The following is a 113,882-nucleotide window of genomic DNA, read 5'->3' as shown; positions in this document are numbered from 1 at the left end:
GCGGCCATGCCGCCCCTGCGCTGGTGGAGGCCTTCTTCGCGGCAGGCTATTCGGAGGGCAACCTGGTCGACGTCGTGATGGTGATCGGCGACAAGATCATCACCAACTACCTGCATGCCCTGACCCAGGTGCCGGTCGATTTCCCGGCCGCGCCTGCGCTGTAAGCACGGCCGGCCCTCGCCACCCTTCTTGAGGATGCACCATGTACCAGCTCCACGCCTTTGCCACGCCCAACAGCATCAAGCCCGTGATCGCCCTGGAAGAGTTGGGCCTCGATTACCAGATCCACACCGTCAATGTGCGCCAGGGCGAACAACGGTCGGCCGATTTTCTCGCCCTGAACCCGAACGCCAAGGTCCCCGTGCTGACAGTGATGCAGGACCAGCAGCGCGTGGTGCTCAGCGAGTCGGCGGCGATCCTGGTCTATCTGGCTGAACGGCACGGGGCCTTGCTCCCGGTGGAGGGGGTGGCACGCGCCCGCGTCTTCGAGCAGCTTTTCTTTCACGCTTCCGCGCTCGGTCCGGCCTTCGGACAGGCGGGCTATTTCCGGAAGCTTGCGCCTGAAGCGCTGCCCCATGCGATTGCACGATTCCACGGGGAAGCATTGCGCACGCTGGGCCTGCTCGACCGTCTGCTGGCGCAGCAGCACTTCGTCGCCGGCAGCAGTTATTCCATTGCCGACATCGCCCATTTCGGCTGGATCTGGCGCAGCCAGTTTGCCGGCGTCGATCTGGAGGCCAGCCCGCATGTGGCGCGCTGGTTTGCCACGATGTCGCAACGCCCGGCAGTACAGCGCGCCATTGCCCGGGTGGAGTCGCTGTTGCCACCGGCTTGACGATGCCGGCTGCCGTTGACCCATTCACACGATCTGCCAAACACCCTTCAAAGGAAAAACCATCATGACACTGCAAGACAAACTCGACGCCTTCAAGGCTGACTTCAAGGGCGGCAAGGCCCCCTACTTCGCCCCTCCCGAGATCCACCCCGTGATGGAGCGCGCCACAGCCGAACTGATCGCGTCCGGTCAAGCCGGCCGTGCGCTCAAGGCCGGCGACCGCGCGCCGGAATTTATCCTGGCCGACCCGGACGGCAATGCCGTTTCATCGGCCGAACTGCTTGCCCGCGGACCGCTGGTGATCAGCTTCTATCGCGGCGTCTGGTGCCCCTACTGCAACCTCGAACTGCAGGCCTTGCAGGAATCCTTGCCGCGCTTCCGGGAACTGGGCGCGAACCTGGTGGCCATCTCGCCGCAGACCGCTCCGAACAGCCGCAAGTCACAGCGCCAGAACAAGCTCGACTTCCCGATCCTCTCCGACGTACGCAATGAGGTGGCAGCCGCATTCGGCTTGCGCTTCAGCCTGCCGGACTACCTGGTCGAGCTGTACAAGAGCCTGAAGAATGATCTGCCCGCCTTCAACGACGATCCGGCCTGGACCTTGCCGATGCCTGCGCGCTACGTCATCGGCCAGGATGGCGTGATCGCCTACGCCGAGGTCAACCCCGACTACACCCGTCGCCCGGAGCCCGAGAGCCTGCTGCCGGTGCTGCAGCACCTGCTGGCGGCAAAGTAATCCACGGTCCTTGCCGTGAGCGCACTGGTGCCGGCCGCAGGGGCGTACAGCACCAGTGCTGCCCTTCACCCACATCGAACGGGACGCAACCCCATGCAGAATTCACTCTCCCCCTCGGCCACGCGGCCCGAGGGACATCACACTTTCGTCCGCGGGATACTGATCGGCTTGCTGGCCGCCGGTATCGGCGCGCTCTACACCGTCTTCGCCCGCTGGGGAATCAATCGCGGGCTGCAGACCTTTGACCTGACGGCACTGCGTTTTGGTGTCGCCGGGCTGGTCACGGCGCCGGTGCTGGCGATGGCCTGGATCAGGGACCAGCGTCAGTTCACCGACCGGTGGAAGACCTGGCTGGGGATCGCCCTGCTGGCAGGCGTACCCTTCGGCATGCTCATGTTCGGCGGCCTGCAGTTTGCACCGGTCAGCCACGCTGCCGTCTTTCCTTTTTCGGCCATGAGTGTCATGGGCATGCTGCTGGGCGCGATCTTCACGGGTGACCGCATCACCTGGCGCCGCTCCATCGGCATCCTCGCGGTGCTGGGCGGGCTGTTGCTGGTGGCGGGACTCAACGCATCCAGCTTCACCGGCACCACGCTCATGGGAGACGCCATGTTCATCCTGGCCGGCACGCTCTGGGCGGGTTTCGGGATCGTCCTGCGCAAGAACCGCCTCGATCCGCTGCTGGCCACGGCCGTCATCGCTTTCTCCGCACTGGTCACCTACGTTCCGCTGTACCTGGTCCTGACCGGGGCGCGCTCCCTGCTTGCTTCGTCGCCGCACGTGCTGTGGACGGAAGTGGTCATCCAGGGCCTGATCGCCGGTGCCGGAACCCTGTTCACCTATGCCAGGACGGTTTCCCTGCTCGGTGCCGGCCGTGCTGCGATCTTCCCGGCCCTCACGCCAGGTTTGGCGGCACTGCTGGCGTGGCCGGTGCTGGGGCACATGCCGACGACTGCAGAGACGACGGGCTGTGTCGTGGTGATGGCCGGGCTGATCCTGGCGGTGACGGGCAATGCGCAGCGGCGTGGCAACTAGGGCCTGTTCACATTCAATCTGTGAGTGCGAGAGGTCGCCAAGCGTTGTCTGCCTAGGCGCAGCGACGCGCCGTGGTGGTGCCACGGCAAGGAGCTGCAACAACGGCAGGCGACGCTTGGCGGCCTCTCCCGGAGGGTTGCCCCCAGAAGGCGCGCTGGCCGCGTTGCACGTCAGGGCTGGTGGCACCACCACCAGCCCTGACGCGCGCCTTGCCAGCACGCCTTCTGGGGGCAACGCATCTCACAGATTGAATGTGAACAGGCCCTAGGCTGCAACAGGGAAAAGAGCCAGTCACCCCTGCCCGTTGCGCGCCAGCAGGTCCCTCGCCATCGTCACGGCCTGCTCACGCGAACCCGCCAGCAACAGCGGGTATCCCCAGAACTTGGCAAAGACGACCGCGAAGGGCTTGAAGCCCATCCGTTTGGCCGCGTTGGGCTCCACCACGATCATGGCCAGCACCAGCTTGCGCAAGGCTTGCTTGTGCTGCTTCATCCAGAGGGCGGTGCGTTTCTTCTCCTCTGCGGAATGCTCGTGGTCCTCGGCAGGGACGGTATCGGTGAGCAGCACGAAGGGCTCTTCGCGTTGCAGGTTGCTTTCAAATTCCGAGAAATCCTGCTCGTGATCATGTCCGGGTTGCTGGGCGAAATTCATCCATACAAGCGGGAAATCCGCACTATTCATCGACATGGCCTGCTCCTTTGCGATTGAGGTTGCGCCAGGTGACCGTGATGGCGAACACGCCCGGCAATGAAATGAAGAACACCGCCGAGAAGGCAATGTGCCAGCCATCGCGCAATCCATCGGCAATGCCGCCCAAGGTGTTGAGGACAACCAGCAGGCTGCCCAGGATCAGCGCGCTCCATCGGGTCGCGCGGTGGGCGGACAGTGCGAGCAGGACCGTGACGATCCAGCAGCCGTAATAGGCGGAAAACATCCACAGCACCTTGGTCTCGAAGGTGATGGCGGGCGCGCTGCCCTGCGTTCTCACGAAATCGTTGACGTAGAAAAACAGTTGGAAGCTCACGAAGAGTACGGCCCCGATGGCAGTGGCCAGCCAGAACAAGGCGGTCTTGTCCGGATGCCGGATCGGCAGAGGATGCGCAGGGGAAATCGGCGACTGAGTTGACATATCATTTTTCCAGATGATTAAAAGAAGAAGTCATAAGAATTGCTGATGACGAAAAGGGCGACTGCGCAGACTCAATACCGGTAGTCCAGCGTCACCATCATGTTGCGTGGAGCACCATAGGTCACGGTATCGAAGTCCCCCTTCTGCAGCGCGTACGTCTTGTCGAAGAGGTTGTTCACGTTGAACGCCACCGTGGTCTTCTGCGAGACGGCATAACGCGCCATCAGCGATGCCAGGGCATAGCCGCCCTGCTGGCCGCCCAAGGTGCTGGTGCCGGTATTGGCCGCCTCGTAGATGCCGCTCTGCCATCTCACGCCGCCCCCCACCGTCAGCTTGTGCCACGCGCCGGGCAGGCGATAGGTGGTGAACAACTGCGCCGTGGTGCGCGGCAGCTGCGAATTCAGACGCACACCGTTGCCATCCTCGGCGATGAAATGGGAGAGGCCTGCGTAGACATTCCAGCCGCGTGCCAGCTCGCCCTGCAGGTCCACTTCGACCCCGCGCGACTTGGTGCCATCTGCCCCGCTGTAGGCTTGCGCGCCCGCAGGGGTGAACGCACCGGCCACGATCTGGGCCGCGTTATCAAGCCGGGTTTCGAACAGGGCAACGGAGGCTTGCAGGCGTCCTTCGAGGTACGCCCCCTTCAGGCCGATCTCCGTCGTCTTTCCCGTGGCCGGGGTGAGGACGTTGCCCTTGCTGTCCTGGTAGTCGGTTTGTGGATTGAAGATGCGCGTATGGCTGAGATAGGCCGAATAGATCCGGTTGATGTCGTAGACCAGCCCCGCATAGGGCGTCAGGACACCGTTCTTCTCGTAATGCATTGCAGCGCCGCCGACGCTGTTGTCAATTTCATAGTTGCTCACGCGTGCGCCGACGATGAGCTTCAAGGGATCGGCCAATGACAGACGGGCCGCACCGTAGAGACCACTTTGTTTGATCACGGTGCTGGTCGGAACCGACGACATCGCTGCGAAATCCGGACGGGCAAATGGTGTGCTGAGGTCATTGATGTTGACCGGCAAGAAGCCGGCATAGAACGGGGCGATGTCATTTTCGTCCGAGGTGCGGCGGGAGGTCGTGGCGCCCACGATTGCCTCGTGATGGCGGCCCAGCAGTTCGAAGGGGCCGCTCATCATCACGTCGAAGGTGTTGGTGCGGCTGCTGCCCTGCGACGCGAGGGCAACCGGATACGCCCCGAAGGGATAGGCGCCCAGCCCGGTGGTGCGGTCCGGACGGCCGACCAGCCCGAGCAGTTCGGCATTGAAATCGGTGCGGTATTGGCTGGCCATGGCATGCAGTTTCCAACCGTTGTCGAAACGATGATCGAGCTCGGCAAAGGCTGTCTTGAGGGTTGTGTCCCAATGGCTCCAATCCTGCGCATAGCTCTTCGACGAGGCGTAGGCAGCCTGTGTCCCGTCGCTGAACCAGAGCGGCAAACCGCCCCAGGTAGCGCCGGCCGAGGTGATGTGCTGGTCGTCATAGCCCAGGCTGACGGTAGTGTGCGAACTCAGGTCGGCCTCGACGATGCCGTAGAACGTCTTCTTGCCGGGCTTGTAGCCATCGATGTAGGAATGTCCGTCCTGATCGCTGCCGACCAGCCGCGCGCGGATGCGGCCGTCTGCTGTCACAGGAGTCGAGAGATCGACCATGGCGCGATGGGCATCCCAGCTGCCTGCGCTGAGCGAGGCCGTCGCCGCGACATCCTGGGTCGGCCGCTTGCGCACCAGATTGATGGCGGCCGACGGGTTGCCCGTCCCGGTGAGCAGGCCGGAACCACCCCGCACCACCTCCACGCGATCATAGAAGGCGGTATCGACCGCACTGATCCCGCTGCCATTGACGGTATTGCCGAGTACCGTGGGGATGCCGTCGTACTGCACATTGTTGATCAGGAAGCCGCGCGAATAGAAACTCGTGCGCTCGCTATCGGATTGGTAGGACGTGATGCCGATGGTGTTCTCCAGCACGCCCTGCACCGAGTTCAATTGCTGGTCATCCATGCGCTGGCGAGTGACTACCGTCACCGCCTGCGGCGTCTGCTGCAACGACAGCGGCAAGCGCGTCGCCGCCGCCGTCTCGCCGGTGGTGTAGGCGCCGCTACCTTCCGTGGTCGCCGACTCCGCATGCCCGGTGACGGTAATGGCCGGCAAGCTGGTTTGCGCTTGCGCAGCCGTCCCGGAATCAGGCCGGCTTTGCAGGTCTGGCGATGCATCCGCGGCGAAGCTGGCTTGCGCCCCGAGCAGGACGGCGGCCGCGACCGCCGAATTCAAGACCTTGTGGGGCGTGCGCCAGGGCAAGTCGCGCGCGGCCCTGGCGGAGAGCCGGCCGGAGAACGCGGGGGCAGGTAGAGCGACGAAGCGACGCGATGATGAAACAGCATGGCGAGAGGACATAAACGATAATCATTGTTATTTGGAGCAGCCATTTAACAATGAAGATCGGTTGTCGCAATAGCGAAACCAGGCCAGAGTATTTCGCATTTCGGCCACGATCAGGCCGTGGTAGGCCGGCGCAATTCAGGAGCGGTGTCCAGTCGGCAGGGTGATGGCCGGTACCGGTGCGGGAACCGGGCTGTCCATGCGATCGGAGAGATAGCGAGCCGGCGACTTCCCGGCGGCCTTGCGGAACATGGTGATGAAGCCACTGGCGTTTTCGTAGCCCAACTCCAATGCCACGGTCTGTACGCTGTCGCCCTTGGTCAGGCGCTGCAGCGCCAGGATCACGTGCAACTGGCGCCGCCAGCGGCCGAAGCTCATGCCGATTTGCTGCTGCAGGAGGCGGCTCATGCTGCGCTCGCTCATGCCGATGCGATGGGCCCAATCGGCCTTGGCGGTCTTGTCGGTGGGATCGGCCAGCAGCATGTCGGCCAGACGCCGCAAGCGCAGGTCGCGCGGCATCGGCAGATGCAGGTCTTCCACCGGCGCACACACCAGCTCGTCAAGCAAGGCGGCGATGAGGCGCTCTTCTCGTCCACCCAGGGGATACAGCTCGGGAAAACCTGCCGCCTTGAGCAAGAGCTCGCGCAGCAAGGGCGACACGGAAATGGTGCAGCAATTGGTCGGCAGATCCGGGGCGGCATCCGGCTCCACGAAGAGGCAATAACACTCCGTCTCCCCTGCCCCACGGGCGGCATGGGGCAGGTCGCCCGGAATCCAGACGGCGCACTGCGGGGGCACGATCCAGACGCCGTCCTCGACTTCGCAGTTGAGCATGCCGCGCACCGAATAGATCAGTTGCGCCTTGCGATGCTGATGCCTGGCGTTCTCCCAGTCCTTTGCGACCGATGTGGTGCCGAGGGCCACGACGGGACGAGAGACGCTGTCCACGTCCCGGGGAGCCACGACCTGGCCGGTGATTGCAATGCGCGACATGATGTTCTGGATGGGCTCGTGCAAGACGAATGTAAGGGGGACTACCAGCTCCGGTGAATATTTTCTCCGGCCTCGGTCTGGCGATCAAAGGCATGCCGCGCGTGGCGGAAGTCCTCCGCGTGCTCCACCACCCAGGTCCAGATCGGTGACATGCGCAACAGCAATTGCTTGCCCAAGGCAGTGAGCTCGTACTCCACGCGCAGCGGCTTTTCATCGGTTTCGTGACGCAGCAGCAGGCCATCGCGTTCCAGTGCGCGCAGCGTCTTGGTGAGCATGCGCTGGGTCACGCCACTGAGCTGGCGCTTGAGCTCGGCGTGGCGCAGCGTGCCGTACACGCCGAGCGCGTGCAGGATGCCGAGGGCCCAGCGGCTGCCTGCATGCGCAAGGACATCGCGCCGGACGCCATCGTCATCCTCGCGCAAGGTCTGGCAGAGGGCTTCTGCCTCCTTCAGTGCTTCGTCTGCGATGATTGCTGTCCTTGGTATCATCCGTGTGCCTTCTTGAGAGCGTTGCGTGATCGTGCAACCATGCGGCCATCTTATCAGCAACGACCCTCAGGACAGATCATGCATGCCACACCGCAACTCCCCCCTCAATCCATCCTCGTGCTGGGCGCAGGCGAACTCGGCCTCCCGGTATTGCGCAACCTCGCCCGCGTGGCGGAACGCGCGCCGGGGTCGGCCATCAGCGTGCTGCTCAGGGAATCGACGATCAACACCCAGGTCCCCGCCAAGAAAGCGGAGATGGACGAACTCCGCGCCTTGGGAATCCGGATGGTGGCGGCAGATCTCGTGAACGATACGATCGATCAGCTGGCAGAAATCTTTGCGCGCTTTGATACCGTCATCGGCTGTGCCGGCATGGTCGCTGGCCGCGAGACGCCGATGAAGCTCGCCACGGCCGCCTTGCGCTCGGGAGTGAAGCGCTACTTCCCGTGGCAGTTCGGTGTCGATTTCGAAGCCATCGGACGCGGCAGTCCGCAGGACCTGTTCGATGCACAGCTCGACGTGCGCGAACTGCTGCGCGCGCAGAACAAGACGGAATGGGTCATCATCTCGACCGGCATGTTCACCAGCTTCATGTTCGAACCGGTGTTTGAAGTGGTGGACTTCGCCAATGACACCGTCAACGCCCTGGGCAGCCTGGACACCAGCGTGACCCTGACTACGCCGGACGACATCGGCGTGCTGACGGCGGAGATCGTCTTTTTCGAGCCCCGCTTCAAGAATGAAATCGTCTATCTGTCGGGTGATACGGTGACCTACGGCGAGGTGGCCAATATTCTGGAACGTGTCCTCGGACGCCCGTTCCGGCGCAATGTCTGGAGCGTGCCTTACCTGCTCGACGAACTGAAAAAGGATCCCTCTCATCACATCAAGAAATACCGTGCCGTCTTTGCACAGGGCAAGGGTGTGGCCTGGCCGAAGGCAGGGACATTCAATGCGCGGCAATCGATTGCGGTCACCACTGCAGAGCAGTGGGCGGAGAAACACATCAAAGGCAAGTGAGCCGGGGCCAGGCGACATCCTCCGGGATGTGCTTGAGAATGATGAGTTGAAAATCGACCTATAAAAAGCAATGCATTAGCGCGTCTGCTTGCATCGATGATGGCCGTTTTAGCGTCTCGTATGAGCCCGAAGTCGATGTACCGGATCTTGTTGGTTCTCATCTCCTGATGACAATTTCCGGCATGGGAGTGAGTCAACTCATCTCGAATATCTCTTAGTTCGTCGTATCACTGGCAGCAACAAAAGCTTCACGCAATCAGGCACATTCAGAAGCCCGATCGATTAATGTGTTGAGGAATGAACGCGCTGCCTGAGGTAGTGTCCGGCCCGATAGCGACTGAATTTCTAAATAAAGAGCATTCATATCTTTGTCTTTAATTGGCACCGCGACCAACTTGCGTGTTCGCAAATATTCCCTGATCGGAATTTGCGCTGAAAAGCCAACTCCGTTGCCAGACATCACAAAGGACAGCAGTGCGCTAATCGAGTCTGCTGACAGCACGGGCTCCAACACGACGTTACTCCTGCTACAGCAGGCGTCAATCAAACGTCGCATCGTAATATTCTTTTTCGGCATTCCCAACGGGTACTGGGCGAGCTCAGACAAGCTCACTCGTTTTCGCCCAGCCAAGACATGATCGGGATGCATGACAGCCATGATCGGCGCCTTTTGCGAAAATTCAACCTTGATATCCGGGTCCGGCGCCAACATGAATGTCAATCCCAGATCAACCGTTCCCTCCCGTACCAGCTGAGCTACGGATTTCGCGTTGCCAACCGACAAGTGAAAACGGATACCTCGGTGTCCTTCTCTAAATTGCGCAATAGCATGTGGAACAAATTCCAACGCAAAACCCTCGGTACAAGCCAACTTGACCTCGCCGCGGCGCAAACCTTTCAATGCAGCCAGTTCGTTGCCGACGCGTTCAGCTTCCAGCTGCATGCGCAAAGCATGTGCAGCTAGAAGCTCACCTGCCGCATTGGGCCGCATGCCACGAGATATGCGCTCGAAAAGAGGGGTATCCAACGCATCCTCAAGACGCGAAATTTGCCTGCTAATGGCAGAAGAGGCGACATTGAGAGTGATTGCCGCCTCCGTAATTGACCCACGCCGGACTACTTCAAGGAAATAGCGCACGGCCGTTTCTTCAAGAATTCTTGTATTGGAGGATGTCATGTGTGGATTGTAGGACTGGTATGCCGATTCGGCAATTATTTCTTCGAAAACCTGTACTAGCGGCAAACCACTTGCGCACTTAGAATGCGTGCAAAGTCGTGGTCAAGACGGATCTCCGACCCGCCAATCACGATGGCAGGATTACTGCCACTCACGTTAAAGACAACTGACACGTGGGACTTACTCGTCAAGCAGGGGCTCATCATGATTTCCGCAGTGCAAACAAGATTCTACAAATATGCCGTCCTGGCGCTGCTCTACCTGGGTTGGTGTATTTCATATATCGACCGAGCCGCCATTACCTTCGCGGCAACTCACATCGCCAGCGAATTCCACCTTGAGCCATCCGATTTAGGACTCCTTTTGTCCAGTTTTTTCTTGGGTTATTCGCTTCTGCAATTGCCGGGTGGATGGCTCGCTGACCGCTTCGGATCAAGGCCTGTAATCGTCATATCAATCTTGATGTGGTCACTGTTCACAGGTTTAACGGGTATGGCCTGGTCCATCACCAGCCTGGTTGTGATTCGATTTTTCTTCGGGATTGGAGAAGGTTCGTTTCCCGCTGCCAGTATCAAGGGCGTAGCAGAGCATTTTGACAAGGGCGAGCGCCCTAAGATGTCTTCTGTTCTGATGTCGTCCAACTACATCGGAAGCATGCTTGCCCCAGTCATCATCGCACCGTTGATCCTGCATTTTGGCTGGCGGAATGTATTTCACTACATCGGAATCCTCGGCATCATTTTCGCCATTGCATACTGGCTCTGCGTGCGGCCGTTGAGCGAGCGAACGGACGGTGGCAAAAGACCAGTCAACAGCAAGACAATCAGTGAATTAATGCGACTCCCATTGATGTGGCAACTTGTGGCGGTATGGTTTGGCCTCTCTGTTGTCAACAAAGGCCTCGATTCCTGGATGCCGACATACTTGATGACAGTTCGCGGATTAGATTTAAAAGCGGTTGGTCTATTGCTTCCTCTTCCCTACGTGATGGCGGGGATATCCACGGCAATCGGAGGCTGGCTGATGATGCGATTCTTCAATGGTCGAGAGCGGGTAATGCTTGTGGTCAGCTCCGCGTTGACAGCTCTATTTGTCTATTTTATGTATGTCGCCAGCGATGTAACCGGAGTGATCATTTTTCAATGCCTGGCCTACTTCTTCAAGTCGTTCGTACTGGCCGCCTGCTTTGCTCTGCCGACCAAAATCCTGGACACAAGGCTAATTGGCAGCAGCGTGGGCATGGTTAACCTCGGAGGGCAGGCAGCGGGATTCATATCTCCATTGGTCATCGGGATACTCGTCAGCGCTTTCTCCAATTATGACTACGCGTTTGCATTCCTGATCTCGGCAGCCATCTTTTCCGTGATGGTGAGCTTCTTCATTCGTACAGAAAAGAGTCAACCCATCTGACTGGACTCTGGATGCCCGCCGAGGATCTCTCGTTAGAGAAAAATGCATCGTTGAAAGATAGAAAGCCTCCAGGCTTGGCAACCAATTCCACCCTCTCGCTTCCCTGCGGAGCTGACCACAATAGCATGCCATTTGGAATTCAATTAATCGCGACCTTTCACGCCGATGAGTATTTACCGTGGAGCGTGCAATACAGAAATGGGGGAAAAAGTTCAGCACCGTTCCAAGACCAATTGGGGAGCGCCCCTATTCATTCGAGATAAAGTCATCGATGCTGAGCTCAAGTCCATTGTCACGCATCCAGCGCTCTGCACTCCTGGAAAGGCCTCCTTCTCTGCGTGCCAGCGCGTCTGAATAAACTAATAGAGACGGTCTATTACATAAACGAAAAAAAGATGATTTGAAGTGCCATTGAACGATTGATAGCATCCACCAATTGTCTCGAAAAGACATACTCGGCGCTGCTTTGCATGCGGCGACTTTTGGATGGTCTGCATGTGCGCCGCATTTTCACCAAACATTAAGAACTAGCCGATGAGCCAATACTCTTCCCTCCCCTTCTCCAAACTCCGTATTGTCAATGGACTGGCATTTCTATCGGGCGAAGTGCCACTGACGTCGGAAGGCACCGTTCCGGAAGGCATCAGCGCTCAAACACAACTTGTCATTGAGCGCATTGCGCATACGCTGGGAGAAGCGGGGCTCAAGCTGACCGATGTGGTGAGCACCACGGTCTACCTCACCGACAAAAACGACTTTTCTGAATTCAATGAGGTTTATCGCAATTTCTTTTCCGCTCCCTATCCGGCACGGACCACCGTTGTCGCTGATCTGGTCCTGCCGGCCAAAATTGAAATCGCGGTCGTGGCTTCTGTAGAGTAGAAACTTAACGGTAGACGGCCAAAGGAAGAAAAATGACAAAACAAATAATTGTTCTGGGGGCCGGAATGGTTGGCGTCAGCACCGCGCTTGCCCTTCAAGAACGGGGCTATGACGTCGCACTTGTAGATCGCCGAGCGCCAGGACAAGAGACCTCATACGGAAACGCAGGATTTATACAGCGAGAAGCCGTACGCCCATACGCATTTCCGCGCGAATGGCAAACACTGCGCAAGGTGATTGCCGGCAGTGGCAATGACGTCCACTACAACTTGGCAGCAACATTGAAAATACTGCCTACGCTAGCGCGCTACTGGCATGAATCCGCTCCGGTCAGATATTCCAGAACAATTGCTTCCTATGCAGCGCTTATACAGCACAGCATCTCCGAGCACGAGAAACTTATTGAGGCTGCGAATGCGGGTGAATTAGTTCGGAAGGATGGATGGCTGGAGGCTTATCGGAATTCTGGAAAATTCGATAAGACCGTAAAGCAAGCCAATTCCATCGCTGCCGAACATGGGCTCAACGTTGCATTTTATGATAGCCAAGGTCTTCAAAGAGCCGAGCCTGCTCTCAACAATGCTTTAGCCGGTGCGATTCATTGGCTAGACACATGGACGATCAGTGATCCTGGAGAACTTGTAGAGCGGTACGCTGCACTATTTCAGCGCAACGGTGGCACTATTCTTAATTGTGATGCTGACACGCTGCGCTTCAACAACAATGGATGGCAGGTGCACACGTCTGATGGACCGATAACGGCATCAGATGCGGTAGTGTGCTTAGGTCCGTGGGCCGCGAAACTCGTCGAACCACTAGGATATAAAATCCCGCTTTTCATAAAAAGAGGCTATCACCGGCACTATAAATCTGAAAGTGGACTCAAGCTCCCACTTCTGGACGCTGAACGCGGATATGCCTTGGTACCGATGAAGCGAGGCCTTCGCATCACCACCGGCGCAGAATTTGCCGAACTTGGAGCGCCTCCCACCCCTGTCCAATTGAGTGCAGCAGAAGTCTTTGCAGACGAATTGCTACGCCTGGGTGCTCCTGTTGAGTCGAATCCATGGGTGGGAGCTCGTCCGTGTGTCGCGGATATGTTGCCACTCGTGGGCTCCGCCGGCCGACACCGCGGCCTTTGGTTCCATTTTGGCCATGGACATCAAGGATTTACTCTTGGCCCGACAACTTCCAGATTATTAGCTGACCTGATTACTGGCAGCTCACCCTACATCGATCCTAGGCCATACGATCCTAGACGTTTCGGATAGCCGGCTTTTGTGCAGAGCTTGTTTGCCAAATTCTGCACTCGAAGTAAGGCTCAAAAAATATCCCTTTGTCCCTCATGTCTGCGTTCCCTCTAAGGGAACGCAGAGTGTTCACGACTATTGCCATCCGCAGTCGAACTTGAGTGGAAAAGCGCCTTCATGTCTCTGTGCAATAACTCTGCAATTCAATTTTCCTATCTTTTAAAAATATGAAATCCATTAGCAGCAGCATCAAACTTGGCGGAGCATTTATTGGTCTGATGGCAGGCGTCGGCTTCGCATCGGGACAGGAGGTTTTGCAATTCTTCATTAGTTATGGATGGCCAGGCCTTGCAGGCGCGGTGATAGCGTCGCTGCTCATGTCGTTTTTGGTGATGACTCTGTACATGATTGGAAGCCGACTCAAGACTGATTCACATGACGAAGCGATCAATTTTATATGTGGGCCATGGCTGGGCAAGGTGATGGATTGGATGATTACATTCTTTCTATTTGGCTCGGTAGTCGTAATGCTTGCTGGCGCAGGCTCATCCGCTCATCAACAAGCGGGTGTACCACAAGCATTGGGAAGCGCAATCGCAGCTGTCTTGACGATTATCATCGTCTGTTTGGGCATAAAACGGGTGATCACTTTGCTTAGCCTGATCACCCCAATTCTCGCCGTCATGATCGTCGTAATTGCAATATATTCGCTAAGCACGATGGATAAGTCTTTTTCAGAACTTGAAAAAATTATCCGAACTGAACCACAAGCCACCAACAACTGGTTCTTGAGCGCTTTGCTCTATGTGTCGTATAACGTAGCCGCTACTGCCGCAATGCTGGTTGTGATGGGCGGCACCGTTAAAGAATCGGCTAAAGCCGGTATAGGGGGAGTCATTGGGGGGCTGGGTGTTGGCTTATTAATCTTAGTGATGAGCCTTGCACTAATGGCCAAAGCTGACGTAATTAATGGGGTGGAGATTCCCACTCTCCATTTGAGCAACCAAATGTCACGCTGGTTCGGAAGTGTAGTATTGGTCCTGTTCCAGATTAAGCTCTTGCTCACGTCCATCGGTCTCACTTTTGCATTGGCAGCGCGCTTGAGATCTTACGGTATTCCGTTCTTTTGGGGAGCCGCTCTGTCCGTAAGTACTGCCTACGTTGCCAGTCTTCTTGGCTTTGTAAAGCTGGTAGGAATTGTTTACCCTGCAATGGGATACATGGGATCAGTTCTTATCGTCTGTATCGTATTTGCTTGGGTACGAATCTGGCGCCAACGCGAAGATTAATAGGAAAGCTCTCTCTGCTTTTTCTAGATGAATCGCCCCGACTGTATTAAAAACCACTGTCAAATCTCTTGAAGTACAGTTGCTGGAAGTGGAAAGGGACAACGTTGCCACACATGGGTGCGGCAACGTCAGATTGATGACCAACCCCGTGTTTTCGGACACGGGGTTTCGCTTTTTGGATGCAGACCATTCCTGGATAGCCGATAGCGCAGCAGCCAAGCAAGGTGTTCATTTTTTCCTGGAGCGATTTTTTGCAAGCTGACGGAGATTCTTTCCCATCAGACGTTGCTGAGGGCCCTGATAATCGTTTCACAGAACCATTGCTGGGCCATCGCATCTTCGCTGTGCGGGTACCAATACAAGTTCACATCGAACGATGGAATCGGGATTGGGGGCGGCAGCGAACGCATTGAGCCATCGCGTGCGAATGACTTGGCGATTCTCGACGGCAGCGTCAACATCAAGTCGGTAGTCGCGACCACAGCCAGCAAGCTGGTGAAGTGCGGTACGCGTAGCGCCACAATTGGCTTGATCCCCATTTCAGACATCACGTCTTCAACCAGGTGGTGCCCGGTGAACGGCGAAACGACGACATGTTTGGCCGCGACGTATTGTTCCAGGCTCAAACTATTGCCAATCGTCGGATGCTTCGTACTGACAACGCAGCTGTAGCTCTCCGTAAACAGCTTGCGCTTGAGGATTTGAGCCCCCACAAACTCCAGGTTGCCGACAGCAGCATCAATGTGGCTCGTACTTAGCCACTCGCCTATTTTTTCGCTATCAATTTGAATGACTTCCAGCCCTACCGAGGGCGCGATGCTTTCCAGTTCCCGTACCAGGTAGGGAAGGAAATGTGACTCACCCAAATCGGAAAGGGCAATCCGAAATCGGCGTGTTGAGCTTGACGGGTCGAATTGGCGTGCAGCCGAGATTGCATCCTGAATGTTGTCGATAGCCCCTTTGAATGTCGCGAATAGCTGCGTGGCATTGAACGTAGGAAGCATACCGTTACGTGTGCGGGTAAAGAGCGGGTCTTGCAAAAGGTCGCGTAGACGCTGAAGTGAATAGCTGACTGACGGCTGTGTAATGTTCAGCCTCTTGGCAGCTGCGCTCACGCTACGTGTCTCATAAACCGCCACAAACGTGCGAACTAGATTCAAATCGATATTCATACCAGTTATAGAACCAGTCTATTTATAAAATTAAAAAATGCTGACTGAATTTATTTTATCGCGGTTCCAGCATCCGGTTAATCGCGCATTCCTGCGCGTGGTGTTCGCTGATGGCGCCAGCTCTCAATCTCGAAAATGAGGGTTGGAAATCGTACCGCCATGGCTGTCCGCGTGCGGGCTGCAGCGGGTATAGAGGTGTCGGAGGCGGCTCCGAAAAATGCAAATGGAATATAGATAATATCTATTTTAATAATTAAAAAAACATGATTTGTCTTATGGGCAGTGCAGTCGTAGCATGACACGTCTGCTTATTGGAACTCATCATGACCACCGTACATCAAGCCTCTTATGCACTGCTACGCGAACAAGGGATGACCACCTTCTTCGGCAACCCAGGTTCTAACGAACTGCCTTTCCTGAAGGATTTCCCGAAAGACTTTCGTTATATCTTGGGTCTCCACGAGGGCGCTGTTGTCGGCATGGCTGATGGATATGCACAGGCAACAAGTAAGCCTGCCTTCGTGAATTTGCACTCGGCAGCTGGTACGGGTAATGCAATGGGCGCATTGGCTAATGCATGGAATTCGCATACCCCGCTGGTAGTGACTGCCGGCCAGCAGGTTCGTCCGATGATCGGCGTCGAGGCATTGCTGGCCAACGTCGACTCTGCAATGCTGCCCCGACCATTGGTCAAATGGAGTTGTGAACCCGCGAGCGCCCAAGAGGTGCCGCTGGCCCTGAGCCGCGCTATCCATACTGCACGCAGCGGTGCCCCGGGGCCGGTGTATGTGTCCGTTCCTTACGATGACTGGGCACAGCCAGTTGGCCCAGGCATCGAGCACTTGGCTTCACGCAGCGTCAGCAGCGCCACAATCCCGGCACCACTGCAACTCGAATCGGTGTTGAGTGCATTGGCTAACGCCAACAATCCCGTTTTGATCGTCGGCCCCGATGTCGACGCCGCTCACGCCAACAGAGACGCCGTCACATTGGCCGAGAAACTTGGCATGCCCGTATGGATGGCCCCGTCCGCTCCCCGTTGTTCCTTCCCGACTGACCATCAGTGCTTCCAAGGTCTGCTCCCGGCGGGTATCGCAACAATCGGTCGCCTGATGGAAGGCCACGATTTGGTGCTGGTCGTAGGAGCACCTGTCTTCCGATATCACCAATATGACCCGGGTGAATTCCTGCCGAATGGTACCAAGCTCATCCAAATCACCTGCGACATCAATGAAGCGACGAGAGCGCCATTTGGTGACGCAATTATTGCGGACATTGGCCCGACGCTGAAAGCACTGGCCGAAGGTGCTGTCAAGTCCGGTCGCCCGCTGCCGGCGGTGAAAAAGCGTCCTGAACCTGCTCCCGAGCAGCCAGGGCCGTTGGCGCCTGAGCGCGTGTTCGACATCCTCGACGCAGTTGCACCACGGGATGCTGTGTATGTCAACGAATCAACGTCGACTACGAACATCATGTGGCAGCGACTGCGCCTTAAAGAACAAGGTAGCTATTTCTTTGCAGCCGCAGGCGGACTTGGTTTTGCTCTTCCGGCCGCTGTCGGTATTCAGCTCGCTCATAAAGACCGCCGCGTAATCGGTGTGATTGGCGACGGATCCGCGAACTACGGCATCCAGGCCCTGTGGACCGCTGCGCAGTACAACATCCCAACCATCTTCGTCATCATGAAGAACGGCACATACGGTGCCCTGCGTTGGTTCGCGGGTGTGTTGAAGGTCGATGATGTGCCGGGGTTGGACGTTCCGGGTCTTGATTTCTGCGCTCTCGCCAAAGGATATGGCGTGAAAAGCTACCGCGCAAATAGCAGCGAGACCTTCACCGCGGCGCTGAAGTCCGCGCTCGATACGAATGAGCCGGTACTCATCGAAGTTGAAACGCGCGCACCGTAATCAAGGAAGCAATCATGGCAAAACCAGTCAATGTTGCTGACTATCGGGAATTGGCAAAAAAAAGGCTTCCTAAAATCGTCTTCGACTATCTCGATGGTGGTGCGGAAGATGAATTTGGGCTGGAGAGGAATCGTCGGGAATTCGATAACATCCTCTTCCGCCCACGCCGACTTGTGGATGTGAGCAAGCGCTCGGTGGCTACTGCGCTTTTCGGCAAGCACATCGCCGCGCCCATGGTCATTGCGCCGACGGGCCTTAACGGTATCTTTTGGCCACATGGAGATATTGCGCTCGCACAGGCCGCAGCCCGTTTCGGCATTCCCTTCGCCCTGTCGACGGCATCGACAACCACCATCGAAGATGTGGCGCGCGCAAGCGACGGCGAACTCTGGTTCCAGTTGTACGTGGTTCATCGCAAGCTGGCTGAACTGTTGGTCAAACGTGCTCTTCAAGCTGGATACACGACACTTGTCCTGACAACTGATGTTGGGGTGAATGGCAAGCGCGAGCGCGATATGCGCAACGGCTTCGGCATGCCCATGAAATACACCATGAAGACGGCCATCGACGGGATTCTGCATCCTCGCTGGACGTGGGACCTGCTGACCAACGGGATGCCACAACTGGCAAACTTCGCGAGTGACCAGGTTCAGGATACCGAGCTGCAGGCAGCTCTGATGAGCCGCCAGATGGATGCAAGCTTCTCGTGGTCAGACTTGAAGTGGCTACGTGACATGTGGCCACATAAGCTCTTGGTTAAAGGCCTCAGTCGTGAAGACGACGTAGCGCGTTGCGCTTCGCTAGGTATCGATGGGGTCATTCTTTCGAACCATGGTGGCCGACAGCTCGACAGTGCCATTGCACCCATTCAAGCGCTGCCTCAATCATCCGCAGCAACCCAATTGCCAGTTCTTCTCGACAGTGGAGTACGACGCGGTTCCGACATCGTCAAGGCTGTGGCACTCGGAGCGGACGCGGTCCTTCTTGGTCGCGCTACCCTCTACGGCCTGGCTGCACGCGGACAAACTGGTGTCACCGAAGTACTGAACCTCCTCAAGTCCGAGATTGATACAACCCTTGCTCAAATCGGCTGCGCAGACATCAATGAGCTGGCACGCGACTTCATCTGGGAGGGCGCAAGCGCGACAGAATTGCCACAAGAAGCGATACAAGAAACCAGCACTATGCAACTAGCAGTGAGTCGATAGTCACATTTCAGGATAGAAAATGAACTCAAACGTTACCATCCGTTCGCTTCGCGTTCGTGCCGTCAATGTCCCTTTGGAATATCCCGTCAAAACGGCCGTGGGCATCGTGGCGACATCGCCGCTGATTCTGATTGACTTGGAAACCAGCGCGAATGTTACTGGCCGTGCCTACGTCTTCACCTACACCCCGACAGCGTTGAAGGCCACCGGCCAGATGGTCAAGGACTTGGAGCAAATCCTGGTAGGACAGCCACTGGCGCCCTACGAGCTTGACCGCCTTCTCTGCGCGCGTTTCCGTCTTATCGGAACTACTGGTTTGGTGCGCATGGCGATGGCCGGTATCGACATGGCCGCGTGGGACGCTCTGGCCAAGCTGCATGAGGTTCCTTTGGTGACTCTGCTGGGCGGTACTCCAAAGAAAATCCCTGCATACGATAGTCACAGCATGGACGGCATCGAGGTGGGTAGCAAGCGTGCGGCTGAAGCTGCCGAACGCGGCTACCAGGCAATCAAGACGAAAATCGGCTATCAGACACTCGACGAAGACCTGAAGATTGTACGTACACTGCGTAGCATCATCGGTGACGAGGTGCAGTTGATGGTGGACTACAACCAGGGCTTGACGATTCCTGAAGCGATCCGCCGCGGCAAAGCGCTGGAGCAAGAAAACATTGCCTGGATTGAAGAGCCAACCCTGCAACAGGACTACGAAGGACATGCGGCAATTCGCCAAGCGCTCAACATCCCCGTTCAGATGGGCGAAAACTGGTTCGGTCCAGATGAGATGGCCAAGGCAATCAACGCTGGTGCCTCTGACTTCGCCATGCCAGATTTGATGAAGATTGGCGGCGTCACTGGTTGGCTGCGTGCCGCCGCTCTTGCAGAGCAAAAGGGGATCCCCCTCTCCAGTCATATCTTCCAGGAATTCAGCGCGCATCTGTTGGCCGTGAGCCCAACCTGTCACTGGATTGAACGTATGGACTTGGCTGGCGCAATCACCGAACCAACTCTCCAATTCAAGGATGGTCAGGCCATCGTCCCAGACATGCCAGGGGCCGGCCTCAGCTGGCGCGAAAGTGAGATTGCAAAGTATCTGGTGTAAGTCCGGATATTCCAAAATGAGGGCCGCGAGAGACGGCCTTCGATAAACCCAACAATAGTGAGGAGAATGATGGATACGAAACAATCGCAAAAATGGTCGTCGAAGATTTATTCGAATGGCTGGCAGACTGGCACCGAAAAGCCACACTCTGTCGTAGAACCAGCAACCGGTGAGCAGCTCGGAACGGTCGGCGTGGGATCTTCAGCCGACATCGCGAGGGCTGCTGAGATAGCTGCTGCAGCTCAGCGAGCATGGGCGGAAACGACATTTACGGTTCGCGCAGAAATCTTGCGCAAAGCCGCAAGTTTGCTGCGCCAGCGCGCCGAGGAGTTCACCTACTGGAATATCCGCGAGTGTGGTTCCATTCGCCCCAAAGCGGACTTTGAGTTGGATGCGACTTACGAACAACTGCAAATGGCAGCGGGCATGCTGTTGCAACCAGACGGTCTGATGTACCCGTCGACTATGCCCGGCCGGCTGAACTTCACGCGTCACGTCCCTATAGGGGTAGTTGGCGTAATTTCCCCCTGGAATTTCCCTTTGCTGCTTGGCATGCGTTCAGTAGCACCAGCATTAGCTATGGGTAACTCGGTAATCCTGAAACCGGACGTCCAGAGTGCGATTACCGGTGGTGCACTGATTGCGGAGATTTTTGAAGAAGCCGGCTTGCCGCCTGGTGTATTGCACGTTATCCCAGGTGCAGCTGCAACTGGTGATGCGTTGGTTCGTCATCCCAAGGTGGGCATGATTTCCTTCACCGGCTCGACCGCTGTTGGGCGCCAGATCGGTGCGATTTGCGGCCAGACTCTCAAGAAAGTTTCCCTTGAGCTGGGTGGTAACAATGTGCAGATCGTCTTGGAGGACGCCGACTTGGACGCGGCAGCATCTTCCGGAGCATGGGGCTCATTCCTGCACCAGGGTCAAATCTGTATGCAGACTGGTCGGCATTTGGTCCATAAGTCAGTAGCGAAGCAATATGCCGAGAAGCTGGCTGAGCGCGCGCAACGGCTGCAAGTTGGCAATCCGTTCAAAGACCAGGTTCACCTGGGCCCTCTGATCAACGAGCGTCAACGCGACCGTATCGCAGGAATCGTGAAAAGCAGCGTGGATACTGGCGCCAAAGTCCTGGCCGGTGGTACTTACAAGGACCTGTTCTTCCAAGCGACAGTGTTGGGCGATGTGACGAGCGATATGCCTGTCTTTACCGAGGAAATTTTCGGTCCGGTGGCTCCAATCACCGTGTTTGAAAATGAGGACCACGCAGTTGAACTTGCCAATTCTTCCGAGTACGGCCTGGCTGCAGCAATCCATACCAAATCTGTTGCTCGTGGCATCGCGCTCGCATCACGTGTTCGCGCTGGCATGGTTCACATCAATGACCAGACGGTGAACAACGAATTCCATGTTCCGTTCGGTGGCATGGGTGCATCGGGCAACGGCGGCCGATTTGGCGGCCCGGCCAATTTCCACGAATTTACTCAGACCCAATGGGTTAGCGCTGTTGAAAAAGGTATCCAGTACCCGTTCTAAAACTGGCTTCGGCATCGATTGTTGTGAGCTCTTGAGGAGCTTTTGAGAGTGTCCTCCTCAACGAGGTCACTCTTTTTGGCAAAGAGAGCTTGGGGTTGGAGGCTTCGTGATTCGTGATTTAAGTCAGCTACGTGCCTTTATTGCGATTGCGAGATTAGGAAGCTTGGGGCGTGCCGCTGAATCGCTTCATCTGACTCAGTCGGGACTTACGCGCATCCTTCAGCGGCTGGAGGAGCAGGTAAGTGCGCCATTGTTTGAGAGGCGAGCATCAGGAATGGTACTCACCGCTTATGGGCAAGCATTTGAGCCATATGCATCTCTCATCGTTGGCGAAGCCGACAACGCAATCAAAGAACTGGCAGCACTTCGTGGTTTGGAAAAAGGCTTGATTAAGGTAGGAGCGGTCGGCAGCGCCCTCGCCGGAATTGTGCCGGAAGCCGTCAGCTGTTTGCTATCTCAATGGCCGGGCCTACAAGTTCGAGTCGAAGAAGGGCTAGCCCAGGAATTGGCAGTCTGGCTAGCCAAAGGAGAGATCGACCTTGCAGTGACGTTCTCGATGCCGACCACTGAAGACATTTCATTGGTTGTCGAGAGCAGGCAACAAGAGGGGTGCAAGGTCGTCGCATCTTTAGACCATCCGCTGCGAGCAAAAGGGAAACTCAAAAAGGAGGATTTGCTTGCAGCCAAATGGGTGATGCCACCACGAAAGCTCGGTCCACGGGAGGACTGGCAGCAGTGGTTTTTGGACAGCAATCTTGAGGCTCCACCGGTCACCGTTGAGACCCGGGCTGTGGATGCAATGCGCTCAATGGTCGTGCAGTGCGGATTCTTATCCTGGCTGCCTCAGCTTTTGATTCAATCACCGGCGATAACACATTCGCTCATTTCGCCACTGGTCGTAGAGAGTGAAACATGCATGAGGAGATTTGCTGTGTACCGGCGGAGACATGGCGTCTTGTCCAGCTCCACGGCAAAGCTCCTGGAGGAGCTAAAAAGGATCGTTGGTGCAATGTAGGTGGCGAACGCATGAGTGGCGACATTCCAAACGCGCATGACTTTCGCCCGTAAAGTCATTAGACCCACGAGCGTCTCTTTTGTAATGTCACTTTTTCAATCGCATGGCGAACCACAAAATTGCAGGATAGCCAGAGAGGAGGTTCGGGAGAGCAAAGGCAGCGTAATGAGTATTAGCGATGGCTTGCCACCTTGCTAGTCATTGTGCCGACAAAAAATTAATTGGGGACGATATCGTTTAAGAAGCGGACAAATCATGTTCCGCGGTAGGGCTTGAATTCGGCGAACTGCCGTCTAAGAAATCATCATAAAAACACGCTTCGCCACGCACATCGCAGGGTGAAGGAAAAGAAGAGTTAAATCCTTGCGCTTGGCCGCTCGGACATGACCCACACCACATACACGGAGACTTCAATGAGCACTTCTACAGCCGCCCTTGGGACGGTACCAGAGACGACCGGACTTTACCGGAAGATCACATTCAAAATTCTGCCGTTCCTGCTTATCTGCTACTTCTTTGCTTATCTCGACAGAGTGAACGTAGCGTTTGCAAAGCTGCAAATGGCTCAGCACCTGCAATTCAGCGACGCGGTCTACGGCCTGGGTGCAGGTATCTTCTTTATTGGCTATTTCATTTTCGAAGTACCGAGCAATCTGATGATGGAACGCGTCGGTGCCAAGCGCTGGATTAGCCGCATCATGGTTACTTGGGGCCTTCTCTCCGCAGGCATGGCCTTTGTCACGACTGCAGAGCAGTTCTATGTGATGCGCTTTCTGCTTGGCGCAGCTGAAGCTGGTTTCTTTCCTGGTGTTCTTCTCTATCTCAGCTACTGGTTCCCACCCGCACAGCGTGGACGTGCCATTTCGTTGCTGATGGTTGCAGTGCCAGTCTCAAGTGTCATTGGGTCGCCATTGTCGGGGCTGCTCATGGAACATATGAACGGGTTTCACGCAATGCACGGCTGGCAGTGGTTGTTCCTGGTAGAGGGCGTGCCTGCAGTTGGTTTGGGAATTCTCTGCCTGTTCATGCTGAAAGATAAAGTGGCGGATGCCAAATGGCTCTCGCCTGAGGAGAAAGCGACAATCAAGGCGCAGCTGGCCCAAGACGACAGCAAGAAGGCTACGCATTCGTTTTCGGCTGCGCTCACCAGCGGCCGCTTGTGGCATTTGGCATTTCTCTATTTTTGTATCGCACTGGGCAATCTGGGGGTTGCCTTCTGGCTCCCTAGCCTGTTGAGAGACGCAGGTGTTCAATCGGCCAGTACCATAGGATGGCTTGCGGCGATCCCATTCCTGTTCTCCGCCATTGTCATGGTTCTCGTCGGCCGGTCTGCTGATGCTCGCGCCGAGCGCCGGTATCACTTGGCGATCCCGATGGTCGTTGGTGCACTAGGTCTGGTCCTGGCCAGCTGGATGCCGAATTTGCCCTTGCTCATCCTGATGCTGACTATCGCTACTGCAGGACTGACGACCGCACTGCCCATGTTTTGGCCACTGCCGTCAGCAATTCTCGGCGGGAGCGCCATGGCTGGTGGTTTGGCTGTGCTCAATTCTGCTGGCGCCTTGGCAGGCTTTGTGGGCCCCTCTGCTATTGGCTATATCCGGATGAACTTTGCTGTGCCCTCGCTACCTCTGTGGTTGATGGCCGGCATCGTATTGATCGGTGCACTGACGGTGGCTAGCATTCCAAAGAGCCAAGTGAACCGCTGAAGCTGGTCGGGAAATTCGGTAATCATTCAGCATAAGGCCGCGTTCAATCCGTCTGACCTGAAGAACCTGGCGGGGCCGCAGTTGCTATTGGCCGACCAGCTGAAATGACCAACTTACCCAGAATTTCCCGATGATTCCAGAGGAGACGATGATGACAGCCAAGATTTCCGATACCCCGGAAGTTGAGGATTTTCTGCGCTTGGCCAGTGGTCTCGAGCAGGATGGTGGTAATCCCCGTACCAGGAAAATTGCTCACCGCATTCTGTCCGACCTGTTCAAAGCCATCGAAGACCTGAACGCTAGTGAAGCATGAAGGCAATGCCCGCATCAAGGCTGAAGGGCTGAGTTGCCCGTTCGTCCAAATCGCATTCGATATCAAACTTAGCAAGCTGGTCAACGGGGTCGACAATCAGATTGTCGAACGCCCACGCCTGGCAGCCTGATACACAACCTTAACTACCCCGCCGAACAACACGCCGCTGAAACAGAGGCGGGGCGAGCTGCACCTTGGAGATGATGCACCATGAGCACTATTGCCCCCATTGATAAGTACAACGAGGTAGAGACGTTGCTGGAAACTGCCTTGGAAGACAACAAAGAAAAGGGTGTTTTCCGCTGCCGTCGCGATATCTTCACCAATCCAGAATTGTTCGAAATGGAGATGAAGCACATCTTCGAATCGAACTGGGTCTACCTGGCTCACGAAAGCCAGATTCCAAACAATAACGACTACTACACGACATGGATTGGTCGTCAGCCTGTCGTCATCACGCGCGACAAGAACGGTGAACTGAATGCGCTCATCAATGCCTGTGCTCACAAGGGTGCCATGCTCTGTCGCCGCAAGCACGGTAACAAGAGCAGCTTCACTTGCCCGTTCCACGGTTGGACATTCAGCAATAGCGGCAAGCTGCTGAAGGTAAAAGATGAGAAGAATACCGAGTATCCGGTCTCGTTCAATAAAGATGGTTCGCATGACCTGACCAAGGTCGCTCGCTTCAAAAGCTATCGCGGCTTCCTGTTCGGCAGCCTGAATCCGGAAGTGCTGCCGTTGGAAGAGTACCTGGGAGAGACCCGCGTCATCATCGACCAGATTGTCGACCAAGCGCCAAATGGCTTGGAAGTGTTGCGTGGCAACTCCAGCTACATCTACGACGGTAACTGGAAGATGCAGATGGAAAACGGCTGCGATGGTTATCACGTCAGCACCGTTCACTGGAACTATGCCGCAACCATGGGCCGCCGCAAGGAAGGTGGTACCAGGGCGACGGATGCCAACAACTGGAGCAAGGCGGTTGCTGGCGTCTACGGCTATGAAAATGGCCACATTCTCCTGTGGACCAACACGCTGAATCCAGAGGTTCGTCCTATCTGGAACCAACGTGAAGAACTGGCTAAACGGGTGGGCCAGGAGCGTGCCGACATCATCGTCAGCCAGACTCGCAACCTGTGCATATATCCGAACGTTTTTCTGATGGACCAGTTCGGCACCCAAATCCGTGTTGCGCGCCCTATTGGCGTAGACAAGACCGAAATCAGCATCTTTTGCTTTGGTCCCAAGGGTGAGAGCGCTGCAGACCGCACAACCCGTATCCGTCAGTACGAAGACTTCTTCAACGTCTCCGGCATGGGTACCGCCGACGACCTGGAGGAATTCCGGGCTTGCCAGGCGGGCTATGCCGGTTCCGCTGTTCGATGGAATGACATGAGCCGTGGTGCTCCGTTGTGGATTGAAGGGCCCGATGAAAACGCCAAGAAGATGGGTATGAAGCCGCTTCTCAGCGGAGAGCGTAGTGAAGACGAAGGGCTTTTCATCTGTCAGCACCACTATTGGACGAAAGCAATGCGCAAGGCCATCAAGGAAGTGCGTGAGGGAGCACAGGCATGAGCGCAGTGAACAAAGCTGAATACGGTGCTGTTTGCGCTTTTATCTTTCGCGAAGGTCGTCATCTGGATGACCGGGAATGGGAACCCTGGCTGGAGATGTACGCACCCGACGCGGAATATTGGATGCCGGCATGGGGTGATGACGACCAGCTCACAGAAGACCCGCAGAGCGAAATATCTCTGATTTATTACGCGAATCGCGATGGTCTGGAAGACCGTGTCTTTCGTATCAAGACCGAGCGTTCCAGTGCGTCGATGCCTGAACCACGCACCAATCACATGTTGACCAATGTGGAAGTGATGTCCGAGACCGATGAGGCTCTTGAGGTTCGCTACAACTTCCACACCCTCAGCCATCGGTACAAGTTGACCGACCACTTCTTCGGAACCATCTACGCAACTCTGCGCAAGGTGAACGGCGGCTTCTTGTTTGGTCGGAAGAAGATTGTGTTGAAGAATGATTACATCCGCCAAGTGATTGATGTGTATCACATCTGACGGGAGAAAAAAACAAGATGAGCAGCTATCGCATCACCTTGAACTTGGAGGGTGGCGTCCCGCCTCGTTGACTACAGGGCCAATCAAAAGACAGCAATTGTCTGGGGAATCAATCAAGCATTGGGGCAACAGTCGGCCGCGAGGTCAATCCCGGCTTGCGAGATGGAGTCGCTTGCACGAGATGGTCAAAGCAGATAGACAGTGTTCGGCTAACACTTTCTGATTGCTGGTGAAGAGTCTGGCGACTTCTCCAGATACACGTTTGCGATTGCGCTCTCTATTTCCACAGCGAAATAAGACACGTGGTGCTTTTCTGGCGGACCGATGAGCTTTCGGAAAGAAAAGCGAAGTTGCTGGTGAATTTAGATGCTGCACTGCCGGGGCGTACTTCTCCGGTAGAACAACTCATTTTTGGTGCATTGACCTCCAAACCTGGGCATTTCGGTGGGAAGAGTTTTCAAAGTTGTCTGAAAATCGCAGAACAATTGACCGAGCATTGCAGCATCAAAACCAAAGTGTATAGGAACGTTTTTTGCTATGTTCTGTGTGACTGTCTTGGTGAGGATTAGGCCATGAGAAAGCAAATATCTACGACGGAGTTACCGACGTCCCAGCGCTTCAGGTTCTGGAGCGAAGTAGTCGATAACTACTTCGTCAAACTCGATTGTCGGATCGAACCGGTTCCAACAGAGAAAGCCAAAGATGGATTGGTGGCTCAGTTGAACCACGCTCAATTAGGCTCTCTTGACCTGCTTGAGGTGCAAGCGCATCCGCAAACAGTCGTGCGGAATCCTTTGCGCGGCCAGGATGAAGACTACTTTCTCTTCCATCTGCAGACCCAAGGTGACTGTCAAATCATCCAAGATGACCGAAAAATCGTCATCAGGCCTGGTGAGATGGCAATGTACGATACCCGGCGCCCCTATCAGGTTTCGCTTCGTGAGGAATTCCGGATGCGGACAGTGCGGATTCCAGTCGAGCTTTTGCGCCTCCAACTTCCTCATCCTGAGCGTCTTGTCGCCTCTCCAGTTCTTCCCCAAGGATTTGTAGGGCGATTTTTGGGCAAGACGATCAATAGTCTTTTCGACGAACATCAAGACATACCCCAAGAGCAAGGAAGTGCGCTTGCAAAAGCAACTGTGGAAATGGTGGCATTAGGGTTGCAGTCCGTGCTTCCTGCTGATGAAGCATTGTCTTCTTCTCGTATGTGCCAATACCATCTTGAACGAATCAAACATTGCATCTCGTGCCATTTGGGAAATGCAGAGTTGAATGTCGAATGGCTTGCTTTACGCCTCAGAATGTCGGTGAGCTCTATTCATAGGGCATTTGAATGTGAGTCTCAGACGGTCACTGAATACATTTGGAACAAGAGACTTGATGCTTGCAAAGAAGCTCTCGCGAACCACAAACTGCAACGAAGATCGATTAGTGACATCGCCTATGACTGGGGATTTTCCAGCAATGCGCATTTTAGCCGGGCATTCAAGCGCTATACCGGCATGAGCCCGCGGGACTTCAAAGCGGGTGCGATGCAGTCCAACGGACGCTCTTCCCTTTGAATTTCTCAGCCCTACATTTAAGGACAAGTTTGCTGAGATAACCGGTCAATTTTCAACCCATCACTCCTTTTAAACTTTTTTGCGCGGCGTTAGTTGGCAAACGTCTTTGTCGCAAATCAAGTCAATCAAAAAGGGAGAGATTATGGGAAGCTTTAATGCGATGCTGCCACGTGTCACCGTAGCCAGCATCAAGAAGAATTTTATTCGCAGCGCTGCAGCGCTCATCCTTCTGGCCAGTGGGATCGCATCTGCCGGTGTCGTGACCACCACACCAGGCGACAACGAGCCGCTTCCCCCAGGGACCGATTTAGCTCTCCTCTATTACCAACATGCTGAACGCGACCGCGTAAATGTCAACGGTCGTTCAGCTGTGCCAGACTTCCGCCTGACCAGCGATATCGCCTTGGCTCGTTTCGTCCACTGGACCACGCTGGGTGGTTTCGTCGTGACCCCTCAAGTCATTCTTCCTTTCGGACGTCTGGATATGCGTGGCGCTGGCAACCAGACTGTGAGCGGAATGGGCGACCCCATGTTCGGTAGCAATATCTGGCTGTACAACAACAAAGAGAGTGAGCGCTATTTCAGTCTTGGCGGCTACTTCGCAATTCCGGCGGGTAGTTATGACGCGGCAAAGGCTTCGATGAATTTGGGCGAGAACCGCTGGAAGGGTGTTCTCGAAGTGAACTGGGTACAAGCCATCATCAGCAAGGTTCTGTACGCTGAAGCCACTCTCGAATTCGACAAATTCGGCGACAACAATAACTACGCCGGTGCTCGGCTCCGTCAAGACAATGTATATGAGATACAGACTCACCTGCGTTACATCCTCAATGACAAGAACCAACTGGGCGTCAGCTATTTCCATACTATCGGTGGCGAGACCTACTTGAATGGCGTGGCACAGAACGACCGCCAGACCTCCGACCGCGCGCTGCTCACTTGGACCCATTTCCTGCAGCCGCGGCTGCAGCTCCAATTCCAAGGCGGGACCGATATCCATGTGAAGAACGGGCCGCAGGAAAACTGGCGCTTGAATTTCCGTATCGCCCGCGCTTTCTAAGAGCCAGCAGACATTCCATCTTCAACTTGGCCAATTCTATTCAAGGCAAATCATGACCATTCAAGTAAAAACAAAATACAAAGTCGCAGTGGTTCAGGCAGCACCAGAATTCCTGGACCTGGAAAAAGGCATCGTCAAAGCGATCAAGCTCATCGATGAAGCCGCGGACGCTGGAGCGTCGCTCATCGCTTTCCCGGAAGTATGGTTACCGGGCTACCCATGGTGGATTTGGCTCGATTCGCCGGCTTGGGGTATGCAGTTTGTTCGGCGTTACTTCGAGAACGCTCTGGTAATCGGCAGTGAGCAGTTCGAACGCATTTGCGCGGCAGCCGCTCGCCGGAAGATCCACGTGGTCCTCGGCTTTGCCGAACGAGATGGCGGTACGTTGTATCTGGCGCAGGCAATCATTGACGATGCAGGCAAGGTCATATCGACACGTCGCAAGCTCAAGCCAACCCATGTCGAGCGCTCGGTCTACGGTGAAGGTGACGGTAGCGACCTCGCCGTGCACGACAGTGCCTTGGGCCGTATCGGTGCTTTGTGCTGTGCCGAACACGTCCAGCCGCTGTCGAAGTACGCGATGTATTCGCAGCACGAGCAGATTCACGTTGCTGCGTGGCCGAGCTTCTCTGTCTATAAGGGCGCAGCATTTCAGTTGAGTGCGGCGGCAAACAATGGCGCAAGCCAATTGTATGCGGTTGAAGGTGGTTGCTTCGTGCTCGCGCCTTGTGCAACCGTCTCAAAAGAGATGTTGGAAATGCTGATTGATAACCCTGCCAAGGCACCGTTGCTACAAGAGGGTGGCGGCTTTGCCATGATTTACGGACCCGATGGCGCGCCTTTGTGTGAACCCATTCCTGAAACCCGAGAGGGTCTGCTTTATGCCGATGTCGATTTGGGAATGATTGGCGTTGCCAAAGCTGCGTATGACCCTGTAGGTCACTATTCGCGCCCGGACGTTCTACGTCTGCTGTTTAACCGCAAGCGCGTGCAACGTGTTGAAATCGTGGCTGACGAACGTAGCTCCATTCAGTCTCCAGACGACGAAACGGAGGGCGTAGAGACTGCCCCGGAAACTTAAGACATGTTTTTTTGTTGAACGTCTTTTAGAGGGAGCTTTACGCTCCCTCTTTTTCTTCCATCATGTCAGAGCAGGCCAGCCTCTATAGGCAGTCTTTGAAAAGCATAGCAACTATATGGGGCAGCCTTACCATCCTGTACGCACAAAAAATAGGCAATACGAACGGGCTCGGAAAGATGGAATTTGCATGTCGACATGGAGTGAATGAGCAGTACTTTTACCGAGAAAGTATTTCTCGCCGCGCTCCCTGAATTTCAATTGAGGTGTTCAAGTGGCACCTTCTCGAATTATTCTTTCTCCGAACGACGAGATGTTTTTCAGCTTAGAAGTCCTGGCCGACAATTGCACTTCGAACCTAATCTATTAATTTTATTGAGTTGAAATTCAACTCATCATTAAACCTGTCAACTTGCAATTCTCAAATACGCGGGAACTCATCTTCCCTCAATGCGTATCCAAACTCTATTGGTCTTACCAATAAACTGGTAATATCGTGCTTCCCAAAACGACAGTGTCCCGCATGTCGCTGGTCCTCGGCAGCCTGAGGCCGCGCCACGGCACCGCGCTGTCATCCAGAGACAAATTTTCTCAAAGGAAACACGATGAAATTACTGCGTTACGGCCCGGTGGGGCAGGAAAAGCCCGGCATCCTCGACCAATCCGGCAAGATCCGCGATCTGTCCGCCTACATCAAGGACGTCAACGGTGCCGTACTGGATGACGCTTCCCTGGACAAGATCAAGAAGCTCGACCTGGAAAGCCTGCCCGCCGTGGAAGGCTCGCCGCGCATCGGCGCCTGCGTGGGCAACATCGGCAAGTTCATCTGCATCGGCCTGAACTACGCCGATCACGCCGCCGAATCCAACCTGCCCATCCCGGCAGAACCGGTGGTGTTCAACAAGTGGACCTCCGCCGTGGTCGGCCCCAATGACGACGTCAAGATCCCGCGCGGGTCGAAAAAGACCGACTGGGAAGTCGAACTGGGCGTGGTCATCGGCAAGGGCGGCACCTATATCGACGAGAAGGACGCCATGTCCCACGTGGCCGGCTATTGCGTGGTCAACGACGTCTCCGAGCGCGAATACCAGATCGAACGCGGCGGCACCTGGGACAAGGGCAAGGGCTGCGATACCTTCGGCCCCATCGGCCCCTGGCTGGTCACCCGCGATGAAGTCGCCGACCCGCAAAAGCTGGGCATGTGGCTGGAAGTGGACGGCAAGCGCTACCAGAACGGCAACACCAGCACCATGATCTTCGGCGTGGCCCACATCGTCTCCTACCTGTCGCGCTTCATGAGCCTGCAGCCAGGCGACGTCATCTCCACCGGCACGCCGCCGGGCGTGGGCATGGGCGTCAAGCCGGAAGCGGTCTACCTGCGCGCCGGCCAGACCATGCGCCTGGGCATCGACGGCCTGGGCGAACAGCAGCAGAAGACCATCGACGCCTGACCCACAACGGTCGCCGCGTCACCCCGCGCTGCCATCCGGCGGCGCGGTTGCATCTCCATCGACATCCACAAGAACAAGAACGACCATGCGCGGGCGCATGTCCGCCTGCGCGATCCAATAGACCGCAACAGGGAAGGAGAAGACACAATGAATCACTACGATTTCCAGGGCCGCAGCGCCATCATCACCGGTGGCGCCCAGGGCTTCGGCTATGCCGTGGCCGAACGCCTGCTGCAAGGGCGCGCCAAGGTGGTGCTGTGGGACATGGACGAAAAAGCGCTGGCCGAGGCCCGCGCCAAGCTGGAGCCGCTGGGCCATGTTGAGACCATCCGCGTCGACATCTCCAGCCAGGGCGATGTCCAGCAAGCCATTGAAGCGACCGAAAAACTCACCCAGTCCATCGACATCCTGGTGCATAGCGCCGGCATCGCCGGACAGAACAATCCGGTGGCGGACTACTCGCCCGAAGAGTGGCGCCGCGTGATCGACATCGATCTCAACGGGGCCTTCTACGTCAACCAGGTGGTGGTCCAGCGCATGATCGCGCAGAACTACGGGCGCATCGTCAACATCGCCTCCATCGCCGGCAAGGAAGGCAATCCGACCGCCTCGGCCTACAGCGCGGCCAAGGCCGGCATGATCGCCCTGACCAAGAGCCTGGGCAAGGAAACGGCTACCCGCAACATCGCCGTCAACGCCATCACCCCGGCGGCCGCACAGACCCGCATCCTGGAGCAATGCACCCAGGCCCACATCGACTACATGCTCTCCAAGATCCCGCGCGCGCGCTTCGTGAAGGTGGAGGAGCTGGCAGCGATGGTGGCGTGGCTGGTGTCGGAGGAAAATTCCTTCACCACCGCATCCGTGTTCGATCTGTCGGGCGGACGCGCGACCTACTGAGGGCGCGGGGGCTCGGTCCCCGACCCTGCCCTGTGGAGGTGCAGCAGATTGTTTCACCTGCCTCGCTACCACCGGGTTGACGGCCTGCCAAAACAAAGAACCCGCCAGGATATGCATGGCGGGTTCTTTGTTTAGGGCGTCAGTTTTGTCGGGATATCAGCGCAAGGCCGGTCGCGGCGGCGTGATGTCCACTGCCACGCGGCTGGCCACTTCTTCGCTGCCATAACCCACCTGGTCCTGCGCCAGTACCTTGAACTGGCTCACCACCTCGGACAGGCGCGCGGCCTGCTCCTGCATGGCTTCGGCGGCGGCGGCGGCTTCTTCGACCAGCGCCGCGTTCTGCTGCGTGGTCTGGTCCATGTCGGTGATGGCCAAGTTGACCTGGCTGATGCCGTCGCTCTGCTCGCTGCTGGCAGCAGTGATCTCGGAGACGATGTCGGCGACCTGGCGCACGCTGGCCACCACTTCATCCATGGTCGTGCCGGCACGCTCCACCAGTTCGCTGCCGGAGCCGACCTTGGCCACGGAGTCATCGATCAAGGTCTTGATTTCCTTGGCGGCCGAGGCCGAACGCTGGGCCAGCGAACGCACTTCGGAGGCCACCACTGCAAAGCCCCTGCCCTGCTCGCCGGCTCGGGCTGCTTCGACCGCTGCGTTCAAGGCCAGGATGTTGGTCTGGAAAGCAATGCCGTCGATGACGCTGATGATGTCGACGATCTTGCGCGAGGATTCGTTGATCGAGCCCATCGTGGAAATGACCTGCGACACCACTTCCCCACCCTGCTGCGCCACCGACGAAGCCGACGCCGCGAGCTGGTTGGCCTGGCGTGCGTTGTCGGCGTTCTGCGCAACGGTGGAGGTGAGTTCTTCCATGGCTGATGCGGTTTCCTCCAGCGCACCGGCCTGGCGCTCCGTGCGGGCGGAGAGGTCGAGGTTGCCGGTGGCGATCTCGCGCGAGGCAGTACCGATGGCATCGGTGCCGCTGCGCACCTGGCCGACGATGCGGGCCAGGTTGACGGTCATGGCGTGCAGGGCGTGCATGAGCTTGCCCGTTTCATCCTTGCGGGCGATCAGGTTGTCATCGACGCGGGTGGTGAGGTCTCCGGCCGCCACGGCTTCAGCCACATTGACCGCCTTCTCCAGCGGCCGCGTGATGCCCAGCGCCAGGCTGCGCGCAAACAGCCAGCCCAGTACCACCTGCAGGATGGCCAAGCCGATCATGAGGTTGCGGCTTTCTTGGTAGACCTGCTGGATGCCCTTGGCCACCTGGTCAATGTTGGCACGCTGCAGGTTGAGCAACTGCTGCAGCAAATCCAGATAGCCCTTGGCTGCCACGTCAAAGGGGCCGGCCAGGATCTTGGCGGCTTCCTCGGCGTTGCCGTCGGCCTTGGCCTTGGAGATGGCATCGCGATGCTTGATGTAATCCTTGCGCACCTCGCCCAGCTTGGCGAAGACGGCTTTCTCCTCGGGCGACTCGATCAGCGCTTCGATGGCCTTCTGTTGCTCGGTGGACATGCGGCTGGCTTCGGCCGCGTCGGCGGCGAAGAAGCTGGCCAGGCTGGGATCGGCGCTCTTGGCAATGGCCGTGGTGCGGCGCACGCTGGTGTGAATGGTGCGATACCAGTCGGAGACCATGCGTTCCTTGGTCAGCGGCTCGTGCATCATCTCGTCGGTGGCTGCGGCGATGCCTTGCAGGCGCCAGATCGAGAGTGCGACCACGACGCTGGCAGCGGCCAGGATCACGGCAAATCCTACGCCCAGGCGGCGCCCGATTTTCATGTTGGCGAAATAGCTCATCGTTTTCTCTTTTGCGCAGTAGGTGGAAAGGCAAACCGGGCCATGCTGCAGACCGGGTGTTGACACTTCGGTACATGGTGCGACGAATACCGTCGCGGCGCGATCAGGGTTTTCCTGACAACAAGCTTTCAGCACGACAACGGGATGACCGCCGCCGGTTCAATGACGGATACCGTACACAGGGCGTCATGCGCCGTATGCGCGGCAGGAATGCAAAGCCCGCCTGAGACTCGCATTGCTCCGGGGCGTGCGGATTCCCCACAGACGGCAGGGCCCGGCGAGGCGCCATTGTTGCCGGGAAGACAGAGAAGCGGGCATTCGTAATTTCACTTACTGACGATGTGTCAGCGTTGAGCTATGGCGCCATGGTACGCCGCTGTCTTCAATTCAAAGATGAAAAAAGGATGCCGAAGCATCCTTTCCAATTCCGTTTGAACGACTCTGCAAGGATCAGGGCTGCGGCTGCGCCGCGTAGTCCTCAATGGTCTGGGTGGCCGGGAAGTGCACGGTGAAGGTGCTGCCATGATCTGGCACCGAGGCGATCTCCAGCGTGGCATGGTGGCGCAGCAGCACGTGGCGCACGATGGCCAGGCCCAGGCCGGTGCCCTGGGTCTCGCGCGAGCGGCTCTTGTCGACGCGATAGAAACGTTCGGTCAGGCGGGAGATGTGTTCGGGGCTGATCCCGATGCCGGTATCCTGCACCGCGAAATGGGCGCCCTGCTCGTCACTCTGCCAGCGCAGCGTGATGGTGCCGCCTTCCGGGGTATAGCGCACGGCATTGGTGACCAGGTTGGTGAAGGCGCTGCGCAGTTCGTCGGCATTGCCCTTGAGGTCGGGCCCGTCGACCACCAGGCGGATGTCATGCTTGCCCGCCGACAGCGCGCGGCCTTCCTCGGCGATGCGCTCCAGCAGCGGGCGCACGCGCAGCACTTCGGAACGCAGCGGGTAGTCGATCGACTCCAGGCGCGTCAGCGTGAGCATGTCGTCGATCAGGTTCTGCATGCGCTGGCCCTGCTCGGTCATGAGCTTCAGGTGGGCCATGCGGGTGGACTCATCCAGGTTCGGCTGGGCCAGCGCAATTTCCAGGAAGCCGTTGATGACGGTGAGCGGCGTACGCAATTCGTGCGAGGCATTGGCCACGAAGTCACGACGCATCATGTCGATGCGCTGCGATTCGGTGACATCGTGGGTGACCAGGATCTGCCTGCGGTTCTCGAAGGGAATGATCTGGATGATCAGCTTGCGCTCGTGCAGGGCCAGCGTGAGCGGCTGCTCGTAGCGGCCCAGGATGATGTAATCGATGAAGGCCGGGTTGCGGATCAGGTTGGTGACCCGCATGCCCTTGTCGCGGTCCAGCTTCAGGCCCAGGTGCGCCTGTGCGGCGGGGTTGCACCATTCAAGGAAGAGCACATCATCCATGATCACCACGCCATCCGGCAGCAGGCTCATGGCCTGGCGGAAGCGCGCCAGCCACTCGGCCAGTTCGGCCTGGTTCTTTTCATCGTCGCGGCGCATGCGGTACAGGCGCGCATAGACATCGGTCCAGGCGCCCCAGCCATCGGGCAGGCGCGACTGGCCGGAATCATCCAGCCAGGTCGAAAGGCGCAGCAGGTAGTGGAGATGGGCAATCATCATCGCGCCCACGCCCAGTACCGCCGTGACCAGTCCGATGATGGGACCGAAGAAGAAACCGACGACTCCCGCTCCGGCCAGGCACAACACCAGGCGCAATACAGCAGGAATCCAGAACAAAAGTTGTGGACTCATTGATTTGACAGATAAATCTGGGAAGCGCCCGCGCGCCGAATTTGTAATTTTCCTGATTATGAACGACGCGGGCTGGTTTGGTCTTTGATCTTTATTTGCCTGATCTTTATTTGGTCGAGAGCATGTAGCCCACGCTGCGCACCGTCTTGATGAGGTACTCGGCATCGCGCAGGGCCTTGCGCAGGCGCAATACGTGGACGTCCACGGTGCGCTCCTCGATCACCACGTGGTCGCCCCAGACGCGGTCGAGCAGCTGGCTGCGCGAGAACACGCGGTCAGGATGCGCCAGGAAAAACTTCAGCAGCTTGTATTCAGCGTGACCGATATCGATGCGTGCACCCGACAGGCTCACCGAGCAGCTGGCCGGATCGAGCGTGACCGGACCGGCCGACATCACTTCCTGGGCATGCTCCGGGCTCTTGCGGCGCAGCAGTGCCTTGATGCGCGCGGTCAGTTCGCGCGGCGAGAAGGGCTTGGTGATGTAGTCGTCGGCGCCGTTGTCGAGGCCGGCGATCTTGTCTTCTTCCATGCTCTTGGCGGTGAGCATGATGACCGAGAGCTGCTGCAGCTGGCGGTCGGCGCGGATGCGCGAGAGCAGGTGCAGGCCGCTGCGGTCCGGCAGCATCCAGTCCAGCAGTACCAGTTGCGGAGCGCGGTGCTGGACGAAGTCCCAGGCCGCGGCCGCGTTGGAGACGACGAAACTGGACCAGCCTGCCTCCTTCAAGGTGAAGGCAATCAGTTCGGCGATGGAGGGTTCGTCTTCGACGATGAGGATAGTGGTCATGATATTCGGGCTGGTAAGCAGTATCGCGGGTCTCCCCTCCGCAATCCGGTGCTGGCAGCGCTTCCCCCGCTGCCAGCACCGGTGCCGTCGTGCTTAGTCTTCTTCGTCCAGGGCGGACTTGGCCGAACCGAAATCGGTATGGCGGATGTCCTTGCCACCGACCACGTAGACCACGTATTCAGCGATGTTCTTGGCGTGGTCGCCGATGCGTTCGATGGCCTTGGCCACCCACAGGGTATCGATGGAACCGGAGATGGTGCGCGGGTCTTCCATCATGAAGGTGATGAGGCTGCGGGTGATGGAGCGGAAGCCGTGGTCGATGCGCTCATCCTGCTTGATGAGTTCAGCGGCCTGCTGGTCATCCAGGCGGGCGAAGGCGTCCAGGGCGCTGCGCAGTTGGTCCATGGCCTGCTCGGCGATCAGGCTTACGGTTTCGTAGTGCGAGACCAGGCCGATACCGCGCTTGTGCAGGTGGATGGCGGTACGGGCGATCTTGGTCGCCTCGTCGCCCACGCGTTCCAGGTCGGTGATGATCTTGATGGTTGCCATGACGGTACGCAGGTCATTGGCGGTCGGCTGGCGGCGCACGATGAGGTGGCTGCAGGCGTCGTCGAGTTCGACTTCGAGGCGGTTGACGGCTTCGTCGCCCTTCATCACGCGATGGGCGACATCGAGGTTGCCGTTGCGGAAGGCTGCAATCGCGTCCTGGAACTGGTGTTCCACCATGCCGCCCATGGCGAGCACCTTGGAGCGGATCTGCTCCAGATCCTGGTCATACTGTTTGGAGGAATGATCGCCGGTCATGTGACGTCCCTAAAAAGAATTTCTATAAATAATTTATACAGTGCAATGACTACGGTTCGGGGTGCGGCATGGGCGTAGCGAGCAATCCCGAGGTCTGCGGGAGAAGCGCAGCCGTACTGGGGTACGGCGAGCATCGCAGCGCAGAGATCGGGATGCGCAGTAGCCCAGGCCGCACCCTATTAGCCAAAGCGGCCGGTGATGTAGTCTTGGGTTTCCTTGCGCACCGGATTCATGAAGATCTGGTCGGTCTCGCCAAACTCCACCAGCTCACCCAGGTACATGTAAGCGGTGTAATCCGAGCAGCGCGCCGCCTGCTGCATGTTGTGGGTCACGATGGCGATGGTGTAGTCGTTCTTGAGCTCACCGATCAGCTCTTCCACCTTGGCCGTCGAAATCGGGTCCAGTGCCGACGTCGGTTCATCCAGCAGCAGCACTTCCGGCTTCACGGCCACGCCGCGTGCGATACACAGGCGCTGTTGCTGGCCGCCGGAGAGCGACAGGCCGCTCTTGTGCAGCTTGTCCTTGACTTCACCCCACAGGGCCGCCTTGTTCAAGGCCCATTCGACGCGCTCATCCATCTCGCCCTTGGGCAGGTTTTCATACAGGCGGATACCGAAGGCGATGTTGTCGTACACCGACATCGGGAACGGGGTCGGTTTCTGGAACACCATGCCGACCTTGGCGCGCAGCATGTTCAGGTCCTGGCCCGCTTCGAGGATGTTGTTGCCGGCATAGATGATCTTGCCCTCGGCGCGCTGGCCGGGGTACAGGTCATACATGCGGTTGAAGGTGCGCAGCAGCGTCGACTTGCCGCAGCCGGAGGGGCCGATGAAGGCGGTCACCTTGCCTTCGTAGATGTTCAGGTTGATGTTCTTCAAACCCTGGAATCCGCCGTAGTAGAAGTTCAGTTGCGAAACTTCCAGCGTGGCCTTCTGGGCCGCAGCGGCGTTGAGAGGTGCGGTCGAAGCGTGGCTTGCCATTTGATGAGCAGTAGTCATGTCGGTCACTTGGAGAATTAGCCGGGGATTTGTTGTTTGAACAGGGTGCGCGAGAGCACGTTGAGCAGCAGCACGCTGAAGGTGATCAGCAAGGCGCCGCCCCATGCCAGCGAGACCCAGTTGTCATACGGGCTCATGGCGAACTGGTTGATCACCACCGGCAGGTTGGCGATCGGACGGTTCATGTTGGTGCTGAAGAACTGGTTGTTCAGGGCGGTGAACAGCAGCGGAGCGGTCTCACCCGAGATACGCGCCACGGCCAGCAGCACACCGGTCACCACACCGGCCTTGACGGCACGCAGGCGCACGATGATGGCCACCTTCCAGCGCGGCGCACCCAGGGCGAAGGCGGCTTCGCGCAGGCCGTTGGGCACCAGCTTCAACATGTTGTCGGTGGTCCTCACCACCACCGGAATGGCGATGAGCGAAATGGCGAAGGTACCGGCCCAGCCCGAGAAGTGGTTCACGTTGGCCACGTAGATGGCGTAGATGAAGAGGCCAATGACGATCGACGGTGCCGACAGCATGATGTCGGTGACGAAGCGGGTGACCTGGGCCAGCTTGCTTTCCTCGCCGTATTCCGCCAGATAGACGCCGGCCAGGATGCCGATCGGGGTGCTGATGATGGTGCTGATACCGACCATCAGCAGCGAGCCGACGATGGGGTTCAGCAGGCCGCCGCCGGCATCGCCCGGACCAGGCGTGTTTTCGGTCAGCAGGCCCAGGTTCAGGGCTGCCACGCCCTTGAACACCAGGGTCAGCAGGATCCAGGCCAGCACGAACAGGCCCAGGCCCATGGCCAGGAAGGAGAACAGCATGCCCATGCGATGCTGCATCAGGCGACGGCGATACACGGGGTTCATGGCTTGCGCCTGGTCGGTGCTTTTCACACCGGCTTGTACGGTCTGGCTCATTATTTGGATCCTTCCTTGCGGGTCATGCCCATGAGCATGATCTTGGCGGCGGACAGAACGATGAAGGTGATGACGAACAGGATCAGGCCCAGGGCAAACAGCGAAGACACGTGCAGCTTGCTGGAGGCTTCGGCGATTTCATTGGCCAGGGTGGAAGCAATCGAGTTGCCGGCAGAGAACAGCGACCAGGACAGGCGGTGCGAGTTGCCGATCACGAAGGTGACCGCCATGGTCTCGCCCAGCGCACGGCCCAGGCCCAGCATCACGCCACCGACCACACCGGTCTTGGTATAGGGCAGCACCACCTTGCGCACCACTTCCCAGCGGGTGCAGCCGAGACCGTAGGCCGATTCCTTCAGCACTGCAGGGACGACTTCAAACACGTCGCGCATCACCGAGGAGATGAAGGGGATGATCATCACCGACAGGATCAGGCCGGCGGTCAGGATGCCGATGCCCATGGTCGGGCCGGAGAACAGCACGCCGATGCCGGGGATCTGGCCCAAGGTAGCCTTCAGGAAGGGCTGGCCGTATTCGGAGAACAGCGGCGCGAACACGAACAGGCCCCACATGCCGTAGATGATGGAGGGCACGCCCGCCAGCAGTTCCACGCAGGTGCCCAGCGGGCGGCGCAGCTTGGCGGGGCAGATTTCGGTCAGGAACAGGGCGATGCCGAAACTGACCGGGAAGGCGATCAGCAAGGCGATGATCGAGGTCGACAGCGTGCCGACGATGGCGATCATGGCGCCGAATTCGTTATTGGTCGGATCCCATTCGACGCGCGTGATGAAGCCCGGGCCAAAGGCCTGGAACGCCGGTGCGGCACCGATGATGAGGGAAACGATGATCCCGCCCAGCATCAGCAGCACGGACAGGGCGAAGATCAGGGTGATCTTGTGGAAAAAGAAATCCTGCAGACGCTGGTGGCGCATGACGACCATCAGCTTCTCGCGCGCCGCTTGCGCGCTTTCAGTCTCTGTCGGGGATTTTTTGACTTCGGTATTCGACATTGCCGTGGTGGAATAATTAGCGCTCATTTGAATTCACCATTAAAACGGGCCATCGCCGCGAATGCTCTGTGCTCCAGAGTTGCTCGTTCTCGCTGCGATGACCCGAATGCTCCGTAGGGGAGAGGCTGCTGTGGCCGGATGTTCATGGCATCCGGCCGGACTGGGCTTGGCTTACCAGAGTGCCTTGCCGCTGCTGTCCTTGACGTTGCTCTTCCAGGAATCTTCCACCAGCTTGGTGACCGAATCCGGCAGGGGCACGTAGTCCAGTTCAGCAGCAACCTTGCCGCCGTTCTTGTAGGCCCAGTCGAAGAACTTCAGGACTTCGCGGCCCTTGGCGCCATCGCCAGCCTGTTCCTTGTGCAGCAGGATGAAGGTGGCGCTGGAGATCGGCCACGATTCCTTGCCGGCGGCATCGGTGAAGTCAACAGCGAAGCCCGGGGTCTTGGCCCAGTCGCCAGCGGCGGTAGCGGCCTTGAAGGTGGAATCGTCCGGGGAGACGAAGTTGCCATCCTTGTTCTTCAGCTGGGTGTAGTTCAGCTTGTTCTTCTTGACGTAGGCGTACTCGACGTAGCCGATGGCGCCCTTGACCTTCTGCACGTTGGCGGCAACGCCTTCGTTACCCTTGCCACCCACGCCGGTGGGCCACTTCACGGCAGTACCAGCACCGATCTTGCTCTTGAAGTCAGCGTTGGCCTTGGACAGGTAGGAGGTGAAGACGTAGGAGGTGCCCGATGCGTCCGAACGGTAGACGACGGTGATGTCTTCATTGGGCAGCTTCACGCCCGGGTTCAGCGCGGTGATTTCAGCGGCGTTCCACTTGGTGATCTTGCCGGCGTAGATGTCGCCCAGCACCTGGCCCGACAGCTTGATCTGGCCGGGGGTCACGCCGTCCAGGTTGACCACGGGGACCACACCACCGACGACGGCGGGGAACTGGGTCAGGCCGGCTTCAGCCAGTTCGCTCTGCGGCAGCGGGGCGTCGGAGGCGCCGAAATCGACGGTCTTGGCCTTGATCTGCTTGATACCACCGCCCGAACCGATGGATTGGTAGTTCAGGCTGTTGCCGGTGGCGGCCTTGTACAGCTCAGCCCACTTGGCGTAGACCGGGTACGGGAAGGAGGCGCCAGCGCCGGTGATTTCTGCTGCATGCGCGGCACCGCTGAAAGCGAAAGCGCCAGCCACTGCGATTGCAACAGACTTGATCAGATGGTTAAAACCCATTTCTGCTACTCCTATGATTTTGAAGAGAGGACGGTCACCGAGAAACATCACATCGGGAGGGATGACTTTCGAGACAGGGCGAACTTTAACCAGCTAATGTGACGAGTTTATGACCCGAACTTGTCATCCAGTCCAGATTGCACAGGCCCCTGCGCCGCGTTGCAGCAGACCCTCAACAGCGCGCCCGAACCGCCCGAAAAGCCGCATGCCACGCGCAGTGCGGCTTTCCTGACAATTTGATGTCACGGTCCGCGCAGGCCAATGCAAAGGGTTGCCTCGCGACAAATATGATTTTGTCATCATATAAAGATGGATTTATACTGATCCAAATGTGACAAAGCCGCCAAGGTGTTGTCATAAACTCGTCATACCTCCTAAATACACTGCCCGCTCAAAGTGGATGGACAGGGACCATTGATGACCAGAAAAGCAAAGCCGGAGAGCAGTACCCAACCTGAACTTCCCGCTAGTACGATTTACCTCAACCGTGAACTGTCGCAACTGGCCTTCAACCGCCGTGTGCTGGCCCAGGCCGAAGACGACAGCGTGCCGCTGCTGGAGCGCCTGCGCTATTTGTGCATTTGCAGCAGCAATCTCGATGAATTCTTTGAAGTGCGCATCGCCAGCCTGCTGGCCAACCGCATCGAGGGCGAGAACATCGATCCGCCCGAGCTGCGCGCCGCGCTCGAGCGCACCAGCGCCGAATGCCACCGCATCGTCACGCGCCAATATGAACTCCTGAACGAAGAGATCCTGCCGCAGCTGGCCGCCAACGGCATCCACCTGCTGCGCCATGACGACCGCAACGAAGCCCAGCGCGCCTGGGTGAAGCAATATTTCGAGCAGCACGTGCGCCCGCTCTTGACGCCCATCGGGCTGGACCCGGCCCACCCCTTCCCGCAGGTGCACAACAAGAGCCTCAATTTCATCATCGAGCTCTCCGGCAAGGATGCCTTCGGACGCGGTACGGCCATCGTCATCGTCAAGGCGCCACGCGTACTGCCGCGCGTGATCAAGCTGCCGGACCACCTGTCGGCCAAGGGCCAGTCCTCGTTCTGCCTGCTCTCTTCGGTGATCCATGCGCATATCGCGGACCTGTTCCCGGGCCGCGACATCACCGCCTATTCGCAATTCCGCGTCACCCGCAACAGCGACCTGTGGGTCGATGAAGAAGAGGTCAAGAACCTGCGCCAGGCGCTGGAGACCGAATTGCAAAGCCGCCAGTTCGGTGTGGCGGTGCGCCTGGAAGTGGCGGCCAATTGCCCGGAACACCTGGCGCAGTTCCTGCTGAACCAGTTCAACATCGAGCGCAATCGTCTCTACGCCGTGCAGGGTCCTGTGAACATGGTGCGCCTGGGCGAGATCGTGAACCTGGTGAACCAGCCCGAGTTGCGCTTCCCGCCCTTCTCGCCCACGCTGCCGCCGCAGCTGGCCAATGAAAACATCTTCGCCGCGCTGGACAGGAAGGACGTGCTGCTGCACCACCCCTTCCAGTCCTTCCAGCCGGTGGTCGATTTCATCCGCACCGCCGCCCATGATCCGCGCGTGCTGGCCATCAAGCAGACCATCTACCGCACCGGCATGAACTCGGACCTGATGGAGGCCCTGATCTACGCCGCCCAGCACGGCAAGGAAGTGACAGTGATCGTGGAGCTGATGGCGCGCTTCGACGAAGAGGCCAACATCAACTGGGCGGTCAAGCTGGAGCAGGCCGGTGCGCAGGTGGTCTACGGCGTGGTCGGCCTGAAGACGCACGCCAAGCTGGCCCTGGTGATCCGCCGTGACGACGACCAGAACCTGCGCTTCTATGCGCACCTGGGCACCGGCAACTACCACCCCAATACCACCAAGTTCTATACCGACTTTGGTCTCTTGACCTCCAACCAGGAGCTGACCGCCGAAGTCAACGAGGTCTTCATCCACCTCACCAGCCTGACCAAGCCGCGCAATCTCACGCACCTGTGGCTGGCGCCCTTCTCGCTGCAGAAGGAAATCATCCGCGCCATTCGCAACGAGGGACAGATTGCCCGCGAGGGACGACCGGCACGCATCATCGCCAAGATGAATGCGCTGCTGGATGAGTCGGTGATCCGCGCGCTCTATGCGGCGTCGGCCGACGGCGTCAGGATCGACCTGATCGTGCGCGGTGCCTGCGCGCTGCGGCCGGGGGTGCCCGGGCTGTCGGAGAACATCAAGGTGCGCTCCATCATCGGCCGCTACCTGGAACACTCGCGCATCTATTACTTCCGCAACGACCTGAAGCACGACGTCTACCTGGCCAGCGCCGACTGGATGAACCGCAACCTGTTCCGCCGCATCGAGGTCGCCTTCCCGGTGCTGGACAAGACGCTCAAGAAACGCGTGATGACCGAGGGATTGAATCCCTACCTGAAGGACAACACCAACGCCTGGCACCTCGACGTCAACGGCGTCTACACCCTCAAGAAGGCGCGCAACAAGCAGCAGTGCTTCAACGCCCAGCAACACCTGATGACCACCCTGGGCATTCCGGCCACGCCGCCGGAAGAACCGGTGTAACGCCGCGCATGGCGGCCTGCTGATTTCCTCAAGGAGCTGAGATGGACCTGATTCTGTGGCGTCACGCCGAGGCCGAACTGGGCGAACCCGACGAGGGCCGCGCGCTGACCCCGAAGGGGCACAAGCAGGCGGCGAAGATGGCGGAATGGCTGGACCGCAACCTGCCCGAAAGCTGCCGCATCCTGGTCAGTCCGGCCACCCGCACGCTGCAGACGGTGGAAGCCTTGAAGCGCAAATACAAGGTGGTGGCCGACCTGGCGCCCAACATGAGTGCCGATGACCTGCTGCGTGCGGCCAACTGGCCCGACAGCCGCGAACCGGTATTGATCGTGGGCCACCAGCCCACGCTGGGGCAGGTTGCGGCCCGGCTGATCTCGGGACAACCTCAGGAATGGTCGCTGCGCAAGGGCAACGTCTGGTGGATCGCCCAGCGCGAGCGGGGCGACGTGACCACCAATTACCTCAAGGCCGTGGTCGCCCCGGAGTTGCTCAACGGCCCGGCCAAGCATCCGTCACGCTGAAAACCCGCGCGCAATGGGCGGCTCGCCCCGCGCAGCGCTGGAGGTGAAGAAAAAAATCGCCGCACCCTGCACAAGCGGGCTGCGGCGATTCTTCATGGGAGCGCCTGAAGTTTCAGGCAAAAAAACGGACGATCAGAACGTCTCCCAGTCACCGTCATCGCTACTGGCAGGCTGGCGCGAGGCCGGCTTGGCTGCGGACGTAGCCGCCGGCAAGGCGGGACGCTTCAGGACCGGTGCGGCCTTGGACGCTGCCGCCTTGAGCGGCGCGGCTACCGGCTTGGCAACGGGCTGCACCACCTCGACCGGAGCCCGCACGGCCACAGCCTCGCCCTGCCCCACACGGAAGATCGCCACTTCCTGCATCAACGCCTGGGCTTGCTGCTCCAGCGACTTGGCGGCGGCACTGGCCTGCTCGACCAGGGCGGCATTCTGCTGGGTGGCTTCATCCATCTGCGTCACCGCGCGCGAGACCTGGTCGATGCCGGCGCTCTGCTCGTTGGAAGCCGCCGAGATCTCGCTCATGATGTCGGTGACGCGCTGCACGGCCTGGATCACGTCATTCATGGTGTCGCCGGCCTGGCCGACCAGTTGGGAACCGGCCTGCACGCGCTCGACCGAATGCATGATCAGCTCCTTGATTTCCTTGGCAGCACTGGAAGAACGCTGCGCCAGCGCGCGCACTTCGGTGGCCACCACGGCAAAGCCTCGGCCCTGCTCACCGGCACGGGCCGCTTCCACCGCAGCATTGAGGGCCAGGATGTTGGTCTGGAAGGCGATGCCATCGATGATGCTGACGATGTCGGTGATGCGCGCCGAGCTCTCGCGGATCTCTTCCATGGTCTGCACCACGCGGCCGACCACGGCATTGCCGTCGGCGGCGATGGTGGAGGCATTGACGGCCAGCGTCGTGGCCTGGCGGGCGTTGTCGGCGTTGTGCTTCACGGTGCCGGTCAGTTCTTCCATGCTGGAGGCGGTTTCTTCCAGCGAGGCGGCCTGCTGCTCGGTGCGCGCCGACAGGTCCAGGTTGCCCGAAGCGATCTCGCGCGTGGCCGTGGCAATGGCATCGCTGCCGCCACGCACGGCACGTACGGTGCGGGAGAGGCTCTCCTGCATGCGTGCCAGGCCCTGCAGCAACTGGCCCATTTCATTCTTCGAATGCACGTGGACCGGCTGGGTCAGGTCGCCATTGGCGATGGCATCGAAGTGGCGCAGGGCGCGCTGCATCGGCTCGCCGATCGCACGGCGCAGTGACCACCAGCTGAAGAAGGCCAGCAGCAGGCCGCCGATGACGGCCGCGATGGAAAACATGCGTGAGGCCTCGAACCGGGCCATGTTCGCTTCCACACTGGCGGCGGCCTGCTCGGTCTCATACTTGCTCAGGGCCTGGCCATCCAGTTGCATGGCGGTGTAGATGGTGCCGACCTTGCGCGCCTGGTCGGCGATAGCCTGGCGGTCCCCGCCCTTGATCACCTCGGCGAAGCGGGCCAGCTCCTGCTCGGTCTTGTCGATGCCTTCGGAGACTTTCTTGACCAGCACCCGGCCGTCGTCGGTCTGGGGCAGCGCGGTGTACTTGCCCCACCATTGCAGGGCTTCCTTGCGGGCGTTGGCGTCCATGCCCATCATGCGCTCGGCCCAGGCCGGGTCATTCGTCATGGCGGCCTGGTCCAGCGAGGTACGCTGGCGGCCGATCCAGATCAGGGTATTGTCGGCGGCGACCGTCTTGGGAATGCGCTCTTCGGAGAGCTGGCGGTTGATGCTCACGGCGGCCGACATGCCCAACAGGCCCGACAGGCCGAGCGCAAGCAGCAGGAGGGACAGGACAAGGACGGCAACGGCGAGTTGCGCCTTGATCGAAAGGTTCTTGATGGACATGGACTGGTTCCGGTGGATGAAGGGAAAGTACCGCAAGGTGATCCCCGGGGCCGCCTTCTTCGTGCAGTCGGCATGGGCGTCGTCGAGCCTGTGTGGCCGCTTCCGTGACGCCGCGCTCTTCCCCCCGGTTGAGCAGGCGACCGCCCTCCCCTTGCAGGAACGGTCTGTCTGCCGCATTGATATAGCTTTACGGCAACTTCGCAATTATCTTGAATTCTCACGGAACGTGCTTGCTCTGCCTTGAAAAAAAAACGCCGCCACCCTGCCAGGTGGCGGCGCTTGCGCGTTGACTTGATTTTTAGTTAACTATCTATTCATTGAAATCACAGGGTCGCTTCAGTACCCGCCATCAGAATTCCTCGAAATCATCATCCCGTGCCGCGGCTGCCGGCTTGCGGTTGGCAGGCGTACCCGCTGCCGGCAGGCTGGCCACCGGCCGGCTCTTGACCACGCTCACGGCCGGTGGTGCGTTGACGGTGCGCGCCGGCTGCACGCTGCCCATCACCGGCGCAGGATGCGGCATGCCCACTTGCCCCGCACGCGCAGTCTTGAGCTTGAACACCGCCACTGCGCGGGCCAGGACATCGGACTGCTCCTGCAGGCTTTCGGCGGCGGCCGCAGCCTGCTCGACCAGGGCCGCATTCTGCTGGGTGATCTCGTCGATCTGGGCGATGGCATTGTTGACCTCGGCGATGCCGGCACTCTGCTCCTGGCTGGCGGCCGTGATCTCGCCCATGATGTCGGCCACGTGCTTGACCGAGCTGACGATCTCGCTCATGGTCGCACCGGCTTCATCGACCAGCTTGCCGCCGGCATCGACCTTGTCCACCGAGTCGCTGATGAGTTCCTTGATTTCCTTGGCGGCGGCCGCGCTGCGCTGGGCCAGCGCGCGCACTTCCGAGGCAACGACCGCAAACCCGCGGCCCTGCTCGCCGGCACGGGCCGCTTCCACGGCGGCGTTCAGAGCCAGGATATTGGTCTGGAAGGCGATGCCATCGATGACGCCGATAATGTCGACGATCTTGCCCGAGCTTTCCTTGATCGAGCCCATGGTCGCCACGACGTCGCCCACCACGCGTCCGCCCTTGGTGGCGTAGTCCGAGGCCGACAGCACCAGCTGGTTGGCCTGCTGCGCGTTGGCGGCGTTCTGCTGCACGGTGGAGGTGAGCTGCTCCATGGAGCTGGCGGTTTCTTCCAGGCTGGAGGCTTGCGATTCGGTGCGGTTGGACAGATCCACGTTGCCGCGAGCGATTTCATGCGAGGCCACCGCGATGACGGCGGCGCTTTCCTTGACCTCGTTGAGCGTGGCGGCCAGGTTGCCCTGCATGGCATCGAGGGCGTTGACCAGGTGGGCGGCTTCATCGCGGCCCTGGTCGTGGAAGTCGTGGGTCAGGTCGCCACGGGAAATCGTTTCCGCGATATGGCCGGCGCGCTTGAGCGGATTGACGATGGAGCGCGTGATGACGAAGGTGAAGAAGAAGCCCAGCCCGAGCGTGAGCGCGCCCATGGCCAGCATGCCGACCTGGGCCTTGCGATAGCTGTCCTTGGCGTCGGCATGGGCTTGTTTCATGTCGTCTTGCTGGAAGGTGGCCAGCGCGGCCACGCTGGCCATCCACTTGTCGTGCGCGGGCAGGAAGTCGCTCTTCAACTGCTGGGCGGCATCGAAGTAATTGTTGCTGACCACCTGCTGGCGAATCTGCTCCACCAGCGGGAACAGCTTCTTGCTCTCGCCGCTGGCGGCCTCCAGCAACTGCTTGCCCTGGCCCTCCGAGGAGAGCTCGGTGATCTGCTTTTCAAATCCGGCGTAGGCCTTCAGGATCTGGCCCAGATGCGCGTCCTCGGCCTTGCCTTCGGCGGCATCGGTGGGCGTGACCACCTTGCGCAGGGCCAGCGCCAGCTGGCTGCCGGCTTCGCGCATGTTCATGGCGGCCGTCATGGCGGTGACCTTCTTCTCGATCACGTATTCACTGCTGGCCTCCAGCTCGGCCATGCGCCACAGGCCGATGAGCAGGATGGCGGTGGCCAGCAGCAGGATGAGGCAGAAGCCGAAAGCCAGGCGGCTGCCGATCTTGAGATGTTGAATCATGGATGTTCTCTTCCTTGTAACGCGCACTACGACTTTGATGCGGATGCCGACACCGGCGAGGGCCACGGTGCGTCGTCCGTTTTGCTTTGCTGTTCTTGCGCTCGCGGGTGAGCATGATTCATGCCTGCTCCGCGCCAGGCCTTTGCCAAAGTGCGTGGGGCGGACCTGTCAGGCCGGCACTGACGGGCTGTGATGCGCGACATGGGCGTCTCTGTTGGCGTTTTGTTATGGGCGCTGCGCCATACGACAGGCCAATTGCGACGTCAGCGCACGCGGGCGTGGCGCATCTTAGAAGAGGCGCGAGCGCGCATGCCAATGCTTTGTCGGCATGCGGCCATGTTCGTCTTGCATAGTTATCAAAAAATGAAGAAGAGGGACGGCTGCGCACGGCAGACGTCGCCAGCTCAGCGGGACTCGCGCACCGGCTTGATGGCACCGGCCTTGCCAGGCGCGCTGCGATGCGCCAGGTGCAGGTGCTGCAGGAACTGCTGGGTCGCCGATTCCCAGGAGCGGGTGGCGGCGTGGGCACGCACGGCTTCCTGGTCCAGCTTCAGGGCTTGCAGGCAGGCCTGCTGGAGGTCGTGGCGCAGCACGCCGGAGACGCCGTTGTCGACCACATCGATGGGGCCCTCGACCGGATAAGCGGCCACCGGAATCCCGCAGGCCATGGCTTCGAGCAGCACCAGGCCGAAGGTATCGGTCTTGCTGGGGAAGACGAAGACATCGGCGCAGTTGTAATAGGCCGGCAGTTCGTCATGGCCCTTGGCGCCCAGGAACCGTACTTGGGGATAGCGGGCACTCAGGTCTTCGAGCTGCGGTCCATCGCCGACCACCCACTTGGTACCAGGGAGGTCCAGTTTGAGGAAGGCTTCGATGTTCTTTTCCACGGCCACGCGGCCCACGTAGAGGAACAGCGGCCGCTCGATGCAGGCGTGGTCTTCCACCGCCGGACGGAAATGATTGGTATCGACGCCCCGCCCCCACAGGACGACATTGCGGAAGCCCTCTTCTTCCAGCGCCGACTTCATCGCCGGGGTGGGCACCATGATGGCTTCGGAGCGGCCATGGAACCAGCGCAGCAGGCGATAGGTGATCGCCTTGGGCAGCAGCTTGCGCGCAGCCAGGTATTCCGGGAAGCGGGTGTGATAGGCGGTGGTAAAACTGAGCTTGTGGCGCACGCAATAACGGCGCGCTGCCAGCCCCATCGGTCCTTCGGTGGCGATGTGGATGCAGTCGGGCTGGAAGGATTCGAGCGTGGCCGCGATGCGGGCATAAGGCTTGTAGGCCAGGCGGATTTCAGGATAGGTCGGACAGGCGAAGGTGCGGAAGTCGCGCGGCGACAGCAGCAGCACTTCGTGGCCGAGACCGCGCAGGCAACGCACGGTGGAGCGCAAGGTGTTGACGACGCCGTTGACTTGCGGCTCTCCGGCGTCGCTGATGATGGCAATGCGCATAAACTATATAAACAATATAAACGATATGTAGCGCGACGAACTTGCCGCCCTCAGGCGGTGGCGAGTTCCCGGGCCGCCTGGCGCGCTTCCTTGCCGGCGCGTTTGAGCTGCATGATTTCCTGCCAGGTCACCAGGCGCAGTTCACCATTCGGATCTTCCACCAGTGCCGAGAGGCTCTCGACCCAGTCGCCGTCGTTGCAGTAGACCACGCCGCCGATGTCGCGGATCTCGGGCTTGTGGATGTGACCGCAGATGACGCCATCCAGGCCCTTCTTCTTGGCTTCTTCAGCGAGTGCATCTTCGAAGGAGGTGATGTAGTTCACCGCATTCTTGACCTTGGACTTGAGGTACTGCGAGAGCGACCAGTACGGCAGCCCGGCACGGGCACGCCAGCTGTTGAACCACTGGTTGAACTTGAGGATCATGGTGTAGAGGCTGTCGCCCACGTAGGCGAGCCACTTGGCGCAGGCGATGACGCCGTCGAAACGGTCGCCGTGCAGCACCAGCATGCGCTTGCCCTCGGCGGTCACATGCACCAGTTCGTCGCGGATCTTGATGCCGCCGAAATCGAGGTCGATGAACTGGCGGATCACTTCATCGTGGTTGCCGGGGACGAAGATGACATTGGTGCCCTTCTTGGCTTTCTTGAGGACGGTCTGCACCACGTTGTTGTGGGACTGGTCCCAGTACCAGCGGCGCTTGAGTTGCCAGCCATCGATGATGTCGCCCACGAGATAGAGCGTCTCGGATTCGGTGGCGCGCAGGAACTCCAGCAGGCGCTCGGCCTGGCAGCCGGTGGTACCGAGGTGGATGTCGGAAATCCATATGGTGCGGAAGCGCAGCGGATCGCGCTTGGCTTCCTCGTCACCGGCATCGTGGTCGGGACCCAGGTCGGCGAACAGCCCCTGGGCTTTTTCCATGAACTGTTCGCGTGGCTTCATGCGGTCCTCGAATCCTTGAGGTAGTGGCGGGCGTAGCGGCTGTCGAGCTTGGAGAGCGGCAGCAGCAGGAAGAAATCGGCCGAGTGGAAATCAGGATCCCAGGCCGGTTCGCCGCACACCCAGGCACCGCTGCGCAGGTAGCCGCGCAGCAGCGGCGGGATCTGCGGCTCGATGCCGGCCTGGCGGTCTTCCAGCGGGAAGGGCAGCAGCGGCGTGACGCGGTAGTCCGGCGGCGCCAGGTTCTTTTCGCGGAAGGCGTGATACAGCGCGGCGGCGTTGTGGCCACCATCGGCCAGGCTCACGCTGGCGCAGCCCATCAGGTATTCGCAGCGCTCCTTGCGCATGTAGGCGGCCAGGCCAGCCCACAGCATCATGATGACGCCGCCGCTGCGGTAGTCCGGGTGGATGCAGGCGCGGCCGGCCTCGGCGATGACACCACGGATGTTGTCCAGGCGCGAGAGGTCGAATTCCTGTTCCGAGTAGAACTTGCCCATGCGGCGCGCACCGTGCGGACTGAGCACGCGGTAGGTGCCGACCACCGAGAGCGTCTTGCTGTCGCGCACGATCAGGTGATCGCAGTAGTCGTCGAACTCATCCTTGTCCAGGCCTTCCGGGTTGGCCAGGGCCGACAGGTTCATCGCTTCGATGAACACCTTGTAGCGCAGGCGCTGCACTTCGCGCACTTCTTCCGGGGTGCTGGCCAGGCTCAGGTTGAGCTTGGCAAAACTCGGATTGGCATCGGCAGGAATGGTAAGCAGTCTCATGCACTGTCCTTTGTGGTGATGTTGAAGGGGACCGTGGAAGACATCTGCCAGGTCAACCAAACAACATAAGCGACCTCGCCTGACATGCATCCTGCATCCCCCTCAGAATTGCGGCTGTCTCAAATGAAATCGAAGAATGGATCGATGGTTTTCGAGAAACAGCCGATGTCCCCGGGATAACGCTGCACAGACTAACCAGCGAATGTTTCACGCACATGACCTCTGCAAGCGTTTTGGCAGTGCAGCAACAACAGGCTGCCCAGCGTTACAATGGCATGACAAAGCGGCGCCAGGAGACCTCCCATCGAGGAGCAGGCACACGCGAGAGGGCAAGGAAAACGGGTGCAAGGGTGAGATCGGCACCCGTGGAATCTTTCGATGCTCAGTTCATCGAAACCAGGGATAGCTGGCCGCCATGCAGGCCGAGCGCAATTGCGCCGGTGGCATTGGCGGCCTGGCTTTGCAATGTCCGTCAACTCGAAACATAAAGGAAGATCATGCTACTCAAGGATAAAGTCGCTCTCATCACCGGTTCGGCCAGCGGCATCGGCAAGGAAATCGCGGTCGAATATGCCAAACAGGGCGCCAAGGTCGTCATCGCCGACCTGGCCCTGGAAGCGGCCAAGGCCACGGCCGAAGAGATCGTCAAGAATGGCGGGACCGCCATGGCGGTGGCCATGAACGTCACCGATGAAACCCAGGTCGACAAGGGCGTGGCCGATGCCGTGAATACCTACGGCGGGCTGGACATCATGATCAGCAATGCCGGCATCCAGATCATCAGCCCGGTCACGGAGCTGTCGCTGGAGAACTGGCGCAAGATGCTGGCGATCCACCTCGACGGCGCCTTCCTGACCACCCGCGCGGCGATGAAGGCCATGATCAAGCAAGGCCGTGGCGGCTCCATCATCTACATGGGTTCGGTCCACTCGCACCAGGCCTCGGCGCTCAAGTCGCCCTATGTCACCGCCAAGCACGGCCTGCTGGGGCTGGCCAAGACCGTGGCCAAGGAAGGCGCCAAGGACAAGATCCGCACCAACGTCATCTGTCCCGGCTTCGTGCGCACGCCGCTGGTGGAAAAGCAGATCCCCGAGCAGGCCAAGGAATTCGGCATCAGCGAAGAGGACGTGATCAAGAAGATCATGTTGAAGGACACCGTGGACGGTGAATTCACCACCACCCAGGATGTGGCCCAGACCGCCGTCTTCCTGGCGGCCTTCCCGACCAACGCGCTGACCGGCCAATCGGTGGTGGTCAGCCATGGCTGGCATATGCAGTAAGCTTCACCCGCATCCAGGCCTCTCCCGAAGCCGCCGTGGCGCAAGCCCGGCGGCTTTGTCTTGGCTGCCGGTAACACTGATGTTTTGCAAGACGCTTCAGGTCATGCGGATGTCGTGTGAAGGGATCGCGCTTGCTGCCGTCACAGCGAAGTCCGCTATCATGGCGGGGTTGCCTCACCTCCCTGCGCACCATGATCCCTTCCTCGCTACCGCATCCCGACACTGCCCCGCCCGTGGCGCAGTTGCACCTGCGCAGCTATCGCGAGGAGTCATTGGCGCACCGGCATGATTTCCCGCAGCTGGTGCTGCCGCTGGCAGGCCATCTGGCGATGGACATCGCCGGCCGCGAAGGCCTGGCCGATACCGCCACGGCGGCCTTCGTCGAACCCGGTGCGCGGCACGCCACGCGCGCCGGCGGCGAGAATCGCTCGCTGGTGGTGGACCTGGCTCCCGATGCGGTCGGCAGCCTGCAACTGGAGGCGCTGGCGCAGCGGCCATTTTTGCCCTTGTCGGGCGCCGCCGGCAAACTGGTGGAATTCATGGCGCTGGCACTGAGCGACAACCGCCCCGCCGGCAAAACGCTACAGCATTGGATTCCCCTGCTGCTGGACACGCTCACGCAGCAGCCGCAGGCGCTGTCGCGTCTGCGCCTGATGCTGGCGCGGGTGGAGGCGCGGGCCGACCATCCCTGGACGGTGGCGCAGATGGCGCAACTGGCAGCGATCTCCCCCAGCCGGCTGCATGAATGGTTTCGCGCCGAACTGGACACGTCGCCGCGCGCCTGGCTGGCCGAAGTCCGCGTGGCCCGGGCCTGCCAGCTGCTGCGCACGAGCAGCCTGCCGCTGGCGCAGATTGCCCAGCGTTGTGGCTATGGAGACCAGAGTGCACTCACGCACGCGCTGCGCAAGTTGCGCGGCACCACCCCAGCGGCGTATCGGAAGACTTACCTGGCCTGAGCACGGCCGGACTTGCCCGGCTGCAGCAGGCACTGGCTGAAGTAGCCGGCATAGTGCGCATAATCGGGCGTGGGCAAACCCGCTGTCTTGGCGCGATCATCCCAGCGCCGCAACCTGACCGCCTCCTCAGCATAAGGCCGGTCAATGAACGCCGCAGCCTGTTCCACATCGAAGATCCCGCCCTGCAATTGCAGGCTGCGCACCGAATCGGCGGAGAGCTGGGCGAAGTAATCCGGATCGGTGGCGCAAAGGTAGCGCTTGGCATCCACATGCAGGGCGATCGGGGCCAGCACGGCTTCATCGAACACGCCGCGCAGGAAAGGCAGCACGCGGTACTGGTGCAGGTCATCGATGCCGGCCAGCGTCGGGGTCTGGCCCAGGTCTTCCAGCAGATGCCCGAGGTCGTGCAGCAGGCTGGCCACGATCAGGCTGGGCGCTGCGCCCTCCTGCTCGGCCAGCCGCGCCGATTGCAGCGCGTGTTCCAGTTGCGTGACCGGCTCGCCGGTATATTGGGTGTGGCCGTGCCGTGTGAACAGCAGGGCAATGTCATCCAGGCTCAGGGCCATCGTGCGCCTCGCAGGTGAAGAAAAAGACCGAACGCCACTATAGCCCCTGCGCCGACGTACTCCGTGACATCTCCATGACATGCGCGCACGCAAAGAAAAACGGCGAGCCTTGCGGCCCGCCGTCGTTCATCGCTTCACTGCCTGACTGCGTTGCTGCTTTGCTGCTTACTTCTTCAGGTCATAGCGATCCAGGTCCATCACCTTGACCCAGGCGGCCACGAAGTCCTTGACGAACTTTTCCTTGGCGTCCGAGCTGGCATAGACTTCGGCCAGGGCGCGCAGCACGGCGTTGGAGCCGAACACCAGGTCCACGCGCGTGCCGGTCCACTTGACGGCACCGCTCTTGCGGTCACGGCCTTCGAACTCTTCCTGGGCGGGCGACGTGGATTTCCACTCGGTCCCCATGTCCAGCAGGTTGACGAAGAAGTCATTGGACAGCACACCGACCTTGGATGTGAACACACCCTTGGTGCTGCCACCGACCGTGTTGCCCAGCACGCGCAGGCCACCGATCAAGACCGTCATTTCCGGCGCGGTCAGGGTCAGTTGCTGGGCCTTGTCGATGAGCATGTCTTCGGCACGCACTGCATAACGCTGCTTCTGGAAGTTGCGGAAACCATCGACGACGGGTTCCAGCGGTTCGAAGGAAGCGACGTCGGTCTGCGCCTGCGACGCGTCCACACGACCTGCGCTGAAGGGCACAGTGATCGCTACGCCGGCATCCTTGGCCGCCTTTTCAACGGCTGCGCTACCGGCCAGCACGATCAGGTCAGCCAGCGATACCTTCTTGGCACCTTGGTTGAACTCGGCCTGGATGCCTTCCAGCGCCTTCAATACCTTGGCCAGCTGGGCCGGCTGGTTGGCAGCCCAATCCTTCTGCGGCGCCAGGCGGATGCGTGCGCCGTTGGCACCGCCGCGCTTGTCGCCACCACGGAAGGTGGAGGCCGAGGCCCAGGCGGTCGAGACCAGCTCGCTCACCGACAGGCCCGAGGCCAGGATCTTGCTCTTCAAGGCGCTCACATCGGCGGCATCAATCGGCGCACCCTCTGCCTTGGGCAGCGGGTCTTGCCAGATCAGTTCTTCGGCCGGCACTTCCGGACCGAGGTAGCGCGCACGCGGGCCGAGGTCGCGGTGGGTCAGCTTGAACCAGGCGCGGGCGAAGGCGTCGGCGAACTGGTCGGGGTTTTCCAGGAAGCGGCGCGAGATTTTTTCATAGGCCGGATCGAAGCGCAGCGACAAGTCCGTGGTCAGCATGGTCGGACGCAGCGGTGCGCCACCATGGGCGTGCGGGATCACCGCATCGGCACCCTTGGCCACCCACTGGTGGGCGCCGGCCGGGCTCTTGGTCAGTTCCCATTCATAGTTGAACAGGTTCTCGAAGAAGTAATTGCTCCACTGGGCCGGGGTCTGGGTCCAGGTCACTTCCAGGCCGGAACTGATGGTGTCGCCACCGGCGCCGCTGCCGAAGCTGCTCTTCCAGCCCAGGCCCTGGCTTTCCAGGTCGCCACCTTCCGGCTCACGGCCCACGTGCTTGGCATCGCCTGCACCGTGGGTCTTGCCGAAAGTGTGGCCGCCGGCGATCAGGGCCACGGTTTCTTCATCGTCCATCGCCATGCGGGCGAAGGTTTCGCGGATGTCATGGGCGGCTGCGACCGGGTCGGGGTTGCCTTCCGGACCTTCCGGGTTCACGTAGATCAGGCCCATCTGGACGGCGGCCAGCGGGTTTTCCAGGTTGCGGCCGGTGGGGGCGGTACGGCTCTGCTCGTTGCCGTGACGGTCGGCGTCGGCCGTGATCTCGCCATGGCTGGCACCGGCTTTGCCACGGCCGTAGCGATCATCGCCGCCCAGCCAGGTGGTTTCCGTGCCCCAGTACACGTCCAGGTCCGGTTCCCACACGTCCTGGCGGCCACCGGCAAAGCCGAAGGTCTTGAAGCCCATGGTTTCCAGCGCGACGTTGCCGGTCAGGATCAGCAGGTCGGCCCAGGAAATCTTGTTGCCGTACTTCTGCTTGACCGGCCACAGCAGGCGGCGCGCCTTGTCCAGGTTGACGTTGTCGGGCCAGCTGTTCAAGGGCGCGAAGCGCTGCTGGCCACGGCCTGCACCGCCACGGCCGTCGCCAATGCGATAGGTGCCGGCGCTGTGCCAGGCCATGCGGATGAACAGCGGACCATAGTGGCCGAAGTCGGCCGGCCACCAGTCCTGCGAGTCGGTCATCACCTTGGCCAGGTCGGCCTTGACGGCAGCCAGGTCGAGGCTCTTGAAGGCTTCTGCGTAATCGAAATCCTCACCCATGGGGTTGGACTTGGAAGAATGCTGGGCCAGCAGGTCCAGACGGAGCTGCTTGGGCCACCAGTCGCGGTTGCTGGTGCCGCCGCCGGCGGTATGGTTGAAGGGGCACTTGGCTTCATTCGACATTGCGTTCTCTCCTGTTGATCGACCCGATGGTCATGATGCCCGGACCGGGGACGGGCATCCTTTGGCCACCCCCAGACTGCCTGGCGGGCGGCGGCTTGATGATTCGGCAATAGACTGACTGCGTTCTGCTACGGCGCCATGACGCCGTACTGCGGGGCCAGCCTGGCCTTGTCCCGGTCATGCTTGCGAAGAACCATTAATGTAATTGATCAATAACGATTATGTGATTGTCTTTTTGTATAACGTCAGTCAATAAATCCAATCCCGCAAATTCAGAATTTGTGGCTCAACAGTGTAGCCAAAGACAACTGGACTTGCAGGAGTCGCAATCTGGGCGGACCTTGCTACCCTCCCCCCGGGGACCGGTCCGGCGGTTTGCGCGCAAGCCGTGAGGAAATGCGAATGTTTTACCCGAACATTGCCCGTTGGTGCAATTATCCCTGAGGATAGGACGCACCCGCCCTACGGGAAAAGACGAGTTTCGTGATGATTCAGGTCAACCGATGTGCATGTGAATCGTTGTTGAAACGCTGCCCAATTGCCGGGCCGGCCTCCTTTGCTCCCATACCAACAACGATCATGACGGAAACCACCGAAAACCTGGAACACGCCGAGCACGCCCATGCCTCCGGCAACAAGAAGCTGGCCCTGCTCATCGCCATCCTGGCGCTGGTGCTGGCCATTACCGAAACCCTGTCCAAGTCTTACCAGACCGAAGTCATCCTGAAGCATCAGGAGGCGGCCAACCTGTGGTCCTTCTTCCAGGCCAAGTCGGTACGCGGCAATGCGGCGCAGCTGGCCAAGCAGCAACTGACCCTGCTGGGCAATCCCAAGGATGAACGCATCAGCGCGGCCGTGGCCAAGCTCGACGACGCCATCGCCCATTACGACAGCGACGAGAAGAGCGGCGAAGGCAAGAAGGAGCTGTCCCACAAGGCGCGCGCAGCCGAGCATGAGGCGCATGCCTACATGGAGAAATACGAGAAGATGGAAATGGCCGCGGGTATGCTGCAAGTGGCCATCGTCCTGGCGTCGGCCACCATCATCACGGGCGTCGCCGTGCTGGCCTACCTGTCGATGGGTATTGGCGTGGTGGCGCTGGCCTTTATCGGTGCGGGCCTGTTCGGCGCCATCGTCTGACGGTCACGCTGGTTGCAGGCAAACGCCGGCGTCATGCCGGCGTTTTCGTTTCCGCCCTCGCCCGCCACAAGAAATCCGTAGCCTGCAACAATCCTTCCTGCGCCCGCTGCGGCATACTGCCCCACTTCGCAACATGGCTGGCTTTGATTCCCGATGAGTTCCAACACGATCCTGCAAGGCATCTTCTATGGCGCACTGGCCGGTGCGGCCTGGGGCCTGGTGTTCCTCGCACCTGAACTGACCCGCGCCTTCTCGCCCTGGCAACTGACGGCCGGGCGCTATCTCGCCTATGGACTGTTCGCCGCACTGCTGATCGCGCCGCGCATCAGGAAGCTGCTGCCCCACCTGGGCCGCGCTGAATGGCGCGCGCTGGTGTGGCTGAGCCTCCTGGGCAACGTGGTGTATTACGTCTTCCTGGCCAGTGCCGTGCAACTGGGCGGCATGGCGATGACTTCGCTGGTGATCGGCTTCCTGCCGGTGGCGGTGAGCATCATCGGCAGCCGCGGGCATGGCGCGGTCTCGCTGCGCAAGCTGGCGCCGTCGCTGGGGCTGGGCCTGGCGGGGATTGCCTGCGTCGCCTGGCAGTCGCTGGCCGGGTCGGCTGGAGGCGATATGAAGCAAAGTATCTTCGGCTTCTTCTGCGCCCTGGCCGCATTGGTCTCCTGGACGACCTATGCGGTCGGCAACAGCCGCTGGCTGGGACGCCTGCATGAAGTTTCTGCGCATGACTGGAACCTGCTGATCGGCGTGGTCACGGGGCTGCTGTCGCTGTTCATCGCAGTGCCCGCCTTCACGGTGATGCTGCAGCCGCATCCGGGCAGCGAGTGGATGCATTTCGTGGCGGTGTCGGCGGGCGTGGCCATCTTTGCCTCGCTGTTCGGCAATGCCTGCTGGAACAAGGCCAGCCGCCTGCTGCCGTTGACCATGATCGGGCAGATGATCCTGTTCGAGACCCTCTTCGCCCTGCTCTATGGCTTCCTCTGGGAACAGCGCTGGCCGACCCTGCTGGAGATCGCAGCCATGGTGCTGGTCACCGTCAGCGTGCTGCTGTGCGTGTCCGCGCACCGGGTCGATGAGGGCGGCGGGCACTGAGCTGGCCCCGCCCCTTTTGTCAGCTGGCCTTCCCGGCCAGCTTTTTCAGGACATGCGCTGCGGCCACCAGGCCGAAGCTGGCCGTGACCACCATGGCCGAGCCGAAACCGGCGCAATTCAATCCTGTCACGCCAGCTTGCGTGCTGTCGGCGGCATCCTCGCCCACATCCAGGTCTTCACCCGGTGCGATCTCGCAGGCCTCGCCCTCGGCCAGTTCAGGGAAACGCAGCGGTTCGGTGGAGAACACGGCGTCAATGTGGAATTTGTTCTTGGTCCCGCGCGGGAAACCATGCTGTGAGCGCAGGCGCTTTCGCACCTTGGCCAGCAGCGGTTCCTGCTCGGTGCGGCAGAGATCACGGATCTCGATTTGGGTCGGATCGATCTGCCCGCCGGCGCTGCCGATGGTGACCATGGGCATGCCGTTCTGGCGGCACCAGGCGATCATGGCCACCTTGGCCGGGACGTTGTCGATGGCGTCGATGACGTAATCGAAACGGCCGCCGCCCAGCATCTGCTCCACGTTCTCCGGATCGACGAAATCCTCCACCTCGGTGACCACGCAGGTCGGATTGATCTGCCTGATGCGCTCGTGCAGGGCCGTCACCTTGGCCTGTCCCAGCGTGCCGGTGAGCGCATGGATCTGGCGATTGACGTTGGATTCGGCCAGGTTGTCCAGGTCGATCAGGGTCAGGTGGCCGATGGCGCTGCGGGCCAGCGCCTCGACGATCCACGAGCCTACGCCGCCGACCCCGACCACGCATACGCGCGCCTGGCGGAAAGCTTGCAAGCCGGCAGCGCCATAGAGACGTGCCACACCGCCGAAGCGGCGTTCATAGTCGATATCGTTCAGATCGATGGATGGGGTCATGATGAAAAATCTGGAATGCCGTGATGTGCAGTGATGAACTGCCGCATTATCCCGCCTTTGCGGGCCTCTCATGAAAAAGGGCCGCTTCGCGAACGCGGCGGCCCTTCCTGTGCAACGCAGTTGAATCCGGGAATCAGACCACTGCGCCGCCGTTCTCGTCCTTGACCTTGACCGGCTTGATCAGGTCTTCGCGCTTCACGCCCAGCCACATGGCCAGGGCTGCCGCCACGAACACCGACGAATAGATACCGAACAGGATGCCGATGGTCAGCGCCAGCGCAAAATAGTGCAGCGTCGGGCCACCGAAGAAGAACATCGCCAGCACCATCATTTCCGTGCTGCCGTGGGTGATGACGGTACGCGACATGGTGCTGGTGATCGCGTGGTTCAGCACTTCGGGCGCGGAGAGCTTGCCGAAGCGGCGGTCCCGGAAGGCTTCGCGCACCCGGTCGAACACCACCACCGACTCGTTGACCGAGTAACCCAGCACGGCCAGGATGGCGGCCAGCACCGTGAGCGAGAACTCCCACTGGAAGAAGGCGAAGAAGCCCAGGATGATGATGATGTCGTGCAGGTTGGCGATCACCGCCGCTACCGCGAACTTCCATTCGAAGCGGAAGGCCAGGTAGATCACGATGCCCAGCACCACCATGCCCAGGGCCAGCAGGCCATCATGGGCCAGCTCGTCACCCACCTGGGGACCGACGAATTCCACGCGCTGCAGGCGCACGTCCGGATCATCGGCCTTCAGGGCGGCATTGACCTTCTCGCTCTGCTGGCTGGCGTTCACGCCGGCTTGGGCGGGCAGGCGGATCATGACGTCCTGGGCAGTGCCGAAGCTTTGCACCAGGGTGTCGCGGTAACCCAGTCCCTCAATGGACTTGCGGATCTTCTCCAGGTCGGCCGGCTTGTTGTAGGCCACTTCCATGACCGTGCCGCCGGTGAATTCGATGGAGAAGTGCAATCCCTTGGAGAACAGGAAGAACACCGCGGCCACGAAGGTCAGTGCCGAGATCGCATTGAAGATCAGGGCATGACGCATGAAGGGAATGTCTTTTTTGATGCGGAAAAATTCCATCACTATCCTTTCGGTGCCGGCGCCGCCTTCAACGGGGCGCCCGGCTCAAATCTGGCTGTGCTGCTGATGATTACTTGGCGTCGCGCTTGGCCTGTGCCTTGCCGGAGGTCGAGAGCACGTCACCCTCGGGCTTCCAGATCTGGCCGATGGCCAGGCCGGACAGGCGCTTCTTGCGGCCATACCAGAGGTTGACCACGCCGCGCGAGAAGAACACGGCCGAGAACATCGAGGTCAGGATGCCCAGGCAGTGCACCACGGCAAAGCCGCGAATCGCGCCGGAACCGAAGATCAGCAGCGCCAGGCCGGCGATCAGGGTGGTCACGTTGGAGTCCAGGATGGTCGCCCACGCGCGATCGAAACCGGCAGCAATGGCTGCCTGCGGCGAATTGCCTGCGCGCAGTTCTTCACGGATGCGTTCGTTGATCAGCACGTTGGAGTCGATCGCCATACCGAGCGCCAGCGCGATGGCGGCAATACCCGGCAGGGTCAGCGTGACCTGCAGCGTGGACAGCAGCGCCACCAGCAGCAGCACGTTCACCGACAGCGCCAGGGCGCTGAAGAAACCGAACAGCTGGTAGTAGATCACCATGAAGACGGCCATGGCCAGGAAGCCATACAGCACCGAATCAAAGCCCTTCTTGATGTTGTCGGCACCCAGTTGCGGGCCGATGGTGCGCTCTTCGATGATGTCCATCGGTGCGGCCAGCGAACCGGCACGCAGCAGCAGGGCCAGGTCGCTGGCGGCTTCGGGCGAACCCATGCCGGTGATCTGGAAGCGCGAACCCAGTTCGGAGCGGATGGTGGCCACGGTCAGGACTTCGCCCTTGCCCTTTTCGAACAGGACGATGGCCATGGCTTTGCCGACCTTGTCACGGGTGGCTTCGCGCATCTTGCGGCCGCCGTCGCCGTTGAGGTCGATGCTCACCGCCGGCTGGTGGTTTTCATCGAAGCTGGCCGAAGCGTTGGAGATGTAGTCGCCGGTCAGCACCGGTTCCTTGTTCAGGACCACGGGCGCGCCCTTGCCGATCTTGAACAGTTCGGAGCCGAAGGGGATGGCCGAGGTTTCTTCGGTGCCGCGCACCACGCTCTCATCGACCATGCGCACTTCCAGGGTGGCGGTACGGCCGATGATGTCCTTGGCGCGCGAGACGTCCTGCACGCCCGGCAGCTCGACCACGATGCGGTCGGCGCCCTGGCGCTGGATCAGCGGCTCGGCCACGCCCAGTTCGTTGACGCGCTTGGACAGGGTACTGATGTTCTGCTTGACGCCGTCTTCCTGGGTCTGCTTCAGGGCTTCCGGACGCAGGGTGGCGATGAGCTTGAGGTCATCGCCGCTGCCGGCGTCGGTGAGCAGCATTTCCTGCAGTTCGCCCAGGGCGGCGCGGGCCTTGTTGCGGGTATCGGCATCGCGGAAGGAAATCTCGATGCTGTCGCCGGAGCGGTTGATGCCGCTGTGGCGGATGTTCTTGTCACGCAGCAGGCTGCGCACGCTCGCTTGCATGCCTTGCAGGCGCTTGTTCAGGACCGCCTTGATGTCGACCTGCATCAGGAAGTGCACGCCGCCGCGCAAGTCCAGGCCCAGGTACATCGGGAAGGCGTGCAGGCTTTGCAGCCATTGCGGGGTGTTGGGCAGCAGGTTGAAGGCGACGATGTAGGTCGGGTCGCTGGGGTCGGTGTTGAGTTCCTTCTCCAGCAGGGCCTTGGCCTTGAACTGGATGTCGGTGGTGGCAAAGCGGGCACGCACCGACGGCTGCGAACCGGCATTGTCGAACGCCACGCTCTCTGCGCCGAGATTGCCTTGTTTCAGGATCTGATCGACACGGCCGGCCACGGCAGGCTCGACCTTCAGGGTCGACTTGGCACTGCTGATCTGTACCGCGGGGGATTCGCCGAAGAAGTTCGGGACGGTATAGATCACGCCGAACAGCAGGGCCAGGACGATCAGTGCGTATTTCCAGAGAGAGTAACGATTCATGGTCTTGTGCTTCTTGCTTGCGGGAGAGGGCGGCAGGGACCTGCCACCCTGTTCAGAACGCTCGCCAGGAACCGGAAGTTTCTGCGCGCCGTTCTAACGACATGGGCGCATCAGCGATGCGCCCATGGGTTCGCCGGTTCAGGCCGGCCAACCGGTGAGGCCGATTACAGGCCCTTGATGGTGCCCTTGGGCAGCAGGGTGGTGACAGCGCCCTTTTGCACGATGACTTCGGTGCCTTCGGAGACTTCGATGGTGATGTAGCCATCGGCCACCTTGGTGATGCGGCCCAAGAGACCACCGGAGGTGACGACTTCGTCGCCCTTGCCCAGTGCGTCCATCATGGCTTTCTGTTCTTTCTGACGCTTCATCTGCGGGCGGATCATCAGGAAATACAGGACCACGAACATCAGGATGATCGGCAGGAAGCTGGCCAGGTTGCCCATCGCGCCACCAGGGGCTGCTGCGGCCGTTTGCGCGTATGCGTCGGAAATAAACACGTAAGGCTCCAAAGGTTGATTGAAAAATAGCCCTGCATTCTAGCACTGCGCAGGCACCAAACCGCCAAATCGGGATGCATTGCCGCAGATCAAGGGGGAACCGGGCCAAATCGGGCTTTTTTATCACCTGCGCAGACTGAAAAAGCGGCGTATCCCGCATGAAATGGCTGGCAGCATGAAAAAAACTTCATTTCGCCCTCAAGCCGCCTCTAATATAGGCGCCACCCGGACTCCCCGGACACCCTGCCCCGACCACCGCATGCCTGCCTCCCCTGCTCCCGTACCCGCCGCTCACTCTGCCTTGCCAAGCGCGCCCCGCCAGTCTGCCTGGTCCCTGTTCATGATCTTCCTCCGACTGGGACTGACCTCCTTTGGCGGGCCAGCCGCCCATCTCGGCTACTTCCGCCATGAATTCGTGGCACGGCGGCGCTGGCTATCCGAACAGACCTATGCCGACCTGGTGGCCATGTGCCAGTTCCTGCCCGGCCCCTCCAGCAGCCAGGTCGGACTGGCCATCGGCCTGGTCCGGGGCGGCTATCGCGGTGCCCTGGCGGCCTGGCTGGGTTTTACGCTGCCCTCTGCGCTGCTGCTGATGGTGGTAGCGTTGTCGGTGCTGGAGGATGCGCATTGGCTCTCCGGGGACGTGGTGCACGGCCTGAAGATCGTGGCCGTGGCCATCGTGGCGCAGGCGGTGTGGGGGATGGCGCAGACACTGTGCCGCGGACCGGTGCGGCTGGCCATCATGATGCTGGCTGCGCTGGCGGCCTGGCAGTTGCAGGGCAGCCTGGTGCAGCTGGGAGTGATCGTGGCGGCCGGCCTGGCCGGACGGCTGCTGCTGCACGGACCACAGGTTGCACTGCAGGAACACCTGCCGCTGGTGGTCAGCCGCCGTACGGGTCGCGCCTGCCTGCTGCTGTTCTTCGTCCTCCTGGCCGGCATACCGCTGGTGGCTGCGGTCTATCCGGCGGCGTGGCTGCAGCAGGTCAACATCTTCTATCGCGTCGGCTCACTGGTCTTCGGGGGCGGGCATGTGGTGCTGCCGCTGTTGCAGGCCGAATTGGTACCCACGGGCTGGGTGAACAAGGACGTCTTCCTGGCCGGCTATGGCGCGGCCCAGGCAATTCCCGGCCCGCTCTTCACGCTGGCAGCCTATCTGGGGGTGGTAATGTCCTCCTGGCCCAACGGCGTGGCCGGCGGCCTGCTATGCCTGCTGGCCATCTTTGCGCCCTCGTTCCTGCTGGTGACCGGGCTGCTGCCGTTCTGGGATGGCGTGCGTCGCCAGGCCGCGATGCAGGCGGTGCTGGCTGGCGTCAATGCCGCAGTCGTGGGACTGCTGCTGGCGGCGCTCTACCAGCCGGTCTGGACCAGCGCCATCTTCAGCGCGCGCGACCTGCTCATTGCCATCGTCGCCTTCGCGGCACTGGTCTGGCGCAAGTGGCCGTCTTGGGCGGTTGTGCTGCTGGCTGTACTGGCGGCCACGCTTGCCCCGCTGGCAGGCCTGTGAAAGCAACTGGCGCGCCACCCGCTTCAGTAGACCACCAGCACCGAACGCTCCTGCTGGTTCACCAGCAGCAATGCACGCCCGTCGGGACTGCCGGAGGGCACCGCGCCACAGGTATTGGACACGGCAGCGACACCATTGATCACGTTGACCACCACATTGCAGCGCGTGGCCACCAGCACCGAGATCGCCAGCTTGGCCGTGGTCGCCGCATGCAGGTGCGGCCAGGCCCAGCAGCCCAGCGTCAGCAAGATCATGGCAGCGATCCAGCGCAGCAAAACAGGGCGGCTCAGCCGCGTGCAACCCGTTGAGAGAGGGGAATTCATCTTGCAGGCTCCTTGCAGGTTAGCCACTGCATGTTTTTTGCGAACTGTCACTATAAATAAATTAATCGAATAAATCAATAAAATTAATTTACACAGAAAAAATAATAATATTGATCGCATCAGGCTGAACAAAAATCCCCGGCGCCTTGGTTTCTTGGTGCAAAAAACTAGATGTTGTTTGGAATGCAAGCTCAACATTCTGCCGCTTTTTGACCACAGGCGCACTCAATCTGCTGAAACAAATAAAACAGTTTTAGCAATTAAATTATCGATTCGTTATAATTGATTCCAATCAAAACGCCTGCGCCTTCTTGCGCCGGCGTGCAACATTCACCGGAACCGGGAACCATGGAGACAAACTCGTGACACCAGGGCACACCCCTAGCCAGGCACGGCAGCGGCCGCGCGACGGTCGCCTGCTGCTGGCGCTGGCCGAGGCCGGCTTTGCCGTTCTGGCGGTAGCCGCGCTGTGGCAGACCGACCTGCCGGCCTGGCTGATCCTGGGTCTGCTGGCGTTGTGGCTGGTGCGCGCACTGATCCTGCTGCGCCTGCTGCGCGACAACCAGCGCGCCGCGCGCAACCTGGTGCTGGCCAAGGAAGCGGCCGACCAGGCCATGCTCACGCGCGGCGCCTTTCTCTCGACCATGAGCCATGAAATCCGCACCCCCATGAATGCGGTGCTGGGCATGGCAGGCCTGTTGCGCAGCACTCGCCTGGATACGCAGCAGGCCGAGTTCGCCAAGGCGATCGAGGATTCGGCCCATGCCTTGCTGGGCATCGTCAATGACGTGCTGGATTTTTCCAAGATCGATGTCGGCAAGATGGATATCGCCGTGGTCGAGTTCGATCTGCTGGAAGTGGTGGAGGCCAGCACCGAAGCCCTCTCCTTCAAGGCCCGCGAGAAGCGCGTGCGCTTGCTGGCCCATGTGGATCCGCGCCTGCCGCTGCGGCTGCTGGGAGACCCCGGACGCATCCGCCAGGTGCTCCTGAACCTGCTGGGCAATGCGCTCAAGTTCACCCACGTGGGTGAAGTGCTGCTGCGGGTCCAGGCGCTGCATGTCTCGGGGGACCACTGCCGGGTGCATTTCGAGGTGCGCGACAGTGGTATCGGCATGGATGACGATACGTTGCGCCGGCTCTTCTCACCGTTTTCACAGGCCGACAATTCGGTCACGCGCCAGTACGGTGGCACCGGCCTGGGGCTGTCGATCTGCAAGCGCCTGGTCGAACTGATGGGCGGCCAGATCGGCGTGGAGAGTACGCCGGGCAACGGCTCCTGCTTCTGGTTCGAACTGGGCATTCCCGTGGCGCAACCTGCGCAGTTCGCCGTGCGCGCGCATGCAGCGAAAAAACGACAGGTGGCCCTGCTCGAAACACATGATGCCAGTGCCGCCATGCTGCACGAATACCTGCGCGCCGCAGGACTGGAGACGGTACGTTACAGCAGCGCCAGCGACGCCCTGGCGGCCTTGACCGGCCCGGCGGCCACGGCCAGCGGCATCGATACCCTGATCGTCAGCAGCGAGATCCACGATGTGCCACCGGCGGCGGTGCTGGCGCGCATGCACGCTGAAAGACCGGCAGTCACGTGCGTGCTGCTTGACCACGGCGTACACGGCCTTAATATAGACGGAACATCAACGTCGGCAGCACTGCAGTTGCCGCTGCGCAAGCAGCAATTGCTGCGCGCGGTCCATCTGGTGCCGGCGGAGAAGGCAGCCGCGCCAGCACAGGCGCCTTCCGGCCGCCTGATCAGGGAATCATCGCAAAAGGGGCAACAAGGGCGGCAGGAACAGCACGAACTCCTGCTGGTGGAAGACAACGTAATGAACCAGAAGGTGGCGGTATACCAGCTCAATGCCATGGGCTACGCGGTCGATATCGCCTCCAACGGTGCGGAGGCGCTCGAAAAGCTGGCGCAGCGCGCTTATGCGCTGATCCTGATGGATTGCCAGATGCCGGTGCTGGATGGCTACGAAACCACGCGCCGTATCCGGCGCCTGCAGGGCGAGCTGGCCCATACCCCCATCGTCGCGATGACCGCCAATGCCATGGCGGGCGACCGCGAACAATGCCTGGAGGCGGGTATGGACGACTATCTGACCAAGCCCTTGCTGCGCTCGCAACTGGCAGCGATGCTGGAGCATTACCTGCCGGCCGCGCCAGCCGCGCCAGCCGCGCAAGGCGATGCCGGCGCGGCGCCGATGGTGCTCGACGAGCGCCGCCTGCAGGAACTCTTTGGCGACGACACCGCACTGGCTGGCGAAATGCTGAACATGTTCATCGAGCACACCACGCCGGTGATGGACGAACTGGCCCGGCATTGCCAGGCTGCTGATCCGCTGCTGGGCGAGATCCAGGCGCTGGGCCACCGGCTGGCGGGCAGTTGCCTGAACCTGGGCATCCAGTCGCTGGGCGAGACCGGACGTCAAATGGAAATCGCGGCACGCCAGGGGGACCTGGCGCAAGTCCGTACGCTGGCCGAAGAGTGCGCGCGCGCCTTCGCTGCCTTGCGAGAACAGATACAAGAGAGGGGCCGGGGGAACACATGAAGATTCTGATCGTCGACGACGACAAGACCAATCTGTCGCTATTCACGCACATGCTGGCGCAACTGCCGGATACCAGCATAAGCACCTGCCCGGACGCCTTCGAAGCGTTGGACTGGTGCGGTAGCCACGATCCCGACCTGATCCTGCTGGACTACATGATGCCGGGCATGGATGGCCTGGACTTCCTCTCGCGTTTTCGCGCCATGCCGGGACAGGAAATGACGCCGGTCATCATGATCACCGCTGACATGGGCCTGCAAGTGCGCCACAAGGCGCTGCAGATGACGGCCAATGACTTCCTCTCCAAGCCGGTGAACAGGGTGGAGCTGCTGGCCCGCGTAAAGAACATGCTGGCCATGCGCAAGTCGCAGCTGGCCATGAGCCAGAAGATCGAGCACCTGTCCGAAGAGGTGGAACAGAAGGCGCAGCAGAGCACCAGCCTGGCGCTCAATTCGGTGGACCTGCTGGCGCGCGCGGCCGGCTACCGGGACCCCGAAACGGGCGAACACCTGGTACGCATGTCCAACTACACCCGCATCATCGCCGCCCATCTCGGCTTGCCCAAGGAGGAGCAGGACCTGCTGCTGGCCGCCTCCCCCATGCACGACATCGGCAAGATGGGCATCCCCGACCACATCCTGCTCAAGCCCGGACGGCTGGACGAAGAAGAACTGAAGGTCATGCGCCTGCACGCCCAGATCGGCGCCGACATCCTGCGCGCCAGCCCGTCAGCGCTGCTGCAGACCGCCTCCCGGATCGCCGAGACGCACCATGAGAAATGGGATGGCAGCGGCTATCCCAATGCGATCAAGGGCGAAGATATCCCGCTCTACGGGCGCATCGTGGCGGTGGCCGACGTGTTCGACGCGCTGACCTCCTCGCGTCCCTACAAAAAAGGCTGGAGCCTGGAAGACGCCGCCCGTTATCTGCGCGACAATGCGGGCAGCCACTTCGATCCGCGCTGTGTAGAGGCCTTCTTTGCCGGATGGGAGGAAGTGGTCGACATCTACAACCGCAACCAGGACAGCAAATGATGCTCACTTTTGTTGAACCCACCCTGTTCGAGAAGCTCAGGAGCGCGCAAGCCCTGCCTTCGCCGGGGGGGGTGCGCCTGACCATCATGCGCATGTGTGCGCAGGATGATCCCGACATGCATGAACTGATCCATCTGGTCCAGGGCGACCCGGCCCTGTCCGGACGCATCATCCGCATCGTCAACGTACTCAATGCCGACCGCGTGCGCCCGATTGCCTCTGTCAGCATGGACAGCATGCTGCTGGTCGGCCTGCAGGCCGTGCGCCAGCTTGCCCTGGCGCTGTCGCTCGCAGAGACCACGGCCCCCGCCTCCTGCGCGAACTTCAAGCTGCCGGCCTTCTGGGCGCACAGCTTCGCCATGGCCTGCAGCGCCCAGGCCATCAGCAGCCACACGCGCGTGGCTCCCTTGGGAGAAATGTTCACCACGGGTCTGCTGGCCAACATCGGCAGGCTGACCCTGGCCTCGGCCCATCCGGCCGGCTATTCGTCGCTGCTGACGCGCCCGCTGGAGCCTTCGGGTCAACTGGCGATGGAGCAGTCGCTGTTCGGCTTCAACCACCTCAATATCGCAGCAGCCCTGATGCAGGACTGGAAGATTCCGGAACTCTTCTGCGACGCCGTGCTGCACTACGAAGCGCCGCCCCTGCCGCAGGAATGGCCGGTGCCGCGCCCGCTGGAAATCATCTGGACCCTGTACCTGTCGGCCGCCATGGCCGAACTGGGCTGCGGCACGCCCCAGGTCGCCGAGGCGGCCCTGCCCAAGATTGCCCGGGCGCTGCCGCACCTGCAGCTGGCACCGCACGATTTCCCCGAGCTGTATCAGGTGGCCGGCGAAGACTGGCAGGACTGGACCCAGACCATGCACCTGAGCGCCAGGAGCCTGTGGCAAGGGTTGCCGGCCCAGGTTCACGACAAACTGCTGCGCCTGCAAGAGGCGGTCGGCGACGGCAATGCAGCAGCTTGAACGACTGCTGCTCAGCGAGGCGCCCGATGCCTATGTCCTGATGGACATGCAGGGAGGGGTCGTCTACTGGAACCGCTGCGCCGAACAGATCTTCGGCTACAGCGGCCAGGAAGTGCTCGGCCAGCATCTGTCGGACTTCATCGTGCCGCCCGAGCGGCGCGCCGAGGAAGAGCGGGTGTTCGCTGATACGCTGGCGCTGGGCCGGGCCGAATGCCAGTCCATCCGCCGCCGCAAGGATGGCTCCCTGCTGCACCTCTCGGTATCCAACAAGCTGCTGCGCGATGACCGCGGCCAGCCGCAATACGTACTCTCCTGCAAGCGCGACATCAGCCAGGCCACCGTCCTGCGCGACATCAGCCTGATCGCCGCCAGTGTGCACGGGCTTTACGATTCGCTGCCGGACGGCATCCTCGTGGTCAATGCGCTGGACCGTTTGGTGCTGGTCAATCGCCGCGCGGGCGAGCTCTTCGGCTGGGAAGTGGCCGACCTGACGGGGCGCGCCATCGACGTGCTGATTCCGCAGCGCTTCCTGGCCATGCATGCGCAGAACCTGGCCAACTACCTGTCCGGCCGGGCCGCTCCGGCCAGCAACCCGACCCCTGAACTGTGCGGCCTGAAACGCGATGGCGGCGAATTCCCGGTCGACGTCAGCCTGAGCCCGCTGGTCATCGAGGGCGAAACCTTCCTCATGATTGCAGTGCGCGACATCAGCGACCGCAAGCGCATCGAGCAAGACCTGGCCGAGAAAAACCGCGCCTTGGTGGAGGCCGTGGAATCGCGCGACCGTTTCCTGGCCAACACCTCGCACGAGCTGCGCACGCCCTTGAACGCCATCCTCGGCTTCACCGAAATCCTGCTCACGCGCATGGGCGGGCCGCTGACGGCCGAGCAGGAGCAGCAGCTGCAGACCGTGCACGACAGCGCCCAGCACTTGCTGGGACTCATCACCAGCCTGCTGGACGTCTCCCGCATGGAAGCCGAGGAAGAAGACCTGATCCCCGAGGCCCTGCTCTGTTCCGAACTGATCGAGGAGGCGGTGGCGGCAATGCGCCCGGCGGCCATCAAGAAGGGCTTGCAGCTGAGCATGGCACCGTATGCCGGCGAAGTGCGGATCCACGCCAACCGCCGCGCCCTGGCGCAAATCCTGCTGAACCTGGTGAGCAATGCCGTCAAGTTCACCGAGCAAGGCCAGGTGCAGGTCAAGCTGCGCCAGCAGCACCAGGGCGAAAGCCTCACCAGCTGGATTGATGTGATCGATACCGGCTGCGGCATCAGCGAGCAGGACCAGCAAAAGCTCTTTCGTGCCTTCACCCAGCTCGATGCCAAGCCCTCGCGCAAGCATGAGGGCATGGGCCAGGGCCTGTACCTGAGCCAGAAGCTGGCCCACCTGATGGGCGGCACCATCACCGTGCAAAGCCGGCCCGGCGCGGGCAGCCGCTTCACCCTCTGCCTCGAAGAAGGCGCCTGAAGCCGCAGCAGCACCTGCTACCTCATCACAACGTGCGTCATTGCCCCACAACAGCGTAGAATCGCGGCACAACAAAAACAGTTTCCGGGAGCCGCCGACGATTGTGCGGATGCGGCTTCGGGAGGGGTTCCTAACATGCCGACTTCACGCCTGCTGATCATCGACGATCACGCACTCTTTCGTTGCGGCCTGCGGCTGGTACTGCAGGCGGCTTTGCCACACACCAGCATCGCCGAGGCCGCCTCGCTGGAGGACGCCATGCGCCTGGACGACGGCCAGCCCCCCGGCATGGTGCTGCTGGACATCCAGCTGGGCGGACTCAATGGTATCGACGGCATGTCGGTGCTGGCACGCAAGTGGCCGCAGGTGCCGGTCATCATCCTCTCGGCCGACGATACCGACGAGACCGTACGCGAAGCGACCCGGCGCGGGGCGGCGGCCTTCGTCTCCAAAGCCGCCACCGCCGAGCACATCCTGAAGGTGCTGCTGGAAGTGGCCGGTAGAGGGCATGCGATGGCGGCACCCGCGGTAGAGTCCGACGATACCGGCAAACCCCAGTTCACGCCGCGCCAATACGAGGTACTGGGCTTGCTCAGCCAGGGCTTGACCAACAAGGCCATCGGGCGCCGCCTGAACCTGTCCGAAAACACCATCCGCGGGCATGTCCAGGCCATCCTGCTGGCCCTGGATGTGGACAACCGGGCCGAAGCCGCCTTCGCCGCACGCCGGCGCGGGCTGGTGAGCTAGCGCATGAAAGACGGTACGGCCCTGCAGGGTGCACCGGTCCACGCTGTGGCTGAAGACACGCTGCATCGCGTGCGGGTCGAACAGGTTCGCCTGTTGTGCGGCAACCTGGGCAGCTCGGTCTTGCCGGGCATCCTGGTGGCGCTGCTGGTGGCCTACGCCCTGCGCGCCAGCGCAGGACTATGGCCGCTGCTGGGCTGGGCCGGCGTGGTGATTGCCTCCAAGCTGTTCGACTACGCCGATGCCCGGCGCATGCTGGACATGGAGATCACCCCGGCCAACATCGGCCAAGTCACGCGCCGCCTGGTGGTACTGCATGGCATCGACGGCGCCGCCTGGGGGCTCCTGGCCCCGCTGGCGCTGGACACCGCCAGCCCCGGCGGCAGCATCCTGCTCATCGGGGTGCTGGCGGGGGTGGCGGGCAATTCCATGTCCATCCTCTCGCCGGTGATGCCGGCCTTCGTTTCCTTCTGCCTGGTGGAGTTGGGCATGCTGGCGGCCAGTGCCTGGCATACCCACGAAAACGCGCTGCAAGTGCTGGCGGTGGCCGCCCTGCTCTATGTGGCTTCGCTGCTGGTCCAGGCGCGCAACAGCGCACGCGCGGCGCGTGCGGCCATCATGCTGCGCTTCGAGAACAATGCGCTCATTGAGCGCCTGCAGCGCGAATCCGAAAAAACCCAGCAAGCCCTGCAGCAGGCCGAACAGGCCAATGCCGCCAAGTCGCGTTTCCTGGCCGGTGCCAGCCACGACCTGCGGCAACCCATCCATGCCCAGGGTCTGTTCCTTGAGGTGCTGTCCAATACCCCGCTCGATCCGATGCAGCGCGAGGTGGTCGGCCGCCTGCGCAGTGCCGCCGACAATTGCGCCGACATGCTGCATACACTGCTGGACTACTCCCGCATCGAAGCCGGCGTGGTGACTCCCCAGGTCGCCCCCTTCCGCGTGCAGGCACTGCTTCATCGCATCAGCCGCGAGATGGCCGCGCAGGCTGAAGCCAAGGGTCTGGTCTTTCGCACCCGCGAGAGCCAGGCCGTCGCCAGTGCCGACGCCGGGCTGACCGAGCTGATCCTGCGCAATCTGGTGTCCAATGCGATTCGCTATACCGAACGGGGCGGCATCTTGATGGCCTGCCGCCATCGTGGCAGCCAGGTGTGGCTGGAGGTGTGGGATACCGGCATCGGGATCGCACCGGAGCAGCAGCAGGAAATCTTCCGCGAGTTCCATCAGCTGGGCAATCCGGAACGCGATCACAACAAGGGCATGGGACTGGGACTGGCCATTGCCGAGGGATTGGCAAAGATGCAGGGCTTGCAGCTCACGGTACAGTCGCTGCCCGGACGCGGGAGCGTCTTCAAGCTGCTGCTGCCCGCTGCGGTCATGCCGCAGAAAGTGCCTGCGCCCGCCCCCGTAGCGTTGCACACGGCACAGCGCGACCTGCATGGATTGCGCATCCTGTTGATCGAGGACGACCAGCGGGTACGCGACAGCATGGCGCAGCTACTGACCCAATGGGGTTGCCAGTGCGTCGCGGTGGAAGGACTGGACGAGGCCCAAACCCTGGCGGGCACACAGGAATTCGACGTGGTCATCAGCGACTACCGCCTGCGCGCACACCGCAATGGCACCGAGGCCATCGCAGCAGTGCGGCAAGCCAGCCAGCGCCATGTCGGTGCGCTGCTCATCACCGGCGATACGGCACCGGCCAGGTTGCGCGAGGCCAGCGAAAGCGGCATTCCCATGCTGCACAAGCCGGTGGCGCCGGGGCAATTGTGGGAGGCCCTGCTGCGCCTGGCGCCAGGCGCGCAGCAGGCGCAGCCGGGCTGATGCAACAGCGCCGGCCCTAGTCCACGCCGCGGGCGCGGTCTTCCTTGAATTTCTTGACGAACGCCTGGAAGGTGCCAGCGTCGATGGCGTCGCGCATTTCCTGCATCAGTTGCAGGTAGTAGTGCAGGTTGTGCACGGTGTTCATGCGGGCACCCAGGATTTCACCGGCGCGATGCAGGTGGTGCAGGTAGGCGCGCGAGAAGTTCTTGCAGGCGTAGCAGTCACAGCTCTCGTCGAAGGGACGGTCGTCGTTCTTGTACTTGGCGTTCTTGATCTTGACGTCGCCGTAGCGCGTGAAGATCCAGCCGTTGCGGGCATTGCGGGTCGGCATGACGCAGTCGAACATGTCCACGCCGTTGGAGACGCCTTCCACCAGGTCTTCCGGCGTGCCCACGCCCATCAGGTAGTGCGGCTTGTCGGCCGGCAGGCGCGGGCCGACGTGTTCCAGCACGCGCATCATGTCTTCCTTGGGCTCGCCCACCGACAGGCCACCGATGGCGAAACCATCGAAGCCCAGTTCTTCCAGGCCGGCCAGCGATTCATCGCGCAGGCCTTCGAACATGCCGCCCTGGACGATGCCGAAGAGCGCATTCGGGTTCTCGCCGCGATCGAATTCATCCTTGGAACGCTTGGCCCAGCGCAGCGACATGCGCATGGACTTGCCGGCCTCTTCACGGGTGGCGGGACGGCCATCGATCTCGTAGGGCGTGCATTCGTCGAACTGCATGACGATGTCCGAATTGAGCACGCGCTGGATCTGCATGGATATCTCTGGCGAGAGGAACAGGCGGTCACCGTTGATGGGTGAAGCAAAGTGCACGCCCTCTTCCGTGATCTTGCGCATCTCGCCCAGGGAAAACACCTGGAAGCCGCCGGAGTCGGTCAGGATGGGCTTGTCCCAGCCGATGAACTTGTGCAGGCCACCGAATTTGCTGACCACCTCCAGCCCCGGACGCAGCCACAGGTGAAAGGTATTGCCGAGGATGATCTGGGCGTTGATTTCCTTCAGTTCCAGCGGCGACATGGCCTTGACCGAACCATAGGTGCCCACCGGCATGAAGATGGGGGTCTCGACGGTGCCGTGGTTCAGTTTGACGCGGCCGCGGCGGGCCTTTCCGTCGGTTTTCAGCAGGGTGAATTCCAGCATGGTGCTCTCTGTTTTCTTTCCGGGTTTCTCAGGTACGGGTCAGCAGCATGGCATCGCCATAGCTGAAGAAACGGTATTGGTGTGCAATGGCGTGCGCATAGGCCGCGCGGATGTGTTCATAGCCGGCGAAGGCTGACACCAGCATCAGCAGGGTCGACTTGGGCAGGTGGAAGTTGGTCACCAGCTGGTCGACGGTCTTGAAGGTGTAGCCGGGCGTGATGAAGAGCTGGGTGTCATCACTGCCGGCCTTGAGCTCACCGCTCTGCGAACCGGATTCCAGGGCGCGCATGCTGGTGGTGCCGACTGCAATGACACGGCGCCCTGCCGCCTTGGTGGCACGCACGGCCTCTACCGTCTCGGGCGAGATGGTGTACCACTCGCTGTGCATCTTGTGCTGCGACAGGTCTTCCACCCGCACCGGCTGGAAGGTGCCGGCACCCACGTGCAGGGTCACGAAGGCCTGCTTGACGCCGCGTGCGGTCAATTGCTGCAGCAGCGCTTCATCGAAGTGCAGGCCGGCAGTCGGTGCGGCCACGGCGCCGGGTTCCTTGGCGTAGACGGTCTGGTAGCGCGTCTCGTCATAGGCATCGGCCTCGTGGTCGATGTAGGGCGGCAGCGGCAAGCTGCCGTATTGCTCCAGCAACTCAAAGGCATCGGCCGGGAAATGCAGGGTAAAGAATTCGCCGAAACGTTCACCTACGGTCACATCGAAGGCATCGGCCAGGCGGATCCGGGTACCCGGTGGCGGCGACTTGGAGGCCCGTACCTGGGCGTGGACGGTGCGCGCATCGAGGATGCGCTCGACCAGGGCCTCGATCTTGCCGCCGGTTTCCTTCACACCGAACAGGCGCGCCTTGATGACGCGGGTATCGTTGAAGACCAGCAGGTCGCCGGGTTGCAGCAGATCGACGATGTCGGAGAAGCGGCGGTCGGTCAGTTGCGCACCTTGCACCTGCAGCAGGCGCGAGGCGCTGCGCTCGGCCAGCGGGGTCTGGGCGATCAGCTCGGGGGGGAGCTCGAAATCGAAGTCGGATAATGAGTACATGCGCGAGTACAAGCTTGCAAAATAATGATGGAGGCGATGCGCGCGGCGGCGGCAGACGGGCTGGCGCCGGGCGTTCCCGGGCAAGAACTGTTGCCGGCGGGATTGATACTGTAAATATTCACAGTAAAATAGCGTAACCCGCTATTTTACGCTGTCTGCGCGTTTTTCCCATATGCGCGTGCGGCTAACCATTATGGCCCTCCGTCCAACCAACGCCGACCGCATGCCCGCTACCGCGAAGAAAAACAGCCCGCCGGCCTCGAAGAAAAAGGCCGCTCCCGCTTCCAAGGCCGCCGCCAAGCCCGAAAACAAGCTGGCCAAGCTGGGCCTGCACAACGACATGGACCTGGTGCTGCACCTGCCGCTGCGCTATGAGGACGAAACCACCCTCATGAGCATCGCCGAGGCCTCCCTGCGGGGCCTGCAGACGGTGCAGGTAGAAGGCGTGGTCACCGCCTGCGACGTGCAGTTCCGCCCGCGCCGGCAATTGATCGTGACGGTGGGGGACGACAGCGGGCAGTTGACCATGCGCTTCATCAACTTCTACGGCAGCCAGACCAAGCAGCTGGCCGAAGGGACCCGGGTGCGGGTGCGCGGGGAATTGCGGCATGGTTTCTTCGGCGCCGAGATGGTCCATCCCTCTTACAAGGTGGTCAACCAGGGCGCACCGCTGCCCGATGTCCTCACGCCCGTCTACCCGGCTGGCGAAGGCCTCTCGCAGGCCTATCTGCGCAAGGCCATCGCCAACGCCATGAGCCGGCTGGACTGGAGCGATACGCTGCCCCCGTCCATGCTGGAGACCCTGAACCTGGCCGGCTTCGAACCGTCGGTGCGGCTGCTGCACAATCCGCCGCCGGACGTGGATGAACATGCCCTGATCGAACGTTCACACCCTGCCTGGATCCGCATGAAGTTCGATGAATTGCTGGCCCAGCAGCTCTCGCTCAAGCGCGCCCAGGCCGCGCGCCGGGCCAAGACCTCGCGCGCTTTGCCCGTGACGGGACGCGTCACCGAGGAACTGACCAAGGTCCTCCCCTTCCAGCTGACCGCTGCCCAGCAGCGCGTACTCGAAGAAATCCGCGCTGACCTGCGCCAGTCCTTCCCCATGCAGCGCCTGCTGCAGGGCGATGTGGGCAGCGGCAAGACGGTGGTGGCCGCGCTGGCCGCCGCCCAGGCCATCGACAGCGGCTGCCAGGCGGTGCTGATGGCACCGACCGAAATCCTGGCCGAACAGCATTTCCGCAAGATCGCGGCCTGGATGGAGCCGCTCAACGTGGGCGTAGCCTGGCTCTCGGGCAGCCAGAAGAAAAAGGAAAAGACCGAGGCCCTGGCCCACATCGAATCCGGCGCGGCACGCCTGGTCATCGGCACGCATGCGCTGATCCAGGACACGGTGCAATTCGAGAACCTGGGCCTGGTGATCGTCGATGAGCAACATCGCTTCGGCGTGGGCCAGCGCCTGGCCTTGCGCAACAAGAGCTTCAATCCGGCCGATCGCGAGGCGGCTGCCGTGCCGCACCAGCTGATGATGTCGGCCACTCCCATTCCGCGCACGCTGGCGATGACCTATTACGCCGATCTGGAAGTCTCGGTAATCGATGAACTGCCGCCAGGGCGCTCCCCCATCGTCACCCGCGTGATCGACCAGAACCGCCGCGATGAAGTCATCGAACGCGTGCATGCGGCGGCACTGGAAGGCAAGCAGATTTATTGGGTCTGCCCGCTGATCGAGGAATCCGAGGCTTTGCAATTGCAGACTGCGACCGACACCCATGCCGCCCTCTCGGCGGCCCTGCCGGACCTGCAAATCGGCCTGGTACACGGCCGCATGAAACCGGTGGAAAAACAAATCGTCATGGAGGGTTTCAGCCGCGGCGCCATCCACCTGCTGGTGGCGACGACCGTCATCGAAGTCGGTGTGGACGTGCCCAACGCCTCGCTGATGGTGATCGAGCATGCCGAGCGTTTTGGCCTGTCGCAGCTGCACCAGCTGCGCGGACGTGTGGGTCGGGGCTCGGCGGCCAGCGTGTGCCTGCTGCTGTACCAGGGACCGCTGGGCGGCACCGCCAAGCAGCGGCTGGCAACCATGCGCGAAACTACCGACGGCTTCGAGATCGCCCGGCGCGACCTGGATATCCGCGGACCCGGGGAATTCCTGGGGGCCAGGCAGTCGGGCGAGGCGATGCTGCGTTTCGCCGACCTGGCGACGGACCAGTGGCTGGTGGAAAAGGCCCGCGATACCGCCCAGGCCTTGCTGCAACACGCCCCCGACATTGTCGACCGCCATCTGGCACGCTGGCTGGGCGGACGGGAAGATTTCCTGAAGGTATGACCTGCCCAACCGGGCAGCAGCGGCCACCAGCAAAGCTTTCCAGCATCTCTCACGCGGCGGGCCAGTGCAAGAGCTGCAAACCCAAATCAGCAAAATGCCAACCACATTTCCGCAAAAATCGAGAATTTCTTCGCTTTATGTCGATTGACTGACAGCAGCACTGAGTCCAATCTACGGCCCACGATGAACGGGATCATGAAGGGGTGGCGCGGCGCACGCCGGATTGCAGCCGCCTTCCCGTTCTGCAAGGTGACCATCGCTAACTACAGAAGGCTGAACATTTTGGTTTCCAACCACGATCAACAATTGGCCCGCAGGCTGCTCTGCCCGATCTGCCAGAGGGCGCTGACGGCATGCATCTGCCACTGGACCTCCCCCATCGATCACGCTGTCGATGTGCTGATCCTGCAGCACCCGCTCGAAGTAAACAACGCCAAGAACAGCGTTCGGCTGCTGCACCTGAGCCTGCCCTACAGCAAGCTGGCGGTCGGCTCCGCCTTCGATCCGGAGGAATTGCAGGCGATGCTGCACGCGCCGTCCCGCCTGCGCAACGTGCCCCCCGGCGAGACGGTGCACCCGGTCCTGCTGTACACGGATGACGTCTGTACCCCCGAGACGCGTTATTTCGATGCGCGCACCATGATGGTGGACAAGCAGGAAGTGCTCAAGCGCATCCGCCTGGTGATCATCGATGGCACCTGGCGCAAGAGCCGCAAGATGCTGTTCGAAAACCCGATCCTGCAGACCCTGCCGCGCATGATGCTGATCGACACGCCGACGTCCCGCTACACCATCCGCAAATCGCACAAGCCGGAGCAACTGGCCACCCTGGAGGCGACCGGCTATGCGCTCATGCAACTGGAACGCAACAGCGAGAAATACCATCCCCTGCTGACGGCCTTCGACAACTTCGTGCTGCAACAAGGCTATATGCGCATGCACGGACAGGCCACGCGGCGCAGCGACAAGTAACGGCAATGCGACACGCTGCGCCGGGAACCAAACCCGGCCGGCGCTGACCAAACCCATCCGGCCGCTCCGTGCGGCCGTTCTTGTTCAGGTGGCGCGGCAATGCGCTTATAATTGTGCGATTGAGATGCCGTGATCCTGAACATCTCTGACACACGCTGGCGCCCGCTGGCGTCATCCCATTCCTGCGAACAAATCAACACATGAGTTCCGAATTCCTGCAACTGGCTGAAAAAGTCACTCAGCTCGCCAAGCTGGCACAAGGCCTGCGCGAAGAAAATGCCGAGCTGCGCCGGAAAGTCAAACTGCTCTCCGAAGACAACACCACCCTGCTCTCCCGCGTGGACCAGGCCTACGACCGCGTGGCCGCTGTCCTGGCGCAACTGCCGGTAGCCGAAGTGGAAGAAGCGGCTGCGGCCGATGAGGAGGCTGCATGAGCACCATCCAGATCAACGCCATGATCATGGGCCAGTCCTATACCCTGGCCTGCCAGGAAGGCGAACAGGCCGCGCTGCATCATGCAGTCGCCTACCTCGACCAGAAGATGCGCGCCATCCGCGACGCCGGCCGCATCAAGGGCACTGATCGCATCGCCGTGATGGCGGGACTTGGCATCGCCGCCGAGTTGCTGAGCATGCAACGCGCTGAAGGCCCCTTCGCCGGCCTGACCATTGCCCAGTGGCAGCAGCAGATTGCCGCCATCACCGAAGTGGTGGACCAGGCACTGGCACCGCAGGAGAAGTTGTTCTGAGTACCCTGTCAGGATCTTGCTGACAGCGCTGATCCTGTGCCCTGACGTCGATGAAATGGCTGCCTTGCGCAGCCATTTTGTTTTGCACTCCCGCTACGATGCGGGCCAGGAAATCCGGTTACAAAATCGCGGATTTATTTTTGAGGAAGGTCTTGGAGGACGAACATGAATGGGTTAGACTTCGTACTCCTGCCGTGTTCGCGATTGCCATATATTCCTTGAACCATTTACGAGCATAGGCTGTGGGATCGTTCGATGGGCGTGAGCGTCGCTAGTCCGATGAACCCGAAATTGAACTACCGCAGCCAACTTGAACCGTCAGGTTCAGGATGCCGGCACAGCGGCACAGGCGGGACTTGGATTGAAGAAAAACGGCTGCATTCGCAGCCGTTTTTTTATGCCCGTTCGCTGGCGACACCGGGACATAGGGGCCCAACAAACAGGCCCGCTGCGCCGCACTCAGCTCTCGCGCTTTTTCGCGCCCTTGCGCTCCAGCCCCACTTCATCGATCACATCCTGGAATTCGTTCACGTCCTCGAAGCTCTTGTAGACCGAGGCAAAGCGGATATAGGCGATCTTGTCCAGCCGCTTCAATTCGCGCATGACCAGCTCCCCGACCTGCCCCGACATCACCTCACGCTCGCCGCTTTGCAGCAGCTTGTCCTGGATGCTCTGGATGGCCATGTCGACCGCCTCGGCTGAGACCGGGCGCTTGCGCAAGGCCAGCATCAGGCTGCCGCGCAGCTTGGCCGGATCGAAATCGGTGCGGCTGCCATTCTTCTTGACGATCACCGGCATGGTCAGCTCGATGCGTTCGTAGGTGGTGAAGCGCTTGTCGCAATTGCCGCAGCGGCGGCGGCGGCGGATGGAATGGCCGTCTTCGGACAGGCGCGTATCCAGCACCGGGGTGTCTTCGTGATTGCAGAATGGGCACTTCATGGTGGCTGTGATCTGGTTGAACTGAACAATGAGGGCCTGGCCCCCGGGACTTCGCTGGCACGCTGCATGCATGCTGTAGCAGGCTCGCCAGTGTTGCATCCGGACATCGCCGGCACCATCGTATGGTAGTGCAAACACCAGGGTCCAATAAGCGACGGCGCCCGCGGGAACGGGCGCCGTCAGCAACATCTTCCTGCACTTCGGAAATTTCCTGGTTTTTGCAGGAAACTTCACACCGGCCCGAAACGGGCCAGCCCTTCCAACCTGGATCAGCCGTAGACCGGGAAGGCTTCAGTCAGCTTCTTCACTTCGGCCTTGACGCGCTCGATGGTGGCGGCATCGTGCGGGTTGTCCAGCACGTCGGCGATCAGGTTGCCGACCTTCTCGGCTTCGGCTTCCTTGAAACCACGGGTCGTCATGGCCGGGCTGCCCAGGCGGATGCCGGAGGTCACGAATGGCTTTTCCGGATCGTTGGGGATGCCGTTCTTGTTGCAGGTCATATGGGCCGAACCCAGGATGGCTTCGGCTTCCTTGCCGGTCAGGCCCTTGGGACGCAGGTCCACCAGCATCACGTGCGACTCGGTGCCGCCGGAGACGATGCGCAGGCCGCGCTTGATCAGGGTCTTGGCCAGCACGTCGGCGTTCTTCACCACTTGCTGCTGGTACGCCTTGAATTCCGGCGACGCCGCTTCCTTGAAGGCCACGGCCTTGGCAGCGATGACGTGCATCAGCGGGCCGCCCTGGATGCCGGGGAAGATGGCCGAGTTGATGGCCTTCTCGTGCTCAGCCTTCATCAGGATCACGCCACCGCGCGGGCCGCGCAGGGACTTGTGGGTGGTCGAGGTCACGAAGTCGGCGAAGGGCACCGGGTTCGGGTACACGCCTGCTGCGATCAGGCCGGCGTAGTGGGCCATGTCCACCATGAAGTAGGCGCCGACTTCCTTGGCGATCTTGGCGAAGCGCTCGAAATCGATGCGCAGCGAGTAAGCCGAGGCGCCAGCGATGATCAGTTTGGGCTTCTTCTCACGGGCCAGGCGTTCCATGGCGTCGTAGTCGATTTCTTCCTTGTCGTTCAGGCCGTAGGAAACCACGTTGAACCACTTGCCCGACATGTTCAGTGCCATGCCGTGGGTCAGGTGGCCGCCTTCTGCCAGCGACATGCCCATGATGGTGTCGCCCGGCTTCAACATGGCGAAGAACACGCCCTGGTTGGCCTGGGAACCGGAGTTCGGTTGCACGTTGGCGGCTTCGGCGCCGAACAGGGCCTTCAGGCGGTCGATGGCCAGCTGCTCGGCCACGTCCACGAATTCACAGCCGCCGTAGTAGCGCTTGCCCGGATAGCCTTCGGCGTACTTGTTGGTCAGCTGCGAACCTTGCGCTTCCATCACGGCCGGCGAGGTGTAGTTTTCGGACGCGATCAGCTCGATGTGATCCTGCTGGCGGGTGTTTTCCTTCTGGATGGCAGACCACAGGTCGGGATCGACTTTCGCGAGAGTCTGGTTCTTGTCAAACATGGTTTTTCTCCAAATTGATGAGCTGGGCCGAAGATCGCGTCACCGGCAGCATGCGGACATGCCGGGGGCTCGACTTCCGAAATCGAATGAGGGCCTGAAAAATGGAATGGGATTGCGGGCAGCCTCAGTCGTACTGTCCATTCGGCTGCCCAGGCGCACGGCTGTTGAAATCTCACGCTTCCCGATGGATCCCCATCTTGGCCGGTTTTAAGCGGCTTTTCGCCAGTCACGTGAGACGAAATGGTGAACGCATTGTAGTGAAACGGGGCGATTTGGGCAAGAACCATGGTGGCCGCGCAACAGCATCGCACCACGCGAATATGAACGAAAAAGCGAGAAAACCGCGTGCAAAAGCGCCCCCATCCTCGTAAAAAGCGGCTTTCGGCTACAATTTCGTTTTATCTCCGGACTGCTGGCGTGAAGCTTTATCCAAGCTCTGCGCCGGCGCCGGTCCAACTGCCACACAACAGGAGAATCAAGAGATGGTCGTGTTGATTACAGGAGCAACCGCAGGCTTCGGCGCCGCCATGGCGCGCAAATTTGCCGGCAACGGTCACAAGGTGATCGCGGCCGGTCGCCGCAAGGAGCGCCTGGATGACCTGGTCAAGGAACTGGGTGCCGACAAGGTGCTGCCCCTGGTGCTGGACGTGACCAGCAAGGAATCGATCAACGCCGGCCTGGAGAGCCTCTCGGGCGAATGGAAGCAGGTCGACGTGCTGATCAACAACGCCGGCCTGGCCCTGGGCCTGGGCCCGGCCCACGAAGTGGCGCTGTCGGACTGGGAAACCATGATCGACACCAACGTCAAGGGCCTGGTCACCATCACCCACGCCCTGCTGCCGGAGATGGTCAAGCGCGGCAGCGGCACCATCATCAACCTGGGCTCGGTGGCCGGTGCCTACCCCTACCCGGGCGGCAACGTCTACGGTGCCACCAAGGCCTTCGTCGACCAGTTCACCCTGAACCTGCGCGCTGACCTGGTCGGTACCGGCGTGCGCGCCACCAACCTGGCCCCCGGCCTGTGCGGCGGCACCGAGTTCTCCAACGTGCGCTTCAAGGGTGACGATGGGGCGGCTGCGAAGGTGTATGAAGGAACTACCCCGCTGACGGCCGAAGACATCGCCGAAGCCGCCTTCTGGGTCGCCACCATGCCCGCCCATGTGAACATCAATTACATGGAACTGATGCCGACCTGCCAGGGCTTCAGCCCCTTCAACATCAAGCGCAAACAGTAAGGGATGGAGTAGAATGGCGTTTTTGCCGAAGGTGCCCTGGCACCGCAAGAACGCCATCCTCGCCAGATCATTGCCTGATGGACAAGTTCTTCTGGCAGCGGCCGGCCCCCTCCCAGTCCGCTTGCCTGACGGCATCATCGTGAATCGCCGACGTGTTTTCCTTGATTCGTTTTTCTTGATTCCTTCTTCACTGCCACAGCAGATTTCCCAATAACAAGAAGCATATGAGTGCCGCCAGTAGTCCATTCGACTGGAATATCCGGGTCTATTATGAAGATACTGACACCGGAGGCGTGGTCTTCTACGCCAACTACCTGAAGTTCTTCGAGCGCGCCCGCACGGAATGGCTGCGCTCCTTCGGTTTCCAGCAACAGCACCTGGCCGAGACCACCGGCGCCATCTTCGTGGTCAAGAACACCAGTGTCGACTATCTCTCGCCAGCCCGCCTGGACGATGAACTCCGCCTGACCGTCGTGGTCGAAAAATGTCGAAATGCCTCCATGCAATTCATCCAGGAGGCCTGGCGCCTGCCGTCGGGGGACGGCTTGGATGCTGCCCATGCCGATGATGTGCAACCCAGGCTGCTGGCACGAGGGAGCATTACCGTAGTCTGCGTGGACCAGGCCACTTTCCGGCCGCGTCCGATTCCTGACGAATTGATGACCTGCATCAAAACGACCACATGATGTCAACGGAAAAGCTCATCCGGGCCTTTATGGTGCTGAGCGTGTCGCCACAGGGCGACAAACTCCCGCCGGCTGGGACAATCTGCACCATGGAAAACTTCTCTGCGTATTTACCGTCTTTTGTTTCGTATCGTTTCATCAACACATGAACGATTGAACACTACAACAGATCCTTAACCTAGCTTCATCATCCAAACGCCGCCTCCAAGCCGCCACACTTTCCCATGAACGTCACACAAGACCTGTCCTTCATTTCACTGATCGCAAACGCGTCCGTCCTGGTGCAACTGGTGATGCTGCTGCTGCTGTCGGCATCGATCATCAGCTGGACCTACATCTTCCGCAAGATGTTCACCATTCGCTCGGCGCGCGTGCAGACCGAGGAATTCGAACGCGTCTTCTGGTCTGGCGGCAACCTCTCGGCGCTGTATCAGGATGCCTTGTCCAACCGCCGCAAGGCCGACGCCGGTGGCGCGCTGGAGCGCATCTTCCAGGCCGGCATGGGCGAATTCACCAAGGCCAAGGCATCGGTTGCCGCCCGCGGCGGCGCAGTCGATCCCGGCCTGCTGCTGGACGGTGCCCGCCGTGCCATGCGCGCGGCCTACCAGCGCGAGATGGATGCGCTGGAATCGCACCTGGCCTTCCTGGCCTCGGTCGGGTCGGTCTCCCCGTATGTGGGCCTGTTCGGCACCGTCTGGGGCATCATGAACGCCTTCCGCGGCCTGGCCAACGTGCAGCAGGCCACCCTGGCGGCCGTCGCGCCCGGCATTGCCGAAGCCCTGATCGCCACGGCCATCGGCCTGTTCGCGGCCATTCCGGCGGTGGTGGCCTACAACCGCTATTCGCACGACATCGACCGTCTGGCGATCCGCTTCGAGAGCTTCATCGAAGAATTCTCCAACATCTTGCAACGTCAGGCACGCTAATGGCTGGCTCATCGATGCGCGGGGGCCGTCCCCGCAAGTTCAAGTCCGAGATCAACGTCGTGCCCTACATCGACGTGATGCTGGTGCTGCTCATCATCTTCATGGTGGCCACCCCCATCACCAATCCCAGCGTGATCAACCTGCCTACGGCGGGCAAGTCCACGCAGCCGCCGTCGGATTACATCGAGATCGCCTTGAAGCCCAACGCCCAGGCCACCATCCGCATCAACGGCCCCAAGAGCGGTGGCAAGAAGGCCGAGACCGTGACCGGCAAGACCGACCTGTCGGAACGCCTGCGCAAGCTGCATGAGGACAATCCGGACCTGGCCGTGATGATTTCGGCCGACAAGGAAATCAAGTACGACGACGTGGTGCAAGTCATCTCGGAAGCCAAGAAACAAGGAATCGCGCGGGTCGGCCTGGCCACCAAGTAAGCGCACAGCCGAGTGATATGAGCGATAACGCACACTACACCATCCCCAAGCCACCCGGCCGCTGGCGCGCCATCACGCTGGCGCTGGTGATGCACGTGGCCTTGTTCCTGTTCTTCTGGATCGGCATCCGCTGGCAGAGCGAAACACCGCTGACCGTGGAAGCCGAGATCTGGGATCCGCAGTACAAGGAAGCCGCGCCCCTGCCCACGCCGCCCCAGCCGCAGCCCGAACCGGATCCGGTGGTCGAGCCGCCCAAGCCGCAGCCTGTGATCGAGCCCAAGCCCGTCGCCCCCAAGGTGATCGACGAGCCCAAGCTCGACAAGCCCGATATCGCCCTGCAAAAAGAGAAGGAAAAGAAGCGCAAGGAAGAGCAGGAGAAACAGGAAAAGGCTGACAAGCTCAAGGCCGAAAAGGAAAAGGCCGAGCGCGAGAAGAAGGAACAGGCCGAGAAGGACAAGGCTGAACGCGAGAAGAAGGAAAAGCTGGAAGCCGAGAAGCAGAAGAAGCTGAAGGAAGACAAGCAGAAGGAAGAAGAGGCCAAGAAGAAGGCCGACGCCGAAAAGCAGGCTGCCGACAAGAAGAAGCAGCAGCAAGCCGCGGCCGACGCCAAGGCTGCTGAAGCACGTCGCCAGGAAGATTTGAAGCGCATGATGGGCCAGGCGACCAGTGCCACCGGCGGCACCGGCACGGCTGAGAAGTCGCAAGGTCCGAAGGGCAGCCCGAACTACGCCAACAAGTTGCGCGCCAAGATCCGCAGCAATACGGTCTTCGACAATAGCGGCGTCAGCGGAAACCCTGCCGGGGAGTACACTGTCGAATTGTTCCCGGACGGGACCGTGCGCAGCGTGCGTGTGAACAAGCCTTCAGGCGTCCCGGGCTTCGACGAAGCCGTGCGCACTGCCATCATGAAGTCCCAGCCCTTCCCGGCCGACACGGATGGCAAGGTACCGTCCAGCTTCACATTCACCCATTATCCGAAAGATCAGTAAACGATGATTAAAGCCCGTTACCTGACCCTGTCCCTGACCCGCATGGCCACTGCCATGGTGGCCGTGGCCGGCCTGTCCTTCGCCCCGGCCTCGCAGGCGCAGATCCGCTTCGAGATCACCGGCGTGGGTGCTTCCCAGATCCCGGTGGCCATCACCGCCTTCCCCGGCGAAGAAGCCGCGCCGCAGCAGATCACCTCGGTGGTCAAGGCCGACCTGGCCCGCAGCGGCATCTTCAAGCTCATCGACAATGGCGATGCACTCTCGGACTCCTCGGCCATCAACTATGCCGACTGGCAGAAGCGCGGTGCCAATGCACTGGCCGTGGGCAGCGTCACGCGCCTGGCCGATGGCCGTTTCGACGTGCGTTATCGCCTCTTCGACACGGTGCAATCGACCCAGCTCTCGGCCCTGTCCATCGGCGCCCAGCCGCAACTGCTGCGCCTGACCGCGCACAAGATCGCCGACGACATCTACCAGAAGCTGACCGGCATTCCCGGCATCTTCTCCACCCGCATCTCCTACGTGACCAAGTCCGGCAGCGAATACCGCCTGGAAGTGGCTGATGCCGATGGTGAAGGCACGCAAGTGGCATTGCGCTCCAATGAGCCGATCATTTCGCCGTCCTGGTCGCCTGACGGCACCAAGGTCGCCTACGTTTCCTTCGAGATGAAGAAGCCGGTGGTCTACATCCAGAACCTGGTGACCCGCCAGCGCTCCATCGTGGCCAACTTCAAGGGCAGCAACTCGGCCCCGGCCTGGTCGCCGGACGGCTCGCGCCTGGCCGTGGCCCTGACCCGCGATGGCCTGACCCAGGTGTACGTGATCAATGCCGACGGTTCGGGCCTGCGCCGCCTGACCAACAGTGCCGGCATCGATACCGAACCGCAGTTTTCGCCCGATGGCGGTAGCGTCTACTTCACCAGCGACCGCAGCGGCGGTCCGCAGGTGTACAAGGTCGGCCTGGATGGTGGCTCGCCCCAGCGCGTCACCTTCAATGGCAGCTACAACATCAGCCCGCGCATTTCGCCGGATGGCAAGACGCTGGCCTTCATTTCGCGTCGCGACGGTCTGTTCCAGCTGTATGCGCTGGACCTGACCAATGGCCAGGAGATTCGCCTCTCCGACGGCAGCCGCGACCAGTCGCCCAGCTTTGCGCCCAATGGCAAATACATCATGTACGCGACGGAATCTGGTCGTCGCGGATCCCTGGCCGTCGTTTCCGTCGATGGCCGAATCAAACAGCGTCTGACGACGCAGGCCGGTGATATCAGGGAACCGACCTGGGGTCCGTTCATGAAATAAAGAAATCCAATATTGCTTTCATCACGACAAGGAGAAATCCAAAATGCGCACTATCAGTACCTTCGCCCTCATCGTCTCCAGCGCTGTCCTGCTGGCCGCCTGCTCGTCGACCAAGCTGGACGACAAGGCCAACGCTCCCGTGCAGAACGGCGCCAGCAACGGCGCTGACACCCGCGCCGTGGGCACCGTCAACGCCGGTTCGGTTGATCCGCTGAACGACCCGCAAGGCGTGCTGGCCAAGCGTAGCGTGTACTTCGACTACGACAGCTACACTGTCAAGCCGGAATACCGTACCGTCATCGAAAACCACGCCAAGTACCTGGTGGCCCACAAGGACCGCAAGGTGATCATCCAGGGCAACACCGATGATCGCGGTGGCGCCGAGTACAACCTGGCCCTGGGTCAGAAGCGTGCTGAAGCAGTCCGCAAGGCTCTGGTCCTGCTGGGCGTGTCGGATGCACAAGTGGAAGCGGTTTCCTTCGGCAAGGAAAAGCCCAAGGCACTGGGCCAGGATGAAGCGTCCTACGCCGAGAACCGTCGCGCTGACATCGCTTACCAATAATCGACATGCATACCGCTTTCAAACTGAAATCGGTAACCGTGGCGGCCTTGCTGGCCGCCACGGCTTTCCTACCGCTTACCGCCCGTGCCGGCCTGTTTGATGATGACGAGGCGCGCAAGGCCATCCTGGACATCCGTTCCAAGATCGAAGCCCTGCAGCGTGACGTCGCCAACAAGGCTGACAAGAACAGCGTCCTGACGCTCTCGGACCGCAACGACAACCTGCAATCCCAGATTGCGGCGCTGCGCGGCCAGATCGAGGTGCTGACCAACGAGATTACCAACGCCCAGCAACGCCAGAAGGATTTCTACGTCGACCTGGATGCACGCCTGCGCAAGCTGGAACCGCAGCAGGTGCAAGTCGATGGCCAGACCGTGGCTGTAGGCGTCTCCGAACAGCAGGCCTATGATGCGGCCCTGTCGCAATTCAAGGGTGGCGATTACAAGGGAGCGGGCAACGCCTTCGCCGACTTCCTCAAGCGCTATCCGCAATCCGGCTACGCCGCCTCGGCGCAATACTGGCAAGGCAATGCCCTGTACGCCCAGCGCGACTACAAGGGTGCCATCGCTGCGCAGCAGGTGGTGGTGAAGAATTATCCGGACAACCCCAAGGCCGCTGACGCCCTGCTCAACATCGCCAGTTCGCAAGCCGAACTGAAGGACAAGGCAGCAGCCAAGAAAACGCTGGAACAGTTGATCGCCAAGTATCCGAACACCCCTGCCGCGCAAACCGGCAAGGACAGGATGGCATCGCTCAAGTAAGCGGCTTCATCGCGGTGGGGTGTTTGATGAACGATCGATGATCGTTTGTGACGGCACAGTGTTGACACCGCTGATAGAGTTTGCCTATAATAGCGGTCTTTCGGGTCGTTAGCTCAGTTGGTAGAGCAGCGGACTTTTAATCCGTTGGTCGCAGGTTCGAGTCCCGCACGGCCTACCAGAAATACGAAGGGCTCCAGTTCGCTGGAGCCCTTTTTGTTTTTCGCGCTTGCGAAAACGTGACTGCAATTCAGACCCGGCATCCATCAGGATTTCCACGCTGCAAACCTGATCACCTTCGCACGAGACGACATGACACCATAGTTGGCAGTAATTGGTGAAATGAAGTGACGAAATGCATCGGCAAGCATCGCTGCTCTGCTTGCCATCGGCCTAGCCCGCGCGCACTACCTTGGGATACGCCGGCGTACATCCGATCCCCCAGCGCGGCCGGCGGAACGTCACTGCCCTTCTACCCCTGCCCTCACCAGACTATCCGCACTGATCTCCGCGATCCGGCGCGCCCCCGTCAAGGTCATGGCCACCTGCATCTCCCTGGCAAACAGACTCAGCACGTTCTCCACCCCTGCCTGCCCCTCTGCGGCCAGCGCATAGATGAAGGCGCGCCCCAGCATCACCGTATCGGCACCCAATGCCAGCAGTCGCACCACATCCAGTCCCGACCGCACGCCCGAATCCACCAGCAGGGCGAGATCCCCCTTCACCGCACTGGCGATCTCCGGCAAGGCGCGCGCGGTCGAGAGCACGCCGTCCAGCTGGCGGCCACCATGGTTGGATACCACGATGCCATCCGCACCGAATCGGACTGCCTCGCGCGCATCCTCGGGATCAAGGATGCCCTTCAACAGCATGCTGCCCTGCCACGAATCACGTATCCACTGCAGGTCATGCCAACCGATGCCCGGATCGAAATTGGCTCCCAGCCAGCCTACGTAATCTTCCAGTCCGGTCTTCTTGTTGAGATACGCCGAGACATTGCCGAGATCATGCGGACGTCCCAGCAAACCCACATCCCACGCCCAGCGCGGATGCGTGACGGCCTGCAGATAGCGGCGCAGCGCCGCGTTGGGCCCGGACATGCCCGAATGGCGGTCGCGATAGCGTGCGCCCGGCACCGGCATGTCCACCGTGAACACCAGCGTGCGCACACCCGCCGCCCAGGCACGGTCCAGCACATTCTTCATGAACCCGCGATCCTTGAGCACATACAGCTGGAACCAGATCGGCCGCGTCACCGCCTGCTGCACCTCTTCGATCGGGCACACCGACACCGTCGACAAGGTGAAGGGGATGCCAGCCTTTTCTGCCGCCCGTGCCGCCTGCACTTCACCGCGCCGTGCATACATCCCGGTCAGGCCGACCGGCGACAGCGCCAGCGGCATCGCCAGCGACTGGCCCAGCAGCGTGGTGGAGAGATCGACCTCGCCCACTTCCTTGAGCACCCGCTGACGCAAGGCCAGCTGGCGCAGGTCCAGCGAATTGCGCGCCAGTGTGTGTTCATCGTAGGCACCGCCGTCGATGTAATCGAACAGGAAACGCGGCAAGCGCCGCCGGGCGGCTTCGCGGTAATCGTGGGTGGAAGAGATGATCATGATGGTCCTGGTAACGTGAAGAAAATCAAACGGCAGCGGCACGCCGCGCACGGGCAGGGGCTTCTTCGATGTCCAGCAGGCGCTGCTGTACGAAGTCGAGGTGCGCATTGGCATGCTGGCGCGCCTCCTCGGCGCGGCCGGCGAGAATGGCGTCGAGGATCTGGCGATGCTGCTTGTCCAGTTGGGCCACGATGTCCGGCAGGCGATACAGCTGCCGCAAGGTGTCGGCAATGCTGATCTCCAGCAGCCGCAGCAGGCCCGACATCACCTGCCGCAGCACCACATTGCGCGAGGCCTGGGCGATGGCCAGGTGAAAAGCGGCATCGGTGCGGGCCTGCGCGGCCAGGTCATCGAGGGGCGCGGTGGAGACGGCGAAATATGCCTGTTGCAAACGCTGCTTGTCTGATTCGCTAGCGCGCAGGGCGGCGAAATATGCGGCATCGCCTTCCAGCGAAAACCGGATCTCGGCCACGTCCTTCCAATAGCCGGCATCACTGCGGGCCAGCGGTGCGAGCGGCAGCAAGGCGTCGGCAATCGGATCGGTCAGCGCCGCATGCTCGTCTTCGGCCAGGAAAGTGCCACCGCCATGGCGGGCCACCAGTACACCCCGGCTGGTGAGCACGCCAATGGCCTCGCGCAGGGACGAACGCGACACGCCGAACTCCGAGGCCAGTGCGCGTTCAGACGGTAGCTTCTGGCCCGGTACCAGCGCACGCTGGGCAATCAGGTCGGCCAGGCGGTCAACCAGGGGAGAGGCAGTCATCGGCGGCTCCTTGGAAGGTGGTCGGACCACTTTGCAGAGTCCTCACAAAGGTAGTGCAGTCGATTGTAGTATCCGCTCCATACCACGCCAAATTCATTGAAAAAGTGGTCCGACCACTTGTACTTGCCATGCGCACCATCTTCCTGCCCGAGACCCGCACCCTCGCCGCCCATGCGCGCCGCATCGCACGGCGGCTGGAATTGCGCTCTTTTCCTTTGCTCCAGGAACAGTTCAGCGCCCAGGAAGGCTTGCGTGCCGGGGTCGCCATTGCCCTGCCGCTGGCGGCCGCCATGCTGAGCGGACAACGCTGGCTGGCGTGGGCGGTGTTCGCCGCCTTCTGGACCTGCCTGTGCGATGCGCCCGGCCCGCATGCGCAGCGCCGCCTGCTGCTGGGCATCTTTGCCCTGGCAGGAACAGTGGTGGCGTTCATCGGTGCCTGGAGCTCCTCATGGACCCCGCATGCCGCCCTGCTCACGGCACCGCTGATGGTGCTGGGCGCGGTCACGCTCACTGGTGCCATCGAGTCCGGCGCGCTACTGGGCACGCTGCTGGCGGTGGTCGCCGTAGTGGCGGCAGGCTTTCCGCAAGGCCAGGCGATGGCCGCGCTGCAGGCCGCGTCCTTCTGCGCTGGCGCGCTCTGGGCCTGGCTGCTCATCAACCTGATCTGGCGCATCGATGACCAGGCCGCCCTGCGCCAGGCCGCGCGCGCAGCCCTGCTGCGCATGCTCGACATGAGCCAGGCCCTGCTGGCCTCGCCAGCCGGCCAGCACCGCGACCAGCACTGGCACCGGGAGCACGGCGAACATCGCCGCGCCACGCGACTGGCCCTGGAACGCCTGCGTGCCATGCTGCAACGGCATGCCGGCACGGCCATGGCCGATGCACATCCCTGGGAACACCTGCTGCAGGCCAGCGAGATGATCTTCCACACGCTGATCGCCCTGGAGCACGCCGCCATCCAGCAACTGACCACCCCGCACGAGCAGCGGCGCGCCGCGCGCCTGGCCCTGGCGGTGCTGCTGCGCGCCCATGCCCGGCTGGAGGCCACCCGCGGCATGCCCCCCGGCCGCGCCCTGCAGGAGCGCTTCACCGCCAGCCAGCAAGCGCCGGTGTCCGACCCGCTGGTTGCCGGCTGCCTGCGCGCGCTGTCGCACGCTGACAGGCTGCTGTGGGCCGAACAGCGCTCCCGGGAGGCGGTAGAAACCACGCCCACGCCGCCCCGCAACCCCCTGCTGCCACGGCTGCACAAGAGCCTGCAGCAGGGTGGCCGCCAGGCAGCGGGGGTGGGTGCCGTGTTCTATGCGGCGCAGGCCTTCCACCTGGGCTATCCGTACTGGGCCACGATGGCTGTGGTGGTGGTGTTGCAGGGAGCCGCCCGCCAGACCTGGGCGCGCTGCGTGGAACGCATCCTTGGCAGCCTGCTGGGCGGCCTGCTGGCATTGACGCTGCTGCAGCTGGTCCCACCCCACGGGCTGCTGCTGCCGCTGCTGGCGATCCTGCTGGCAGGGCTGGCGATTGCCCTGCGGCTGGTGAACTACACGGTGTTCGTGGTGTTCCTGACCATGCTCTTCATCTGCGTGACCGACATGCTGCAGCCCGGTGCCGGCATCGCCTCGGCCCGCGCACTGGATAACCTGGTCGGCAGCGGCGCCGCCCTGTTGGCCGCGCTGGCGCTGTGGCCCGATCTGGGTGCCACGCCGCGCCAGCGTATCGCCGCCGGACTGGAGGCCAACCGCGCCTACCTGGATGCCGTACTGGCGCGCCAGCCGGCCCCGGTACTGCGCCAGCTGCAACGGCAGGCCGGGCTGGCCAGCATCGACGCCGAAACCGCCCTGCACGAACTGGGTGGCCTGCGCCGCCAGCGCGACGGACTGACCTCGGAAGAGGTCGCCTCCCTGCGCAGCCTGCGTGAACTGGCCGGGCAAGCTTCGGTGCAATGGCATCGCCAGCATGCCGACGGCAGATCGTCCTGAAGAGGATGTGAACGAGGATGTAAACGTTCACTTTTTTCCCGCATGCAACGGCTGCGAGGCCGTCGCGACGGGAATACCTGAGCTTTACTTCATTTCGCCCAGAAAGCCGCCCCTTGTTGTAATTCTGTCATTTTCGTGTGATAGATTGGCATTCATCATTGGCAATATCCGGACACCAGCGACCCTGCGGCATGGACCGCAGCGGCGCCCGTCCGGTATCGCGCGCGGGGGCGCGCGGCAAGACGCCAGACAACAAGAACGGCCGGCACGTGCGCGGCCATATCGATGGGGGTACAGGCATGCCGCACAAACGCGCAGCCTTCGGGGAAGGTCATCTGATGCCGCAATCCAGTCCGCTCACCCGCTTGCGCCACTGCCTGGGCAGCCTGCCGGCAGCCTGCGTGGTGGCACTGGTGTCGGTGAGCTATGCAGTGAGCTACGCCGTCATGATTTTCGGGGGCAGTGGCGATGGCCTCCTGCAGGCGGGCTTGCCGCTCATGTTCATCACCAGCGTGCTCTGCCTGCTGGTGATCTGCTTCACCAGTTCGTTGCCCTTCATGCTGGGCGGCGCCGACTCCAATTCGGTGGGCCTGCTCTCGCTGATGGTCGGCGGCATCAGCGCCACCATGCAACGTGCCCAACTTTCCCCGGCCGAGATCCTGGCCACGGTCACCACCGCCATCACCATGAGCAGCCTGCTGGTGGGTCTGGTGCTGATGCTGCTGGGCGCGCTGCGGCGGGGCAACCTGGTGCTGTTCGTCCCCTTCCCGGTGATCGGCGGTTTCCTCGCCGGCACCGGCTACCTGCTGTGGACCGGGGCCTTCACGGTGCTGACCGGACATCCCCTGGGCCTGGATGCCTTGGGCGCCGGCATTGAGCTGCACTGGCAGGAACTGCTGCCGGTGGCCATCGTGGTGGTCGGCATGCTGGGCCTGCCGGGACGCAAGTTCGAGCATCCGCTGGCCCTGCCGGCCTCGCTGGCGCTGGCCAGTGCCGCCTTCTACGCCGCCCTGGCCGCCAGCGGCATCTCGCTGGCCCAGGCGCGTGCTTTTGGCTGGATGTTCGCGCCGCTGAGCCCCGGGCATGTGCAGCTGCCGGTGCAAGTCTCCTGGTCGCTGGTGCACTGGGACATCCTGTGGCGCCACTACGGCGAACTGCTGGCGCTCATTGCCGTGACCACACTGGCCATCCTGCTCAATGCCACCGGGGTAAGCCTGGCCACGCGGCGCGAGGTCGATTTCAACCGCGAGCTGCGCAGCGCCGGCCTGGCCAACATGCTCAGCGGGCTGTTCGGCGGCGTGGTCGGCTGTCATTCGCTCTCGCGCACGCTGCTGAACTACCGCTTCGGCTCGCGCGACCGCATCGCCACGCTGTTGGCAGCGTTGCTCTGCCTGGTGTTTGCACTTTTCTTCATCCCGCTGCTGGCCTATTTCCCCAAGCCGGTCCTGGCCGGCCTGCTCATCGGCCTGGGTGGCGGATTGCTCAATGAATGGCTGGTGCGCAGCCGCCGCCTGGCGCGCGGAGACTATTTCCTGATCGTGCTGATCGTGGCAGTGGTGGCCTGCTACGGCTTCGTCACCGGCGTAGCGCTGGGCGTGGTGGTGGCCTGCGTCCTGTTCGTGCTGGACTATGGCCGGGTATCCTGCGTGAAGATGGAATTCACCGGTGCCACGCTGCACTCCAAGCTCGAGCGCAGCGCCGCCGCCCAGGCCGAACTCAAGCAGCTGGGCCAGCGCGTCTTCGGCATGCGCCTGCAGGGTTTCCTGTTCTTTGGCAGCGCCAACCAGATCGTGCATCGGGTGCGCGAACAACTGCAGTCGCCGCGCCAGTTCATCATCATCGACTTCCGCCACGTCCAGGGCCTGGATGCATCGACCTCGCAGAGCTTCGTCAAGCTGGCGCAGGTGTGCGAGCACTACAAGGTGACCCTGATCCTGACCGGCATCAGCGAAGCGATCCGCCGCCCCATCGCACGCGCCGCCTTCCCCGGCCAGGCCCCGCGCGAGTTCGCCGATCTCGACCTGGCACTGGAATGGGTAGAAGACCAGTTGCTGCAACACGCCGCAGGCGACCAGTCGCGCGATGCCCTGCACACCAGCCTGGCCGAGCATTTCGATGCGCGCGAACTGGCCGCCCTGCTGGCGCGCATGGAGAAGGTGGAACTGGCCGCCGGCACGATGCTCTTTCGCAAGGGTGATGCGGGTGATTCGATGTATTTCATCGACGAGGGGCTGGTCAGCATCTCGTTACCCCTGGAAGGAGGCGGCCGCATGCGTTTGCGCTCCTTCGGCAGTGCCACCATCGTGGGCGAGATGGCGCTCTACCGCGGCCAGCGGCGCACCGCCGACGTGGTCACCGATCGTCCCACGCGCGCCTGGCAACTGACGCGGGCCAACCTGCGCCAGCTGGAGCAGGACGACCCGGCCACGGCCCTGCGGCTGCATGCGTATGTGGTCAAGGTCATTGCCAGCCGGCTGGAATCGACCAATGAGGCGTATCGGCTGGCTTATTGAGCCGCACGCGGTGCCGGCAGGCCGAGCTTGTCGAGGAACTCGCCGACGATGGGCTCCCAGATCTCGGGGCCCCGGGCAAAGAGCGTATGCCCGTTCTGGGCGAAGGGCGGCAGGAGCCGATAGTCCGCCTTGCCGCCGGCCTTGACGAAGGCCTCGTGCCACGCCTTGCTGTAGGTCGGGGCGAAGTAGAGGTCGTTCTCGGTATAGATCCACAACATGGGTATCTTCGCGGCCTGGCCAAAGCGGGTGTACATCTCTTCCAGCCGCTGGGGTGCGCAGGGATTGCCGGGACGTTTTTCCGGATCGCCGCCGGAGCCGCCGGCAAAATTGATTGCACCCACGACCCCTTCGGGATTGCGCGCGGAAGTGGCCACCGTGAGGTAGCCACCCACCGACTGACCCACCAGCAGCACGCGCTTGGCATCGACATACGGCTGCTGCCTGGCGTAATCCAGCACAGCCAGGATTTCGGTGCTGCCGGCCTCGGCCATGGGCGCGTAATCCTTGCTGGCGCAACTGCCGCTGTCCTCAGGATCGAACTGCGTCATGTAGGCGCCGTAGCCGATGCGGGTCGGCTCGAAGACGGCAAAGCCGCGCGAGACGAAGTAGCGTACCTGCCTGGTGAAGCGAAAACGCGGCGGATCCTGGCGATTGGTGGGACTGCGTCCGTGACTGAGGATGACCACCGGGAAAGGCCCCGGTCCGGCCGGCTTGAACTGGGTGATGACGACCTTGCCGCTCTCTTGCCGGCCATACATGTCCTTGACGCTCACGTCGATGCTGCTGACCGATTCGTTGATGTCCAGCGCCAGCTGCTGGGTGCGTCCCGCGAGGGGAACGAGGAGAAGGCCGCACAGGCCCAATGCCGGCAGCAGCCTGCCGAAGGCGGAGAAAGAGAATTGGCGCATGGAATTTTTATGATGAAAGCCGGGCAGCCCGGAGCGCATAAGCTACCGCCATTGCGCTCTGCCAGGCAACCGCTTTGGCACGTCCACGGCCGCTGCCCTGCGCCACAGCGATCCTATATACTGCTGCCTTCCCCCGACTCCCGCAGCCACCATGTCCGAGCAAGCCCCCGAACCGATCTTCCCCGATGATGCCGTCGCCGGCGCCGAGACCATTCCCGCGCCACGCCGCTGGATCGTCCTGCAGAACGTGCAGGAAGTGGAGACCTGGATCGACACCTACAACCGCGAACTGCAAGCCGTGGTCTTCCGTCACAAGATGAACACCGTCAACGCCGGCCAGGGCATCTGCTTCACGCTGGAGCTGGGGGGCGAGATCCATCTGCACACCACGCCCGAAGGCCAGATCCTGCTGGACGTGAGCGAGGAAGCCGCATGGGCCGCCCCGGTCATCAGCGCTGCCGCCAATGTGCCCGCCCCCGCCGGCAGCGTATGGGTGCTGCCCCCGGATACCCTGACGCAACTGATCCTGGGATTGTCGGGCCTGATCGCTACCTCCCAGTTCGTATTGCGGCATGAGTATCGGCTGGGCAAGGGCATGCGCCCGACTTATTGAATCGCTGATGACCGCTGACCGAGAACGAGACCGATGAAAGAACGCACCCTGATCGCCGCCGGCGCGCTGAACATGTTCGTGGCCGTGGGCTGTGGCGCCTTCGGCGCGCATGGTTTGAAGAAAATGATTTCCGAAGAGATGCTGGCGATCTGGCACACCGCCGTGACCTACCAGGTCATGCATGCGCTGGGCATGATTGCCATCGCGCTGCTCATGCCACGCATGGCCGGGGCCGCCCTGCACTGGGCCGGCCGGCTGATGCTGGCGGGCATCGTCATCTTCAGCGGCAGCCTCTACCTGCTGGCCCTGACCGGCACGCGCATCCTGGGCGCCATCACGCCGTTCGGCGGCGTGGCCTTCCTCGCTGCTTGGCTGCTGGTGGCATGGGCAGCGTTGAAGAACCGGTGAGCAGCATTAAGCAAGATTAAATGCTCGGCAAAAGAGCATTAAACGCAGATGAATGGCGCCAGGAAGGCGAGTTCAGGCGGCCGCACCGCTCAAGGCCTCCTTGACCAGTTCATCGATTTCACCGGTGATGTTGGAAAGCACACCGGCCACCACCGAAAATTCCCGGCCCGCCTGTCCTGACCGGGCCGCCACGATACGGGCATTGAAGGCCACCATCTTGGCTTCGCGCGCAATGGTTTCGATATCGGTCATGATGCCGCGCAACTGTTCGCGCATGAGCCGCGCATGCTTCCTGGACTGCGCTTCGTAGACCGCCGTGATCTCGTTCAACACGGCCAGGAGCGGCGTGGTTTCCTGCACCAGTTGTTCCAGCAGGGCCGGACCGGTCTTGAGCTTGTCCTCGATGGCATTGAGCGCACGTTGCGCCAGCTCGGCAAAACTGGTGATGCGGGCATCGCCCCGGCTGCGTCCGAAATAGACCTCTTCCAGCTCCGGACAGAAGACGCCGGGCAAATCCCCGGAGCGCTTGAGCAAGGCCGCATGGGCACTGCGAAACAAGCCCAGCGCCTCGCGCGCGGTGGCACACGCGCCCTGCTGGCCCTGTGCGGCCAGCACCGCGTACAGCACCAGGCGCTGCGAGGTGAAACGGCGGCGGCCCGAGAGATTGATCAGGGCACCAAACACTTCGCCCGAGAGCGGAACGACTCCGGATGCCTCCTCCCCTTGAACCGGGGCCTCTTCGATGACAGCCAGGCTGCTCATGGACTTCTCCTTCAATGGCATTGGACGGGTGGCCTTGGCATTCCCTTAATGCAGACTCAAGCCGCCTCCCGTGCCGGATGCGCCTGCTTGCGATACAGGAACTCCAGCACCGCCGTGCGATAGGCACCATACTGCGCATCCTGCGCCAGCGTGACACGGTCACGCGGACGCGGCAGCTTCACTTCCACGACCTCACCGATGGTGGCGGCCGGTCCGTTGGTCATCATCACGATCCGGTCCGACAGCAGCACTGCCTCATCCACATCGTGGGTCACCATCACCACCGTGGATTCGGTCTTGGCAACGATCTTCAACAGCTCATCCTGCAGGTGCGCGCGCGTCAACGCATCGAGGGCACCAAAGGGTTCATCCATCAGCAAGACCTTGGGCTCCATCGCCAACGCGCGGGCAATGCCAACGCGCTGCTTCATGCCGCCGGAGATTTCATTGGGCCGCTTGGCCTCGGCGGCGGTCAGCCCCACCAGCGCCAGCGCGGCACGCGTGCGGTCACGCAGCTGGGTGCGATTCTCGGTGGCGCCGAAGACGCGCTCCACGCCGAGATAGATGTTTTCGTAGCAGGTCAGCCAGGGCAGCAGCGAGTGGTTCTGGAACACGACTGCGCGCTCCGGGGCCGGGCCGCCGATTTCGCGATTGGCACACAGCAGCACGCCCTCGCTGGGCTTGAGCAGACCCGCGATCAGGTTCAGCAAGGTCGACTTGCCGCAGCCGGAGTGCCCGATCAAGGTCACGAACTCGCCCTTGGCCACCGTCAGGTTGATCTCGCGCAGTGCATGGAAGACGCCCTTCTTGGTGTGGAACACCATCTCCACGCCGTGGATGTCGATGAACTTGCCGTTGATGTTGTCCATGATCCTGCCCTCCTCAGTTGTTGACCTGTTCGTAGGTAAACGCCTTGGCCAGCGCCACCAGCAATTGCTCCAGCACCAGCCCCACCACCCCGATGACGACGATGGCGATGATGATGTGCGGCACGTTCAGGTTGTTCCATTCATCCCAGACCCAGAAGCCGATACCGACGCCACCGGTGAGCATCTCGGCAGCCACGATCACCAGCCACGCAGTCCCGATGGAAAGACGTACGCCTGTCAGCATGTAAGGCAACACCGAAGGGAACAGGATCTTGGTCAGCACCTTCCACTCGGACAGGTTCAACACCCGCGCCACGTTCATGTAATCCTGCGGCACGCGCTGCACACCAACGGCCGTGTTGATGATCATCGGCCAGATCGAGCAGATGAAGATCGACCAGATCGCCGCCGGATTGGCCGACTTGAAGACCAGCAAACCAATGGGCAGCCAGGCCAGCGGCGAGACCGGACGCAGCAGGCTGATGATGGGGCCGAACATGCGCGAAAGGAATTCCACGCGGCCGATCGCAAAGCCCAGCGGGATGCCCACCAGCGCGGCCAGTCCGAAGCCCATGCCGACCCGTTGCAGCGAGGCCAGCACGTTCCAGCCTATGCCCTGGTCATTGGGACTGTTGCGGTAGAAGGGATCGGAAAACATCACGCCCGCTTCCTTCAGGGTCACCCATGGCGTGGGGAAACTGGCGGTCTTCAAGGCGATGATCTGCCAGACCAGCACCAGCAGCGCCACCCCCAGCAGTGGCGGCACCACGCGCATGAAGAGCCCGCCCGCGATGATCTTCTTGCGCAGGCTGCGTGTCTTCACGCTGCCGGCAGCGCTGGCCGCAGGCGCCACCTGCGCTTCGTTGGCGGCGGCGGCACGCAGCGGCTCGCTGGCCGCAGGCACGCCGGCCGGCTTGGCGTTGTCACCCATGATGCTTTCTGCGACTGCACTCATCATCTTCCCCTTGCTCTATGCACTTCACCTTGATGGACACGGCACCTGGCCGCACCCGCTCACACCTTGATCTTGAACGACTGCGCGTAGGCCGCCGGATTCTTGCCATCCCACACCGTGCCATCCATGAGCTTGGAACTGCGCATGACATCCTTGGGCAAGGGCGTCTTGGTCATCGCGGCTGCGTCCTTGTAGAGATCGATCTGGTTGACCGACTTGGCCACGGCCAGGTAATCCGGATCGCTCTTCAACAGGCCCCAGCGGCGGTGCTGGGTCATGAACCACATGCCGTCGGAGAGGAAGGGGAAGTTGACCTGGCCTTCGTCGTAAAACTTCATGTAGTTGGGATCGTCCCAGGTCTTGCCCAGGCCGTTCTGGTAGCGCCCGAGGATGCGCTGGTCGATCACGTCCTTGCTGGTGTTCACATAGGATTTGTCGGCGATCACCTCGGCCATCTTGTTCTTGTTGGCCAGCGAGGCATCGATCCACTTGCTGGCTTCCAGGATGGCGGCCATCATCGCGCGACAGGTATTGGGGTATTTCTGCACGAACTCCAGCGAGGTGCCCAGCACCTTCTCGGGATGGTCCTTCCAGATGTCCTGGGTGGTGATGGCGGTGATGCCCACGCCGTCGACGATGGCGCGATGGCCCCAGGGTTCGCCCACGCAGAAGCCATCCATGTTGCCCACCCGCATGTTGGCCACCATCTGCGGCGGCGGCACCGTGATGACCTTGGCATCCTTCATCGGGTTGATGCCGTTGGCGGCCAGCCAGTAATACAGCCACATGGCGTGCGTGCCCGTCGGGAAAGTCTGTGCGAAGGTGTATTCGCGCTTCTCGGCCTGCATCAGCTTGGCCAGCGACGCGCCATCGACGGCGCCCTTGTCGGCCAGTTTCCTGGACAGGGTGATGGCCTGCCCGTTGTGGTTCAGGCCCATCAGCACGGCCATGTCCTTCTTCTGGCCGCCGATGCCCATCTGCACGCCGTAGATCAGGCCATACAGCACGTGGGCCGCATCCAGTTCACCGTTGGTGAGCTTGTCGCGCACACCGGCCCAGGAGGCTTCCTTGCTGGGGACGATCTTGATGCCGTACTTCTTGTCGAAGCCCATCACCGAAGCCATCACCACCGAGGCGCAATCGGTCAGGGGGATGAAGCCGATCTTGACCTCTTCCTTCTCCGGCTTGTCGGAACCGGCCGCCCAGGCGCCGCCCGGGGCCAGCCCCAGCATGCCGCTGCCGGCAGCCAGTGCCGCGCCCTGCAGGAGGGTGCGGCGACGTCCGTCTACACCATCGGCTGCCTTGACGGCGCTGTCCTGTACGACTGGCGTGCCGCTCTCCAGCGCGCCTGCCTTGCCTGCCTGACCTTTGGATTCCATAGCACTGTTCCCCTTGCGTTGCGATTTGAAGAAAGCCCAAACGAAAAAAAGGCGTGTTCCGACATGGATGCCCATACCGGAAGACGCCTTTGTCCTGGACGGCGCGACCGCCATTGGCCACACCTTCACATTGCTTGCGCATTGCTGCGCTTGTGACGAGGATTCAGCAAAGAGCGTGCCAGAACCTCATCCTCGCTCGCAAAGCCGCGCAGGGACTGCACTTGCGGGAGAAAGGTCAGCCCGCCCTACGGGCCCTTGGAGGTGGCACGGCGCGATCAAATCGGGCGTGGCCCGCACTTCGATTGTGCCTTGCACCAAGTTGGCAGCGATTTGTCAGGGACGCGCGGCCACCTACTCGCGCTTGCCGGATTTTCCTACAGCACATTGCGAGGGCCGCTGATCGTGCGCCGGACGGGCCCGCCCTAAGATGGGCCCAGCTTCACGAATCAACCGGCGCTTGCACCCTGGCGGGCAAGAACGAACTCAATAACAAAGGAGAAATCCATGACCCTCGGCACCATCCTGCTCATCGTCCTGATCCTGATCCTGCTCGGCGTCATCCCGGCCTGGCCGCACAGCCGCAGCTGGGGCTATGGTCCCAGCGGCATCGCTGGCACCATCGTCATCATCCTGCTGATCCTGCTGCTGCTTGGCAAGATATAAGGCGGGGCGGCCGCTGGCATCTTCGATCCGGCGGCCAAGCCCCTCCTTTCTGACGCTCCCTTCCCTCCCGCAAGCCTGATAACATCCGGTGGCGGACGGGAAAACGGCGCGGACGGTGCCTGTCACCGTCCGCGCCGTTTGCTTGTGCAGGCTGCATCATCCCCTGTGGGGGCAGGCTCACGCACACGGCTCTCCCGCACCCGTAACGTGAAGAGGCTGACATCAGATGAACAATAAATTCCTCGCTTCTCCCCTGCCCGCTCTCCTGGCGGCCTTCGCCATCCTGTCTGCCGGCACCGTGCACGCTGCTGAAGAAGATGTCAGCAAGGCCGATCCGCAGCGCTGGTACCAGGAAGACAACAGCCCCAAGGGCCGACTGCAGAACCTCAACAAGGAAACCGCAGCGGCCTATGCCGAAGCGCTGCAGGCCTGCAAAAGCATGAAAGGGAAGGACGCTGCGGCATGCCGCCAGCAGGCGGCACAAGCCAGGTCGCAGGATGCGGCACGCGCGCAGCGCATCTTCAAGGACTACCAGGGTGACGCTCCCGCCGCTGCACCCGCCAGGAAGGGCACACGCAAGCCGCCACACAAGCACGGCGCCATGCCCGCTGCCAAATAAGCTGACCCGCATCCCGCCCTCAATGCAACAACGCCGCGACAGGTCATTCCCGTCGCGGCGTTGTTGATGGGTGCTGCGCCTCACCACGAGGCGCAGTGCCAGGCGATCAGCCGATCAGCAAATTACTTGCCGACCTGGTTGCCGATCACGCCACCGACAGCGGCACCACCGACGGTCCCGATGGCGCTGCCACCAGTGAGGACGGCACCACCGACAGCACCGGCACCTGCGCCGATGGCGGTGTTCTTGTCTTGCTGGGTCATGCCGCTGCAGCCGGTCAAGGCGGCAAAGGCACAGATGGCTACCGAGGTCACTGCCAGTTTTTGCATGGTCTTCATGATGACTCCTTCCTCTTGATCGAATGGTTGGATACGCCCGGCGCTCAGGTCGACGGACGCATGATCACGCGCGGTGGCTTGGACTGTGCGTGATCACGATAAACCGGTGCGCTGGGCGCAGCCTTGGCTTGGTCGCGTTGCGCCACCTGGCCCTGGCCGTCGGCACGTGCGCCAAACAGCAGCACGGCATTCTGCAGGGACTTGGAGCGCTTGCTCTGGGCCATGTCCATGTAGCGGAATTTCTTCTGCCCCAGCTTGTGCAGGCGCGCTGCATCAACCGGCATGTGACGGTCCATCGTGGAAGCCGACCAGCGCGCGGCGCTGTCGACGGCTTGTGAAGTTTCTGCGAAAGCGTGAGAGGCGAAAGCCGAGGCGGCTGCCAGCATGCAAATACCGACTGTTTTTTTCATGGTCTGCCCTTTCAGGGGTCCCTTCTGGCGGTGAGCTGAAAATTTCATGCGGCAAACCGAGAACTCTTTTTGATTTCCCGGCTCTACCAGCACCATGACGACATGGTCGCGGAAATTGCTGCATCACAAAATCAGCCATTTCCGATTCTGGCGTAGGCGTTTTCCTACACGGCTGAGCTTCGGCCTGCGCCAGTGGTAGCCAGCAATCGCCGCAGCGATGCAAAAACGACCACCAACGCAGTCCTGCCTCTGACGGCACGCAGTCCGGATTAGTCCTTGGCGGCTTCCTTGGCGTCACCATAGGTCTTCTGGACGTTGCCTTCGACCTGCTTGGCGGCGCCCTTGACCTGCTGGCTGGTGTTGCCGGTCAGCTCACCGGTCTTCTCCTGCACCTTGCCTGCGACTTCCTTCAAGCTGCCCTTGATCTGATCCTTGTTCATGATGGCTCCTTTGCGTTGTTCGTCTGTGGGTTACCCGGCGCAGAGGTCCGCTCCTTGCCGGTCCCGCCACCCTGGCCTCCCGTTCGGGCGGTGAGTGACGATGAATCCATGGTACCGATGAGCCTCTTGGCCCGACATAAGAGAGTCGCCCTTTCACGCGTAGGAAAAAACGAAAAATCGTGCCGGAAAAACGCTCTTGCAAACAAGCTCACCAAAACGCAGAAAGCCGCCCTGGGGGCGGCTTTCGTGGATGATGACGGGTACTTGAAACAGCCGTGCAGCCGCGATCTCAGGCGTCGCTGGCAGCCAGCTCCGGGCGTATCGGCAGGCTGATGCTGATGAGGGCACCCTTGCCCGGCGTGGAACGGATATCGACCTCCCCGCCAAAGAACGTGGCGCGCTCGCGCAAGCCGCGCAGGCCGTAGGTCTTGTGGTTGTCACGCCGCTCTTCGGGAATGCCCACGCCATCATCGCGTACGGTCAGGGCCACGTGGTCCTCATCGACGTCGAGAATGACATCGACCTTGCTGGCCTTGGCGTGCTTGGTCACGTTGTTGAGCATTTCCTGCAGCATGCGGTAGATGGCAATTTCCATCTCGTGGCCCACATCGACGTCTTCATCGGGCAGGCTGGCATGGCAGGCGATGCCGGTGCGTTCGTGCAGCTCATCGAGCTGTTCCGAGATCGCTGCCTTCAGGCCGAACAGGTCCAGCGTATTGGGTCGCAGCTCGGTCTGGATGCGGCGCGTGGTGGCCACCAGCGACTTCATCAGGCCCTGCATGCGCACCTTGCGGTCGGCCCACTTTTCATCCTGCGGCAGGATCTGGTAGACCCCTTCCAGATGCATCGACAGGGCTGTGAGCGAGGCGCCCATGTTGTCGTGCAGCTCGCGGGCGATGGCACGCTTTTCTTCCTCCCGCACCGTTTCCAGGTGGTTGGTCAGTTCGCGCAACAGCGCAGTACGTTCGATGACGGTCTTTTCCAGCCGGCTCTCGCGCTCGCGCAATTCATCCTCGGCCTGCTTGCGCTCGGTGATGTCGGTACTGATCCCGATGACCCCCTGCACACTGCCATCCTTGCCGAACCAGGGCACCTTGGCGGTCTGGAAGGTGACCACGCCTTCGGGCAGGTGCAGGGTCTGTTCCAGTTTCTCCGGCTTGCCCGAGGCCATCACGCGGCGATCGTCGCGGTCCACCGTATCGGCCTCTTCCTCGACCAGGAACAGCTCGCGGCTGGAGCGGTACATGGTCTCTTCCCAGGTCTTGCCGAGCTTGTGCAGGGTCGCCGGGTTGGCAAAGATCATCAGGCCCTGGCGGTTCTTCACGAAGATCGGGTCGCTCGTGCTTTCGCTCACGGCATTGAGCAGCGCACTGGTCTCGGCCAGCTTCTGGGCGTTACGCGTGCGTTCGCCGTATTCGCTGTCGAGCCGGCTGGCCGACCCCCAGAAGATGAAGAGCACGATCACGCCGTTGATCAGCGTCAAGGTCGGCAGCACCAGTTCCGGCAGGATCCAGCCATGCGTCATGCCCCAGTTCAGCAGCAGGCTGAACGCCAGCAGCAGGAACAGGGTCTGCGGCAGCAGATGGCGCAGCATCTGGCCACCGGGGGCCATGCGCAGGATCACCGCCATGAGCGGATGAGACGGACGCGCCATGAGCAAGGCCGCGCCCAGCAGTGCAAACACCAGGGACGACAGCAGCGAGATCGGCAGCGGGAAATCGAGATAGATGAACTGGCTCACGTCATACAAGTAGCCCACCAGCGGAATGGCCGACAGGCCCATGAGCGTGAAGGCCAGGTACTCGGCGGGATAGTAGCCGCCCAGCAAGCGCCAGTCATGCAGCAGCAAGGCCAGCGCCATCAGGACGAAGCCCACCGACAGCAAGGGCGGAATGGCCAGCGGCGAGATCGGATTGGCGCCATCCAGCGGCAGCCAGCGCAGTGTGAGCATCATTGCATGGACGAGCGAGGCCACGCCCAGCACCAGCAACAGCAGCGCCAGCCCGGCGGCCAGCTTGCGCACCGACGCGCGGCGCGCGCCCGAATGCATGCAGCGCAGGTAGAGCGCTGACGCACCCAGGATGAAGCCACCGGCCGTCACTTCGCGCACGGCCAGCAGGCCCGAAAGCAGGCGACGGTATTCCGCGCCCAACAGGCCTGTCACGAGCACCACCACACCCAGCAGGATCACCGCCATGGACAGTCCCATGGCCAGCGTCACCATGCTGCTGTAATGCGCGTGGGACGCGGCAAAATACTCTACCGATGCGCTGTTCTGGAGATCGGCGGAGGACGGACGAAGGCCGTCATTGTTCTTCTGCATCGTCGGAAATCCCTTGCTCTAGTGCGATCCGTGCCACGCACCGGCCATCGCTGGCGGCCCGCTTGCCTTGATCGGTTCTCATTGTCTTTCTTCATCCGTGCCGCGCCGAATTGCCCTGGCGGCAGGATGTTGGGCTGCGCGAATTATGCAGCAAAAAGAGGCATCAAAGTCCCCCCGCCTGGGCCGGGCCCTGCGGCGAATTGTTGCTCGAAGAGGTACGGCCAAACTTGCCCGCCCGCTGTGCTGCCAATTCCTCCAGCAGGTCGCACAGCAGCGGCAGTTCGGAAGATTTGTCGAAGAAGTGCTGGACCCCGCATTGCACTCCCACGCGCCGATAGGTCGGGCTGACGTGATTGCTGAAGACCACCTTGACCTCGCTCTGGCGCCGCGTATTGGATCGTGCCAACGACTGCAGCAGGCTCATGCCGTTACCCTGCTTGAGCTGGATATCGAGGATCAGGACGTCATAGCTGTTCTGCTGCAAATCGCGCAGGGCTTCCAGCTCGGTCTCGGCATAGCCCACCAGGCGCACGCCGGCAATCTCCGCCAGGCTCTCCACGATCAGGTCCCGCACGTCCTCCGAATCCTCCACCAGGAAGATCCGCAAGGGCGTCCCGTCGCTCTCGCGCTGGGGCCTGCTGTTGAGAATGTCATCCATGATGCGCCGTACCACTCTTCCCTGCCTGCCGACCGGCCTCATCGACCTGTCGGTGGCATATCTGCCCGGGGTGCCAGGCCTCAGTCGATCAGGTTGTTCTTGATCGCGTAATAAATGATGTCCGCGTTGTTGGTCATGCTCATCTTCTGCAGCACGCGCGAACGATAGGTACTGACCGTCTTGACCGACAGGCACAGCTCGTCAGCGATCTGCGTCACGCCCTGGCCCTGGCCCAGCTTGTAGAAGATTTCGTACTCGCGCTGCGAGAGCGTCTCATGCAGCGGCTTCTCGGAATCCACCGGCTCGCTGGTGAGCAGTTCGGCCACACCGTAGCTGATGTACTTGTGCCCGCGCAGGATGGTGTTGATGGCGTTGACCAGCTCGGTCGCCAGCGCTTCCTTCTGCACGTAGCCGGAGGCGCCGCTGCGCAGCACCTGCACCGCATAGCGGCTTTCGGGGTGCATCGACAGCATCAGCACCGGCAATTCGGGTTTTTCCCGCTTGATCTGCTTGAGGACCTCCACGCCACTCTTGTCGGGCATGGCGATATCGAGCAGGACGATATCCCAATCCTGGGTACGCACCAGGCGAATGGCTTCTTCGGCCGTGCTGGCCTCGCCGCCGATTTCCATCGACGGGATTTCCGAAATGAAGTGGTGCACACCTGCCCGTACGACCGCGTGGTCATCGACTACAAGTATTTTTGTCATGGCATTTTTGAGCGGTGAATTGTAACTTCAGCGCCGTGGGCGCTGCTTGGACCTGTTTTATGTTTGTACTCGATTCTGCACCGGGTGCAACACATGATTCCGTACAGCAATCTGTACCATCATGCATGCGCGAGTTCCGGTGATCATCGCTGCCTCCCTGTCCTGGCAGACCGGCGGCCTGCCCCTGCCCGGCAGCAACGGGTTCCAACTATACCTGACAGGCCCTGACCTGTCTTCTTGCGAAACGCACCGGATCGTCTCGATGCGCTTTGCAAGCGGCAAATCCACAAGCAGGCAAAGCGCGGACCGGTCAACAGACCGGACACGCGCTTGCAAGTTCCGCGCTTTACTGCTTCAAGCGCAGGTCATTACGCACCGAGACCACGCCCTTGACGCCACGGGCCAGTTCGGTAGCACGGGCAGCCGAGGTGGAGCTGGAGACGAAACCGGACAGCTGGACCACGCCCTTGTAGGTTTCGACGTTGATTTCCGCGGACTTCAGGTTCGGCTCGTTGAAGATGGCGGCCTTCACCTTGGTGGTGATGACGGCATCATCGACGTATTCGCCGGTGCCTTCCTTGCCCGGGCTGGATGCGCAGCCCACCAGGGAAACCATGAACAGGGCCAGGAAGAAACCGAGGAAACGCTTGGTCAGGGACATTTTGGTCAGCGACATGATGAAACTCCTTTGAGTTGTGTTGCGCAATCGGGTGACTGCGACAGGAACGGGATAAAGATATTGAATCTTGATCGTCCCGGGCCGCAGGCCCGGGTGCGAATCAGTTGCGCTCAATCGCGCCGGACAGGATTACTTCCCGTACTTGGCCTTGGCATTGGCCACGCACTTGTCCTTGGCGTCGCCGCTCATGGCGTCGCACTTTTCCTTGGCGACGTCATAGTTGGCGTCGTTCTTGTCCTTCATGGCGTCCTTGTCGGCTTCCACGCCCTTGCGCTTGGCCTTGGCGTCAGCGACGGCCGATTCGTGTGCGGCCTTGGCTTCCTTCTCGCAGACGTCCTTGTCGTTGCCCTTCAAAGGACCGCACTTCTTCTTGGCAGTCTTGTAGTCGGCATCAGCCTTGGCCTTGTCGGCCTTGTACTGGGCCGCTGCCGGGTCGGCTGCGAAGACTGCGCCATGCATGCCGATAGCGGCTGCGCCGAAGATCATGGTTGCGATGATTTTTTTCATTGTGTCCTTCCTCATGGTTTGCTTGGGTTGCGGCCTGGGGCCGTATTCTTATGCAGGCCGGCATGGTGACCGGCCTGCGTCCTGCACTTTACACTCACACTCACACACTCCAACTCCTGCTGCTCCCGCCACCTGGACTGCGCCCGGCGGCGGGATTGCGCCTGTGCATCAGGGATGCTTACTGGCGCCAATCCTTGTTGCGGTCTTCCCAGTCGCGGATCTGCTTTTCGGCTTCGTCCTTGCTCACGCCGTAAGCTTCCTGCACGCGGCCGGCCAGTTGGTCACGCTTGCCGGCGATGACGTCGAGATCGTCATCGGTCAGCTTGCCCCACTGTTCCTTGGCCTTGCCCTTGAATTGCTTCCAGTTGCCTTCAACGATGTCCCAGTTCATGTCGATCTCCTTGTGACGGTGGGGGAAAGAATTCCCGGAATGATGTGCTGCTCCAGTGGCTCGCTGCCCGGGCTTACAGGCCCAGCAGGTCGCTCATGTCGTCGGCGTGTTCCTCTTCCTGCGCCATGATCTGGATCAGCAGGTGCTTGGTGGTCGGATCGTCATCGCCGATGCGTTCGATCATCTGGCGATAGGCTTCGATGGCCACACGCTCTTCCACCAGGTTGGCGCGGATCATGTCCTTGATGTCCTCGGACTCGTCGTACTGCGCATGGCTGCGCTCGGCGATGGTCTTCGGGTTGAAATCCGGCTCGCCATTGAGCTGCACGATGCGCTCGGCAATCTGGTCGGCGTGGCTCTGTTCTTCCTGCGCGTGCGCCAGGAACTCGCCCTTGATCGCTTCCACATTCAGGCCCTTGGCGGTGTAGTAGTGGCGCTTGTAGCGCATCACGCACAGCAGCTCGGTGGCCAGCGCATCGTTCAACATCGCCACGACTTCCTCGCGGTTGCCGCGATAGCCTTCGGTGACGGCACCGTCATCAATCTTCTTGGCGGCGGCGCGGATGGCATCCTTGTCGAGGTGGAAGCCCTGCTTGTTCTTGACGTCGGTCTTCGGTGGATTCTTGGTCATGGTCATTCCTTCTCTCCGGTTTCTTGACTAATGCGCTGCGGTCTGTCTGGCAGCCGCGCGCCTGGCTGGATCCGGCCTTACCCTAGGGCAGTACCGGGTTCCGGGAAAATGCTTGTGCTTTTGTGCTTAGTAGCGGTCAGCGCTGCGGCCCACGGCCAGGCCGACCAGCAGGCCGATACCGGTGCCGATGGCAATGGCGCGCCACGGATTGGACTGCACGTAATCGTCGGTGCTGGTGACGATCTGGCGGCCCGTTTCGACCACGGCAGCCTGGGCATCCTGGGCGGTGTTGAGTGCCTGCTCCAGCAAGTCCTGGGCACCGGCGCGCAGGTCGTCGGCCTTCTTGCCGGTGGCGCTGGCGGCCTCGGCGAACATGTCCTGGGCTTGCTGCAGCAGGGATTGCACGTCGGTACGGGCGGTCTTGAATTTGTTGGCTTGCATGCTTGGCCTCCTGGTATACGTTGCGGTTTGATCGGGGCGGCGGACTTGTTCCGGCCACCCGGGGTGAGGCGTGCTCACGTGTTGCTCACATCAGGTACTGCAGCACGATCAGCATCAGCACCGGCACACCCAGAAGCCATCCGAGTACGAGCTTGTCCATGATCTCCTCCCTTGTTCTTGGTCGTGCCGGGCGGTTGCGGACTGACTCGACGCAAATTCCGGCGCCTTCGTTGATGCTGTCCTGCTGCGTTCAATTTCCGTGCTGCTCTCGCCATCTCTGCTTGCTGCTCTCACCTGCTTGCTTCAGCGAGTCAGGAGCAAGATACCGGTGCCTTGTCGCGCTTTGTATCGGCGCCAGACCGATTGCCGTGTAGGACAAAGGCCCACCGGCCACCGTTGCCGCCGCTCACCGAACCCGGCGTTGCGCAACGCTGCGGGCGCTGCCGCCCTCATCTTCCCAACGCTGCAGGGCGATGTCCTGCTGGCGCTGGTCGCGGCGCTGCGCCTGGCGAGCCAGCATGCGCAGGCTGGCGCCGACGGCCACACCGGCGATGCCGGCGGCCCATAACAATGTCTTTCCGAAACTCATCAATGCTCTCCTTCGGTTTGCGTCGCAGCGGCGGCGCCTTACAGCGAACCTGCACGCTGGCGCAGGGAGCGCTTGATCAGGTCCTGCGCTTCGCCGACGGCGTGCATGATGCGACCGTCCATCTGGCGGCGCTGTGCCGCACGCTGCAGCTGCACGTTGCCCAGCACCGATCCCACGCTTTCCTGGAACTTGCCGAGGGCAAAGTTGAACTGGCCGGTGATCGTCTTCTTGTTCATGATGCGGTTCCTCGTCGTCAAGGGTTCAACATGGATTGAAAGGAGCGGTGCAGGTCTTGCGTAGACATGTCCGCGATCCGCCGCAGCGTTTTTTGCTGCCTGTGTGACCGTGAACACCATGGGAAAAATGATAGCGAGCGCCTACTGTTCTGCTCTATAGGACGGCGGCCAATTGTTTTGTAGGACAAACCGGAAAGCCTTGTCGGCATTGGTATGGCGGCGGATGAGGCAATCTTTACGGTGGGCCTTGAGGCACGAAAAAGCGCGGCCGTTTCCTACACCGGCTTGCGTTGCCGTCCGATGGAGTCAAGCACGCCGGGCTCCTAGGATGGAACTGTGCAACGACGGTCCTGCTTCTGCTGGTCGGCTGATCCAGGCTGATCTGTCCGGGAGGCGACTGTTGACCATTCACCCTATACCGACAAGGAGAACATCATGGGCAAGTATTTCCTGGCATGGCTGTGCGGCGTTCCGGCGTTTCTGCTGGTGCTGATCTATTTCTTCTTCCATTGAGGCATTGACCAACCCGCTGCCGCCCCGGATGTCCTGCCGGACAGCGCGTGCGGCAAGCCCAAAGAACGCAAAAAGAAAGGAAGGCAACATGAACAATGACCACCTGATTTCCACCCTCAACGACCTGATCCAGATCTCCATCGATGGCGAAAAGGGCTTCCGTGCCTGTGCCGATGATGCACAGGAGCGCTACATTCCCTACAAGGAAACCTTCATGCTGCGCGCCACCGAGTGTGCGCAGGCAGCACTGGACCTGCAGGACCTGGTGCAGCGCCTGGGCGGCGAACCGGCCAGCCACAGCACCCTGGGCGGCACCCTGCATCGCCAGTGGGTCAACCTCAAGAGCGCCATCACCGGGCGCGATGACGAAAGCATCCTGGAAGAATGCGAACGCGGCGAGGATGCCGCCGTCAATGCCTATCGCAAGGCACTGAGCGAAGACCTGCCGACCGACATCCGCCTGGTCATCGAACGCCAGTACCAAGGCGTGCTGGCCAACCATGACAAGGTGCGCAGCTTGCGCAATGAGGTGCGGGCACGCAAGACTGCCTGAGGTCACGCGTGATGCATGCTTGGTCATCGCATGCGGATGACGTAAAAAAAACGCAGCCAAGGCTGCGTTTTTTCGTCGATACATCACAAATGATTTATATCATTTACGAATTACCGGCTCGGCTTACCCCTCACCCAGATAAGCCGCCTTCACCCGCGGATCATCCAGCATCTGCTGCGCCTGCCCTTCCATGGTGATCAGGCCCGACTCCATCACATAACCGCGATGCGCCGCCTGCAGTGCCAGCTTGGCGTTCTGTTCCACCAGCAGGATGGTGATCCCCTGCGCCGACACGTTGCGGATCACTTCAAAGATCTTCTCCACCATGATCGGCGACAGGCCCATCGACGGTTCATCCAGCAGCAACAGCTTGGGATGGCTCATCA

At 61.1% G+C, this 113,882-nt stretch carries 107 protein-coding genes, 1 tRNA gene, 1 other RNA gene, 1 pseudogene and 1 riboswitch (1 of these 111 running past the window's edge); of the genes and pseudogenes, 58 read left to right on the top strand and 52 right to left on the bottom strand.

Translation table 11 applies throughout. From position 1 onward, the window contains the following. The 4 genes from FYB76_RS03285 to FYB76_RS03270 form a co-directional block, all read left to right on the top strand. Positions 1–164, top strand: the 3' end of a protein-coding gene (locus FYB76_RS03285; protein ID WP_154132683.1) for a carboxymuconolactone decarboxylase family protein. It extends 370 nt beyond the left edge of the window; only the last 164 of its 534 coding nucleotides appear in the window; its start codon lies off the left edge, out of view; it ends in the stop codon at positions 162–164. Between the two features lie 38 nt (positions 165–202). Beyond that, positions 203–835 carry a glutathione S-transferase family protein gene (locus tag FYB76_RS03280; RefSeq protein WP_154132682.1) on the top strand — a complete coding sequence of 211 codons (633 nt, stop codon included), beginning with the start codon at positions 203–205 and terminating at the stop codon, positions 833–835. A 64-nt stretch (positions 836–899) separates the two neighbouring features. After that, the gene (locus FYB76_RS03275) at positions 900–1,571 is read left to right on the top strand and encodes a peroxiredoxin-like family protein (protein WP_088757419.1); all 672 of its coding nucleotides are present in this window, start codon (positions 900–902) and stop codon (positions 1,569–1,571) included. Between the two features lie 93 nt (positions 1,572–1,664). Next, entirely contained in the window at positions 1,665–2,606 is a 942-nt protein-coding gene (locus FYB76_RS03270; RefSeq protein WP_154132681.1) for a DMT family transporter, read from the top strand. A 291-nt stretch (positions 2,607–2,897) separates the two neighbouring features. Here the strand turns inward: FYB76_RS03270 and FYB76_RS03265 are convergent, their stop codons facing one another. The 5 genes from FYB76_RS03265 to FYB76_RS03245 form a co-directional block, all read right to left on the bottom strand. Continuing rightward, a complete protein-coding gene (locus FYB76_RS03265; protein ID WP_154132680.1) occupies positions 2,898–3,293 on the bottom strand; it encodes a hypothetical protein in 396 nt (131 codons plus the stop codon). Further along, positions 3,280–3,735: a hypothetical protein gene (locus FYB76_RS03260; RefSeq protein WP_154132679.1), complete on the bottom strand. Its 456-nt coding sequence runs from the start codon at positions 3,733–3,735 to the stop codon at positions 3,280–3,282. The genes FYB76_RS03265 and FYB76_RS03260 overlap by 14 nt, the downstream gene beginning before the upstream one ends. Positions 3,736–3,806: 71 nt before the next feature. Next, positions 3,807–6,128 (bottom strand): TonB-dependent siderophore receptor, encoded by a 2,322-nt coding sequence (locus FYB76_RS03255; protein WP_154132678.1) that lies wholly within the window; start codon positions 6,126–6,128, stop codon positions 3,807–3,809. A 123-nt stretch (positions 6,129–6,251) separates the two neighbouring features. Then, positions 6,252–7,106 (bottom strand): helix-turn-helix domain-containing protein, encoded by an 855-nt coding sequence (locus FYB76_RS03250; protein ID WP_154132677.1) that lies wholly within the window; start codon positions 7,104–7,106, stop codon positions 6,252–6,254. A 41-nt stretch (positions 7,107–7,147) separates the two neighbouring features. Beyond that, positions 7,148–7,594 carry a helix-turn-helix domain-containing protein gene (locus FYB76_RS03245; protein WP_154132676.1) on the bottom strand — a complete coding sequence of 149 codons (447 nt, stop codon included), beginning with the start codon at positions 7,592–7,594 and terminating at the stop codon, positions 7,148–7,150. Positions 7,595–7,672: 78 nt separating this feature from the next. On the opposite strand from FYB76_RS03245, the gene FYB76_RS03240 reads away from it, so the two are divergent. After that, positions 7,673–8,614, top strand: a complete 942-nt coding sequence (locus tag FYB76_RS03240) for an aromatic alcohol reductase (protein ID WP_154132675.1) — start codon at positions 7,673–7,675, stop codon at positions 8,612–8,614. A gap of 256 nt (positions 8,615–8,870) precedes the next feature. On the opposite strand, the gene FYB76_RS03235 is transcribed toward FYB76_RS03240, so the two are convergent. Beyond that, the gene (locus FYB76_RS03235; protein WP_154132674.1) at positions 8,871–9,791 is read right to left on the bottom strand and encodes a LysR family transcriptional regulator; all 921 of its coding nucleotides are present in this window, start codon (positions 9,789–9,791) and stop codon (positions 8,871–8,873) included. Between the two features lie 204 nt (positions 9,792–9,995). On the opposite strand from FYB76_RS03235, the gene FYB76_RS03230 reads away from it, so the two are divergent. The 4 genes from FYB76_RS03230 (at position 9,996) to FYB76_RS03215 (ending at position 14,622) form a co-directional block, all read left to right on the top strand. Further along, complete coding sequence (locus FYB76_RS03230; RefSeq protein WP_154132673.1) at positions 9,996–11,201, top strand: MFS transporter; 1,206 nt, start codon at positions 9,996–9,998, stop codon at positions 11,199–11,201. Between the two features lie 534 nt (positions 11,202–11,735). After that, positions 11,736–12,083: a RidA family protein gene (locus FYB76_RS03225; protein WP_154132672.1), complete on the top strand. Its 348-nt coding sequence runs from the start codon at positions 11,736–11,738 to the stop codon at positions 12,081–12,083. Between the two features lie 32 nt (positions 12,084–12,115). After that, positions 12,116–13,354 carry an FAD-binding oxidoreductase gene (locus tag FYB76_RS03220; protein ID WP_154132671.1) on the top strand — a complete coding sequence of 413 codons (1,239 nt, stop codon included), beginning with the start codon at positions 12,116–12,118 and terminating at the stop codon, positions 13,352–13,354. 206 nt (positions 13,355–13,560) lie between these two features. Beyond that, the gene (locus FYB76_RS03215) at positions 13,561–14,622 is read left to right on the top strand and encodes a hypothetical protein (RefSeq protein WP_154132670.1); all 1,062 of its coding nucleotides are present in this window, start codon (positions 13,561–13,563) and stop codon (positions 14,620–14,622) included. A 278-nt stretch (positions 14,623–14,900) separates the two neighbouring features. On the opposite strand, the gene FYB76_RS03210 is transcribed toward FYB76_RS03215, so the two are convergent. After that, positions 14,901–15,794, bottom strand: coding sequence for a LysR family transcriptional regulator (locus tag FYB76_RS03210; protein WP_154132669.1), 894 nt, complete (start codon positions 15,792–15,794; stop codon positions 14,901–14,903). A gap of 323 nt (positions 15,795–16,117) precedes the next feature. Between FYB76_RS03210 and mdlC the strand changes: the two genes are divergently transcribed. The 14 genes from mdlC to FYB76_RS03140 all read left to right on the top strand — a co-directional run bounded on the left by mdlC (position 16,118) and on the right by FYB76_RS03140 (position 32,698). Beyond that, the gene (gene mdlC, locus FYB76_RS03205; RefSeq protein WP_154132668.1) at positions 16,118–17,698 is read left to right on the top strand and encodes a benzoylformate decarboxylase; all 1,581 of its coding nucleotides are present in this window, start codon (positions 16,118–16,120) and stop codon (positions 17,696–17,698) included. A 14-nt stretch (positions 17,699–17,712) separates the two neighbouring features. Continuing rightward, entirely contained in the window at positions 17,713–18,906 is a 1,194-nt protein-coding gene (locus tag FYB76_RS03200; protein ID WP_154132667.1) for an alpha-hydroxy-acid oxidizing protein, read from the top strand. A 19-nt stretch (positions 18,907–18,925) separates the two neighbouring features. Next, positions 18,926–20,008 carry an enolase C-terminal domain-like protein gene (locus FYB76_RS03195; RefSeq protein ID WP_154132666.1) on the top strand — a complete coding sequence of 361 codons (1,083 nt, stop codon included), beginning with the start codon at positions 18,926–18,928 and terminating at the stop codon, positions 20,006–20,008. 69 nt (positions 20,009–20,077) lie between these two features. Continuing rightward, complete coding sequence (locus FYB76_RS03190; protein ID WP_370516289.1) at positions 20,078–21,538, top strand: benzaldehyde dehydrogenase; 1,461 nt, start codon at positions 20,078–20,080, stop codon at positions 21,536–21,538. Between the two features lie 106 nt (positions 21,539–21,644). Further along, positions 21,645–22,553 carry a LysR family transcriptional regulator gene (locus FYB76_RS03185; RefSeq protein WP_154132664.1) on the top strand — a complete coding sequence of 303 codons (909 nt, stop codon included), beginning with the start codon at positions 21,645–21,647 and terminating at the stop codon, positions 22,551–22,553. 413 nt (positions 22,554–22,966) lie between these two features. Further along, positions 22,967–24,262, top strand: coding sequence for an MFS transporter (locus FYB76_RS03180; RefSeq protein WP_154132663.1), 1,296 nt, complete (start codon positions 22,967–22,969; stop codon positions 24,260–24,262). Between the two features lie 151 nt (positions 24,263–24,413). Next, complete coding sequence (locus tag FYB76_RS03175; RefSeq protein WP_229296860.1) at positions 24,414–24,575, top strand: hypothetical protein; 162 nt, start codon at positions 24,414–24,416, stop codon at positions 24,573–24,575. A 210-nt stretch (positions 24,576–24,785) separates the two neighbouring features. Then, positions 24,786–26,150 carry a Rieske 2Fe-2S domain-containing protein gene (locus FYB76_RS03170; RefSeq protein ID WP_154132662.1) on the top strand — a complete coding sequence of 455 codons (1,365 nt, stop codon included), beginning with the start codon at positions 24,786–24,788 and terminating at the stop codon, positions 26,148–26,150. Further along, the gene (benB, locus tag FYB76_RS03165) at positions 26,147–26,647 is read left to right on the top strand and encodes a benzoate 1,2-dioxygenase small subunit (RefSeq protein ID WP_154132661.1); all 501 of its coding nucleotides are present in this window, start codon (positions 26,147–26,149) and stop codon (positions 26,645–26,647) included. The genes FYB76_RS03170 and benB overlap by 4 nt, the downstream gene beginning before the upstream one ends. Positions 26,648–27,219: 572 nt before the next feature. Further along, entirely contained in the window at positions 27,220–28,209 is a 990-nt protein-coding gene (locus FYB76_RS03160; protein ID WP_154132660.1) for a helix-turn-helix domain-containing protein, read from the top strand. 106 nt (positions 28,210–28,315) lie between these two features. Continuing rightward, entirely contained in the window at positions 28,316–29,269 is a 954-nt protein-coding gene (locus FYB76_RS03155) for a transporter (protein WP_154132659.1), read from the top strand. A 52-nt stretch (positions 29,270–29,321) separates the two neighbouring features. Next, a complete protein-coding gene (locus tag FYB76_RS03150; RefSeq protein ID WP_154132658.1) occupies positions 29,322–30,350 on the top strand; it encodes a carbon-nitrogen hydrolase family protein in 1,029 nt (342 codons plus the stop codon). Between the two features lie 602 nt (positions 30,351–30,952). Further along, on the top strand, positions 30,953–31,798 hold the full coding sequence (locus FYB76_RS03145) for an ureidoglycolate lyase (protein WP_088757352.1): 846 nt from the start codon (positions 30,953–30,955) through the stop codon (positions 31,796–31,798). Between the two features lie 147 nt (positions 31,799–31,945). Continuing rightward, entirely contained in the window at positions 31,946–32,698 is a 753-nt protein-coding gene (locus FYB76_RS03140; protein WP_154132657.1) for an SDR family NAD(P)-dependent oxidoreductase, read from the top strand. A gap of 156 nt (positions 32,699–32,854) precedes the next feature. Here the strand turns inward: FYB76_RS03140 and FYB76_RS03135 are convergent, their stop codons facing one another. The 8 genes from FYB76_RS03135 to pstS form a co-directional block, all read right to left on the bottom strand. Then, on the bottom strand, positions 32,855–34,495 hold the full coding sequence (locus FYB76_RS03135; protein ID WP_154132656.1) for a methyl-accepting chemotaxis protein: 1,641 nt from the start codon (positions 34,493–34,495) through the stop codon (positions 32,855–32,857). Between the two features lie 450 nt (positions 34,496–34,945). Further along, the gene (phoR, locus tag FYB76_RS03130) at positions 34,946–36,262 is read right to left on the bottom strand and encodes a phosphate regulon sensor histidine kinase PhoR (RefSeq protein WP_088757349.1); all 1,317 of its coding nucleotides are present in this window, start codon (positions 36,260–36,262) and stop codon (positions 34,946–34,948) included. A 106-nt stretch (positions 36,263–36,368) separates the two neighbouring features. Continuing rightward, positions 36,369–37,046, bottom strand: coding sequence for a response regulator (locus tag FYB76_RS03125; RefSeq protein ID WP_034332673.1), 678 nt, complete (start codon positions 37,044–37,046; stop codon positions 36,369–36,371). A gap of 93 nt (positions 37,047–37,139) precedes the next feature. Then, entirely contained in the window at positions 37,140–37,850 is a 711-nt protein-coding gene (gene phoU / locus FYB76_RS03120) for a phosphate signaling complex protein PhoU (RefSeq protein ID WP_154132655.1), read from the bottom strand. A 179-nt stretch (positions 37,851–38,029) separates the two neighbouring features. Further along, on the bottom strand, positions 38,030–38,830 hold the full coding sequence (gene pstB, locus FYB76_RS03115; RefSeq protein ID WP_088757347.1) for a phosphate ABC transporter ATP-binding protein PstB: 801 nt from the start codon (positions 38,828–38,830) through the stop codon (positions 38,030–38,032). Positions 38,831–38,865: 35 nt separating this feature from the next. Then, positions 38,866–39,762 (bottom strand): phosphate ABC transporter permease PstA, encoded by an 897-nt coding sequence (gene pstA / locus FYB76_RS03110; protein WP_088757346.1) that lies wholly within the window; start codon positions 39,760–39,762, stop codon positions 38,866–38,868. Further along, positions 39,762–40,799, bottom strand: coding sequence for a phosphate ABC transporter permease subunit PstC (pstC, locus tag FYB76_RS03105; RefSeq protein ID WP_370516288.1), 1,038 nt, complete (start codon positions 40,797–40,799; stop codon positions 39,762–39,764). Before pstC ends, pstA begins: the two co-directional genes overlap by 1 nt. A gap of 144 nt (positions 40,800–40,943) precedes the next feature. Continuing rightward, complete coding sequence (pstS, locus tag FYB76_RS03100; protein WP_154132654.1) at positions 40,944–41,993, bottom strand: phosphate ABC transporter substrate-binding protein PstS; 1,050 nt, start codon at positions 41,991–41,993, stop codon at positions 40,944–40,946. A gap of 417 nt (positions 41,994–42,410) precedes the next feature. Here pstS and ppk1 point away from each other — a divergent pair, with 417 nt between their 5' ends. Both ppk1 and sixA read left to right on the top strand, forming a co-directional pair. Beyond that, a complete protein-coding gene (ppk1, locus tag FYB76_RS03095) occupies positions 42,411–44,531 on the top strand; it encodes a polyphosphate kinase 1 (RefSeq protein ID WP_154132653.1) in 2,121 nt (706 codons plus the stop codon). A 41-nt stretch (positions 44,532–44,572) separates the two neighbouring features. After that, entirely contained in the window at positions 44,573–45,052 is a 480-nt protein-coding gene (gene sixA, locus FYB76_RS03090) for a phosphohistidine phosphatase SixA (protein WP_088757342.1), read from the top strand. Between the two features lie 132 nt (positions 45,053–45,184). Here sixA and FYB76_RS03085 read toward each other — a convergent pair whose 3' ends face one another. Beyond that, complete coding sequence (locus tag FYB76_RS03085; RefSeq protein WP_154132652.1) at positions 45,185–46,924, bottom strand: methyl-accepting chemotaxis protein; 1,740 nt, start codon at positions 46,922–46,924, stop codon at positions 45,185–45,187. Between FYB76_RS03085 and FYB76_RS03080 the strand changes: the two genes are divergently transcribed. Beyond that, a complete protein-coding gene (locus tag FYB76_RS03080) occupies positions 46,914–47,168 on the top strand; it encodes a hypothetical protein (protein ID WP_141107043.1) in 255 nt (84 codons plus the stop codon). The genes FYB76_RS03085 and FYB76_RS03080 overlap by 11 nt on opposite strands. A 105-nt stretch (positions 47,169–47,273) precedes the next feature. Here FYB76_RS03080 and FYB76_RS03075 read toward each other — a convergent pair whose 3' ends face one another. The 4 genes from FYB76_RS03075 to FYB76_RS03060 form a co-directional block, all read right to left on the bottom strand. Then, positions 47,274–49,010, bottom strand: a complete 1,737-nt coding sequence (locus FYB76_RS03075) for a methyl-accepting chemotaxis protein (RefSeq protein ID WP_154132651.1) — start codon at positions 49,008–49,010, stop codon at positions 47,274–47,276. 404 nt (positions 49,011–49,414) lie between these two features. Beyond that, the gene (locus FYB76_RS03070; protein ID WP_154132650.1) at positions 49,415–50,464 is read right to left on the bottom strand and encodes a glycosyltransferase family 1 protein; all 1,050 of its coding nucleotides are present in this window, start codon (positions 50,462–50,464) and stop codon (positions 49,415–49,417) included. Positions 50,465–50,514: 50 nt separating this feature from the next. Beyond that, complete coding sequence (locus FYB76_RS03065; RefSeq protein ID WP_154132649.1) at positions 50,515–51,405, bottom strand: UDP-2,3-diacylglucosamine diphosphatase; 891 nt, start codon at positions 51,403–51,405, stop codon at positions 50,515–50,517. Beyond that, the gene (locus FYB76_RS03060) at positions 51,402–52,169 is read right to left on the bottom strand and encodes a GNAT family N-acetyltransferase (protein WP_154132648.1); all 768 of its coding nucleotides are present in this window, start codon (positions 52,167–52,169) and stop codon (positions 51,402–51,404) included. Before FYB76_RS03060 ends, FYB76_RS03065 begins: the two co-directional genes overlap by 4 nt. 497 nt (positions 52,170–52,666) lie before the next feature. Between FYB76_RS03060 and FYB76_RS03055 the strand changes: the two genes are divergently transcribed. Further along, positions 52,667–53,449 (top strand): 3-hydroxybutyrate dehydrogenase, encoded by a 783-nt coding sequence (locus FYB76_RS03055; protein WP_145607699.1) that lies wholly within the window; start codon positions 52,667–52,669, stop codon positions 53,447–53,449. 191 nt (positions 53,450–53,640) lie between these two features. Continuing rightward, positions 53,641–54,405 (top strand): AraC family transcriptional regulator, encoded by a 765-nt coding sequence (locus FYB76_RS03050; RefSeq protein WP_154132647.1) that lies wholly within the window; start codon positions 53,641–53,643, stop codon positions 54,403–54,405. Here the strand turns inward: FYB76_RS03050 and FYB76_RS03045 are convergent. Next, a complete protein-coding gene (locus FYB76_RS03045) occupies positions 54,393–54,971 on the bottom strand; it encodes a phosphonate degradation HD-domain oxygenase (RefSeq protein WP_154132646.1) in 579 nt (192 codons plus the stop codon). The two genes, FYB76_RS03050 and FYB76_RS03045, sit on opposite strands and share 13 nt — an antisense overlap. 165 nt (positions 54,972–55,136) lie before the next feature. After that, a complete protein-coding gene (katG, locus tag FYB76_RS03040) occupies positions 55,137–57,386 on the bottom strand; it encodes a catalase/peroxidase HPI (RefSeq protein ID WP_154132645.1) in 2,250 nt (749 codons plus the stop codon). A gap of 579 nt (positions 57,387–57,965) precedes the next feature. Between katG and FYB76_RS03035 the strand changes: the two genes are divergently transcribed. Then, the gene (locus tag FYB76_RS03035) at positions 57,966–58,526 is read left to right on the top strand and encodes a DUF4337 domain-containing protein (RefSeq protein WP_088757332.1); all 561 of its coding nucleotides are present in this window, start codon (positions 57,966–57,968) and stop codon (positions 58,524–58,526) included. Between the two features lie 153 nt (positions 58,527–58,679). Next, entirely contained in the window at positions 58,680–59,618 is a 939-nt protein-coding gene (locus FYB76_RS03030; RefSeq protein WP_154132644.1) for a DMT family transporter, read from the top strand. Positions 59,619–59,637: 19 nt separating this feature from the next. On the opposite strand, the gene tcdA is transcribed toward FYB76_RS03030, so the two are convergent. The 4 genes from tcdA to yajC form a co-directional block, all read right to left on the bottom strand. Then, complete coding sequence (gene tcdA, locus FYB76_RS03025) at positions 59,638–60,486, bottom strand: tRNA cyclic N6-threonylcarbamoyladenosine(37) synthase TcdA (protein WP_088757330.1); 849 nt, start codon at positions 60,484–60,486, stop codon at positions 59,638–59,640. Positions 60,487–60,619: 133 nt separating this feature from the next. After that, a complete protein-coding gene (gene secF / locus FYB76_RS03020; RefSeq protein ID WP_006464758.1) occupies positions 60,620–61,564 on the bottom strand; it encodes a protein translocase subunit SecF in 945 nt (314 codons plus the stop codon). Between the two features lie 70 nt (positions 61,565–61,634). Next, on the bottom strand, positions 61,635–63,539 hold the full coding sequence (gene secD, locus FYB76_RS03015) for a protein translocase subunit SecD (protein WP_088757329.1): 1,905 nt from the start codon (positions 63,537–63,539) through the stop codon (positions 61,635–61,637). A 164-nt stretch (positions 63,540–63,703) separates the two neighbouring features. Beyond that, complete coding sequence (gene yajC, locus FYB76_RS03010; protein WP_088757356.1) at positions 63,704–64,036, bottom strand: preprotein translocase subunit YajC; 333 nt, start codon at positions 64,034–64,036, stop codon at positions 63,704–63,706. 340 nt (positions 64,037–64,376) lie between these two features. Here yajC and chrA point away from each other — a divergent pair, with 340 nt between their 5' ends. After that, positions 64,377–65,540, top strand: coding sequence for a chromate efflux transporter (chrA, locus tag FYB76_RS03005; RefSeq protein WP_154132642.1), 1,164 nt, complete (start codon positions 64,377–64,379; stop codon positions 65,538–65,540). Positions 65,541–65,563: 23 nt separating this feature from the next. On the opposite strand, the gene FYB76_RS03000 is transcribed toward chrA, so the two are convergent. Then, positions 65,564–65,794: a hypothetical protein gene (locus tag FYB76_RS03000; RefSeq protein ID WP_229296859.1), complete on the bottom strand. Its 231-nt coding sequence runs from the start codon at positions 65,792–65,794 to the stop codon at positions 65,564–65,566. A 431-nt stretch (positions 65,795–66,225) separates the two neighbouring features. Here FYB76_RS03000 and FYB76_RS02995 point away from each other — a divergent pair, with 431 nt between their 5' ends. The 6 genes from FYB76_RS02995 (at position 66,226) to FYB76_RS02970 (ending at position 74,450) form a co-directional block, all read left to right on the top strand. After that, a complete protein-coding gene (locus FYB76_RS02995; protein WP_370516287.1) occupies positions 66,226–68,415 on the top strand; it encodes an ATP-binding protein in 2,190 nt (729 codons plus the stop codon). Further along, complete coding sequence (locus tag FYB76_RS02990) at positions 68,412–69,449, top strand: HD domain-containing phosphohydrolase (protein WP_154132640.1); 1,038 nt, start codon at positions 68,412–68,414, stop codon at positions 69,447–69,449. The genes FYB76_RS02995 and FYB76_RS02990 overlap by 4 nt, the downstream gene beginning before the upstream one ends. Further along, on the top strand, positions 69,446–70,414 hold the full coding sequence (locus FYB76_RS02985) for an HDOD domain-containing protein (protein ID WP_154132639.1): 969 nt from the start codon (positions 69,446–69,448) through the stop codon (positions 70,412–70,414). The genes FYB76_RS02990 and FYB76_RS02985 overlap by 4 nt, the downstream gene beginning before the upstream one ends. Next, positions 70,401–71,882, top strand: coding sequence for a PAS domain S-box protein (locus FYB76_RS02980; RefSeq protein ID WP_154132638.1), 1,482 nt, complete (start codon positions 70,401–70,403; stop codon positions 71,880–71,882). Before FYB76_RS02985 ends, FYB76_RS02980 begins: the two co-directional genes overlap by 14 nt. Positions 71,883–72,017: 135 nt before the next feature. After that, positions 72,018–72,629 carry a response regulator transcription factor gene (locus FYB76_RS02975; RefSeq protein WP_088757322.1) on the top strand — a complete coding sequence of 204 codons (612 nt, stop codon included), beginning with the start codon at positions 72,018–72,020 and terminating at the stop codon, positions 72,627–72,629. 3 nt (positions 72,630–72,632) lie between these two features. Further along, entirely contained in the window at positions 72,633–74,450 is a 1,818-nt protein-coding gene (locus tag FYB76_RS02970) for an ATP-binding protein (RefSeq protein ID WP_154132637.1), read from the top strand. A gap of 16 nt (positions 74,451–74,466) precedes the next feature. On the opposite strand, the gene tgt is transcribed toward FYB76_RS02970, so the two are convergent. Together tgt and queA are read right to left on the bottom strand one after the other, a co-directional pair. After that, on the bottom strand, positions 74,467–75,597 hold the full coding sequence (gene tgt / locus FYB76_RS02965) for a tRNA guanosine(34) transglycosylase Tgt (protein ID WP_088757320.1): 1,131 nt from the start codon (positions 75,595–75,597) through the stop codon (positions 74,467–74,469). A gap of 28 nt (positions 75,598–75,625) precedes the next feature. Next, the gene (gene queA / locus FYB76_RS02960; RefSeq protein WP_154132636.1) at positions 75,626–76,642 is read right to left on the bottom strand and encodes a tRNA preQ1(34) S-adenosylmethionine ribosyltransferase-isomerase QueA; all 1,017 of its coding nucleotides are present in this window, start codon (positions 76,640–76,642) and stop codon (positions 75,626–75,628) included. A 223-nt stretch (positions 76,643–76,865) separates the two neighbouring features. Here queA and recG point away from each other — a divergent pair, with 223 nt between their 5' ends. The 5 genes from recG (at position 76,866) to ssrS (ending at position 81,054) form a co-directional block, all read left to right on the top strand. Then, positions 76,866–78,974 carry an ATP-dependent DNA helicase RecG gene (gene recG / locus FYB76_RS02955; RefSeq protein WP_088757355.1) on the top strand — a complete coding sequence of 703 codons (2,109 nt, stop codon included), beginning with the start codon at positions 76,866–76,868 and terminating at the stop codon, positions 78,972–78,974. 282 nt (positions 78,975–79,256) lie between these two features. Further along, on the top strand, positions 79,257–79,946 hold the full coding sequence (locus tag FYB76_RS02950) for a tRNA-uridine aminocarboxypropyltransferase (protein ID WP_088757318.1): 690 nt from the start codon (positions 79,257–79,259) through the stop codon (positions 79,944–79,946). Positions 79,947–80,146: 200 nt separating this feature from the next. Next, complete coding sequence (locus FYB76_RS02945; RefSeq protein WP_088757317.1) at positions 80,147–80,380, top strand: DUF904 domain-containing protein; 234 nt, start codon at positions 80,147–80,149, stop codon at positions 80,378–80,380. Further along, positions 80,377–80,694, top strand: a complete 318-nt coding sequence (locus tag FYB76_RS02940; protein WP_034330349.1) for a cell division protein ZapA — start codon at positions 80,377–80,379, stop codon at positions 80,692–80,694. Before FYB76_RS02945 ends, FYB76_RS02940 begins: the two co-directional genes overlap by 4 nt. 183 nt (positions 80,695–80,877) lie before the next feature. After that, a non-coding RNA gene (gene ssrS, locus FYB76_RS02935) (6S RNA) lies at positions 80,878–81,054 on the top strand. Between the two features lie 99 nt (positions 81,055–81,153). Here ssrS and nrdR read toward each other — a convergent pair. Together nrdR and glyA are read right to left on the bottom strand one after the other, a co-directional pair. Further along, entirely contained in the window at positions 81,154–81,633 is a 480-nt protein-coding gene (nrdR, locus tag FYB76_RS02930) for a transcriptional regulator NrdR (RefSeq protein ID WP_145607745.1), read from the bottom strand. A gap of 269 nt (positions 81,634–81,902) precedes the next feature. Continuing rightward, a complete protein-coding gene (gene glyA, locus FYB76_RS02925) occupies positions 81,903–83,147 on the bottom strand; it encodes a serine hydroxymethyltransferase (RefSeq protein WP_154132635.1) in 1,245 nt (414 codons plus the stop codon). 140 nt (positions 83,148–83,287) lie between these two features. After that, positions 83,288–83,387, bottom strand: a riboswitch (ZMP/ZTP riboswitch). A 242-nt stretch (positions 83,388–83,629) separates the two neighbouring features. On the opposite strand from glyA, the gene FYB76_RS02920 reads away from it, so the two are divergent. The 9 genes from FYB76_RS02920 to FYB76_RS02880 all read left to right on the top strand — a co-directional run bounded on the left by FYB76_RS02920 (position 83,630) and on the right by FYB76_RS02880 (position 90,220). Beyond that, complete coding sequence (locus tag FYB76_RS02920; RefSeq protein WP_088757314.1) at positions 83,630–84,382, top strand: SDR family oxidoreductase; 753 nt, start codon at positions 83,630–83,632, stop codon at positions 84,380–84,382. A 224-nt stretch (positions 84,383–84,606) separates the two neighbouring features. Beyond that, entirely contained in the window at positions 84,607–85,068 is a 462-nt protein-coding gene (ybgC, locus tag FYB76_RS02915; RefSeq protein ID WP_154132634.1) for a tol-pal system-associated acyl-CoA thioesterase, read from the top strand. A gap of 224 nt (positions 85,069–85,292) precedes the next feature. Then, positions 85,293–85,994, top strand: coding sequence for a protein TolQ (gene tolQ, locus FYB76_RS02910; RefSeq protein WP_088757312.1), 702 nt, complete (start codon positions 85,293–85,295; stop codon positions 85,992–85,994). Further along, positions 85,994–86,428 carry a biopolymer transporter ExbD gene (locus FYB76_RS02905; protein WP_039788988.1) on the top strand — a complete coding sequence of 145 codons (435 nt, stop codon included), beginning with the start codon at positions 85,994–85,996 and terminating at the stop codon, positions 86,426–86,428. The genes tolQ and FYB76_RS02905 overlap by 1 nt, the downstream gene beginning before the upstream one ends. A gap of 17 nt (positions 86,429–86,445) precedes the next feature. Then, positions 86,446–87,417, top strand: a complete 972-nt coding sequence (tolA, locus tag FYB76_RS02900) for a cell envelope integrity protein TolA (RefSeq protein ID WP_154132633.1) — start codon at positions 86,446–86,448, stop codon at positions 87,415–87,417. A gap of 3 nt (positions 87,418–87,420) precedes the next feature. Beyond that, on the top strand, positions 87,421–88,719 hold the full coding sequence (gene tolB, locus FYB76_RS02895; protein WP_088757310.1) for a Tol-Pal system beta propeller repeat protein TolB: 1,299 nt from the start codon (positions 87,421–87,423) through the stop codon (positions 88,717–88,719). A gap of 43 nt (positions 88,720–88,762) precedes the next feature. Further along, the gene (pal, locus tag FYB76_RS02890; RefSeq protein WP_008326545.1) at positions 88,763–89,281 is read left to right on the top strand and encodes a peptidoglycan-associated lipoprotein Pal; all 519 of its coding nucleotides are present in this window, start codon (positions 88,763–88,765) and stop codon (positions 89,279–89,281) included. Positions 89,282–89,286: 5 nt separating this feature from the next. Beyond that, entirely contained in the window at positions 89,287–90,042 is a 756-nt protein-coding gene (gene ybgF / locus FYB76_RS02885) for a tol-pal system protein YbgF (protein WP_088757309.1), read from the top strand. A 102-nt stretch (positions 90,043–90,144) separates the two neighbouring features. Further along, positions 90,145–90,220: transfer RNA gene (locus tag FYB76_RS02880), tRNA-Lys, on the top strand. A 280-nt stretch (positions 90,221–90,500) separates the two neighbouring features. Here the strand turns inward: FYB76_RS02880 and lldD are convergent. Both lldD and FYB76_RS02870 read right to left on the bottom strand, forming a co-directional pair. After that, positions 90,501–91,652, bottom strand: coding sequence for an FMN-dependent L-lactate dehydrogenase LldD (gene lldD, locus FYB76_RS02875; RefSeq protein ID WP_034333765.1), 1,152 nt, complete (start codon positions 91,650–91,652; stop codon positions 90,501–90,503). 25 nt (positions 91,653–91,677) lie between these two features. Next, positions 91,678–92,415 (bottom strand): FCD domain-containing protein, encoded by a 738-nt coding sequence (locus FYB76_RS02870; protein WP_154132632.1) that lies wholly within the window; start codon positions 92,413–92,415, stop codon positions 91,678–91,680. 128 nt (positions 92,416–92,543) lie between these two features. Here FYB76_RS02870 and FYB76_RS02865 point away from each other — a divergent pair, with 128 nt between their 5' ends. Further along, a complete protein-coding gene (locus tag FYB76_RS02865) occupies positions 92,544–94,388 on the top strand; it encodes an FUSC family protein (RefSeq protein ID WP_154132631.1) in 1,845 nt (614 codons plus the stop codon). A gap of 191 nt (positions 94,389–94,579) precedes the next feature. Continuing rightward, positions 94,580–96,901: an SLC26A/SulP transporter family protein gene (locus FYB76_RS02860; protein WP_154132630.1), complete on the top strand. Its 2,322-nt coding sequence runs from the start codon at positions 94,580–94,582 to the stop codon at positions 96,899–96,901. Here FYB76_RS02860 and FYB76_RS02855 read toward each other — a convergent pair. Beyond that, positions 96,895–97,809 carry a S9 family peptidase gene (locus tag FYB76_RS02855; RefSeq protein ID WP_154132629.1) on the bottom strand — a complete coding sequence of 305 codons (915 nt, stop codon included), beginning with the start codon at positions 97,807–97,809 and terminating at the stop codon, positions 96,895–96,897. The two genes, FYB76_RS02860 and FYB76_RS02855, sit on opposite strands and share 7 nt — an antisense overlap. Before the next feature lie 151 nt (positions 97,810–97,960). On the opposite strand from FYB76_RS02855, the gene FYB76_RS02850 reads away from it, so the two are divergent. Further along, positions 97,961–98,422: a hypothetical protein gene (locus FYB76_RS02850; RefSeq protein ID WP_088757303.1), complete on the top strand. Its 462-nt coding sequence runs from the start codon at positions 97,961–97,963 to the stop codon at positions 98,420–98,422. Positions 98,423–98,455: 33 nt separating this feature from the next. Next, positions 98,456–98,830, top strand: a complete 375-nt coding sequence (locus FYB76_RS02845) for a DUF423 domain-containing protein (protein ID WP_088757302.1) — start codon at positions 98,456–98,458, stop codon at positions 98,828–98,830. 72 nt (positions 98,831–98,902) lie between these two features. Here FYB76_RS02845 and FYB76_RS02840 read toward each other — a convergent pair whose 3' ends face one another. From FYB76_RS02840 to FYB76_RS02825, 4 genes are read right to left on the bottom strand one after another with little or no spacing between them, the layout of a single operon-like run. Beyond that, a complete protein-coding gene (locus FYB76_RS02840; RefSeq protein ID WP_088757301.1) occupies positions 98,903–99,592 on the bottom strand; it encodes a methyl-accepting chemotaxis protein in 690 nt (229 codons plus the stop codon). Positions 99,593–99,648: 56 nt separating this feature from the next. Beyond that, entirely contained in the window at positions 99,649–100,461 is an 813-nt protein-coding gene (locus FYB76_RS02835) for an ABC transporter ATP-binding protein (protein WP_088757300.1), read from the bottom strand. A gap of 13 nt (positions 100,462–100,474) precedes the next feature. Beyond that, positions 100,475–101,416 carry a nitrate ABC transporter permease gene (ntrB, locus tag FYB76_RS02830; protein ID WP_088757354.1) on the bottom strand — a complete coding sequence of 314 codons (942 nt, stop codon included), beginning with the start codon at positions 101,414–101,416 and terminating at the stop codon, positions 100,475–100,477. A 59-nt stretch (positions 101,417–101,475) separates the two neighbouring features. Then, positions 101,476–102,648 carry a CmpA/NrtA family ABC transporter substrate-binding protein gene (locus tag FYB76_RS02825; protein WP_187697730.1) on the bottom strand — a complete coding sequence of 391 codons (1,173 nt, stop codon included), beginning with the start codon at positions 102,646–102,648 and terminating at the stop codon, positions 101,476–101,478. Between the two features lie 651 nt (positions 102,649–103,299). On the opposite strand from FYB76_RS02825, the gene FYB76_RS02820 reads away from it, so the two are divergent. After that, positions 103,300–103,458, top strand: coding sequence for a DUF3309 family protein (locus FYB76_RS02820; protein WP_039788823.1), 159 nt, complete (start codon positions 103,300–103,302; stop codon positions 103,456–103,458). A gap of 226 nt (positions 103,459–103,684) precedes the next feature. Beyond that, complete coding sequence (locus FYB76_RS02815; RefSeq protein WP_229296858.1) at positions 103,685–104,077, top strand: hypothetical protein; 393 nt, start codon at positions 103,685–103,687, stop codon at positions 104,075–104,077. A 122-nt stretch (positions 104,078–104,199) separates the two neighbouring features. Here FYB76_RS02815 and FYB76_RS02810 read toward each other — a convergent pair whose 3' ends face one another. From FYB76_RS02810 to FYB76_RS02750, 13 genes are all read right to left on the bottom strand, one after another. Next, a complete protein-coding gene (locus tag FYB76_RS02810) occupies positions 104,200–104,415 on the bottom strand; it encodes a glycine zipper 2TM domain-containing protein (RefSeq protein ID WP_008326509.1) in 216 nt (71 codons plus the stop codon). A 44-nt stretch (positions 104,416–104,459) separates the two neighbouring features. Next, complete coding sequence (locus tag FYB76_RS02805; RefSeq protein WP_141107042.1) at positions 104,460–104,825, bottom strand: hypothetical protein; 366 nt, start codon at positions 104,823–104,825, stop codon at positions 104,460–104,462. 269 nt (positions 104,826–105,094) lie between these two features. Then, the gene (locus FYB76_RS02800; protein WP_034338233.1) at positions 105,095–105,265 is read right to left on the bottom strand and encodes a CsbD family protein; all 171 of its coding nucleotides are present in this window, start codon (positions 105,263–105,265) and stop codon (positions 105,095–105,097) included. A 289-nt stretch (positions 105,266–105,554) separates the two neighbouring features. Next, positions 105,555–107,588, bottom strand: coding sequence for a PAS domain-containing protein (locus FYB76_RS02795; protein ID WP_154132628.1), 2,034 nt, complete (start codon positions 107,586–107,588; stop codon positions 105,555–105,557). A 163-nt stretch (positions 107,589–107,751) separates the two neighbouring features. Further along, positions 107,752–108,246, bottom strand: a complete 495-nt coding sequence (locus FYB76_RS02790; RefSeq protein WP_229296857.1) for a response regulator — start codon at positions 108,244–108,246, stop codon at positions 107,752–107,754. Between the two features lie 80 nt (positions 108,247–108,326). Beyond that, entirely contained in the window at positions 108,327–108,956 is a 630-nt protein-coding gene (locus tag FYB76_RS02785; RefSeq protein ID WP_006464715.1) for a response regulator transcription factor, read from the bottom strand. Between the two features lie 346 nt (positions 108,957–109,302). Continuing rightward, entirely contained in the window at positions 109,303–109,632 is a 330-nt protein-coding gene (locus FYB76_RS02780) for a BON domain-containing protein (protein ID WP_008326489.1), read from the bottom strand. Between the two features lie 132 nt (positions 109,633–109,764). Beyond that, entirely contained in the window at positions 109,765–110,142 is a 378-nt protein-coding gene (locus tag FYB76_RS02775) for a cell envelope biogenesis protein TolA (protein WP_088757294.1), read from the bottom strand. Between the two features lie 178 nt (positions 110,143–110,320). Further along, entirely contained in the window at positions 110,321–110,533 is a 213-nt protein-coding gene (locus tag FYB76_RS02770; RefSeq protein ID WP_058894511.1) for a CsbD family protein, read from the bottom strand. A 73-nt stretch (positions 110,534–110,606) separates the two neighbouring features. Continuing rightward, positions 110,607–111,170 carry a ferritin-like domain-containing protein gene (locus tag FYB76_RS02765; protein ID WP_088757293.1) on the bottom strand — a complete coding sequence of 188 codons (564 nt, stop codon included), beginning with the start codon at positions 111,168–111,170 and terminating at the stop codon, positions 110,607–110,609. Between the two features lie 120 nt (positions 111,171–111,290). Beyond that, positions 111,291–111,605: a YqjD family protein gene (locus tag FYB76_RS02760; RefSeq protein ID WP_088757292.1), complete on the bottom strand. Its 315-nt coding sequence runs from the start codon at positions 111,603–111,605 to the stop codon at positions 111,291–111,293. Positions 111,606–112,011: 406 nt separating this feature from the next. Next, complete coding sequence (locus FYB76_RS02755; RefSeq protein ID WP_088757291.1) at positions 112,012–112,194, bottom strand: hypothetical protein; 183 nt, start codon at positions 112,192–112,194, stop codon at positions 112,012–112,014. 38 nt (positions 112,195–112,232) lie between these two features. Further along, entirely contained in the window at positions 112,233–112,430 is a 198-nt protein-coding gene (locus FYB76_RS02750) for a CsbD family protein (protein ID WP_034338209.1), read from the bottom strand. 601 nt (positions 112,431–113,031) lie between these two features. Between FYB76_RS02750 and FYB76_RS02745 the strand changes: the two genes are divergently transcribed. Further along, a complete protein-coding gene (locus tag FYB76_RS02745) occupies positions 113,032–113,496 on the top strand; it encodes a PA2169 family four-helix-bundle protein (protein WP_088757289.1) in 465 nt (154 codons plus the stop codon). 123 nt (positions 113,497–113,619) lie between these two features. On the opposite strand, the pseudogene FYB76_RS02740 reads toward FYB76_RS02745, so the two are convergent. Beyond that, positions 113,620–113,882, bottom strand: a pseudogene (locus FYB76_RS02740) (ABC transporter ATP-binding protein); the annotation flags it as partial.

Source organism: Herbaspirillum sp. CAH-3, from assembly GCF_009668275.1.
GTDB lineage: Bacteria > Pseudomonadota > Gammaproteobacteria > Burkholderiales > Burkholderiaceae_D > Herbaspirillum > Herbaspirillum aquaticum.
Note: the sequence above shows the minus strand (reverse complement) of the source record. Positions and strands in the feature narration are given on the sequence as shown.

Bases quoted from the DNA above. Each gene is read 5' to 3' on its own strand.
- FYB76_RS03280 (WP_154132682.1), top strand. From the start codon at position 203: ATGTACCAGCTCCACGCCTTTGCCACGCCCAACAGCATCAAGCCCGTG.
- FYB76_RS03275 (WP_088757419.1), top strand. From the start codon at position 900: ATGACACTGCAAGACAAACTCGACGCCTTCAAGGCTGACTTCAAGGGC.
- FYB76_RS03270 (WP_154132681.1), top strand. From the start codon at position 1,665: ATGCAGAATTCACTCTCCCCCTCGGCCACGCGGCCCGAGGGACATCAC.
- FYB76_RS03265 (WP_154132680.1), bottom strand. From the start codon at position 3,293: ATGTCGATGAATAGTGCGGATTTCCCGCTTGTATGGATGAATTTCGCC.
- FYB76_RS03260 (WP_154132679.1), bottom strand. From the start codon at position 3,735: ATGTCAACTCAGTCGCCGATTTCCCCTGCGCATCCTCTGCCGATCCGG.
- FYB76_RS03255 (WP_154132678.1), bottom strand. From the start codon at position 6,128: ATGTCCTCTCGCCATGCTGTTTCATCATCGCGTCGCTTCGTCGCTCTA.
- FYB76_RS03250 (WP_154132677.1), bottom strand. From the start codon at position 7,106: ATGTCGCGCATTGCAATCACCGGCCAGGTCGTGGCTCCCCGGGACGTG.
- FYB76_RS03245 (WP_154132676.1), bottom strand. From the start codon at position 7,594: ATGATACCAAGGACAGCAATCATCGCAGACGAAGCACTGAAGGAGGCA.
- FYB76_RS03240 (WP_154132675.1), top strand. From the start codon at position 7,673: ATGCATGCCACACCGCAACTCCCCCCTCAATCCATCCTCGTGCTGGGC.
- FYB76_RS03235 (WP_154132674.1), bottom strand. From the start codon at position 9,791: ATGACATCCTCCAATACAAGAATTCTTGAAGAAACGGCCGTGCGCTAT.
- FYB76_RS03230 (WP_154132673.1), top strand. From the start codon at position 9,996: ATGATTTCCGCAGTGCAAACAAGATTCTACAAATATGCCGTCCTGGCG.
- FYB76_RS03225 (WP_154132672.1), top strand. From the start codon at position 11,736: ATGAGCCAATACTCTTCCCTCCCCTTCTCCAAACTCCGTATTGTCAAT.
- FYB76_RS03220 (WP_154132671.1), top strand. From the start codon at position 12,116: ATGACAAAACAAATAATTGTTCTGGGGGCCGGAATGGTTGGCGTCAGC.
- FYB76_RS03215 (WP_154132670.1), top strand. From the start codon at position 13,561: ATGAAATCCATTAGCAGCAGCATCAAACTTGGCGGAGCATTTATTGGT.
- FYB76_RS03210 (WP_154132669.1), bottom strand. From the start codon at position 15,794: ATGAATATCGATTTGAATCTAGTTCGCACGTTTGTGGCGGTTTATGAG.
- mdlC (WP_154132668.1), top strand. From the start codon at position 16,118: ATGACCACCGTACATCAAGCCTCTTATGCACTGCTACGCGAACAAGGG.
- FYB76_RS03200 (WP_154132667.1), top strand. From the start codon at position 17,713: ATGGCAAAACCAGTCAATGTTGCTGACTATCGGGAATTGGCAAAAAAA.
- FYB76_RS03195 (WP_154132666.1), top strand. From the start codon at position 18,926: ATGAACTCAAACGTTACCATCCGTTCGCTTCGCGTTCGTGCCGTCAAT.
- FYB76_RS03190 (WP_370516289.1), top strand. From the start codon at position 20,078: ATGGATACGAAACAATCGCAAAAATGGTCGTCGAAGATTTATTCGAAT.
- FYB76_RS03180 (WP_154132663.1), top strand. From the start codon at position 22,967: ATGAGCACTTCTACAGCCGCCCTTGGGACGGTACCAGAGACGACCGGA.
- FYB76_RS03175 (WP_229296860.1), top strand. From the start codon at position 24,414: ATGACAGCCAAGATTTCCGATACCCCGGAAGTTGAGGATTTTCTGCGC.
- FYB76_RS03170 (WP_154132662.1), top strand. From the start codon at position 24,786: ATGAGCACTATTGCCCCCATTGATAAGTACAACGAGGTAGAGACGTTG.
- benB (WP_154132661.1), top strand. From the start codon at position 26,147: ATGAGCGCAGTGAACAAAGCTGAATACGGTGCTGTTTGCGCTTTTATC.
- FYB76_RS03160 (WP_154132660.1), top strand. From the start codon at position 27,220: ATGAGAAAGCAAATATCTACGACGGAGTTACCGACGTCCCAGCGCTTC.
- FYB76_RS03150 (WP_154132658.1), top strand. From the start codon at position 29,322: ATGACCATTCAAGTAAAAACAAAATACAAAGTCGCAGTGGTTCAGGCA.
- FYB76_RS03145 (WP_088757352.1), top strand. From the start codon at position 30,953: ATGAAATTACTGCGTTACGGCCCGGTGGGGCAGGAAAAGCCCGGCATC.
- FYB76_RS03140 (WP_154132657.1), top strand. From the start codon at position 31,946: ATGAATCACTACGATTTCCAGGGCCGCAGCGCCATCATCACCGGTGGC.
- FYB76_RS03135 (WP_154132656.1), bottom strand. From the start codon at position 34,495: ATGAGCTATTTCGCCAACATGAAAATCGGGCGCCGCCTGGGCGTAGGA.
- phoR (WP_088757349.1), bottom strand. From the start codon at position 36,262: ATGAGTCCACAACTTTTGTTCTGGATTCCTGCTGTATTGCGCCTGGTG.
- FYB76_RS03125 (WP_034332673.1), bottom strand. From the start codon at position 37,046: ATGACCACTATCCTCATCGTCGAAGACGAACCCTCCATCGCCGAACTG.
- phoU (WP_154132655.1), bottom strand. From the start codon at position 37,850: ATGACCGGCGATCATTCCTCCAAACAGTATGACCAGGATCTGGAGCAG.
- pstB (WP_088757347.1), bottom strand. From the start codon at position 38,830: ATGGCAAGCCACGCTTCGACCGCACCTCTCAACGCCGCTGCGGCCCAG.
- pstA (WP_088757346.1), bottom strand. From the start codon at position 39,762: ATGAGCCAGACCGTACAAGCCGGTGTGAAAAGCACCGACCAGGCGCAA.
- pstC (WP_370516288.1), bottom strand. From the start codon at position 40,799: ATGAGCGCTAATTATTCCACCACGGCAATGTCGAATACCGAAGTCAAA.
- pstS (WP_154132654.1), bottom strand. From the start codon at position 41,993: ATGGGTTTTAACCATCTGATCAAGTCTGTTGCAATCGCAGTGGCTGGC.
- ppk1 (WP_154132653.1), top strand. From the start codon at position 42,411: ATGACCAGAAAAGCAAAGCCGGAGAGCAGTACCCAACCTGAACTTCCC.
- sixA (WP_088757342.1), top strand. From the start codon at position 44,573: ATGGACCTGATTCTGTGGCGTCACGCCGAGGCCGAACTGGGCGAACCC.
- FYB76_RS03085 (WP_154132652.1), bottom strand. From the start codon at position 46,924: ATGTCCATCAAGAACCTTTCGATCAAGGCGCAACTCGCCGTTGCCGTC.
- FYB76_RS03075 (WP_154132651.1), bottom strand. From the start codon at position 49,010: ATGATTCAACATCTCAAGATCGGCAGCCGCCTGGCTTTCGGCTTCTGC.
- FYB76_RS03070 (WP_154132650.1), bottom strand. From the start codon at position 50,464: ATGCGCATTGCCATCATCAGCGACGCCGGAGAGCCGCAAGTCAACGGC.
- FYB76_RS03065 (WP_154132649.1), bottom strand. From the start codon at position 51,405: ATGAAGCCACGCGAACAGTTCATGGAAAAAGCCCAGGGGCTGTTCGCC.
- FYB76_RS03060 (WP_154132648.1), bottom strand. From the start codon at position 52,169: ATGAGACTGCTTACCATTCCTGCCGATGCCAATCCGAGTTTTGCCAAG.
- FYB76_RS03055 (WP_145607699.1), top strand. From the start codon at position 52,667: ATGCTACTCAAGGATAAAGTCGCTCTCATCACCGGTTCGGCCAGCGGC.
- FYB76_RS03050 (WP_154132647.1), top strand. From the start codon at position 53,641: ATGATCCCTTCCTCGCTACCGCATCCCGACACTGCCCCGCCCGTGGCG.
- FYB76_RS03045 (WP_154132646.1), bottom strand. From the start codon at position 54,971: ATGGCCCTGAGCCTGGATGACATTGCCCTGCTGTTCACACGGCACGGC.
- katG (WP_154132645.1), bottom strand. From the start codon at position 57,386: ATGTCGAATGAAGCCAAGTGCCCCTTCAACCATACCGCCGGCGGCGGC.
- FYB76_RS03035 (WP_088757332.1), top strand. From the start codon at position 57,966: ATGACGGAAACCACCGAAAACCTGGAACACGCCGAGCACGCCCATGCC.
- FYB76_RS03030 (WP_154132644.1), top strand. From the start codon at position 58,680: ATGAGTTCCAACACGATCCTGCAAGGCATCTTCTATGGCGCACTGGCC.
- tcdA (WP_088757330.1), bottom strand. From the start codon at position 60,486: ATGACCCCATCCATCGATCTGAACGATATCGACTATGAACGCCGCTTC.
- secF (WP_006464758.1), bottom strand. From the start codon at position 61,564: ATGGAATTTTTCCGCATCAAAAAAGACATTCCCTTCATGCGTCATGCC.
- secD (WP_088757329.1), bottom strand. From the start codon at position 63,539: ATGAATCGTTACTCTCTCTGGAAATACGCACTGATCGTCCTGGCCCTG.
- chrA (WP_154132642.1), top strand. From the start codon at position 64,377: ATGATCTTCCTCCGACTGGGACTGACCTCCTTTGGCGGGCCAGCCGCC.
- FYB76_RS03000 (WP_229296859.1), bottom strand. From the start codon at position 65,794: ATGATCTTGCTGACGCTGGGCTGCTGGGCCTGGCCGCACCTGCATGCG.
- FYB76_RS02990 (WP_154132640.1), top strand. From the start codon at position 68,412: ATGAAGATTCTGATCGTCGACGACGACAAGACCAATCTGTCGCTATTC.
- FYB76_RS02985 (WP_154132639.1), top strand. From the start codon at position 69,446: ATGATGCTCACTTTTGTTGAACCCACCCTGTTCGAGAAGCTCAGGAGC.
- FYB76_RS02980 (WP_154132638.1), top strand. From the start codon at position 70,401: ATGCAGCAGCTTGAACGACTGCTGCTCAGCGAGGCGCCCGATGCCTAT.
- FYB76_RS02975 (WP_088757322.1), top strand. From the start codon at position 72,018: ATGCCGACTTCACGCCTGCTGATCATCGACGATCACGCACTCTTTCGT.
- FYB76_RS02970 (WP_154132637.1), top strand. From the start codon at position 72,633: ATGAAAGACGGTACGGCCCTGCAGGGTGCACCGGTCCACGCTGTGGCT.
- tgt (WP_088757320.1), bottom strand. From the start codon at position 75,597: ATGCTGGAATTCACCCTGCTGAAAACCGACGGAAAGGCCCGCCGCGGC.
- queA (WP_154132636.1), bottom strand. From the start codon at position 76,642: ATGTACTCATTATCCGACTTCGATTTCGAGCTCCCCCCCGAGCTGATC.
- recG (WP_088757355.1), top strand. From the start codon at position 76,866: ATGCCCGCTACCGCGAAGAAAAACAGCCCGCCGGCCTCGAAGAAAAAG.
- FYB76_RS02945 (WP_088757317.1), top strand. From the start codon at position 80,147: ATGAGTTCCGAATTCCTGCAACTGGCTGAAAAAGTCACTCAGCTCGCC.
- FYB76_RS02940 (WP_034330349.1), top strand. From the start codon at position 80,377: ATGAGCACCATCCAGATCAACGCCATGATCATGGGCCAGTCCTATACC.
- nrdR (WP_145607745.1), bottom strand. From the start codon at position 81,633: ATGAAGTGCCCATTCTGCAATCACGAAGACACCCCGGTGCTGGATACG.
- glyA (WP_154132635.1), bottom strand. From the start codon at position 83,147: ATGTTTGACAAGAACCAGACTCTCGCGAAAGTCGATCCCGACCTGTGG.
- FYB76_RS02920 (WP_088757314.1), top strand. From the start codon at position 83,630: ATGGTCGTGTTGATTACAGGAGCAACCGCAGGCTTCGGCGCCGCCATG.
- ybgC (WP_154132634.1), top strand. From the start codon at position 84,607: ATGAGTGCCGCCAGTAGTCCATTCGACTGGAATATCCGGGTCTATTAT.
- tolQ (WP_088757312.1), top strand. From the start codon at position 85,293: ATGAACGTCACACAAGACCTGTCCTTCATTTCACTGATCGCAAACGCG.
- FYB76_RS02905 (WP_039788988.1), top strand. From the start codon at position 85,994: ATGGCTGGCTCATCGATGCGCGGGGGCCGTCCCCGCAAGTTCAAGTCC.
- tolA (WP_154132633.1), top strand. From the start codon at position 86,446: ATGAGCGATAACGCACACTACACCATCCCCAAGCCACCCGGCCGCTGG.
- tolB (WP_088757310.1), top strand. From the start codon at position 87,421: ATGATTAAAGCCCGTTACCTGACCCTGTCCCTGACCCGCATGGCCACT.
- pal (WP_008326545.1), top strand. From the start codon at position 88,763: ATGCGCACTATCAGTACCTTCGCCCTCATCGTCTCCAGCGCTGTCCTG.
- ybgF (WP_088757309.1), top strand. From the start codon at position 89,287: ATGCATACCGCTTTCAAACTGAAATCGGTAACCGTGGCGGCCTTGCTG.
- lldD (WP_034333765.1), bottom strand. From the start codon at position 91,652: ATGATCATCTCTTCCACCCACGATTACCGCGAAGCCGCCCGGCGGCGC.
- FYB76_RS02870 (WP_154132632.1), bottom strand. From the start codon at position 92,415: ATGACTGCCTCTCCCCTGGTTGACCGCCTGGCCGACCTGATTGCCCAG.
- FYB76_RS02865 (WP_154132631.1), top strand. From the start codon at position 92,544: ATGCGCACCATCTTCCTGCCCGAGACCCGCACCCTCGCCGCCCATGCG.
- FYB76_RS02860 (WP_154132630.1), top strand. From the start codon at position 94,580: ATGGACCGCAGCGGCGCCCGTCCGGTATCGCGCGCGGGGGCGCGCGGC.
- FYB76_RS02855 (WP_154132629.1), bottom strand. From the start codon at position 97,809: ATGCGCCAATTCTCTTTCTCCGCCTTCGGCAGGCTGCTGCCGGCATTG.
- FYB76_RS02850 (WP_088757303.1), top strand. From the start codon at position 97,961: ATGTCCGAGCAAGCCCCCGAACCGATCTTCCCCGATGATGCCGTCGCC.
- FYB76_RS02845 (WP_088757302.1), top strand. From the start codon at position 98,456: ATGAAAGAACGCACCCTGATCGCCGCCGGCGCGCTGAACATGTTCGTG.
- FYB76_RS02840 (WP_088757301.1), bottom strand. From the start codon at position 99,592: ATGAGCAGCCTGGCTGTCATCGAAGAGGCCCCGGTTCAAGGGGAGGAG.
- FYB76_RS02835 (WP_088757300.1), bottom strand. From the start codon at position 100,461: ATGGACAACATCAACGGCAAGTTCATCGACATCCACGGCGTGGAGATG.
- ntrB (WP_088757354.1), bottom strand. From the start codon at position 101,416: ATGAGTGCAGTCGCAGAAAGCATCATGGGTGACAACGCCAAGCCGGCC.
- FYB76_RS02825 (WP_187697730.1), bottom strand. From the start codon at position 102,648: ATGCTGGGGCTGGCCCCGGGCGGCGCCTGGGCGGCCGGTTCCGACAAG.
- FYB76_RS02820 (WP_039788823.1), top strand. From the start codon at position 103,300: ATGACCCTCGGCACCATCCTGCTCATCGTCCTGATCCTGATCCTGCTC.
- FYB76_RS02815 (WP_229296858.1), top strand. From the start codon at position 103,685: ATGAACAATAAATTCCTCGCTTCTCCCCTGCCCGCTCTCCTGGCGGCC.
- FYB76_RS02810 (WP_008326509.1), bottom strand. From the start codon at position 104,415: ATGAAGACCATGCAAAAACTGGCAGTGACCTCGGTAGCCATCTGTGCC.
- FYB76_RS02805 (WP_141107042.1), bottom strand. From the start codon at position 104,825: ATGAAAAAAACAGTCGGTATTTGCATGCTGGCAGCCGCCTCGGCTTTC.
- FYB76_RS02800 (WP_034338233.1), bottom strand. From the start codon at position 105,265: ATGAACAAGGATCAGATCAAGGGCAGCTTGAAGGAAGTCGCAGGCAAG.
- FYB76_RS02795 (WP_154132628.1), bottom strand. From the start codon at position 107,588: ATGCAGAAGAACAATGACGGCCTTCGTCCGTCCTCCGCCGATCTCCAG.
- FYB76_RS02790 (WP_229296857.1), bottom strand. From the start codon at position 108,246: ATGGATGACATTCTCAACAGCAGGCCCCAGCGCGAGAGCGACGGGACG.
- FYB76_RS02785 (WP_006464715.1), bottom strand. From the start codon at position 108,956: ATGACAAAAATACTTGTAGTCGATGACCACGCGGTCGTACGGGCAGGT.
- FYB76_RS02780 (WP_008326489.1), bottom strand. From the start codon at position 109,632: ATGTCGCTGACCAAAATGTCCCTGACCAAGCGTTTCCTCGGTTTCTTC.
- FYB76_RS02775 (WP_088757294.1), bottom strand. From the start codon at position 110,142: ATGAAAAAAATCATCGCAACCATGATCTTCGGCGCAGCCGCTATCGGC.
- FYB76_RS02770 (WP_058894511.1), bottom strand. From the start codon at position 110,533: ATGAACTGGGACATCGTTGAAGGCAACTGGAAGCAATTCAAGGGCAAG.
- FYB76_RS02765 (WP_088757293.1), bottom strand. From the start codon at position 111,170: ATGACCATGACCAAGAATCCACCGAAGACCGACGTCAAGAACAAGCAG.
- FYB76_RS02760 (WP_088757292.1), bottom strand. From the start codon at position 111,605: ATGCAAGCCAACAAATTCAAGACCGCCCGTACCGACGTGCAATCCCTG.
- FYB76_RS02755 (WP_088757291.1), bottom strand. From the start codon at position 112,194: ATGAGTTTCGGAAAGACATTGTTATGGGCCGCCGGCATCGCCGGTGTG.
- FYB76_RS02750 (WP_034338209.1), bottom strand. From the start codon at position 112,430: ATGAACAAGAAGACGATCACCGGCCAGTTCAACTTTGCCCTCGGCAAG.
- FYB76_RS02745 (WP_088757289.1), top strand. From the start codon at position 113,032: ATGAACAATGACCACCTGATTTCCACCCTCAACGACCTGATCCAGATC.